Raw genomic sequence first — 115,343 nt, 5'->3', positions numbered from 1 at the left:
GTATACTGTGCCAAATGTAAAACGCAGCTTTTTAAGTACCGAAAAGGGGGCAAAGGCGCTGGTTAAATGCTTCAAAGAACGCATTGTTGAAGATTGCACCCAAGAGCCTTGCATTTGCCCGAGTTGTGGACAAGAGTTTGCACGAGATACGTTAGTGAGAGGAACCCCTGCCTATAAAATGATAGGTGGCAAGGTTACGATGAAATAGAGTCCGAAATGAGCGAACAACACGAATACTGCATGGTCTTGAGTACCGCGGGTACTCAGCAGAACCGAGATGAAATCATCAAAGGCTTACTAGACGAACAGCTTGCGGCTTGCATTCAAACGATGCCGATTGAAAGCCACTACGTGTGGAAAGAGCAGATCTGTAGCGATAACGAATGGCTATTGATTATTAAAACCCGAAAAGATTTGTATGCGTTAGTCGAAGACAAAATAAAAGACCTACACGAATATGAAGTCGCTCAAATCGTGCAGGTCCCATTTGTAGAAGGTTTTAACCCGTATCTAGAATGGCTTCGCCAGTCGACGCTGAGTTGTCAGTAGAAACAGCGACAATATCGCCCCTATGGTGTCACACAACATGTCTTTCTGGGCATCCCAAATATCGTCTTGCGCTCCCAGAAAGGCAATCCCTTCATCTCCGCCTACAAGCTCCGCATACCACCATTCAATAATCTCATAACCTGCTGCCAGCGACATGATCGCGAACAGTGCAAACCAACACGCTAGACTTGCACTCACTTTCTTCTTATTAATTAAGTATTCGGCAATAGGGTATGCATACAGACCAATAGAAAAGTGTGCGACACGGTCGAAGTTATTACGCTCAGAGCCAATCAGGTTGTTAAACCAATCAAACGGAACCTCGGCAAAGGTGTATTTTGCGCCAATGGTATGAAGGCAAAGCCAGATGAACATCAGCACGTAGGCGGTATGACTGAAATGATAACGGATAGATAACACCCAAATCGCGATTAGAATGCCAATGGCAGGAACAATCTCAGCAAACCAAACCGCGCGTGAACTTGGCTCTAGCGCAGAGTATAGAAACACGATAGCGTAGATGATCGTTAAACCTAATAAAGTCGAAGTACTTCCCATAGAAACATTGATCCTTCAATTGAATGCTGCGGTTATGATTACACTTAATTGTACAGTGTGAATTGTTTCTTTTATCGATGTGATGCTCACTTTTTATGTTGATACATTGGTAAACTGCGCAACAATAAAGCGCTTGCGTGTAAACATTTCATTAAAGTTTGATTTACAACATGGCCATCCATAGAATTTACGGCTCAGTCTAACAATAAAGAAGTAAAGTCATGAAACTGGAAACGGTCGATTATCTCGCTGACGATGCTGCTCAACAGTTCGTTACCTCATTGCGCGAAACGGGTTTTGGTGTTCTTAAGAACCACCCAATCCCACAAGAGCTGGTTGAGTCTATTTATAAAAACTGGTACGCGTTTTTTTGCTCAGAGCAAAAGAGCGATTTCTACTTCAATGTTGAAACACAAGATGGTTATTTTCCACCATCCGTTTCTGAAGTCGCGAAAGGTCACTCAGTAAAAGACATCAAAGAATACTTCCATGTGTACCCATGGGGACAAATGCCTGAACAGCTAAAAACGGAAATCATGGAATACTATGAGCGTGCCAATGCGTTTGCCCAAGAATTACTTGGTTGGGTAGAAGAATACGCACCAAAAGAGGTTCAAGAGAAGTTCTCAGTTGCGCTGTCTGAAATGGTCAATAACAGTGATAAAACGTTGCTACGTGTACTTCATTACCCACCAATGACGGGGAAAGAAGAACCAGGTGCAATTCGTGCAGCTGCGCATGAAGACATTAACTTACTGACGGTTCTTCCTGCTGCCAATGAGCCGGGCCTTCAAGTGATGAGCAAAGAAGGAGACTGGCTAGATGTACCTTGTGACTTTGGCAACTTGATCATCAATATCGGTGATATGTTACAAGAAGCATCCGGTGGCTATTTTCCATCGACCACTCACCGTGTGATCAACCCAACCGGTGAACGTCAGGAAAACTCACGTATCTCACTTCCGTTGTTTCTGCACCCGAAACCAGAGACGGTGCTTTCAGAACGCTATACAGCAGATAGCTATCTAATGGAACGCCTGAGAGAATTAGGCGTCATTTAACCTAACGTGTTCATACCGCCAAGGCCGATAGTTGATGACTATCGGCCTTTTTGTTTTTATGGTTAACTCGTTTTATACAAAACACATCGCACGAGGACACATGGACGAACGGAATGATGTTTGCCTGAGCCAACAGTATGAGTTGCAAAATCCACTACTGTGGCCGATTCTTGAAATTCTACGCAAACAACCATCTGGTTGGAAAGTGCATACCTTGGCGCATAAACTCAGTGAGCAAGGCTACATCACATCGCTGGACGAGTCGCCAGACATAGATCTTTTTAAACGAAATTTTCTGTTGATGAATGGGTTATACCAGCTTCAAGGCATTTTGCATCCTGATAGGTGGTTACAAGTCGAAGCGATGCATATTGTGTTGATGCGAGCCACTGAAGCCTCTCACCATGTTATTGATGAAAGGGATCCGCTACGCGATTACTATCTTGACTGGCGACACTATGAAGCAGAGCAAGGGGAAGTGCGTCGGTTGCTGAATGATTTTTGGCGTCGATACCAACGATTTATTGGTGGCGAGTCTGCTTCCGATATCGACCGTAGTAAAGCGCTGGGTTTGTTTGAACTTAACAAAGATGCGTCAACAGGTGATATTCGTAAACAATGGCGAAAGCTCGCACTGCGCTGGCATCCTGACCGACAAAATGGCGATGCAGAGCGTTTCAGAGTGTTGTGTGAAGCATGGAACGTGTTGAGAAATACTTAATGGATCGAGTGGAAAAAAGGCAGCCACTCTGGACTGCCTCTGTTCACTCTTCAATGCGACATCAATTAGTGTGATGGCTTAAATTGAGATTTACGCATACGGCTTAACGCAGCCATTACATCTAGTGTTCGTGGTTTCGCCAAGTCACCTTGTTTTGGCAAGCTTGCATGCCACTCACCAGCAAGCATTTCTTCGATCTCTTTCGCTGGGTTATTACACCAACCAGGAAGCTGTGCTAGCTGGAACCACAGCCAGCCAATCGCATTGACTTCATCTGCAGACTCTAACTGCTCAAGAGCACTCAAATCGGTAAACTCTTTACCGAATCGAAGAGAGTCTTTACCTTTTGCACTGACACGGAACTTACCATCAGTCAGGATGTTCATCAACGCTACACGATTCAGTGCTCGAGGGCGGAATGTTTGTAGGCTTTCCTCTGACTCGTTGTGACGTTGAGTAGGGTGCTGAGCAATCACCTGTTTCGCTTTTTCAGTCACGTCTACCGCTTGGTAGTCATGCATTTGAATCACAGTGTCTGCTACGTCAAGGTAATCACCTGAACCACCCATAACAATAATGGTAGAGATTTCTAGCTCATCACGTAGTTGACCAATACGATCAACCAGTGGTGTGATTGGTTCGTCGCCTTTGGCTACCAATGCCTGCATACGTTCGTCACGAATCATAAAGTTGGTTGCAGAGGTGTCTTCGTCAATCAGCAGCGAGCTTGCGCCAGCTTCGATTGATTCTTGTAACCATGCCGCTTGAGACGTGGAGCCTGAAGCATCCTGCGTAGAGAAATTGGCGGTATCTTTGCCCATTGGCAGGTGGTTAATGTAGTTTGAGAGATTTAAGTGGTGTACACAGCGACCATCTTCAGCACGGATCTTCATTGCATCACCGTCAGTGACGATGTACTCGCGACCATCTCCAGGGATGTGGTCGTAGATAGAACGCTCAATCGCATTTAATAGCGTGGATTTACCATGGAAACCGCCACCAACGATCAACGTAATGCCTTTTGGAATCCCCAAGCCAGTTACATAGCCTTTATTTGGCGCATGTAGCGTGACTTGCAAAGACTCTGGCGCTTTAAATTCTACCGCTTCTTTCATTGGTAGGTCACAGTTACCTGCAATGCGTGGAAGAATGCTGCCATTAGCAACGAATGCAACCAGGTTATTAACTTCAAGTTGCTCACGTAGCGCCGCTTGATCTTCTATTACTTGGCAGTGTTTGATCAGTGCTTCTTTATCTAGCTCACGTTCAATCGTTGCGCGGCGAATAAACTTAGGTAGGTGGAAGGTTAGAATGTTATTGGCTTTTTTCCCAAGAACAGAGCGGCCATCTGCTGGTAGGTTAACACGAAAACGAAGCTCTATGCCTTCTTCTGTAAAAAGCACAGATGTGTTATCTAAAACGGTTTGACCACTTAATGCGATAGACACCGAGTTTTCTTGCTTAGCGAATTGATTGAAGCTACGTGCAATGAAATCACGTGCTGCGCGTTGGAATGCAGGTGATTCGTCTTTCAGCCATTCAAGGCCAGTCAATGACCAAGCTCGTGTCGCACGCAGGCGAGAAGCAGAAGCGTATGGGTCACCTTGCACATAATCGATGTACAGGTTGAAATCATCAAAGTCGTATTGCCCCTTGATTTGCTGATAAGCGCGATAGTTCTGCTTTTCGATTTTTTTAAGCGTGGCAGTCAACTGATCCATTAAGATATTGGCCTTTTTATTGGAAGCGGGCGGCGATTATAGGAACCACCGCAAGCAGAGTAAAGAAAATGCTTAGGGAGAATAAGTATATTGACCACCTAATAGGTTTTGATTAAACAAACTTTGTTCGAATTCATTGCATGGCATAGGTTTCCCATAAAGATATCCTTGCCCAATGTCACACCCTTCCTTAATTAGAAATTGCTCTTGTTGCGTGGATTCTATTCCCTCAACTACAACTTGTAAGTCCAGCTTTTTAGCAATATGAATAATGGAACAGATAATGGCACGATCGTCATCGGAGTTGTCCATTTGGTGAACAAAACTCTTGTCGATTTTTATGGCATCAAAAGGGTATTTCTTCAAATAACTAAACGAGGCATAACCCGTACCAAAATCATCAAGCGACAGTGTCACTCCGATTTCATGCAGCTTATTCAATGTATTGCGAGCAATCATCTCATCCGCTATTAACGCACTTTCAGTCACCTCCAACTCTAGAAATTTTGCCGGAAGGTGAAATGTTTCTAACAGGTGTTCGATCTGCTCAGCGAAGTTTACATTTTGCAATTGTATCGGTGATATATTTACAGCCATTTTAAAGTTATCCACCAACTCGGACCATTGTTTTGCTTTATCGATAGCATTGCGTAATACAAATGATCCAACTTCGAATATTAACCCATTTTGTTCTGCCATATGGATCAATGCTTCGTTAGAAATGTCACCAAGAACAGGGTGACGCCAGCGGATCAATGCTTCTGCTCCAATCCATTTGTGAGTATGAGGAAGGACTTTAGGTTGAAAATACAGCATTAAATCGTCATTACGTACAGCTTGAAGAAGATAGCTTTCTAATTGGTTATGGTTATGTAACTCGTGGGTATGGTTTTCATTGAAATAACAGTAGGGCTCACCGGACTCTTTACACAGTAGCATTGCGTAGCAGGCGTTTTGTAGTAACTGTTTCGCACAACTCCATTCTTGTGTTTGTACAATGCCTATATACGAATGTAAGTGAACTTCAGTGTTATCTATATAGAAATTGCCGACACTGACATGGGTAATGTCGTCTAATAAATTTTGTACCTTGGATTCGATCTCCTCTCCCCAAATCAATATTACTAAATCATTAGAACTTGGACGTCCGGTAACAAAGTAGCTTGATTCGCTGTGACCGAGACGAAATCGGAACTCTTTAAGGACATCGTCAAATGCTTCAAAGCCATATTTAGTCTGAATAGTGCGCGCGTTACTAAAGCCAATGTTGATAATAACGAGGGATTGAGTGTTATTGCCAAAGGATTCGAGAGTTTCATCAAGTATGGCTTCCAACGCGGCTCGATTTAAAAAGCCAGTCCCTTGGTCGTGTGTCTTCTGGTAGTTGACCTGCCGTTCGGCGGCTTTTCTGCGGTCTATCTCTTTGGTTAACGAATAACTCATTTGAGCAAGGTCTGAGGTGCGATTTTCAACACGATTTTTTAACTCATTGTTTAGCCGCAATAATTTATGCTGCTGAAAAACTACGGCTAATTGAGCCTCTATCGAGTATTTAAACGTGTTGAGAAGTTGTCGGTAAGTGTCTGTATAGTGATTCTCTTTTGAGTCCAGCATGCAAATGGTTCCAAACGTTTCACCATTTGGCCAGTATAGAGGTAAGCCGCAGTAGGAAATCATACCGAGCTTAATGTCGGGGTTATTAAACCAGAACTTATCTGATACAGCATTTGTAACGATGAGTTCTTGTTTGTGTTCAATGACATATTCACAGTATAAACCGTGGCCTAGTTCCTCAGTATCTCCAACCGTATATGGATTATTTTTCGTTTCGCTACTTGTACTCACCTCGATGTGATTTTTATGAATTCGCATAATCAAACACGTAGGAACGTCCGCAATCGTGGCAATGAGATTGACGATATTTTGCCAACTTTTTTGCATCGATTCTGGGATTTTATAATCCAAAGTTTGAAATGTACCCATGTAGGTATCCTTTCCCGAAAATTCACTTCCAGTGAAAACAAAACACATTCTGAGTGATGAAAAAACTTAATATTTAACCGTTCATTTAGCTTAAGTATAGGGTGAGGTGGTTATGTGACAAAAAAAAGTCCTGAAAACCTTTCAGGACTCCTTAATGTTAGACATTTTCTCTTTGCTGAGACGGTGATTGTCTTCGACTATGGCTTAAGCGTTTTCAAGGATTTCAAAGATATTTCTTGCGAGTAATCAACGTTTTCAAAGTTGAACCCATTCAGTTTCATGAATTCGTCTTTAAATCCTTCGTAGTCACCGATTTGTTTAAAATTGCACTCGTTCATTTCATCAAGTAGGTGGCTTACTTCTAGTTGAACATCGCTAGCAAGTTCTAACTCATCGATTCGTATCAGACGTTCGCTGTCAACTGGGATTTTTTCTTGTCCATATAGTTTGGTGGTAAACAATCGCTGCATCTGTTCAATGCATCCTTCGTGGGTGCCTTTTTTCTTCATAACACGGTACAGAGCGAGTAGATAAGGGCTCAATGCAGGAATAAACACACTCGCTTTAGTTACCAATGCCTTACATACAGTGGCGTAGGCGCCACCATCAAAGTTAGCAAGCTTTAGATTCAACGCATGGCTTGTTTGGTGTAGGTCAACCTTTGCGCGGCCAAGTGTACCGTCTAGGTAGATAGGATGGGTCACTTCAGGCCCCATATAGGAGAAAGCAATCGTCTTACAACCTTGAGCAATGGATTCGGAGTTAATCAAGGTATCGATCCAGCTCTCCCAATCATCACCACCCATTACTTTAACAGTGGCCTCAGCTTCTTCTTCGGTTGCAGGTTCTAACGTTGACTCAACCCACTGGTCATTTTCTAAAATAATAGAAGCACCTGAAATCGACTCGCCAATTGGTTTGATAACGCTGCGCCAAAACGTGTCTGAATTTGGTTTTGGACGAACGCCGGTCGCCAAACTATAAATCACCAAATCGACTTCACCTTCAAAGTAGGTTTCAATCGCTTCAATGACTTGATTGCGAACTGAATCTGAGAATGCATCTCCGACGATATTTATTGCAGTGCGGCCGTGATGAATCGCTTCTTCTTTGAAGTAGATATTATTGTACCAACCAGCACTGCCAACCCCTTTGTCTGAGGGGCCACGTTCAAATGAAACACCGATAGTATCGGCTGCAGCACCCCCGAAGGTAAGGGCGATACGAGCGGCCAATCCGAAGCCTGAAGAAGCACCAATGATCAAAACACGCTTAGGGCCTTGTTTGATTTGTGGGGCTTGTTTTACGAAATTAATTTGCTCTTTAATAGCAGCGTGGCAACCATATGGATGCGCTGAACGAGCGACAACACCTTGAATTATTGGTTCTATTTGCATTTTTATTATCTGACCCTGGTGAGTGGAATAGGATGAGATTAACGTAAAATTAAGTAAAACTTATTGAGCTAGACCATTAAAATTAGAGATGTTTAATCAGTTCTTGCGCAACAAAATCAGCGATCCAGGGTTGTGCTTCCGATTTAGGGTGTAAACCATCTGGCATCATCCACTCTGGTTTTATGACAAGTTGCTCTAAGAAAAATGGCATTAATGTGATTTTCTGATGCTCAGCTAATGTAGGGTATATGTTATAAAACATCTCGCTGTAGCGCTTACCATAGTTAGGTGGGACACGAATTTGCATCATGATCACATTCGCACCGGAATCTTTGATCATCGTAATCATTTTCGACAGGTTTGACGTAATAAGTTTAGGAGGGAAGCCTCGAAGACCATCATTGGCTCCTAGCTCAATAAGGACGAGGTCTGGAGAGTGCTGTTCAAGGAGTTGAGGTAAACGCGCTAAGCCATTGCCGGTGGTATCTCCGGAGATACTGCCATTAACAACGGTTACATCTTGGCCATGTTCTAACAATGCATCTGGGAGTAAGCTAGGCCAACTCTCTTCAATCGACATTTGATAGCCAGCACTTAAGCTATCGCCTAATACAAGAAGTTTCTCGCTCGCTTGTGCTGTAGCGGAAAGAAAAAAAACGAGAACTAAGGAAAGTATACGAATCATGCAAACACCTGTACTCAAAGCGCCTATTGTTCAAGCGAATTTAGTTTCTAAACAAGTCTCTACTAATCAAGAACAATTAACAATCCTTAAAAATGTAAATGTTGGCATTAGAAAGGGAGAAAAGATTGCCATTGTAGGGACATCAGGAGCAGGTAAGTCAACGTTGATGACGTTGCTATCTGGCCTTGATACACCTTCGGAAGGTGAAATTACATTGCTCGGTCACCCACTGTCTAAACTGGATGACGAAGCGCGGGCAAAGATTCGTGCAGACTCTCTTGGCTTCGTGTTTCAGAGCTTTTTATTAATACCTAGTCTCAGCGCGCTGAGTAATGTCACTCTACCTTGTCTTTTACGTGGAGAGGCTGAAGATGACGCAAGAGCAAGACAATTGTTGAGTGCCGTTGGGTTAGAAAAGCGTCTTAACCATTTACCAAGTCAGCTTTCAGGTGGAGAACAACAACGTGTTGCACTCGCTCGGGCATTTATGACCCAGCCTGAACTTCTATTTGCCGACGAGCCGACTGGAAATTTAGATCATCAGACGGCAGAAAAAGTGATTGAATTGCTGTTTGAGCTTAATGAGCAGCATGGCACGACACTGATTCTCGTCACTCACGATAGCCATTTAGCAAGCCGTTGTGATCGTATTTATCGAATGGAAGCGGGTGAAATTAAGGAGGAAGTGGTATGTCCATAGTGTCATCGAGCGAATCCACATCCCCTAAGCGTGGGGGCCAAACAAAGTGCTCCCCCAATCAAAGCTTAATTCGTTGGAGTTGGGGCGAAATCCGTCAAGGAAATCTTTGGCCTATCATTATCGCATTGGTCTTGGTCATCGCTAGCATTTTTGCGCTTTCTGCACTGGCTGAACGTATGGAGCAAGTCATCGTTAAGCAGGGGAAGGATGCTCTCACGGCCGACGCCGTATTTGTGTCTGCCAATCCGATTCCAGCCCCCTTGTTAGAGTCTACTGCTGAACTAGAGCGTTCATTGATGATCCGCTTCGCGTCGATGGCATTTAGCGAAAGTGGTATGCAGCTAATTTCGGTTCGAGCAGTGGATGAAGCGTACCCACTGATGGGCGATTTGGTTCTAGGCAATGAAACTGCTGGGCACGTGAAACCACAGCAATTGTGGCTTGATGAACGAATTATGGCGCAATTGGAAGTAGACGTTGGTGACACTGTCACGATTGGCGATGCTGACTTTACAGTGTCAGGTGCGGTACTGATGGAACCAGGGCTCAGCTTTAATCCTTTCCAACAAATGCCTTCGGCTTATATTCACAAGAGTGATGTGGAAAAGACCGGAGCAATCCAAGTTGGTAGTCGAGTACAATATCGGCTGTTCTTAAAGGTTGACGACCCAACGTTGGCCCAATTGCAGGACAACATAGAACTGACTCCAAGTGATCGTTGGCGCACACAAGATACCGCCAGTCGCAGTAATGAAGTCTTTGAACGCACTATTCAGTACCTTTCATTGACCGTTGCGATTGTCATCATTATGGCGGCAACAACCTTGGTATTAACCTGTCAAAGTTACGTTAGCAGCCGTACTCAAACGATAGCGATGCTGAAAAGCCTCGGTGCAAGCCGGCGCTGGATAGAGAAATGGTTGTTCATTCAAGTCACGATATTATTGTTAAGTGGAAGTCTTACCGGCTTGTTGCTTGGCAGTGGCTTGGAGTTCTTGCTTAGAATTCCACTTAAAGATTTGCTGCCTAATCCGCTGCCAGGTTACGGTGTCACCCCGCTTTTGGTGGCGGTCGCCTCTGCGGTATTAATTACCGTGCCTGCACTTGGAATTCCTTTACTTGGATTGATAAAAACGCCTGCAATAGAAGTCCTTCAGCAGGGGGGGAGCCAACGTTCTTGGAAACGGATGCTTTTGATACTCGTCCCCTTAGTGCCGTTACTGTTGCTATATGCTAACAACACGTTAGTCTGGATAGTTCTTGGTGGAATTGCCGTGCTGTTTGTTGTTTTGGCTGCAGTGAGTGTCGCATTGACGAAATTATTTGCTGGAGTGTCTAATCACCCAGCACTAAACCTTGCGCTTAGTCGAATCAACCGTACTCCTGTGACGAGCGGTTTACAGTTTGGTGCGCTTGCGCTTTCGTTAATGTTATTGTCCATCATTTGGCTCGTTCGTAGCGATATTTTGGCCGACTGGTCGAGAACACTTCCTGCTGATGCGCCTAACGTGTTTGCACTGAACATTGGGGATTACGAGCTTGGTAGCTATTTGGAAACGTTAGACAAAAATAATGTAATACGTTCCCAAGCTTATCCAATCATTCGAGGCCGCTTGACTGAAATAAATGGCGATAACGTGAAAGAGATAGACTATGGAGGTCAAGGCTCTGACGCGATTCGTCGAGAGTTGAATCTAACTTGGGGTGATAAACTCCCAGAGTACAACGATGTGATTTCCGGTACGTGGACAAATCAAGCCAGTGTCTCTGTAGAAGCTGAGGTGGCCCAAGATTTAGGCATTGAACTCGGTGATCGCTTAACGTTTGTCATTAATAGCCAAACCTTTGAGGCGAAGGTTGATACGATCCGCCATGTAGAGTGGCGAGATATGAAGCCGAACTTCTATTTCATTTTCTCAAAGGACGTGATGGCGAGTTTACCTGGCTCATATCTCATCAGTTATCGTATTAATGAAGACAATCAAACCTTACTGACTTCTATGGCTCGATCTCATCCGACGGTGTCGATATTAGATATACGAACGATGGGGGAAAAAATTCAGGCCTTGATTCAACAAATTGTGTCTGCAATTACCATTTTAGCTTTATTAGGGGTGGCTGCAGGCCTCCTGCTCATCTTTACTTTATTGCATTTGAGCTTATCTCAGCGACAACAGGAGATTCGACTGTACCGAACATTGGGAGCAAGTAAGAAGCGTATCAATACAACGCTGTGGGTGGAATACGGTATCATGGCTTTAGTTGCAAGTGGCGTTGCTGTGATTGCAGCCGAAACCTGTGTGGCTGCAGTGATGCACTATGGCTTTGATCTTAATGCACAGATTCACCCTGAATTGTGGATAGCTTTGCCTTTGGCTACCTTCGTTGTATTGGCTCTGGTTGTTATGAGTTTAATAAAAAGATTGCTAACGCCGGTAAGCACTTAATTCATCGTCGGTTAGAAATTCAACAAGCACGTCACGACGTTTTTATTCCAGTTATCCACAAAAACAGTGGATAACTTTTGGGATAACTAAAATGGCTAAAATGGGGTGCGTTTCCGGAGGCTTTATTCCATGTGGCATGGCGCAAATTTGTTATTCACATTAGAGTAAAAATTCGTTTTCCCAATCGTCTCGTCAAGTATTTTTTTCGAATTATTTTGCTCTTGAATGCAATTTTATGCGTACATTTATTGCAAACGCAAACCCATGAAGTTTTTGGGATTTTAATCACTCCCAATCCCGAGTAGAATCCACGATTATGACTCGATCATTCCCGTAGAATTACGTCTCTTTGGATGAGCAGGGAATGACCCATCTCCTTAAATATTGTCAGTGAAGCCATGAAGTCTGAGTTTCCAAATTGTAAACATAATCACATAGCCGTTGTAGGGGGGGGGGTTGCAGGTGCAACCGCAGCCATTCACTTTGCAGAGCTAGGCTTTCAAGTATCCGTAATCGAAAAAGGCGTGTCGTTAGTTAATGGTCCTCCCATCTGCCATCTACATGCTGGTGGCAACTTGTATCGTGAAATCTCCGAGCAGCAGTGTTTAGATTTACTCAATCAATCTATTGATACGATTCGGTTATATCCGCATTCATTAAACATTCGACCAACGGTCATTGCGGTGCCGCATTCAGATGGTGGTGATCCTGAAGCACTGATTCCTCGTCTCAAAAGTATCAAGAGCGCTTACCAGGCCCTCGTATTAAAAGATAAAGCTCACCAAGTACTTGGTGAGCCAGAGCAATATTATAAGCTTTACTCGAAAGATGATTTGATGGAGTTGGCGAAGCGAACTCAACCAGAGAGCCCTAACAGCTTAGACGAATGGTGCATACCATTTGCACAGCACGCTAATCTGGACGCGTTGAAATACCCGGTTGTCGTTGTTCAGGAGTATGGTTGGAGTGTATTTCGTTTAGCTGCAATAGCCAATTTGACTTTAGCGCAACTACCAAATGTACAGGTATACACTGAAGCAGAGCTGAAACATACCGATTGGCAAGGCAAACACTGGGAATTAATGTTTGATAATAAAGGCGTTGAACAAACAATTTGTTGTGATTATTTAGTGAATGCCTGTGGCTTTGAAACGGGGACCGTTGATAACTCGATTGGTGCAAAACGAGATCGATTGGTCGAATTCAAAGCTGCATACGTCACCCAATGGCATGATTGTACCCAACAATGGCCAGAAGTAATTTTCCATGGCCCCCGAGGCACTGATAAAGGGATGGCGCAGCTAACGCCCTATGGAGACGGTTATTTTCAGTTACATGGTATGACCAAAGGCATTACTTTGTTTGAGGACGGTTTAGTCGGTAGTACGGGTGAGTCAGCGCAACCGGCGTTGCCAACTCGATTACTGACTAAGATCCGTCAAGGTTGGCGAGAAGAGATCTTGGAAGAAAGAACCGATAACGCTATCCAACATATGTCTCAATTTGTTCCGGGTTATCAAACGGCCGTAAAGGGAGGCAAAGCGTTGTTTGGCGCACAACAAATTCCTGGTACTGACCCCGTGTTAAGGGCGGCAGATGTGACCTTTGAAGACAATCATTACGCTCGTATTGAAGTGGTGAAAGCGTCCTCAACGCTACTTGCAGCGCAAAAAATTGCTCAGCGTTGGTTTGATATTGAACCTAGTGTACATATTGAAAGGCAGCACCCGATTGCGGTTCATTGGAGCGCAAAGGAAGTTGAGGAGTTCGCGATTACGTTAACTCAACAGCGAGGTTACCCGAAGGCGCTGGCTGAACGCTACGGAATGTAGTATTCAACCTACAGAGGCGGGGCTCAGTAGCCAAAAAACTGAGCCCATTGGCACCACACGTCTTGCAAGCCTTCTCTATCCCCTTTGATAAAGCTTACCATTTGGCCAGGCTTTGCCTGCGCTAGCCTTGGTAAATCGATCCTTGCGACGCACCCCAGCTTAGGGTAGCCGCCGATAGTCTGGTGATCATTGAGTAAGATGATGGGGTTTCCATCACTAGGTAGCTGTATTGAACCAAGTGCTATGCCTTCTGATAACATCCTCTCATAGGGAGGCACTACCGACGGACCTTTAAGCCGATATCCCATGCGATCCGAGTTTGAGGAAATGGTAAATGAGCCATCATAAAACGCCAGCTTAGCCTCTTGAGAAAAATCGTCACACTGGTAACTTTCAATGACCCGCAGTTTCATTGGTAAGTTGTAATCCGGCTTAAAACGAAATGTCATTTGCCTTGGTTTGGTTGTCGGCAGCGAGTGAGAGGCAAAAGGCAACACATCACCTGTTTTCAATGCACTGCCTTTTTGATCTAATCCTCCTAGCGATTCTCGTGCAACCGTTGCGGTACTTCCCAAATGCTTTGTAACGTGAAACCCGCCTCTTACGGCGAGGTAGGCGCGCAAGCCATTTTTAGCGAGACCAAAACGCAGCGTTTGGCCTTGTCTCAAACAAAAATCAGACCAGTTTGGAATAGGGGTGTCATCTATCGTGGCATTCAAATCACCGCCGCATATGGCGAGATGGCAATCTTCAAGAGCCTTAAAACTCGCGTTACCTAGAGTAATCTCAATGACCGAGCAGTTTACAGGGTTATTTAATAAGTGATTAGACCAACTGTATGCATAGTCATCGACTGGGCCGCCTTGCGTTATACCAATATGTGCAAGACCGAAGCGTCCAAAATCTTGGATTAAAGATAATGTACCCGGTTTTTCAACCAATAGTGCCGGCTGGCTCATAATTTTCCTCCCAAATGAATAAATTCTTGTCTCGATATTGGTCTAAATGTGACGTTGTCACCAACCTCAAAAGGGATGAATGGCGGGCAATCAGAAAATAGATTCATTGGGCTACGACCAATAATGTTCCATCCGCCAGGACTGTCTGACGGATAAACTGCGGTTTTAGAATCCGCGATGCCAACGCTACCGGCGGGTAAATGTGTTCTTGGCGTTTTTAACCTTGGCATATGCAGTTCGTTGATAACATCGGATAGATAAGCGAAGCCCGGTGAAAAACCAATTGCAGACACGGTATAAACGGGCTTTGTATGGGCTTCAATCAATGCTTCAAGTGATAGGCCTTTACTTATAAAACGATTTAGGTCCAGTGCGGTTTGTTCAGAATAATAGACCGGTATAGAAATCGTATTGGGCTGTTTATTATCCAAAGATTGGACATTGAACTCATTAAGCATGTGCTGGAGTTGATTTAAAAGATGGGATTCTTGAATTCTAAAAGGCAGATAGTCAATCAATATGGTCCGATACGAAGGGACCACATTCATAATAATGGCACTGAATTTTTCGACGATTTGGTGGGCTACTTCACCCACATGCTCGACGGATACACTGCTATCAAAACGAATCAATATATTACATTCCGATATTGGTGAGATAAAAAACAGCCCTTGTTTCATTAACTTCCTCCAGTATAGAGACTCTGGCGAATCTTTTGGATTAACGCGATGGATTCTTCGTTATCCCCATGAACACAAATCGTATCGGCCTCAAGCAATATATAACGGCCAGAGGTCGTTTTAACTCTTCCTGAACCAGCTAACATTTTCACTTGCTCAAGTATCGCATGCTCACTGTTAAGAACAGCATTTGGGTGCGTGCGTGGTGTTAGCATTCCATCATCTTGATACAAGCGGTCAGCAAATGCCTCGAACAGAAGAGGGACATCAAAATCGTCTGCAATCTCTAAGTATCTCTCATTTTCTTGTGAGGCAAGAATCATCAATGGCACTTTAAATTGTGCCGCAGCCTTAACGACCGCGAGGAGCACTTTATCATTTGCCATCATGTCGTTGTATAGCGCGCCATGAGGTTTGATGTAACTAATATCGGTGTATTGAGCACGGCACAAAGCTTGTAGAGCCCCAACTTGGTAAATGATCATATTAGTAATTTCATCATTATTCAGATTGAGACTGCGTCGCCCAAAACCTTGCAGATCTGGGTAGCCGGGATGTGCGCCGATATCGACGTCGAACTGATTCGCCAAAGCAATCGTGTTATGCATGACATTAGGATCAGAGGCATGAAAACCACAGGCAATATTGGCCATATCGACATGAGGCATGACGTTCTCATCAGCTCCCATAGTCCAGCTGCCAAAACTTTCGCCCATATCGCAATTTAGTGTGAGTTGCTGTTTATTCAATGTCATACGCTTAATTATTGGTTAAAAATGCAGGAAAAATGGTTTGTATTCCGTGACAAAGTTCGCTGTTTGTGAAGATGGGTTCTAATTTTCAGTCTGCACATTGATATCAACCTAATTATCCAATAATTCATACGGTAACACACTAATTTCTGGGAATTTTAGCTTCATTTCGTATCATGTCATGTTACTCTATTGGCTTATTAGTGCGATAGTTTGCATAACAATTCTTATGTGGGTTTAATTGTTTTTGCAACAGGAATATATATGTCATTACGAGCAAAGCTAATATGGCCAATTCTTATATCCATTGCGGCCATCTTTGTTACAACACACGCTTATACGTTAAACATCGCTTACCAGTCTGCAAAGAAGGAAATGTCTGAGCAGACGAAACTACTCATTAGTGATGTTTCACACTCAATTAAAGCTGCGCTAGCCGAAAAGAACAAGCAACAAGTCTATTCGCTATTGGTCGGTCTGTTGAATGATCCCAACGTATCGCTCGTTAAGTTATATGATCAACATGATCAGCCTTTTGCCATTTTCGATCTCAACGGGGCATTTCCACCAGCGCACAACATTCGTGACATCAGCCGCTTCGACACGCTTCTTAACGCATTATCAGCTCGTTACCTCAATATTTATGAACCTATCGTGTATCAAGGGCAGCGGATAGGGACCGTGCGTATCACTTTGTCTGATCACTCAATCTTAGATCTAAAAGATTCGATTGTTCAAAATGGCGAGCTGTTTTTGATCATATTGATCGTTGTCGTCGTTCTATCTTACATCACCATAGAAAGAAAAGTCCTACGCCCACTTGTGGCGCTTGACCGTGCAATGCAAGATTTTGCTGATGGACATCATATGCGTGGTCCAAAGGAACGGGGTTCGAAAGATGAAGTTGGGCGATTGATTGCGTCGTTCAATACCATGACAAATTGCCGCCAAATGAGAGAAACGCAACTTCAAAAACGATTAGATGCATTAGAACAACAGAAAACATTTTCTGACGCGGTGATTGATGCCGTTCAATATGCATTGATTGTGACCGACAATGAAGGGCGAATCGTCCACTGCAATGTCGCCACACATACCATATTTAAGATAAGCGCTCATAATCTAACCAAATACAATATCAGCGATTTAATCAAAATTAAAACGGCGATCAAATTGAACCAAATTTTGGCACACGGTTTAGAGTACGATGACGTTCCGATTCAAAGTGAGAAAAAAGAACAGCAATTGAGCTTAACGAGCCGTCGGTTAACCGATCACGGTTATTTGCTTTTTGCTATTCAAGACATCACGGAAATTGAAGAGGCAATAAATCGTGAGCGTGTAGCAGGACGAGTGTTTGAGAATAGCCAAGATGGTCTCGTCGTTCTTAACGGTCAAGGGATAATCACAATGGTGAATCCGGCCGTAACCCGGTTTGTCGGACTTGATGCGGAACAGTTAATTGGTCAGCCGTTTCTTAAGTCCATTCGTTGGCGTAAGCTTCACACCATGATGCCAAGCATTATTGAGTCAATTCATAACTATGGAACCTGGCAAGGGGAAGTGATTGAAAAAGATCATAATGGCCGCTTGATCCCGATGTTCGCTAAAGTGAATCGTATCGTAAAAGGAGAAGACCCTCATGTGTATGACATGGTCATTATCTTAACCGATCTCTCTAGCGTAAAAGAAATGGAACGATTAGAACATTTAGCCCATCACGACGAACTCACCGGGCTTGCGAACCGCTCAAAGTTTCATATTGAACTGGATAAGTTATTGCAACAATCGTCATATTTACGTGACGAGTTTACTGTACTTTATCTCGACTTAGATGGCTTTAAAGGCATTAATGATACCCATGGACATGACGCTGGCGATGAAGTACTTAGACAAGTCGCTGAACGTATGACTTCTGTCACTCGACACAATGACCTAATTGCCCGTCTGTCTGGTGATGAGTTTGCTATGATCGTTAATCCTACAGATCAAAAAGTAGTAACTCGTGTTACAAAGAAACTGATCGCCAAGGTGTGTGAACCCATCGAATATAAAAACGAGCAGCTGAAAGTCGGGGTGAGCATTGGCGTTAAGCTTGTTGGCGTTAAAGAGCGAGATGCACTGCAAATTCTGAAGAGTGCGGATACCGCGATGTACCAAGCGAAAAAAGCAGGAAAAGGTCAAGCCATTTTTATGAGACAAGAATTATAAATGAGAGTTTAAAAATATTAGTTAAAGCTTTAGACTATTTAGATTCGCGTCAGAAGGAATAATTAAATGAAAGTACTTGTTACGGGTGGTATGGGCTATATCGGCAGCCACACTTGTATTCAAATGATTGAAGCTGGCATGACGCCAGTGATTCTCGATAATTTGTACAACAGCAAAGCGAGTGTTCTAAAACGTATAGAAAAAGTCTGCGGCACAAAGCCTGAATTTATTCAAGCAGACATCCGTGATAAATCGGCACTTGTAGACGCACTAAAAAAGCATAATATTGAAGCGGTGATTCACTTTGCCGGTTTAAAAGCCGTTGGGGAGTCAGTGGCGAAACCACTAGAGTATTATGATAACAATGTAAACGGTACATTAGTTCTTGTCGATGCAATGCGCGAAGCGGGCGTTAAATCCATAGTATTTAGTTCTTCTGCAACGGTTTATGGCGATCCTGCATCAGTTCCAATCACAGAAAACTTCCCAACCAGCGCGACAAACCCATATGGCCGAAGCAAACTGATGGTTGAAGAGTGTCTTACCGATTTTCAAAAAGCGAACCCGGATTGGAGCATTACGCTATTACGTTACTTTAACCCAGTTGGTTCCCACCCAACTGGTGAGCTTGGTGAAGACCCACAAGGCATACCAAATAACTTGATGCCATTTATCTCGCAAGTGGCCGTTGGTCGCCGTGAGTTCCTGTCGGTATTTGGTAGTGATTACCCAACCGTAGATGGAACAGGGGTCCGTGACTACATCCACGTAATGGATTTGTCAGATGGGCACGTCGCGGCTCTAGACAAAGTGGGTAAAAAAGCAGGCCTTCATATTTACAATCTTGGTACTGGTAACGGTTACAGCGTACTGGAAATGGTAAAAGCCTTCGAAAAAGCGTGTGGTAAAGAGGTCCCTTATCAACTGGTAGCGCGTCGACCTGGTGATATCGCAGAATGTTGGGCGGACCCTTCAAAAGCGATGAATGAGTTGGAGTGGAAAGCCGAACGTTCGCTAGACGAAATGACGAGTGATACTTGGCGTTGGCAATCCAATAACCCGCAAGGTTATCCAGACGCTTAAAATAACCCGAACTACAAATTTGCAACAAAAAGGCGCTCCGATGCGCCTTTTTTGATCTAAATCGAATAAATTCGTGAATTTCTGGTTAAAAGGTAGCAAGTGCGAATATAAATGATAAAATAATTATCGTCTTAATTTTGTTCGTAAATTTGCTTTAATCTAACGGAGCCTTTCATGGAGCTTGGTCTAATCATCGCTTTTATCGTTGCTGCGGCAGTAATGGTGAAAAAAGAGATGGCAAAACAGTAAGTTTTCATTTTTCATTCTTTTCTTAACATTTTTGAAATGAAAACTTTTGTTAAAAGTCAGCATTAAGCTGGCTTTTTTGTTTTGTAGCGCAAAAGATACGTACCAATGCCTAAAAAACGGCCTAAATTGCACCGTTACATCATGAAACTAGAGTCTTTATACTGTGATGGATACTAAGTCACGGAGTGAACCAATATGCAAAGCCCCATCACTTTAGAAGCACTTCATATACTTGATGCAATTGACCGAAGAGGCAGTTTTGCTGCTGCGGCGAATGAGCTAGATCGAGCACCATCATCACTCAGTTATCAAATTCAAAAACTTGAGCAAGAACTTGACATCATGATATTTGATCGCTCTGGTCATAAGGCGCATTTTACACAAGTAGGCCAGTTGATTCTTGAGCGAGGTAGGGCAATCTTACAGGCCAGCGAAAAGTTGGTCGGTGATGCGACATTGCTTGCGAATGGATGGGAACTGGACATTACCATCGCTTTCGACGGTATCATTCCAATTGCAAACTTCTTTCCTATGGTGAATGCGCTAGCAGAGGTCAGTACCACACGAATAAGGTTACAAGAAGAGATCCTTGCAGGCAGTTGGGAGTCATTGAATACTGGTCGAGCGGACTTACTCATTTGTCCTACGCTCGACTCACTCCCTCACGATGTGAAAGCTGAGAAAATTGGCAAAATGACAATGGAGTGGGTAGCAGCAAGTGATCATTATGTACATAAGCGCAATGGTCCATTCAATGCAGACGCACGAGAAAAGTATCGGATTATCGCCATAGCAGATACTGCGAGAGAGCAACCTGCGCTTTCAATAAATATCACTCAAAAACAGCCACGACTCACAGTCACTAACTTCCCAGCTAAGGTAGAGGCACTGACTTCAGGATTAGGCATCGGTACTGTACCTTGTCAAGTTTCACAGCCCTTGATTGATTCAGGTGCATTAAAGCGCATAGAGGGCTCTGAAGATCATTCGATGGACATCATTTTGGCATGGCGGAGGAACACCATGGGGGAGGCGAAGTCATGGTGCGTACAATATTTGAAAAAGAATTGGAAATTAAAGTGACAATGTCACATGTTGAGTGGTAAAAGAAATAAAGGATGCCGAGCCGCATCCTTTGTAAAATCCGCTTAGTTGAGGGTAAGAACCATATCAGCGGTACCATCACCAAACTGAACATCAAGTTCAAAACCTAAGCTTTGTGCCAGTGATAACATTCCTCGGTTGGTTGGCATTGTCATTCCTGACATTTGCTTAGTCCCTTTGATCTTGCAATAGCTGATGATTTTTTGCATAAGCAGTTTGCCAAGGCCTTTTCCTTTTAAGTCAGATCGAACCAAGATTGCAAATTCAGCATCACTGTTATCTGGTGTAATCAGGGCTCGGGCAACGCCAATAATCAAAGGCCCGCTCTCATCAAATGCCACTGCAACAAATGCCATTTCTCGGTCGTAATCAATTTGAGTTAAATTTGCTAAAGCTTCGTGATTAAATTCCCCAACATCAGAGAAAAAGCGGTTGTATAGATCTTCTTTCGACACGCTGTTGATAAACTGCGCATGGGTTGGTTCGTCTTCGGGCAGAATAGGACGCAATAGGATAGGTTGACCATCACGCAAAGTCACCGTTTCAACGAATTCAGCAGGGAATGGACGAATGGCTAGCCTTTGTTGAGCATCCCCCTCATATTTTGATAGCGTAACATCGGCATCGATGATGGTAAGCTCACTACCAGAAACAAGTACTGGATGAATATCCAGCGATTGTATTTCAGGTAGTTCAACCGCCATTTGAGAAAACCGCACGAGAAACTTTGAAAGCGCGGTAATATCAAGCGTATCTTTGTGCTTCTGTAGACGAATTTTACCGGACTTTAAGGCAATAACGATTAAGTAACGCGCAAGCGCCATATTGAGTGGCGGTAATGCTGCAACCGCGTCCTGGGTAATATTCCAATCCGAACCGCCTTGCCCAAGTAAAATAACGGGGCCAAACACCTTATCGACTTTAATACTAACCCTCAGTTCTTCCGAGCTGCCAAGCTTTGCCATCCCTTGAACCAGTAAGCCTTGTACGTTAGCTAACGGATAGCTAAGTTTTGCAGTATCCAATATCGCTTGTGCTGCACTCGACACCTCTTGGCTATTACGTAAGTTCAATGCCACGCCATGCACATCTGACTTGTGCGGAATATCAGGTGAGCGTAATTTTACCGCGACCGGGTAGCCAATGTTCTCCGCCATGTGAACAGCTTCAGATACCTCAGAAGCAATCCACGTCGGCAATATGTTAAAGCCAAATTGCTCAAATAAAGGACTATTTTGATGAGTGTCTAACGACACTGTGTTTTTATCCAGTAATTGTTCTTCTACCCACTGTCTTGCTAAATCGACACTGCCGGAGTGCAACGGTTCTGCCGTCGTTGGCGTTTGCATCAGCTGCTTTTGGTTTCTTCGATATTCCACAAGGTGCATATAAGCGACCACTGCACTTTCAGGCGTTCGATATGTCGGAATGCCAGCATGAGTAAAGGCCAACCGCGCTTCTCGTGAGGTTTGTTCTCCTGACCAATTGGTCAATATATTGAAGTGCCGGTGTCTTGGATGAGCTTTAATCGCTTCAATTACTGCTTTTGCGGTCTCAGTTGCATCAGAAACGGCGGAAGGGCTATGCATGATCAAAATGGCGTCTGCACAGTCGTTGTTCATTAGTGCGGTAATCGTTTCTATGTAGCGGGCTTTGGTCGCATCTCCAGAGAGGTCGATAGGATTAACACCACGCCACTTCTCTGGAAGAGCCGATTTTATTTGATCTACTGTTGCGTCATCTAATGTTGCTAGTTTCCCTCCTCGCTCAAAGAGTGTATCGACGGCCATAACTGCAGGGCCGCCTCCATTTGTGATGATCGCTAGACGCTCACCACGAAGTGGAACCGAGTGTGTGAGCGTCTCTACAGCGGCAAACAGCTCGTGGGTATTGCTTACTCTCAGCATTCCCGTTCTTCTAATCGCTGAGTCATAGATGATATCCAAAGTATCGGCACCTTGGAGACCAAGGGCGTGAGCTTGTGGAGAATGTCCGGCCTTTAATACCAGAATGCGTCGGTTACGCGAGGCGGCTCGTGCTGCAGACATAAAACGACGAGCATCTCGAATGGTCTCAACATAGAGCAAAATGGCTTCCGTATTGGCATCCATACTTAAATAATCGAGTAACTCAGCAAACTCGATGTCTTGGCCTTCGCCGATAGAAATAAATGCTGAAAAGCCAATATTCTTATCATTTGCCCAGTCAAGAACGGTTGTACACACCGCAGAAGATTGAGAAATAAAAGCGATTTTTCCTAGTTTAGCAGCAACAGGCGAGAACGAACAATTAAACCGATGCCATGGCAAAATGATGCCCAAGCTGTTTGGGCCAAGAACTCGAATGCGCAAACCTGTCATATCGAGGTGTTCGATATCGTCAGAGATAACAATAGCGAACTCAGTACCGCGCTCGTCGAGCTCTTTCAAAAGCTGCTTATTGCGTAACACGTTAGTACAGAGGATTGCAATATCAGGGGTGTAGGGAAGGGAGGCTACATCTGGATAGGCGATAACACCAGAAACGGATTTATACTTTGGTGTGACTGGCATAATCGCACCAGCAAATCCACTTTGCAACAGATTACGCATGACAATTTGCCCAGCACGTAGCTCCTTTGGGGAAGCGCCAATCACTGCAACAGAATTCGGTTTAAAGAGTTTTTGTAATTTGTTCATGGCGATTCCTTCGCGGTGACTGAGGACATATCATCTTTTCATCATAAACGAATAAGTTACGCTTTAAATGTGGTTCGACCTTACATTTGCGCAAATCTAAACCAGGCTGGTAGAGATTGTGTTACTCATCACATCAAAATTGCAGATTATTGTGTTTGGTGCTTGATAAAGTAGACTGCTATCGGCATGATTCGACGTCATATTTATTCAGAGCGTTTGTTACTTCATGAAAAAAATCGCAATCATTGGTTTGGCAACACTACTTTCTGCTTGTGCATCTGAAACCTATATTACAGAAGTTACTTCAGAATCCTACCGAGAAGATTACGAATCTCAGACAATACCTAAACCAGTAATGTCATCTGAAAATGCTGTAGTAGAACAAGACGTTGAGCCAACTGTCGATAAAATAACAGCGAAACCTGAAGAGAAAAAGGTCGTAAAGCTCAGCCCTCAAGAGCAGGCAAAGCCGGTTAAGATCATTCCACCGAACGAACAACAAGCGGCAGTTCAACGCTTTGGATATACAATTCAAGTTGGTGCTGTAGGTAGGCAAGCGAAAGTGGACCAATTGGCAAGTAAACTGCCACAAGGTAAACAACCAATTTGGGAAAACTACAAAGTGGTAAATGGAACCAAGTGGTTCTCGGTACTTTATGGTGATTACGCCACCAGTGCTGAAGCAAAACAGGCAATTTCGACACTACCAGCCCAGTTTAAACAGCTAAAACCTTTTGTTAAGAGCATCGATTCCATTAAAAATTCGGCTTATCCAACACTAAACAAATTGAACTAATACACCCAAGCATCTCGCGGTTACTTGAGTATAACAAGGGAGCAAATCGCTCCCTTTTTACTTTGCTCAAATCCTGCTCGAACAGTATTCCTCACAGTAAAATAACTGTACGTAACTACTTAAAGGTTTATCATATTGGATAGTATCTTTTGTAGATCACGGAAAGATTGATTCATGACTAAAAATATTCTCTTACTATGCGGCGGCGGCTCATCTGAGCATGAGATTTCACTATTATCTGCGAACTTTGTTGAGCAGCAGTTAAATTTAATTGAAAACGTAAAAGTCACACGCGTAGAAATCAAAACGGAAGGTTGGGTTACCAACCAAGATGAATTGGTATATCTAGACCTCAATACCAAACAACTGTGCTCCAATGATACAAGCCTAAGTGTCGACTTCATTGTACCTTGCATCCATGGCTTCCCTGGTGAAACAGGCGATATTCAATCCATGTTTGAAATTGCAGGCATTCCTTACCTAGGGTGTGGGCCTGAAGCAAGCAGCAACAGTTTCAATAAAATCACGTCGAAGCTTTGGTATGACGCGATCGGCATTGCAAATACGCCTTACTTATTCCTTACTCGTAATGACGAAGCAGCGCACGAGCAAGCGCTGCAAGCATTTGATAAATGGGGTAAAGTATTTGTCAAAGCGGCACGACAAGGGTCATCCGTTGGTTGTTACAGTGTCACCCAAAGAGAGGCAGTGTCTCAAGCGGTGAATGATGCGTTTGGATATTCCGATCAAGTACTGGTTGAAAAGTCAGTTAAGCCGCGAGAATTAGAAATCGCAGCTTATGAAATGAATGGCCAATTGAATATTACCAAACCGGGAGAGGTTATTGCCCCTGATGGTGCATTCTACTCCTATGATGAGAAGTACAGCAGTACTAGCCATTCATTAACCGAAGTGGAAGCGAAAAACTTAACCGACGAACAGATCGAAAACATTCGCAAGGCATCGGAGACGGTATTTAAACAAATGAATTTACGTCATTTATCACGTATTGATTTTTTCTTAACCGAAGAAGGTGAAATTTTCCTTAATGAAGTCAACACCTTCCCAGGGATGACGCCGATCTCTATGTTCCCCAAAATGCTGCAAAATAATGGCCATAAGTTCCATGAATTCTTAGAAGATTGTATCAATAGTGCAATCTAGCTAACGTTACCGTCATACGTTTTGTGTTAAAAATAATAGCAACAGAACTTTATTCTACCGAACAAATATTCGTTATTATTTAGATATTGTTCAGTTGTTATTATGATTGGATAAACAAATAGAAAAGACAATTCAGTGTCATGGCAATTTCAAACTACAGAGGTTTTACTCTCCAATCTGGAGGCCCTGATGGCAGCATTTGGAAAGTCAAAATCAAAAACCACGTTTTACAAGGTAGTTTAACGGCGGTAAAAAAAAGCATTGATTGGTGGTGTGACACGGCATCAATTATTGACCCCAAAGAGTTTTCGACTCTTGGTCAGCGCCTGCAAAGTAATGGCAACACACAAACTGATGTATTTAACGGCTATACAATAAAGAATGATACAGGAGAACCCAATGCTTGGTACTGTATGTTCAATGGCAAGTTGATTAAAGGTGGTAAAACCGCGATTCAACGCCATATTGAGGCTTATTTGGTTGCAAAGCAAAAAGCAATGCAAGCTCAACAACTAAAGAAATAGAAGTATGACTCTCGTATATTCAACAGAAACTGGTCGAATCAAACCAGAAGAAGATAAAGTCGAGCGTCCTAAGGGCGACGGCATTGTTCGAATTCAACGCCAAACTAAAGGCCGTAAAGGCAAAGGCGTTTGCATTGTATCAGGCTTGGATCTGGATGATGCTCCTTTAAAGTTACTTGCAGCAGAACTTAAGAAAGTTTGTGGCTGCGGTGGCGCAGTGAAAGATGGCAACATCGAAATCCAAGGTGACGCTCGAGATAAGATCAAAGCTCATCTTGAAAAGAAAGGCATGACGGTTAAGTTAGCTGGCGGCTGAATTACATTCACCAACAGAATTGAAAAAAGCGCTCATAGTGAGCGTTTTTTTATGCCGGTCACTAAACCCAGAACAAGTCGATCAAACAATGATGACAACCACAACAACTGATAAAAGCTAATAGCAGAGCAAGCAATCGCAGATTGATAGATCCATATTAGCTATTTTATGGTAAATAGCGATTATGTTTAATGGTATACACAGAACCCCCTTAATTTTTAAATCTGAGAGGGATAGGAGCCTAACCAGGTAATAAATACGCATACGTGTATAACATATTTAACATAATATACATAATGCGTAGTGAGCTAAGGCTTCTTGAGGGCTCGAAATCGCTACCGCAAACCCGCCACAAACCATTGAAATTCCTGATAATCCAAGCCCGTTAAACTTTTTTGCGATGTTCTCCCACATGCCTTTAATGTGTGGATTATCGTTGCGATCAGCGTGACATCCCAACAATGCTAACTCAGGGTCAATTCCTGCGCCGTTAGCTAAGAAAACGGCTTCTTCATCAGTCACATAGCGAATTCCTTTGCGCATTTTACTGACTTTGTTTGGTTGTAGATTCAAATCATGTGCAATCTGCTTATCTTGTACGTAGTTTTGAGCCTTTTTGTAGGCATCTAATAGTTCATTGGCGTACATGGGCACCTCCTTATTTCTTCCATTTTAGCTACATAAGTTCGATTTTTCGCATCTTGTGAATTCGATTTTTCGGATTTATAGTTCCGATAAATCGAATTCGACCGCCTTGGTTGGGCCGTTTGGCCTTGACTCCTACGGTGTTGCTTTGGCGGTCACTCTCTCAACTGGTCAAGGTGGTTGTTATGTCAAATTTAATCGAAGTGAATCCGAATAATTCTGCAATTAAATTTTTCTCTGTCGGCAATGTTCGTTTTGTTGCTTACGATAACTTGAATGCTTACAAAATTGTTTTTCGTTCATGTGAATCGTGTGTTCATATTTCTCAATCAAATTTTGTGAAACCTGATGAACTTGAGCATTCTGTTTCAGTTTGGGGTTCCAACACAACTGACCTTTTCCCTGTGCTTTCCTCTGCGCAACTTGATTTGACTGTATCTTTTCATTCTTTTGATGCTTACCTCCAAGTCTGCGAACTGTTTAACATGATTCCTGATTTTGAGGTCGTTCGTTCTTGCGCTCGTTCTTCTCTAGACGATTTAGGTGCTGAATAACCATGGACTTCATTTATTTCGATAACGAGCCCCAAATCGGAATCAATGCATATTTTCCTTGGGGTCACAATTTCTTCAAAAGCCAACGTGAGTTTGAGCAATTCCTACATATCCACTATGGGAATGACCCTTATCAGTTGGTTGAAATCACGGATGAAAATTATAACGAATTGCTTTTGAAGGGGGTCTTTCATGCAATCTAAAGATGAAATTCGCCCTGTCAAAATCGACCACTTGGCATTCACGTTTAATTACGGTGACTTACGCCATTTAGATAAGTCGAATGACCAAGACTTTATCAACTTGCAAATGCCTGAGTACCGTCAACCTACTTCGGGTTCGGTGGAAGCTATCGAGAAAGCAATGGCTCAACACAAAGATAAAGTTCGTAAGGTTTTGGCTCATCGCTTCGATGAGTTCATGGATAAGATTTTTGGTTTTCGCTTATCGCCAATGCGTGGTCGTGGCCTGCATGGCTATCAAGATTCAATGGTCATTTTCGATAAAACTGGAACGGTTGAATGTGGCTTGGTCGGTATTGGTGGCAACAATGACACGGTGTTTGTGCAAATCAATGGTACGGGTTGTACCAAGTTATTTGATTCGACAACCCATCAGAAAATCCATTTCTGGTTAGCTACGGTTCTGGGTGTGACTCGCCTCGCCCGTCTTGATTTGGCGGTTGATGATTACACCGGAATTTTCAATTGCAGCTATGCAGAAATGTGTTTTTACAACGGCGCTTTTCGTAGTGCGCCTCGTGGTCGTGGGCCGTCAATGGTTCCTCATAAGCGCATCACGGAATCCGGTGAGTTAATGGAGGAAGCCACTATTGTTGGTTCTCGTTCTTCAACGGTTTACTGGCGTATCTACAACAAAAAGCTCGAACAAAAGATTACAGACCCTGAGGTGATTTGGTACCGCAACGAAGTGGAACTTAAAAAATGCGACATTGATATGTTGGCTACCCCTGCTTCTGCGTTTGCTGGTCTGTGTGACTTTGCGGCCAGTATCGAACCTGCGGAACCTGTGAAGTTTTCAAAGAATAAAAAAGCGCAAGGCTTGGAGTTCTTTTCTCGTATCGCTTGGGCTCGTCGCCAATGCGGTAAAGCATTGTCTGAAGTTATTGCGATGACTGAAGGCGATTTAGGTGAAGCGTTTGGAATGCTGATTCCTGAAAAATATCGACGTATTAATTTTAATGAGCTCGGCGTTCCTGACGCTTACGCTCATCTCAAAACATTAACTTTGGAGAGTCAAGGCAATGGCAGTTATTACAGCAGTAGTTATTAAATGTTTCCCCAAGTCGGGAATGGAGATTGCGGAATTATCAGTGCTTCGCAATGTGGAAACGGTGGACGTTGAAAAGTTCAAGCAATACGGCATCGGTTTAAACACGGATATTCCATTTAACAAACAGCCAATCCGCATGAATTTGGATTATGCAAAAAAGCTGATTGATACACGTGCGTTTGTGCCAAACAAAGAATACGACTTGCGTTTTGATGTGAATATTGATGATCCACTGGATGTTCAAGTGAAGGAACTGATTCCCCAGGACGATGCCATCAAAAAGCATTTTGCTGATTCAATGAAATAAATTTTTTTGTGTGTGATTGATTATGCCTACTTGTGTAATGCCCAACGCTCAAGGCTTTTTAGCGGTTGTTGCTGATATGTCTCAAACAGCTTGTGATGGTGGTTTTGTTGCTATTACCGCAGCCGAATATGACTACATGATGAGTTACACACAAATAACCAGTATCGAGGCAACATCGTACTTTAGTGGCGGCTTTGCTGCTGTCTTTGTTGCGGGTTTTGCTTCTACGTATGCGATAAAAATCGCGCTTAAATTAGTAAACATTCTATAAGGTACATTTTATGAAACTTCGTTCTAAGTTCCGCAACGCTTGCATCGTTGCATCTGCTCCACTTCTTGCTTCTCCTGCTTTTGCTACTGAAGGTGCCGGTGATATTTGGGCTTCTATCGACTTTGCTGGTATTGCTGCAAAGGTAACGGCTGCGGGTATCGCTATCATCGGCATCGCTATGGCATTCAAAGGCATCCAATTGGCGAAACGTGCGGTTCGATCTGCATAAGGTAATTTATGTTAATGGCTCTGCATGATTTGCAATTAATAGTGTTTGCCCTACTTGGCGGCCTTGCAGGTTTTGTGGCTGCTAAAAACTTAAGTGAATAATTGGGGGCTTCGGCCCCTTTTTTAATAGGTGTTTTTTATGAGCTTTAAACAAAGCATTGCCGCGCTAATCGTATTATTCAGTGTTTCGTTTAGCGCTTATTCTACTCAGTATGCTACTGCATATATTGGAAGTTCTAGCCAACATGCCAATCGTATTTCCAATTGTTGGAACGGTGGAGATAGATTCACGCCTTTGAATATTGGCGTTGCTACTGCTTGCGCTGAGGATCGTTGGTTAGGTGAGGATATTTACGGCGATAGTCTAACGTCTACAACTTGCTATATTGAGCCATATTCAACGTCACTTAGAACAATGTGCAATACCAATAAATCACCTGTTGTTATTTGGACGTGGCGCACTTTTAGTTGTCCTTCTGGATTGGTTTTTGATAATCAAACTGGAATGTGTAAATCATTGGTTCCATATTGTGAACAAGATTCAACGCTTGAAGAAATATTAAATGCTCGAAACGAATGTGAGGCTCAGGGTAATGAGTTTTCTTATTCGTGTAGTGATGAAACGGAATCGTGGCAATCTTTTTGTGAAAAGCCTCAGTGTGATTTTGGTGAAAATTCTGATGGTTCTTGTAAGACAGCTTGCCAATATTATGAAAGTATTGATGAGACTCGTACATTGACTTGGCATCCTTATGTTTATGGGAGTTCTCCAACAGGTGCTTGTTATGGTTCTTCTTCTGGCATGCGTTGTGAAATGGTTCGTTCTGGTGCTTCAGTTTGTGCGGGTTTGGATAATGGTTCTATTGGGCCTGATTCATCTTGTTCCGGTACGTTTGCTTTTAATGGCTCTGAATGTTCAGGAAATGATTTTTGGGGTGATCTGCCAACGGAACCGCCCCCAACTAATCCAGAAGATCCGAATCATAAGCCTGATGATCCAACGGGGGGCGATATTGAAGACCCTAGTGTTTTACCGGATAGTGATAGTACGCCTTTACCTAATCCCAATCCTGATGATGTTGAAAAACCGGATGTGGAAAATCCAGAAACAACACCGGAAACGGATACTGCTGTTTTGTCTGCCATTAAGGGAATGAATGCCGATATTAACGATTCGCTTCATGCGTTAAATGGTGATGTGAATCAAGCAAGCGTTGATATTAGAAACGAATTAAAGGTTCTCAATGCTTCTATTGTCAAAAACTCACAAACCACGCAGGAACAACAAAAAAACGACAATGTGATTTATGAGAAAACCAAGGCACTGATTCAGCAAGCTAACGCCGATATTACAACGGCTGTGAATAGGACAAACAATTCCATCAATGCACTTGGTGATGAAGTTGGTTTAATTGCGGGTTCGATGGATGGGATTGCGGAGGATGTTTCTGGTATTTCTGATTTCTTAGATGGGGTTGCCAATACGGATACGTCAGGTGCAGGTGTTGGCGGGACGTGTATCGAGTCGGGTTCGTGTACGGGCTTTTATGAGTCTGGCTATCCTGACGGTTTAGGCGGGATGACCTCTGAGCATTTGGCGGAAATGAAAGATACAGTTCTTGATGGCATTGTCGGCATGTTTAACCTGGACTTATCTAATGCTAGCCGCCCTAGTTTCTCCCTACCTTTACCCTATTACGATAATCAAGATTTTGATGACTATGTGAATTTTGATTGGATATTCGGCTTTATTAAAGTGTGTATTTTGGTGACTGCGGTTTTCTCTGGTCGTCGCATAATATTTGGTGGTTAATATGGATTGGTTAATTGAATTATTTAATAAGCTAATTGAGTTTTTATATCGTCTTTTGATTACGCTCATTGATATGGTGAAGGACGTTTTCTTTTGGGCATTTGAGCAAGTCTTTGATGCAATCAATGTGATGCTTTCATGGGTGATGGGTTTTTTAAGTCCGATAGACATTTCGCAGTATTTAACCGGATTACCGCCTGAGGTCGCTTGGGTCATGACGGCCATTGGTGTTCCCCAAGCGTTGACGATCATACTTACCTGTTTGTCGGTTCGCTTACTGCTTCAACTGATACCGTTTACAAGGTTAGGCTCATGATTTATGCCATTGTAGGCCGTCCACGTAGCGGTAAGTCTTATGAGTCTGTGGTTTATCACATCATTCCTGCGGTGAAATCAGGTCGCAAGGTTATCACTAACATTCCTTTGAATATTGATAAGTTTCGGGAGGTGTTTGGGGATGAGGCTGCGGCGTTGGTTACTGTGGTAGATGGAAAGCTCAATGATTACGGCAGCCTAGATAGACCTTTTGCTAAGTTTACTGACTATCAAGACGATTGGCGTGATGATAATAATCGCGGCCCTCTTTTTGTTGTAGATGAAGCGCATATGGTATTACCCAATCGTAACTTGGATGCTCATATACTAGAGTTCTATTCGTTACACGGTCACTATGGTATAGACATTATTTTGCTTACTCAGGACTTACGCAAAATACATCGTGATGTTAAGGCCATGATTGAAATCACGTATTACTGCGCTAAAAACACGGCTTTTGGTAGTGATAAGACCTACACCAAAAAAGTGAGGATTGGCTCTACTACTGAAGTGGTTAACGAGGAACAACGAAAATATAAATCTCATTACTTCCCTTTTTATCAGAGTCATACGCAATCATCGGGTTCTGTTAAGGAAGCAACGGCGGCAGATATCAAACCGATTTGGACTCGCTGGCCGTTTTGGTTAGGTGGTGCCTTTTGTGTTATTGCGGTAATTTTTAATGTTTATGTTTGGATGCCAGACGATGAGCCTTCAGTTCCTGAGCAACAACCAATTCTAGAAACTCAATCCACTTCATCCAGTACTACGGCTTCGGTTCCTGATGGTGTGCCATCATCAACGACGGCACCAAAAGAAAATAGTTCTACGTTTGGCCCGTTGGCTGCTTATCAGTTTGTTGTTACTGGGTATTCTAAACAGCATGTTTATGGTGCATCGTTTAACGGTGATAGCTTCTTGAATCAAGACCTTTCCTTTTTCCGCATATACATCGACGTTTACAAAGATGATAAAAAGCTCTTTGCAATGAACCAGATAGATTTTCAGTCTATGGGGTACGGTTTCAATGCGTTAGCAGAATGTGTCTATGAGTTGAGTTGGGGTTCAGAACTGCGAGTCTTGACGTGCCTTGATGGTGAAGATGTTCAAAGTAAGCCTGATAACGTTTTTGATTCCCTTCCTACTGTCAGCATATAGCGGACTGCCCCGCAGGGATAAGGGCGCAAATGAAGTGATTGGATGCGATCATTTAAACTGCGCCCGATAACCCAGCGCGTTTACTGCAATTGAAAAACTTACTTCTTTCCTGTTAGACCCGCTTTTACTATCAGGGCACTGCCAGTTCATGGTTCTTTCTTCATTCTTGTATAGTTCTCTAAATCAGTTGAGAGTCAAAACTGAATTTCGACGACCTTCCGAGCGCAGCTCGGGAGGGGCCCGTTTCGTCGGGAGGGCCCCGAGCGAAGCGAGGTTAACCCCCGTTCTGTATCACGGGGGTAAATTCCACCATTCCTCAAGGGATTCGCAATTACGCTATTTCTGGCCGTTTAACTAGACTGAACGCCTCGTAAGTTACTGATTTCAAACTTTACATAGAAACTATATATGGCATCATGTGCATTACTAGGTGGGTTTAAAGCCATCTAATAAGCGTTATATTTTAAATGGAGATATATGTGAAAGGAAACATAAGCTTAAAGGCATTTATAGAAGAAGTTAAAGAGGAATTACGAAACTCTATAAATGATGATGACTGTAGTGGTCAACAAACTCCGGACACAGATTTAAGCCGATTTTCGGCATTTACTGGTGACAGCCCATCATTTGCTTGATGAGGCCGTTGTCGGTTGTAGTAGTCCATCAAGTAGTAGCTGATATCTTTCTTCGCTTGAGCTTGAGTCAAATAACCCGTTGCTGGTACCCATTCAGTTTTCAGGCTTCTAAATAGCCTCTCCATTGGAGCATTATCCCAACAATTACCTCGACGACTCATGCTTTGAGTTATGCGATATCGCCAAAGTCTTTGACGAAATTTACGACTGCTGTACTGGCATCCTTGATCTGAATGGAACATCACGTTCTTAGGTCGCCCCCGTTGCTCCCAGGCCATATACAAGGCTTTAGAAGCTAGTTCAGCATCAGGCTTATCCGATAGAGACCAACCCACGACGCGTCGACTAAATAGATCAAGTACTACGGCTAGATAACTCCACTTCGAACCTGACCAAATGTAAGTGATATCACCGCACCAAACTCGATTCGGAGCAATTACAGAGAATTCACGCTTCAACAGATTCGGGATATCCAGTCGCTCTGATTTGGCATGCTTATATCGATGCGACCCTGGCTGCTTACTCATCAGACCGGATTCTTGCATTATTTTTCGTACCTTAAATCGCCCGATTTCGATGTTTTCTGAACGCAACATAGATACAAGAGCACGACTGCCAACTGAGCCTCGACTCATGTTGAAGAGTTCTTTAATTCGGCTAGCTAGCCGAATGCGATTTGCATCCGGCTTTCTATGCTTAAATTCGTAGTAACAGGACGAAGCTACATTGAACAGCTTACAAAGCATCTTGACCGGCTCACACTCCCTCAATTGGTCAATTAGCGAGAACGTTCGAGTTCGTCCGACATTAAGAGAGCTGTAGCCTTTTTTAGTATGGATTTCTCTCTTTCTAATCGACTAATTCTGGCTTCTAATTCTTGGATTTTTTGTTGTTCAGGCGTGAGGGCTTTGGCCGTCGGAGTCGTACCACCACGCTCGATCTTGAGTTGGTCAACCCATCGTCGTAAAGCTGTTTCACCAACATCCATAGAGCGTGCAGCTTCTGGTATTGAATATCCTTGGTCAAGAACCAAGCTTGCAGCATCCATTTTAAATTCAGCAGAAAATGTACGTCGTTGTCGTTTTGTCATTGAGCACCTCATTTATGGTGGAGACTTTACCACCTAATTTGGTGTCCGGGATCATTAAACCACTACAGACCCGTTTTTCATAATGGGAGATGTAGAGTTAGAAGTTAGTTTTGCACTCGATGCAGAAGCGAAAGCTGGGGCAAAACTATTTGTAGTGGATGTCGGTGGGAGTACAAAAGCTACTCAAACTCATAAAGTAAAACTTACTCTGTCTCCGTTTGTTGAAAATGTAGAGACTAATCATAAGTCGAATATTCCAAGTAAGATGATAACAGTCACAAAACCGGAGAATGTTCGAAGTCGTATTAAGCCTAACCCCACAGTTATTAATAGTCCTACAGTCTCTGGTAGTAGAACTCGAAAAAATAGAGATAGCACTACAAAGATTAAATCTCCAGTTTGTAAAAAAGAGCCGTCTAAGGGACATTTTCGGTCTGGAAGTGGCAAAAATAAAATATAACAATCTGTTTAAGAGTGATTCGCAACGTTTGGCGTTTTTGCTATGCGTTGCGTTTAGTGATTAAGGTGGTATACGGCGGCATCGGTATTGCGTTGCTCACACCTTAACAGGGCGATAAGCCATAGGAGTTCAAATGACGACAACATTTATAGAAGTTGTGGATACTGCGGTGAAAATAGGCTTGGGGGGGCTAATTACTTTACTTGGTACGTTGGCAGTGACGAAATTAAATCATTCCCATGATAATAGTAAAGAAACTCGAAAGCGATTTTTCGACACACTTGAAACTGTTAGTGCTGACATTGAAGAAATTACCCATGTATCTCTTAAATACTGGGCGTTCGTGACCGAATTAGTTCGAAATCAAGAACGAGGCTTAGAGTTGTCGGAAAACCGTAAACTAGAATTTGAGGAAACAAAAACAGAACTATTTTATCAGTTTAAAAGTGTAACTGTTTCTGAGTCGAAGTTGATGTTATTGGGGCTAAAAGAACAAGCAGTTTTGATACGTGAATATGGTGAATGCCTAAAGGATATGAGAAGAAACTATCATGAGTTTAGAAAATCTGTAACTGAGGCTGATATGGAAAAGGTTCGTATTGAACTACTTGCTAAAAGGGAATCCCTATTCACATCATTGTCTTGTGCATATAAAAATGGCTTATAACAAATGGTATTTCAAATTTATTCCTTTGTTGAGCATTTAGGTGTATATTCCGCGCAGAAAATTGGTTTAGATATGAATGTCTTTGAGTTTAATATCGTTTAGGTATTTAGCTTCATTCAGTCACTATTTTATAGCCATATTATTTAGTGGCTATAGGCACTTATTGAGGTTTTATGGAATTTATTATTTTACCGATAGCGATTATTGCTATCTATCTTTTTTTAACAAGCGTTTATGCTAAGCCTGTTGGAAAGTCAGTTAAAGAATCGGTAGAAAAAACCGCATCATCAGGTAAAGAGAAAGTTGGTGGCGGTATTTTTAATGGTATTTCCAAGGTAAGCGAAGCTATCGAGACAGGAAAGCTTAAAGCACGTAAAAAAAGTGATATAAAAGAGTAAGTAACTCTATCATCGTTAATGACATAACAAATGCATCAACACGATTTACTACACTCGGCACCTCAGGTTGTCGGGTGTTTCTCGTTTTAGGGTGACAATATTAAGTATAATTGCTTAGTAGTAAACGTGTTATGCAGGCGTTAGGCGACAAGCGAGTTAAATACACCATAGGAATAGTTATGAAATATAGATTAGGTTTGAGAGAGATTACTGAGTCCGATATCAGGGTCGATTGCCCGTTTATGCCAGAATCTGAAGATTATCCGATGTATGTGGAAGCTTTTGTGGCTGATTTTAATAACCTTGAAATTGTCGATAATGCGTTTGAGGAGAATAACAGTGTAGTCATTGAATTGGCTGAAGGCGTCACTGGTGAGCAACTGCGACAAGCGAGCATTTCAATACATCAAAATTATTGGGAAAAGCTAAGAACCACTGGATTCGATAAAATCGCCTAACAATAAATTTAAGAGTGATTCACAACGCTTGACATTCGAATAAGGCTCTTTTCAGAGCCTTCCCTTCACATGAGTTTTTTTAAAATTCTGGCGTACTTCAAAAGCTTACTCGTTACCCTTTGATCAGTTAATGCGCCAATCTCAATTAACGCAATCCCTGTAAGAATTTGTTGCGCTGTAACAAGTTGGCCTGTTGGCAATTCCAATCTATCTCGGTACATTTTGAAACCATGCCACTGCTCTGACGGACTGAGCTCCCTGCCCTTAGCCATTCTCATAAGTCTTTTGCACTCGGGCGGAATGGCTTTCCCCTTATCCCATTCTTTGACCGTTCTCACAGTTTTCAAACAAAGTTCAGCAGCTTGTTCGACGGATAAACCACATTCCAATTCACGAAAAATAAAGTTTTTAGTCATTTCGTGGTACTTCATTGAATTGTCCCTTAAAAGCGGGGCATATACCACAAGCTGCATGTGCAACCATATTAAACATAAGCAGACATAATGCGCACTTTGGGTGATGGCCCAAAGTTAGAATGTCTCTTATGTGCAAAACTAAAATGACCCGTTTTTACCTATCTTAATTCGTATCTATTTGGTTGATACGAGCTTTAAATGAGCTTTATGTTCGTAATACTGAGAATGATTTAAGGTACTGCGCAAATCGACACCGTTTTGCCAGAGAGTTCTAAGCACCAAAACGTTTCTCACGTAGGGCTGTGAATTGTTCTTTATCATTTCATAATGACGAGTATAATCCGCTCTTCTTGTTGCTTCATACAAATCACTTAAGAGTCATAAAATGTCAAAATTGTTTTTCAAAGGCAGAATCGAAACAAGGCAAAACCACGTACTTTCAGGGTATAACGTTAACCGCGAAGTTAAAGCTGGCACGGACGAAGCACCAATTTCAATCACGGTAATGTCGCAAGAACGAAAATTAGAACTTGAGATGATTGTTGAAAAGCATGCTATCGTTGCCAATATTGTCGTTGATCCAATGAAAGACGAAAATACAATCGAGCTAGATACGCTGCTAAACAAACCAACGACAACGGTATTTGATAAAAAACCAAATCGTAATGACCCATGCAGCTGCGGCAGTGGTAAAAAGTACAAAAAATGCTGTGCTTAATCTGATTTACCGCCGTCAAGCGGCGGTATTTTACGCTTGTTCGTTTTAAGTTGGGCTTTAAGACAACAGCCATTTAAGCGCTTCATCCTGCTCGTGAAAAGAGCGCACTTCGCCATTCATAAACCAATTCGATACCTTTGCCGCAACGTCTTGCCATTTGTGTGAGCCCAGAAGCGCAACCTTATCAAACACTGAGCCATGACTGATTCCAATTTTTAAATCATCCCACGCAGCTCGAAGTTCCCAGCCCTGGAAATCCGTCGCATCAAACAATACTCTTACTTTTGGATCTTCCACTTTTTCTAGCACTGAATCGAGCATTGGTACGAGTCGCTTGTAATCATCGTGCGTGAGTTTTCCTATTGCTTTGATAGAAACAAACACTTCATTGTCGGTTCGTTCAAGGCCAATCGTAATACCGTGTGTGATCATAACTCCCCCTTTTGTAAAAGTAACATAGCTTCTACAGTATAGCGTTGTAAAAAAACATAGCTGCATAGATAAGTAATCAGTTGAGAGGACGGGTATAAAAAGCCGAAACCATCGCTAAGTTTCGGCTTTTAAGGTTTGGGGTAACATGGATAAACAAACAAAATACTCATAAAGAATACGAAGTAATTTCGCCAAACCTGTCGGGGCCAATCGACAGATAAACAATATCCCTTACTCACGTTACGTGGTCACGAATTAGGTAAACCTAAACCTACGCACTAACGAGCGAGAAGTGAAAATTATTGATCATTGCTCGCCTATCTTGGGCAAATAATCTCATGCAATATATGCCGCCGTTACACTCATTAACCTAAAGCTGCTGATTAATTGTTTCCATATCTGTAGGCGTCTGCAAGCGCTCACTGTCTTTATCACGCCATACATCATTACCTGATTGAGGAAAATTAATTAGTGACAACGTCGAATTGTGAATTTTACAGGATAAAACGCTGGCTAATAAAAGCAGAAGACCACCACTGTAATAAAATTACAACTCTAGACTGGCAAAGCGATTACCTTAGACGAAAGCTCTTCGCTAAGTCTTTGTAATTTGAGAAATTACCTATAATGCGTGGCATTGTACCCCGCATTGATTATCGTTAATGTAGTGGTGGTTAACTTAAGTTAGTAAAATTTTACTAACAACCAGCAGCAAGTGACAGTGTTTTTTTATCAGAACTGAGGTGACGCGGTAACAGTAATTGAAGCGGAGTATGGTTGGTGTCGCCCCAGTAGAAGTGTGATAGGTATGAAAAAGCAGGGTCTGTGCCCTGCTCTTTTTAATTTGCTTCGTCTTGTTGTTTTGCTGCGTAATCAGCTCGAATTTGCTGAGCAACAATTTTAATGGCTTCTGCGGTACTGGTACCTTTTGTCATTAACTCTTGAATGCGTTCTACAGCTTGTTGTTGTTCTTGATGTGACAGAGGTGGTAAATCGTCAAACATAAAAAAAGCTCCTCATATTGAGGAGCTGACTATAACGATTCGCTTAGTAGGTCGCAAGGAAATTAATCGATGCACCCATTGCGTCTTTGTTGGTGTATTGCGCGGCGATATCAAGCTCGATGAGATTCAATGGAGATAAACCAATACCAGCGGTGATTGTCCCTTCATCGTTTGTTCGTGCTAAATTCTTCATGTAACCACCACGTAACGCAAGTTGACGAAGCACATCAATTTCAAAACCAGAACGGAGCATTTGCGTGTTGTCATCAAACGTTGAAAACTTTTTCTCTTCATTCAAGTCATAATCGATACTTGCAGAAAAATAGTCTGCAACAAAGCCTGCCCCTACCGTGTAGACCGGACGCATACTGTATTTTTCTGATGCAATTGGCGTTGTACCATTGTACGTAAACGCTTTAGTGTGAATGTCGCTGCCCATTAGGTTTTTTGCCGAGATGCCTAAGCGATACGGGCCAAAGAACCAAAGTGCACCAGCGTCTAAGTTGAATATGGTGTCGGCCGTTTCGTTCTCACGCAGATCTTTGCTGTCGAATGCCGCAAAGCTCGTTGCATAAGAATAGGTGTAAATGCGCTGTAGCTTAGGCGTAATACCGAACGACATGTGTTGATTCATGAAATTAGTGTACTTAGCAAGGGAAATGCCCGCTTCAGCAACCCCTATCGAGACGCCTTTTACATAACTGTTGTTTAATGCGTTCACTGGATCGTTGGTATCAACAACAGGCTGAACAAAGGATTCTGTGTATAGCTTACCGTAAGCCGTTGCAGACAAAAACTGGTTTGGTATACCAACAGCGACAACGCCACCAATATCAAAGTCCATCGTTTTGTTGTTCAAAGCGTCAAGTTCTGATATTAAATTTGGGTCAGTTGGTGCCATTTTTCCGATTCGATCAATCGAATCAATGATCCCGTTTTGATCGTTATAGTTGATACCAAAGCTTGGTACGATCATACCTGCATCATCATTGCGGCGGTAAATCGCGGTAAGCGCTGGGTTGAAAAATGGCGCGGTAAGGTAGGAGGCAGAAACGGTGCCAACGCCACCCATAGCGTCACTGCGTGCTTCTATTGCATAGGTCGCGGCTGAGGCCACGTTTGAAAATAGTGCTGCGGGAACCGTCGTGGCCAAAATTTTGAATTGTGTTTTCATACTACACTTGTGGTTTAGTTCTTCCTGATCTTATATCGGCACAAGTGTTATTTCTTTAATGATTATTCGAGGGAAACATCATAGGTTCTGCTGATAGTTTGCGCTTGTTCAACAATTATTTCGCCCTGCCAACGACGACTATCAATGCTTACCGCTAACACATATCGATCATTAGGAACGCCACTTAACTCTAACGCATTTGGGTAGTTTGATTCGTAAGTTTTGTTCCACACCTGATTATATTGCCCATCAACGTAATCATATAGGCCAACTTCCAGTTGTGGTAAGGGGCAATGCGGGTTTCTTAACGCGCTCTTTTCTACCTTCCAATTCTCTTTTGATGTCCAGCGTACATACTGTGAAGAACCGGAATCCCCCAAAATAACCCAGCTACGATAGGTGCGCTTATCTTTAGCATGTACTGTTAGATGATACAGTCCAGCGTCCATTTTACCGGTTAAGTTATAGCGCTTAAGGTAGTTTCGCTCGTTCGCAATTTCAATGCCTTGGCTCTGCGTTTCATAACTGAAAGAGCTGTCTCCGGAAATCGAGGTATCAACCCAGCGTCGAAATGATATATCTTCAATATCGGTGGTCGCTCTAAGCTTGACCACTAACCGATAGGTATCACGTCCAGGGCTCTGAATAGTCTGACGAATGACGTTAACACCACTAATCCATTCAGGGAGAGTGACACTTGTTAACGACTTACCACAATCTTTAGCTAAAGACTGCCCTAATAAATCGTTAAGGTGTGGAATAATTTGTTTATTAGGCTCACTTTGCCAAAGTTCGACAAGGGAGTTAAACAGTCCACCAAGATCATCTTCGAGTAGATGTTGGTGAGCCTGAGTTAACGGTGTGTTTGATTGAAACCAGTCCATAGCAAGAACTGGTTTCGTAATCATCAATGATAGAACTACAGGAAGTAGTGATTTCATTACTAACTTATGCTTTCATTTTGTAGCCAACGCCACGTAATGTTTCGATTTCTAACCCAGGTAATTTCTGACGCAATTGAAGTACGTGCGTGTCTACCGTACGCGTTGTTGGGAAGTGGTTGTAACCCCAAACATGATCAAGCAATTCATCTCGAGTAAACACTCGGCCAAGGTTTGACGCTAAAAAAAGCAGCAAATCAAATTCAGTACGAGTGAGTGTGATCATCTCCCCTCTAAAAACAACTTCACGGGTCGCACGATCAATTTCAAGATCTTTTGCCATCACTTTATCTTCGTTCGCTTGGTCTGTCGCATCTGGAGCACGTAGTTGAGCACGAATTCGCGCAAACAGTTCCGCTTCAGCAAAAGGTTTCGTTAAATAGTCGTTTGCACCAGAGTCCAGCCCTGCCACTTTATCTTTAACGGTCACTAGCGCTGTTAATAAAATAACTGGGATATCTTTGGTTTTCTTCCATTCAGGAAGATGCTGCACTGAGTCACCATCTGGAAGTTGGCGATCCAAAATGACGAGATCCGCCTTTTTCCATTGTGGTTCAACGTCTGAAATACGCTCCACATGTAAACACTCGTATCCTGCTTGTTCTAGGCTCACTAACAGGCCATCAGCTAAGTTTTTATCATCCTCAACGAGAAGCAGTGTCTGTTTCACAAGGTATCTCCAATATAAAGGTTGTAGGGGGGCCTATTAAGGACATTTTTCCGCCCATGCGGCCTACCATAGATTCAACAATTGTTAAGCCAAGTCCTAACCCGCTCTTACTCACAAACGGCTTTCTTAGGTTTGCCCAGTCTTTGGCAGTTAAATTGCCGGCATCTTGGACTTGAATTACGATTTTTTCTGCACTGGTAACGACATTCAGTTCAACTGGTGCAACACCATATTTGAGCGCATTGCGCAACAAGTTATCGATACAGGTTCCGAGCCAATATACGTTAAGTTTTGCTGCAACGTCTTCATTTAGATTGAACTGTACAGCGTTATCAAATTCTTCTTCTATCTTATATTCTAACCATTCAGCGACAGACGGCACCCAGTCTGTTGCAAGCATTTGATTATCTGATTGCAAATAATCTTTACTGGCCTCTGCTAGCTGACGTAATCGACGTGTATCTTCGCACAATCGACGGAATTCATCGTAAACGCTCTCGGGAAGATGTTCAAATTCTCGACGAAAGCCTTCCACAGTCAATGACAGCGATGCAATTGGGGTTCTCAACTCATGGGTCAAGATCTGAAGCACAAGCATTCGGCTACGGAGCTCTTCTCGCTTGCTATTCCATCGATATACTGTCCAACCAATCACCAGCAAAATATTGGCAATGACAAGAACGATCATACTGATCTGAAGCAATTGCGATTGATCTTCCACATCCCAACAGATGTTTCCGCGTTTTACAAAGCAACTGCGACTTTCAGACGCTAACCTATATGCGAGACCCGCTTTCTCGACGTTTTCCTGCCATATATCTTGGGAAAACACAAAATAATGATCACCACGACGTAACCATAGCTCTTTATCTTCGATAAACATACTTGCGCCGGCGATGAGTGCGTTGATGGCTTCATCGTTCATATGTTTTAGGCTTGCTAGTAACTCGTCCCCTTCTTTATTTTCTCGTTCTTTTATGTGCATGTACTGCGCAAGCTCGGAATGAAGCTCAGGATATTTGTTTACATAACGCGCCGCATAACTACCGCCTCCCGGGTGGATCAGTCCACTGCGGGAAAACCATCTAGGTGTAAGTTGTGTCCCTTTACATAAGGCACGTGTAAACACTAAAGGTTCAGTAATTAATGGGCTTAAAGGCAGCTTTCCACGGCATGTATTCGCTAAACGATATAATTCCTGAACGTCTTTTAGTGGGTAGTCAGCCGTCTGCGGTAGCATAGAATCTGGAGAAAGTAACTTTGTTGGATAATTAGACTGCAGTATGCGTATGTCATACGATTTAATGGCCGTTTGATAATCAAATAGCTCTGTAAATGTATCAATCCGTTCTGGTAATGAATCTGCAAAAGCGGGAGCCGAAATAAGTGGCAGCATTAACACAGAACGAAGCAAAAACTGTTTAATCAAACTGTTACCGTTACTTTTTAAATTAGTGGGAACTATACATTAATCTATATGTAAAAGACATGAGGTGGGCTAAGGATTTGCAATACTATAACAATGAGCTGAACAAAGAAGGGCCAGCGATTGCTGACCCTGGTTGGTCTATACGGTTGGTTTATAGTGCTTTAAAAATAGCTTCAACACTTTCTTTTGCATCACCAAACAACATTGAGGTGTTTTCTTTAAAGAACAATGGGTTCTGAACCCCTGCGTAACCCGTATTCATTGAACGCTTGAATACGATAACGTTTTGTGCGTTCCAAACTTCCAGTACTGGCATGCCTGCGATTGGGCTGTTTGGATCTTCCAGCGCTGCTGGGTTTACTGTGTCGTTTGCACCAATGACCAGTACAGTATCGGTTTGAGGAAAATCGTCATTGATCTCGTCCATTTCTAGCACGATATCGTACGGTACTTTCGCTTCTGCCAATAGCACGTTCATGTGGCCAGGTAGACGCCCCGCAACTGGGTGAATGCCAAAGCGTACATCAATGCCTTGTGAACGCAGTATCTCGGTAATTTTCTGTACTGGGTACTGAGCTTGCGCTACTGCCATACCGTATCCTGGAGTGATGATCACTGACTTTGAATTCTTCAGAATCTCAGCCACTTCTTCCGTACTTATCTCAGTGTAATCGCCGTGCTCCTCATCACTTGAAATCACAACTTCTTGCCCGAACCCGCCAGCAATAACGCTGATGAATGAACGGTTCATTGCTTTACACATGATGTAAGAAAGGATCGCACCTGAAGAACCAACGAGTGCACCTGTTACGATCAATAGATCGTTTGCAAGCATGAAGCCCGCCGCCGCTGCTGCCCAACCTGAGTATGAGTTCAGCATTGAAACTACAACTGGCATATCTGCACCACCGATGGACGCGACCAAGTGGTAACCGAATGCAAAAGCTATCAGCGTCATTAAGATAAGAGCGAACATGCTGCCGTCCGCTTTTACGAAGTAAATCATAAGAAGCGTAGAAACGACGATGGCCGCCAGGTTCATTTTGTGTTTATGAGGTAAGTTCAGTGGCGAAGAAGAAATGGTGCCGCGTAGTTTGCCAAACGCAACCACTGAACCAGTGAAGGTTACCGCACCAATGAACACACCAAGAAATACTTCCACAAGGTGGATCACATGCTCAGCGTGCATACCAGCAAGGTCAGTTGATACCGCGACTGGTGGCTCTAGGTAGCTGTTGTAACCTACCAATACCGCAGCCATACCTACAAAACTGTGTAAGATTGCAACCAGTTCTGGCATTTGTGTCATTTCTACTTTCTTCGCGTAGTGGATACCGATGCTACCACCAATAACCATCGCAATGATGACCCACACGAACCCTTCCGCATTTGGGCTAAAGATTGTCGCAATAAGCGCAATCGCCATACCCGCAATACCGTAGTAGTTACCGTTTCTTGCCGATTCTTGTTTTGAAAGTCCCGCGAGACTTAAGATGAAAAATAGCGCAGCAATTATATAAGCTGCTTGTACTAATCCTGCAGACATTGGTTACTCCTATTATTTATCTTTGCGGAACATTTCAAGCATACGTTTGGTCACGGTAAAGCCACCAAAGATGTTTATGCTTGCAATAAGAACAGCAATGACTGATAGGAAGGTAACAACACCATTGCCTTGACCAATTTGCAGCAGTGCGCCTACTACGATAATCCCAGAAATTGCATTGGTTACCGACATTAAAGGCGTGTGAAGTGCGTGTGTTACATTCCAAACCACGTAGTAACCCACCACACATGCCAATACAAATACGGTGAAGTGAGATAGAAACGCCGCCGGAGCAACAGAAGCAACCCATGCAAATGCACCAACACCAACGGCTAATGCACCTAATTTCTTCACTGGTGACGTTGGTTCTTCAACTTTTGGTTGTGGTTTAACTGGGTTTTGTGGTTTTGCTTGAGGCTGCGCTGAGACCTGAATAGGTGGTGCAGGCCATGTAATTTCGCCTTCTTTAACGACAGTTACACCGCGTAGTACAACATCTTCAAAATCAATATTGATGTTGCCATCTTTCTCTTTACACAGCAGTTTGAGAAGGTTTACAAGGTTGGTCGCATATAGCTGAGAAGATTGTGTTGGCAGGCGGCCGACCATATCGGTATAGCCAACGATTTTTACGCCATTTTCCGTTGTGATGACTTGGTCTTTTACTGTGTATTCACAGTTACCACCGTTTGCAGCAGCAAGGTCAACGATCACGCTGCCCGCTTTCATACTATCGACCATCTCTTTGGTGATTAACGTCGGTGCCGGACGACCAGGAATCAACGCCGTCGTAATGATGATATCAACATCTTTCGCTTGTTCAGCGTATAGCTCAGCCGCTTTCTTGTTAAATTCATCAGACATCTCTTTCGCGTAGCCGTCACCTGAACCTGAGTCTTCTTTAAAGTCTACGGTTAGGAACTCTGCGCCCATCGATTCCACTTGCTCTTTTACTTCTGGACGTACATCGAAAGAACGAACGATCGCACCAAGACTACCTGCCGCGCCGATTGCAGCAAGACCTGCTACACCTGCACCCGCAACCAGTACTTTCGCTGGCGGCACTTTACCTGCCGCGGTAATTTGACCTGTGAAGAATCGACCGAATTCATGAGCGGCTTCAACCACTGCGCGGTAACCGGCAATGTTTGCCATAGAAGAAAGTGCGTCTAATGCTTGCGCACGAGAGATACGAGGAACCGCATCCATTGCGAGAACATTGATGTTTTTACTTGACAGTTGTTCCATTAACTCTGAATTTTGAGCTGGCCAGATAAAGCTGACCAATGTCGCGCCATCTGGCAGTAAAGCGATTTCGTCGATGCCTTTTTCTTCATCTACGATTGGCGCATTTACCTTTAGGATCAAACCTGATTTCCATACTTCTTCACTAGATACAACTTTCGCCCCTGCAGCTTCATAAGCGGCATCATCGAAACTTGCTAGCACCCCTGCACGAGACTCGATTACGACATCGAACCCCAGCTTAATTAACTGCTCAACCGATTTAGGTGATGCAGCTACTCGCGATTCACCCGCGAGTATTTCTCTAGGTACACCGATTTGCAAAACGCATACTCCTTGTATACATATTTATAAATAAATCCTATAAACAGAGCCTTACTTATTCTTTTTAATTCTGTATTGTTACCACGCCAATAATATAGGTAAACAAATACATCTAAACACCAAGTTGAACAGCAATGACTTGGTTAATGGCCCTGTTGCCATTCTGTTGTATCTAACGTCCAATACGACTTCAAGCATTTTGTAACAAAAATTCAAAATTTCATTACATATAACGACTCGTAATCAATAATATTCCATTTGCTTTTGAAAAATAACCACAACCAAACGGACTAGTTAGAGGTCCAACCAGGTTGGAGTTAAATAAAGCTTAAAAAGAAAAAGAGCCATTAGCATATACACTAATGGCTCTCTTTTAGATGATTCGAATCAAGTTGAAGTGAGTTCTTAATCGAATATTTTTTCACCCATTTGGTCAATAAACATCTGGGCCTTTTTTAGCATTAATTCGTTTGCATCTTGCTCTGAACCCAGAACATCGGACCGAATAAAACGATGAGTTTTCACCTCACCTTCAATGTCCTTTTCAATGCGACCAGCGATGCGATATTGGCCGCCCTCTGCGATGCTTTGCTGGTAAATCAAAAAGCCTTTGTATTCGACTGGATCAACCTCGTTAACTACTGCCGCCTTCTCGTTGCGACCAAACAAGCGCGAAAAAAATCCCACGACTCCTCCTTGGGAATACTTATCCTTGACTTCACAAGGAACAAGCATTGATTATTTTATATTGACGTTGAGGATCGGTTTTTCGAACCAATCCAGTTCTTTGTCCTCATCATAACGGGTATGCGAGAAAATTACAGGCATATTATTGTTACGATTCATTCGTCTATCTTGTTGAATCATCACAACGGCATTCTCTACAGCGACATCGACGCTTGTCTTGAACTGCACAAGTTTAACCTCTGGCAATGCTGATAAAAAATCAATGTCGTGTCGGATATATACGGGTTTTAGTTGAATTAATGCGAGACAGGCAATATCAGCTAACTGTTCATTGTCATAATGTTCCGCATATTTATTCGAACTGAGCACTTGACCAACCAAGGTTTCCATATAATTGTGTACATCAGAACTGATTTGCATCGACGGTCCTCCATGGTTCAACAAACTAAGTATAGCACTGGGTCCTCGAGACAACTTGTTGATTGCTCTTAATTTAATCAACTTTATGTTTATTTACCCGTGGTAGGCCTCAAATTACTTGGAAAATGAACAAACACACGTATTGTTGTTAATTTTCATAGTGTCAGTTGATATAATGATGATTTGAAAATACAGACATACACGACTTCTAGGTAAAATATAGTAGATGGCATCATCTTTAATGACATCATCAGGCTTTAGATTTCTATTCCCGCTGTTATTGCTTGGAGTGGTCTGCCTTAGTATGGAAAGCATCATATTGATGACTCAATCTAACTGGGGCATTGCTGCAAATATGCCATATATTTTGCTAATTTGTGCATTAATCATGTGCTATTCATTTAAGCAAGGTCGTGAATCAATGCTATGCATCGCATTGTTGCTTGCATACTTCGTAATACAAAATCGGCTTCAAGTTCCGCTGAGAACCGGGACAACCCTTCTTGAGCTGACCATGTTAGCGACTCTCCTTCCTGTCTCATTTCTTGCCGTTTTTCTTTTTAATAAAGAAGGCTTTGATTCTAAATCGACTTTAACTTACATTTTATTACTGCTCATGTTTGTGTTTTGGTCATACGTGACCTTGACGTACTACATTGAGGGGGGATTTGAAGAGTGGACGAGTGGCATACTATTTATCGTGCTTAACGTCTCTCACTTACCATTAGTTTTGGTGTTGTATTGCGTTGGTATTGTTTGTTTTCTTGGTATTCTTGTATTGAGAAAGAACAAAATCATTCATGCGATGGCATATTCAGCAATGGTGTTAGCGTCTGCGACATTCATCTTTTTTGATATTCAGTATATCTCTAGCACCATGTTCACCATTGCTGGCCTCGTCATTATTCTCTACTCAACTTCTGCAAGCCATCAACTCGCCTTTACTGATAGCCTAACTTTAATTCCTAGCCGACGAGCTTTAGATTTAGATCTAAAACACATGGGTAGAAAATTCACGATTGCGATGCTTGATGTCGACCATTTTAAAATGTTTAACGACACTTACGGCCATGACACTGGCGATGACGTGCTAAAAATGGTGGCCTCTCGCTTATTGAAGACCCAAGGCGGTGCAAACGTTTACCGTTTTGGTGGTGAAGAATTCACCATTGTTTTTAAAGGTAAATATGCCGACGAGTGCAAACTGCATTTAGAAGAAATTCGCGAACAGGTTGCGCAATACGAAATGATTCTACGTGATCAAGACTCTCGCCCGGAAGATAACAAACAAGGCCGAAAAAAGCGCGGTAGCGCAAATGCACAAAGAAACACGGTGTCGGTGACCGCAAGCTTTGGTGTGGCTGACAGTCGAAGTGAGCGTAACCCTGCCGATGTGATTAAACTCGCTGACGAAGCATTGTATAAAGCGAAAAAAGCAGGTCGAAACTGTGTGAAGTACAACCATGCTTAACCGCGTTGTTGATGGTGAACTGTAAAAAGGGTTATCGTCACAAATACCTTGTTTACATTGGTGACACTGTAACATGTCCGCGCTTATTTTCGGCAGTATATGCATCAAATATCCAGATAAGTGCTATATTTTTTTGTTGAATGGTCACGTATTCAAATAGTTCTTATAGTAGCTATTTGATGCATTTGGTATTAATATTCCCGCCTTTTGTAACGAGAGACACAGCATGTCAGAAGCAACTAACAACGAAAGCAAAAAAATTGATCTAGCAACCATTTCGCCTGAACTACGTAAAGTTATCGAATTTGACGAAGTTCCAGAGCAAATGTTCGAAATGGTTACCTCTATCCATGAAGTTTCTGAAGAAGCTGTACGCGCATCTTGGGATGATATGCCTGCAAGCGCACAAAACATTTTGGACAACTTTGAGCAATTCCACGCTCTAGTATCAGTAGGCCAAGCTTTTGCTGGTCTAAACGTAATGGAAGAGTTCCCAACGCTAAATCTGCCTGAAAATATGACAGATGAAGACAAAGAAGAGTACCGTGCTCAGTTGCTTGATAATGTTCTTCACAATTGTGTGAAAGACATGGTTAAGCAAATGAAGAAAGCACGTCGTGACCCACTTCTTAAACGTGAATTCAAAGAAGTATTCGCGAAGTAATTTCGACACTCTCTGTAATACGCTAATAATAAAGGCCGCAAACGCGGCCTTTTGTGTAGCTACGATTGGTATCAGTGAGGAGAAAACGCGATATCTCGTTGTGTGACACTGACCCCTTTTACCTGCGCATATACCTCATCGCCAATTTTTAGGTTTAGATCATCTAATGCCCAAGGCGTAATGGTTGCCCATAATAAGCAGTCATCATCAAGACGCAATGAAACGGTGATACTCTGTTTGTCTTCACCGGGATTAAACGCCTCTATCGAAGCGACGGTTGCGGATAGCACATTACGAATTGAGGTGGCGACGGGTTTTTCTAGCGTAATAGACACATCATTTGAACGTACTTGTAAGCGAATGGGCGTTCCCGGATCACCATCGATCTTTTGTACCCACAAACAAGCCTTAGGAGCGAGTTTGACGCACGTAAGCGCGTATTTGCTATGGTGTCCTTCAATCTTACCTTCAAATAAGCTGCTGTGGTCTGAAAAAGACTGCCAAGGACGCATAGAGTGAGATGCCCACACTTCTTCTAACTTTCCGGACGTCATGATTCGCCCTTCATCTAGGATCGACAAATGTTGAGCAAGGCGTAAAATCTCTTGTAAGCTGTGCGTGACGTAGATGATAGGGATATTTACCTGCTCAGAGAGTTCTTCTAGAAAAGGCATCACTTCCCGTTTACGGGGCATATCCAAGGATGCAAGCGGTTCATCCATTAAAAGCAGGCTCGGTTTCGACAGCAATGCTCGTGCGATAGCAACACGTTGCTTCTCTCCGCCAGACAAAGAGACCGGAAAACGTTTTAACAGAGGCTTGATCGCCAATAACTCTGTCACTTTATCAAAGTAGATGTCATCTTTGTTTGTCACGCCATAAAGTAAATTTCCGTTAACTGAATAATGCGGAAACAACCGAGAGTCCTGAAATACATAACCAATCTTGCGCTTATGTGTGGGTAAGTTGATGCCTTTGTCGCTATCAAACAACACATGTTCGCCAACGACGACTTTACCATGTGTTGGTGTGACAAGACCGCTGATGACATTGATAAGTGTGGTTTTTCCTGCACCAGAGCGACCAAATAACGCACTTATTCCGTTACCCGGTAACAATAAGTCTATATCAAAGTTCGTTTCACCAAGTGATTGTTTAAATTGTATTTCTATGTTCATCGCTTGGTTCCTAAACGCTTAGCTGACTTACGATTCAACCAATCAGAAATCATCAAAGTAGACAGTGCCAACGCAATAGAAATGATACAGAGGCGTGCCGCTTCCATCTCGGCACCTGGCGTCTCTATGAAGTTGTACATTGCCAATGGGATGGTTTGTGTTTCCCCGGGAATATTAGACACAAAACTGATGGTTGCGCCAAATTCCCCAAGGCTACGCGCAAAAGAGAGCATCGTCCCTGTAATAATTCCCGGAATGGTTAACGGTAGCGTGATGGTAAGAAACACTCTTAAAGGAGAAGCCCCCAGAGTTGATGCCGCATGTTCTAATTTGGGGTCAACGTTGTCTAAGCTCAAACGGACAGATCGCACCATCAAAGGCAATGCTACGACGATACAAGCAACAACCGCCCCCTTCCAATTAAAGCTGAACACTAAGCCAAAGTGATCATATAACCAACGGCCAAGTAACCCCTGCCGTCCTATTGAGATCAACAGCAGGTAACCGATGACGACAGGCGGTAATACTAATGGAAGGTGAATTAAACTATCGAGAAGAGATTTTCCAAAGAACTCTTTTCGAGAAAGTAACCAAGCGAGAAAAATGCCGACAGGAATCAACCAAAGTACGGCATAACCGCCAACTTTAAGGCTTAACATTAGGGCTTGGTATTCAAGTTCTGTCACACTGTCCCCTTATTATTGAAAACCATACTGCGCAAACACGCGTTTGGCGTCATCAGACTTTAGGTATTGAAAAAAGCGCGCAGATTGAGTCGAATTTTTTACCAGTGCAGCAGGGTAAACAATGTCTGCGTGAGTATCATCGGCAATCTCACCTACGATTTTCACTTTGTCAGACAGTTGTGCATCCGTTTTATATACAATGCCAAGTGGTGTCTCATCTCTTTCTACGAATGTTAACGCTAAACGAACATTTTTTGCTGGTGCAACTTGTCGCTCCACACTTTTCCATACACCTAGATTACTGAGAGATTCTTTTGCATACATACCTGCTGGCACTGTGGCGGGATTGCCAATTGCTAAACGGTGACCATTCAGTATATTTTCCCAGGCGCTGACATCTGATAAATCGAAAGTCTCTACCTTTGAGGTGTTTGGCGTAATCACAACTAAACTATTACGCACCAAATCAGTGACATTGTCACCTTTAACAACTTCGGACTTCACTAAGTAATTCATCCACTTAGCATTCGCAAGAATTACAACATCAGCCGGAGCGCCACTTAGAACTTGCCGAGCAATCGATGAAGAACCGCCATAGACTGGTGTTACCGATATATCGTATTGGCTCTCAAAATCTTGTGCAATTGTGTCAATCACGTTCGTCAACGACGAGGCGGCATACACTTTAAGATCCATCGCGGCGTTCACTGTTGATGAAACGCTCAATATTGCTGCAAGGCAAGCATAACGCTTCCATGCTTTCATAAAATCACTCCGGTACGAGACGGGGAAAAATTAGGCAGTAGATCAGAATCTCTACTTACTTTTAAACCGTTAAAAACTGGTTTCATTTGAACATAAAGTCAAGATTTATATGTTGCTCTATCGCGTCCGCGATACGATTAAGGCCCTGCTCTTTGAGTGCAGCAAAGTCTTGTTGTTTGATTTGAGCACCATTCACCCATTGTGTGACTGCCGTGAGTACCTCGATTTCATCGAAAAGCCCATGTAGGTATGTACCCATTATATGTCCACAGTGACTTATCGCCCCTTCGAGTTCACCGGATGCTAACTTAAGCGGTTGAGTGCCTTTCACTTCGCTTTGCCCCACATGGATCTCGTAACCTTTCACTTTAACGCAATGATTATTTAGGTGTAACTCACCTTCGGTATGAGTTAATCGCTTACTGTCGGTAAGCACGGTTTCAATATCGAGTAACCCCAGGCCTTGACTTGTACCCGGAGCCCCTTCCACACCAAGAGGGTCTTTAATAAACTTGCCTAACATCTGATACCCGCCACAAATGCCGATAACTTTACCGCCAAGCCGAATGTGGCGTTGGATATCTTTGTCCCAACCTTGGCTTCTTAGGTAATCCAGATCATCTCTCACAGATTTAGAACCCGGTAGGACAATCAAATCAGATCTACCCAAAGCTTCACCTTTTCCAATGTAGCGCAGATTAATATCAGGATTGAGGCGAAGCGCATCAAAATCAGTATGGTTGCTTATACGCGGGAACACCGGCACAACTACATTAAGTTTTACGTCGTTAGCCAATATTTGCCGGTCGGTTATGGCATCTTCTGCTTCTAAATTAAGGCCATGCAAGTATGGTAATACGCCTAACACTGGCTTACCGGTTTTCTCTTCCAACCAATCCAATCCCGATTGCAGCAAGCTGATGTCACCTCGAAATCGGTTAATGACGAAACCTTTTACTCGGTCTTGTTCTGATTTAGAAAGCAGCGCCAATGTGCCGTACAAGTGAGCAAAAACACCACCTCGATCAATATCCGCCACGATGATCACCGGGACATCGGCCTCCTCGGCAAAGCCCATGTTGGCAATGTCATTATCTCTCAAGTTAATTTCAGCCGGACTACCCGCACCTTCTATCATGACCGACTCAAACTCTCGCGTTAAATGAGCGAAAGAATCTAACACTGTCGTCATCGCTATCTTTTTATAGTCGTGAAACCCCACCGCATCCATATTGGAGATCGCTTTGCCTTGTAAAATGATCTGCGCGCCAGTGTCACTGTTCGGTTTGATTAGTACAGGGTTCATATGAACGGTTGGCTCAATATTGCATGCTTGGGCTTGAACCGCTTGAGCGCGCCCAATTTCACCACCATCTTTGGTTACTGCGCTATTGAGTGCCATATTTTGTGGTTTAAATGGGGCAACCTTTATCCCTTTTCGCGCTAACACACGGCATAAACCTGCCACAAGAACACTTTTTCCGGCATCCGAAGTGGTGCCCTGTACCATTAACGATGGGATGACTACTTTCATGACTGTTTTTTAGAGAGAAAACAAAGAGTGCAATCATAACGTTATGTAGGTATCTCACTCAAGAAAATGAATCGAATATGAACGTTTACATCAGTATTGGTTCAAATAAGGTTTGTTTTAATAGCGTCATCAAAAACAAACACCTACATTGGAAACATACAGAATGAAAAACACCGTTATCGCGACTATTGCTGCACTTACTATTGCCCCTACCGTTACTTTTGCTAAGGCTCACAACCAAGGACAATCAACCGTTCAGTTTAACGGTCCTGTTACAGTAGAAAAAGTCGACGCCCTTATTGCTGATTCAACTATGTTCACTGAGAAAGACGTCATAGTAGAGGGTAACTTTCTTCGTCAAGTCCGCGCAGACCAATTCATCTTCAGTGACGGTTCAGCCGAAGTGTTGGTTGAACTCGAAGATGATCTCCACCTAACGACGCCTATTGACCAAACGACTAAAGTTCGTCTCTTTGGCGAGTTCGAAGGCGGTAGCAAGCCAGAAATTGAAGTTGAACATCTCGTTGTTTTGTAATCACAGTGTTTGGGGGAAATGTTACTTCCCAAAACAATGATCATGCGCACTTTGTCCTAGTGCTGTAGGTGACGGGAATCACCTAAAATGATACTTTGTGAATCTTGGTCTGCATTTTGCAGACCTTTTTTCGTTCGTATTATTTTTCTTACCCGGAGACACCCATGCTAGGTAAAGCTCTAAAGGTCGCGGCCTTTGGTTTGTGCGCTGTTTTGCCACTTTCTGCACACGCAAATAATTTCAACTACAACATGATGGAGTTCCGCATGGGTACCAGCCCTGGTACGTTTGGTGGTGAGGTCACTACATACTTTACTGAGAACTCCCACTTTATCGGTCGTGCTGATAGCGAATTTAGTGGCGACTGGGACATCGCCGGCGGCATCGGTTTCAACGGCCCAGCTGGACAACTTTCTGATATTTATGGTCAGATGCTGATTCACAATATTAAGAAGAATGGCAGTGACAAAGTCGGTGATGAGTGGAAAACTGAAGTCAATATTGGCACTAGAGTGTGGTTCATGCAGAACGTTGAGCTACACGGGCGTATTGGTCAGTTGATCGATAACGATGATTCGAAAACTGTCTATAACTTAGGCGCACGATTCCATTCAACACAACAATTGTCTTTGGGGGCAGACCTTAAGAACAATGGCGTTTACGGTCAACAATTTGTGATGTCAGCACGCTTCGCATTTTAAAGCGAGAATGCCTTTCGTAACATGAATAAAGCCTCTCGTTCGAGAGGCTTTTTGTTATTTCTATTTTGTATATCTACTTTCTATTTCTTTTTCGTTTTGCTTGGCTGATTCTGGATATACTTCTTAGAAGCATCCACCACCGCGATATCACGGAAGAAGCTACGGCCTAATAAGATTGGAAACTTCATATGATCACGTTCAGTCAGAGTAAATTCCGTCTGCTCTTTTAAATCACCTACTTGTATATAAGCCATCACCACTGGACGCTTATCTACTTCTTCAGATGATGACTGGCGCACTTTAGCCCAGCGCTCAACCGGCAGTTTGAACTCTTTGCTTGCTTTGCCATCGATATCGACGTTGAACTGAACCCAATCTTTACCATCACGTTCGAATGGAACGATGTTGGTCGCACTGATTGAAGATGTTGTCGCCCCAGTATCTATACGCGCTTTGTATGTCTGGTCGATGGCCGGTACATACACCCACTCTTCTGACCCCAAGATAAGCATGCCGTCAGGTGTCTTTTGTACCTTTACGGGTTTCGGCTTCGTTTCCTTCTCTGGTTTAGGTGTTGGCTTTTTCTCCGGCTCGATTTCAGGTTTGGTTTCAACCTCTGGCTTTACTTCTGGCTCGACTTTAATCGGCTCTTCCACCTTTGGCACTTCAGGCACTTCAGGCACTTCAGGCTCTACAGGTTCAGTCGTTGGCGTAGATGTACAAGCAATCAAACTACCACTCATAATAACTGGTAGAAGCAATTTCCAGTTTTTCATCCACTCTCCTGATTTAACGTTGAGAAACTTTTTGAATCGCATCAGCTACATAAGGAATGTGCGTTTCCGTTAGGCCTGCAATGTTGATTCGACCATCTCCCACACCATAAATTGCATAATCTTCACGTAGTTGAGTCATTTGGTTTTCACTAAAGCCTAGCACAGTAAACATGCCTTTGTGACTTTCAATGAAATCAAATTGATCCGTATTATGGTTGTTTCTCAATTCGTTACATAAAACCTGACGTAGAGAAACGAGGCGTTGTTGCATTTCATTTAGCTCGCGTTTCCACACACTGGTTAAATGCGCATCCTGAAGAATAGTTTTAACCAAAGCAGCACCATGATCCGGTGGCATAGTGTAAGTTGCACGAGCAAGAGTCAGGATTTTACCTTTCGCATTCGCCGCTTCTTGTGCATTTTTACCCACAACGATTGCTGCGCCCGTGCGTTCACGATATAAGCCAAAGTTCTTCGAACATGATGTGGTAATTAACATCTCATCAACGTTGTCAGCCATATAGCGAAGGCCTTTGGCGTCTTCTTCTAGACCATCACCAAAACCTTGGTAGGCGATATCAACAAATGGTGTGAAACCATTTTTCTGTGACAGTTCTGTAATCAACTGCCAGGCTGCGAAGTCGATATCCGCTCCTGTTGGATTGTGGCAGCAGCCATGCAGAAGAACAACATCTGAAGGACCTGCTGTTGATAAATCCTCAAGCATTCTTGCGATATCAACTTGCTTAGTCTCTGGTGAAAAGTAATGGTAGAACTTAACTTTCAGACCAGCGGCTTCCATTACCGGTTTATGGTTTACATAACTAGGGTTTGAGATCCAAACCGTGGTATCTGGTTGCGCCACTTTCATCAAGTCACCCAACATACGTAATGCGCCACTGGCACCTGGTGTTTGAACTGCCGTAACGCGGTCCATGACTGATGTGCCCGCTAGTACAAGTTCAATCATACTTTGGTTGAACTCTTCGCAGCCGGCGAGCCCTACGTAAGATTTGGTTTTTTGATTTTCAATCACGACATCTTGCGCCATTTTTATCGCTGTCATGATCGGCGTTTCGCCTTTGCTGTTTTTATAAACCCCAATACCAAGGTCAACCTTGTTCGGGCGAGGATCGTTACGGCATGCAACGGAAAGAGATAAAATAGGATCTAATACTGGTGTTGGTAGATTAGAAAACATGAAAGTCATAACCCTTTGAAATTCAAGTATCGAACCTCACGTTAACATTTTTGTTAACGATGGCGAAACGATTTTTCACACGATCGGCAAATATTAGTAGAAACCGCCAAGTTTTTGCCGCGCTTAAGTGATGGTGCGGTGAAAAACCGCTCAACTTCCGATTTAAAGTTCACCACTATCCCTCTCTCGAGACTGTTTTCTAAATTCACGAGGCGAGCACCCTGCCCACGCCTTAAACCGAGTACTAAAGTTCGCGCTCATAGGATAGCCTACGATTTCTCCCACATGTTGAATTGACCACTCTGTCGAGCGTAATAACCGACTCGCATATTCCATCCTTAAACGAGTGAGATGCGCAATCGGGCTGCGCCCAAAATATTCTTGGCTCAACCGATGCAAATGCGGTTCGGAACAAGGAAACAGCTTTGCTAACTGCTCAACAGTCCAATCCTTGTGGAGTTGACGTTGTACCACATCAAAGACACGCTTTAACTTTACTTGATTACGTGAGAGTAACTCTGATTCGGGCATGTTCAATAAATGTTCGAGCTGCATAACACTATGCTCTGCAATTACGGCACCATCATCAAGAGGTAGATTCCGACTCCTGAGCAAGGTTTGAATGCAGGAATACATGACTTCAGTGGCGGGAGAAAGTTGATAGCTAATTTCATCCGGGATCACATTCCATTTTTTTTGATGAGATAAAAACACCCACGCAATTTGCCATGTTTCATCCTGCATACCAAAGCCATTCTCAACACCCGCAGGCACAATGACGACAGAGCCTGGTTCTAATTCATAGCGACAAACACCACTTTCGAGCCAACCTTTTCCTCTGACGGTATAGAGCAACATATGTTGTTTCTGATTCTTTCTGTACACAGAAAAAAACTCACTGCACGTTGCAATGCCACATTGAACAATACCCCGCTCTTCTAACGGTAACACGTGCGTTTGATCGATAAACTCTTGGCGAGTCTGTTCTGATATCACATACCGTTCTTGTTTTTCTTCCATCTAATGGCTACCGCCTAACATTGATCGATTGTCTTTGAGAAATGTCGAGAGTTTGACAAAGGTTTTGGATTCCTTAGAAAAATACAGCGTCAAGCTACTTGGATAAACTAGCCTCGTTATTCACGAAGGAGAAATGCGATGCTGTTAACACGTCAATATGTTGATAAAGCATTCTGGCACAAGATGGTCACCATAGGACTGCCAGTATCATTGCAAGCAATGTTGTTTTCATTACTGGGTGTCGTTGATATTTTTATGGTCAGCCAGTTGGGGGAATCTGCAACGGCCGCGGTCGGGGTGGGTAACCGTATCTTTTTCTTTAACTTGGCGATTGTTTTTGGCCTGTGTGGGGCGGTTACGGTCTTAGCCTCGCAATATTACGGTGCGGAAAACACATCCGGTATTCGAAGAATCCTTGCCCAATCATGGTTTTTGTCTGTTGCGGTAACGCTTCCTTTCATTGTGCTGTATTCGGCGTTTGATCGTGAGATCGTCTCTTATATTTCAACTGGGCCACAGTATGTCGAATACGCTAGGGATTATTTGGTTGTCACTGGCATCAGTTTAATTTGTACTGCGTTGGTCGTACCCATTGAATCTGTCTTACGCGCAGTTGGCGAAACAAGGCTCGCAACACATGTCAGCATCGTGGCGATCATCGTTAACGTGTTTTTAAATGCTGTTTTTATCTTTGGTCTGTTTGGTTTCCCACAATGGGGAGTGTTCGGTGCTGCCATGGGCACCCTATTATCACGTATTGTTCAAACTTGGCTGCTTGGTCATTTCTTTGTGCGTCGCTATCGGCATATGTTACCAACCAAATCTGACTGGTTAGACGGTGCAAAATCAGCCTATCGCAAGCGGTATTTCAACGTCTCGTTCCCCATGTTGATTCATGATGCATTATGGACTGGTGGCTTACTGATCTATAACGTCATCTACGGTCAACTTGGTGTCACGGCGTTGGCAACAATCTCTTTTCTCTCTCCCATTGAAGGCGTCTTGATTTCAACCTTTATGGGCTTTGCGGTCGCCGCATCAGTGATGTTAGGTAATGATATTGGTAGGCAACACTATGACCGCGTCGAAAAAACCGCCTGGTGGTATATATTAACCAGCACCCTATTGGCGATTGGATTATTTGTTCTTGTTTGGATTTGCTCACCGCTGATTTTGAGCTTAATGGAGTTCACGCCTCTAAGTGATAAACAAATGGCACTCAATGTGTGTTTGGTCATGGCGCTAGGAATGATACTGCGCGTGTTCAATATGGTCGGAATTGGGGGTGTGTTGAAAAGCGGAGCGGATATTCGCTATAGCATCTTTATCGATACATTTGGTCAATGGGCGGTTGGGATCCCTTTAACTTATTACACTGGCATCGTATTAGGACTGCCACTGCATTGGGTCTTGATGTCCCTATTGGCCGAGGAGCTGGTTAAAGGAGTATTAACCACGCGACGAATTCAATCAAAAAAATGGATCAACAACATGGTAGAAGACGACTTCAGGGTGACGGCGTAAAAATAAAACTCTACGATGATTTAGGAGTTCACACCAAAAGGGCACAGCCGTATTATCGGATGTGCCTTTTTCATGTTTTATAACAACGCGTTCCGCTGAACGATTAAATATCCGTGAAGCGATGAATAATTTGGTTAGAGCTGCCACGCCATTCTAAATTAAGATCTTTCTTGTCTTGCTCGAATTTACCATCAATCAGTACATCGATGTATTCGATGACCTCACGCTGTGCATCATCCAACTCATCAAGGGTGTAACCAGTCCAAACCCAAATGTCCTTTCCTGGACACTCCGCTTTTACACGTTTCACTAGCTTCAGAATATCTGGCACATTCGCTGGATGAAGCGGATCACCGCCAGACAGAGACAAACCACGGCGCTTAATGCGGTTGTCGTTTAGATCGGCAATGATTTTGTCTTCCGCTTCTTGCGTGAACAACACACCAGAATCCAATCGTTGCGTAGACTGATTGTAACAACCGCGACACTGATGAACACAGCCAGCAACAAACAGTGTGCAGCGCGTACCTGGGCCGTTTACAACGTCGATTGGATAGTATTGGTGGTAATTCATAGTCGCATCTCTTTATTCTTCGCCAAAAATGAAAATCAACCCGTTACAGGTTGATTTTCAAGATATTGATTCGAGCAGGCTTTAACCTTATAGGTGCTTCACTCGACGTTTAACTTCTTCTTGCTTACCGAAGTTAAACGGACGTGCATCTGGACTGCCTAAGTAGCCACACACTCGACGTGTTACGGATACTTTTGTCGAGTCATGGTTGCCGCAACTTGGGCAAGTAAAGCCTTTACTTGTACAGTCAAATTCACCGTTGTAACCACACTCATAGCACTCATCGATTGGCGTATTCGTACCGTAGTAAGGAACGCGGGTGTAACTGTAATCCCACACGTTTTCTAGTGCTTCAATGTTGCGTTGCATATTCGGGAACTCACCGTAACAGATGAAACCACCACTTGAGATTTCTGGATATGGCATCTCAAAGTCGATTTTATCGTATGGGTTTACCGTTTTTTCCACGTCTAGGTGGAAACTGTTGGTATAGTAACCTTTGTCTGTAACGCCTTTAATCACACCAAATTCTTTCGCATCAATGCGGCAGAAACGGCTACACAGGTTTTCACTTGGTGTGCCGTATAGGCTGAAACCATAACCCGTTTCGTCCGTCCATTTGTTCACTGCATCTTTCATGTACTTGATGATGGCAATCGCTTTTTCACGTAGTACTGCGTCATCGTATACGTGCGCTTCTGTGCCGAATAGCGCGTTGATTGTCTCGTGTACACCGATGTAACCAAGCGAGATCGAAGCACGGCCGTTCTTAAAGATATCTGCAATTGAGTCGTCAGCTTTCAGACGGACGCCACACGCCCCTTCCATGTATAAAATTGGGGCTACGCGTGCTTTCACATTTTCTAGGCGTGAAATACGCGTTTCTAGTGCCTTACGAGCAAGACGTAGGCGGTCATCCAGCAGTTCATAGAACTTCGATTCACTGCCCTTCGCACGAATGGCAATACGAGGTAAGTTCAAACTTACTACGCCAAGGTTGTTACGACCTTCGTGAATCAGCTCGCCATTTTCTTCGTACGTACCAAGGAAGCTACGACAGCCCATCGGTGTTTTGAATGAGCCGGTAATTTCTACGACTTTATCGTAATTAAGAATATCTGGGTACATACGTTTAGAAGCACACTCTAATGCGAGCTTCTTAATGTCGTAGTTTGGGTCTTCCGTTTTATGGTTCAAACCATCTTTAATACCAAATACCAATTTAGGGAATACCGCTGTTTTACGGTTCTTACCTAGACCTGCAATACGGTTCTTCAGAATCGACTGTTGGATCAGACGAGATGCCCAACTTGTACCAAGGCCAAAACCGAAAGTAACGAATGGCGTTTGGCCGTTCGCAGTGTGCAGCGTGTTTACTTCGTATTCTAGCGATTGAAATGCGTCATAACACTCTTTCTCGGTGCGTGCTTTTGCAAACGCTTCAGGCTCTGCAATGTCCCACTCTTTCGCAATTTCTAAATGCTTCTCATAACTTGTGATTACATATGGCTCTAGTACTTCATCAATACGGTTGATGGTTGTGCCGCCGTAGATGTGACTCGCAACCTGAGCAATAATTTGTGCCGTTACTGCAGTCGCAGTTGAAATTGACTTTGGCGTGTCAATTTCCGCATTACCCATTTTAAAGCCGTGTGTCAGCATGCCTTTTAAATCGATCAGCATACAGTTAAACATCGGGAAGAATGGTGCGTAGTCTAGATCGTGGTAATGAATGTCACCCACTTCGTGTGCTTGAACCACATCACGTGGAAGGATGTGTGTTTTCGCATAGTGTTTAGCCACAATACCCGCTAACAAGTCACGTTGTGTCGGAATAACTTTACCGTCTTTGTTCGCGTTCTCGTTAATTAGATCTAGGTTGCTTTCTTCAATCAGGCCTTCGATTTCACGTGTTAATGCGCTCTGCTTTTCACGTGCAATATCACGGTCATGACGGTATTCAATGTAAGAACGTGCCAACGACTTGAAAGGACCTTGCATGAGTTCGTTCTCAACCAAGTCCTGAATTTCGTGGATGTGAACTTCATCGTGATCTTGTAGTTGCAACTCAACAGCAAGCGCGACATTTAATGCATAAATGGCGACATCTTTATCATTGTTTTCCGCTGCGGCTTCCACTGCTGCTTGGATTCGATCCCTATTAAACGGAGCCCTTGAGCCGTCACGTTTGATTACGATTGGTTTCACTTTTTCTCCTTACCCAAGAATACTCACAGAGTTATCCACAAATACACTATATAGGGCGATTTATTATTCTGCTGACACAATATATTGTGGCGTATTTAACGAGAAGCACCATTTGAAAACATTGATCTTGATCAACAAAACATAGCTAGAGGATAAGAACAAATCGATCTTATTGCTGCTGATCTCAGTTGAAAATAAAACTGTGAAAATTGCAAAAATGGAGCTTAATTCTCTTGCTTTTTAGAGAGGTCTTATAGGATAAAGGTTGCAAAGGAATTCACCTAAATAAAGGAGTGCAATGGACCGCTATGCGATCACTTTTTGTTACGGTAATATTACTATTTAGTTCTTTTTCGTTTGCTCAGGATTCCGTCAATTTAACTAGCTGGAATGTGGAATGGCTATCTATAGATGACGGAAAGGTATCACGAACCTCACAAGATTTTAAAAAGCTCGGCAAGTATGTGGATAAAGCGGATGCCGACATTCTCGCGTTTCAGGAAGTCGATAGCAAAGCGGCGATTCAAAAAGCGGTTGGAAATGACTACACCATTTATCTATCCGACCGCGCCCATCGCTCCAACCGTGATCTTCAATTCAACGATACGAACCAATACACTGGATTTGCGGTTCGCAAAGGTTTGAACATCTCCGATAAGCCAGACTTTTCCATAACACGTGGCAACAGTAAGCTGCGTTTTGCCAGTTACATCGTATTAAACCCAAGCCAAACGAATGAAACCCACCTACTCTCTGTGCATTTAAAAGCCGGGTGCAGTGGCGCCTATCGCAACAACCGCGATTGCAAGATCGTTAAACAACAAGGCCAAGCATTAGCGAAATGGATGAAGGAACGCGAAACTAAGAATCAACGCTATGTCGTGCTAGGTGACTTTAATCATAACCTCGCTTATCGAGGTGACTGGTTGTGGGAAGTAATATCGAAGAATAACGATGCAGAGCTTGTAACCAAAAACACCAAAGCGGAATGTAAAGTGCGTTCTAATCGCAATTCGAATAAAACACACCAATTCCGCTCGGTAATTGATCATATTATTGTAAGTGGCCAACTAGAGGCCACTGCTGGCGTTCAAACCGTCTTCAACACGCAAGACGTGTTGGATTTCAAATTAAGTGACCATTGTCCCGTAAGTACGACGGTATCCTACTAAGACTTAGGGACTTACAAGAGGCCTGGGTTCAATATCACCACCTCTCCCTGCATTAACCCAGTGCGAACTCGGCCGGATTCACCTAGCTGTATCAGCCGAGTTTCCACCTCCCCGTCTTGTTTCATCACTTTGACGTAATCCAATTGACCTACTTGATACACAGCATCCTGTGGAACACGCAGAACCACATCTTCAGTCAACGTTAAGAAAACTTTGGCGAATGAACCAGGAAACACCAACTTTTGTGGTGTGAACTGCAGTTTAACCAAGTAACTGCGCGAATTGGCATCGGCAGAAGGCGTAACTTGTTTGACGCTTGCTACCGTCGCAATATTGTAAGAGGGAAAGCTAACCTCGACTTGCTTGTCGTAACTGACGTAGGGCATGACGGATTCAGAGAAATTAACTTCAATTTCAAGTAACTCTGGATTATACATCGACAATAATAATGCCCCTGGCGTGGCAGTATCACCTTTGTTCATCGGCTTTTGTGTAATCAGCCCATCAAAAGGCGCGGTAATGATACTGTAACCAAACGTGGTTTCCGCTTCTGCTACCGCCGCCTGCGCTTGATTAAAATTCGCTTGAGCCGTTCGTAATGTGCTCTCTGCCTGATCAAACTGGGACTGAGGTATCAGCTTTTTATTCAATAGTGTTTTAACCCGTGCAAATTCTTTTCTTGCCGCATTGAGTTGTGCTTGAGCAGAAGACAGCGCCTGTTCACTTTGTCGGACTCGCGCATCAAGATCATCGCTTTCCAACCGTGCAAGTACATCGCCTTGCTTTACCTGATCGCCAACATTGACGAGGACTTCAACGACAGAGGCCGTTAAGCGCGCAGCAATATCTGCTCTTTGCTCTGCTACAACAACGCCAGGAAACTCTCGAATCACAGGCTCACTCGTAAGCATCAACTGGTGTGTTTCTACCATGTCTGCATTCCATTTTCTCTCAGTCGCCGCACGCTCTGTTGGTAGTTTCTCGCTAAAAAATCCCGCCATGTAGAGAAAAAGAAGGATCAGCAGCAGAAATAAAAGCGTGCCTATCCATTTGTTATCTAATTTCATTGTTCAACCTCCAACTCTGGCAGTCCATGCCCTTTGGTATTTTGGTATGCGAGGTTATACACCACCGGCACAACAAGCAGCGTGAATACTGTTGATGCCGATATACCAAAAATAATCGCCCAGGCCAGACCATTAAAAATAGGATCAAGAGTGATGACAATGTTCCCTAGTAATGTTGTTCCCGCCGTCAGAAGGATCGGTCGCATACGAACCACGCCAGATTCAATCAACGCATCTTGCAATCCCATGCCTGCTGCCAAAGATTGTTGAATGAACTCGATCAAAACCAAGGAATTACGTACCACAATACCTGCTAGCGCAATCATGCCAATCATCGCGGTCGCGGTAAAAAGAACCGGATTTGGGTAAGTGCTAATGTCGCTGCTTAACGTGTTCAATAGCCAGAAGCCAGGCATAATACCGATCACGGTAAGAGGAATAGCCAGCATGATAATACCTGATACCACCGGTAAACCGGTCTGAATTAGCATCACGACAAATACCCCTAAAAGTGCCGCTCCATAGGCGATGCCTAAATCCCGAAACACATCGACGGTAATTTTCCATTCACCTTCGCCGCTCCACACCACGTCTATATTGTCTGGAACATGCCAAGCCAAACCTGCGCCATTATTTAAGTATGTACGCTCCTCCCAAGGTTGTTGTGCTTCATTTGACTGGTGGCCATTTTTGTCTGCGATCACATCGGCAATAATCTCACCGGGAACGCGGCCCACGACTTCTGCATAGACATAAACGACAGGGTTGAGGTTTTTATGGAGAATCGGTTTGTCTGCGGGTCGTTTAACAAATTGGCCCAGCTCTGATAATTGAACCGTTGGCTGAGGCGCATCAACCACCGCGCCATTGTGCTCAGTTTTTGCAATGCCGGGTCTACCCCGTACGTAAAGCTGCTCTAATTTATTGAGATTGTCCCTATCCTCCCTGAGTAGCTGAACTTCAATAGGAAGCGGGTCGACTTCACGCGGAGCCGCAATGTAGCCAAGCACTTTTGCATTCGCCGCAGAGATCAGTGTCTTGTTGATGTCTGCAACTGAAATGCCAGACAGCGCCGCCTTTTCTTGGTCTACAATAAACTGCCAGGTTTCTAGGTTCCCTTGAATACTCGTGTCCACTTCGGTCACAAACGGTTCTTTGCTTAAGCGCTCTGCTACCTTTTCGGCTTGTCGCATCAATTGCTCGTAGGTCGTTGCATCATCACCATAAACCTCAGCGGTAATCGTCGCGATCACTGGGGGACCCGGCGGAACTTCGACCAATTGGATATCCGCCTGATAGCGTTCAGCCATTTCCTCTAAGCCTGTTCTTAATCGGGTCACGATTTCATGTGATTGCATCGAACGACGATTTTTATCCGCCAATACGATTCGTAGCTCGCCTTGATAAGGTTCACTGCGCATAAAGTAATGACGTACCATGCCATTAAAATCCATTGGTGACGCGATACCAGCAAACCCGGAAACACTGGTGACTTCTGGTACTGTCATCAAGTAATCGGTGAAGGTGGTCAATGCATTTGACGTATCAACAAAACTTGATGTTTCGGGCATGTTTAACACCAGTTGAAACTCATTCTTGTTGTCATAGGGTAAGAGTTTAAGGGGAACCAAACGCAACATTGGCAGCATCGCGGCGACGACAAACAAAAATGCGACTACAGCAAGAAATACCCACGCTTTTCTACGGCTTTGCAACAGCGGGGTCACTAGTGAACGATAAAGTCGATATATAGGTGAAGAGTAAAGCTGGTTACTTTCGCTTTCTTGCTGCCTCGACAAGATCTTTTTAGCCAACCAAGGCGTGATCATAAACGCGACGACCGTACTGAACACAACACTGATTGGCACGTTAAAGGCAAGCGGTGCCATGTATGGCCCCATCATCCCAGTAATGAAAAACATCGGTGTGAACACAATAACAATTGCGACGGTCGACATCAGTAACGCACTGCGAATCTCTGTCATCGCCTGAACAATTGCGTCATTTCGAGTGATATTTTTTCGCCGCAAGAATCGCTCAATATTGTCGATACTGGCGATCGGATCATCGACGATTAAGCCTAATGCCAAAATCAGTGCAAACAGCGTTACGCGGTTGATTGAATAACCAAACAGCAAATCCATCCCCAGCGCCGCACCGTAACTGATAGGAATTGCAATACCAACGACCAGCGCACTTCTCCAGTTCAAGAACAAACCAACAAAAACCACAACGGTTAAAATTGCGATGCCGAGGCTTGATACTAAATTGGTCACTTTTTCGTTTGCTGTTTCACCATAATCACGGATAATTTCAACTTGTACTTGAGGAGGAAATTGGTCCGCTTTAAGTTGCTTCAGGCTGTCTCGTACCGATTGAGCCACATTGACCGCATTAGACCCTTTCTGCTTGGCGACCGATAGGAATACGGCAGGATAAGCCTTGTTATCACTCTTGCTTCGATACCAAGTGTCCGAAGTGGCTTCACTCGCACCATCATAGATATTTGCCACATCCTTCAGATACACTGGTTTGCCATTCAACACAGCAATCACCAAATCACCGACCTCTTGAGCATTTTTTAAAAACTGCCCCGATTCTAGCGTGTAGTTACTTCCATCGATTTGAAGGTTTTTGCCTTGAACTTTGCTGTTACTCAACCGGATGGCTTGTTCAAGATCATCTATAGTGACATTGAAGTTCGCCATTGCGACGGAGTCTAGCTCGATTTGAACCTTTCTCGGTTCTCCGCCAATAACCTCGACTTTGTTGGTGGCATCAAGAGATTTAATCCCTAAGGTTGCTTGGTCCGCAATTCGTCTGAGTTGATGCCGATTGAGAATAGAAGGATCGGTTGAATAAATCGCGGCAACGACGATAGGTACATCATCAATTTCAACGGGTTTGACTACCCAACTTGCCACTGTTGGAGGAACTTTATCTTGGTTGGAATAGAGTTTGTTGTAGAGTTTTACGAGTGCGTCTTCTCGGTTCTCTCCAACATAAAAGCGCACGATAACCTGAGCAAATCCCTCCATTGAAGAAGAATAAACATATTCCACGCCGTCTATTTGGCTAACTAGCTTTTCTAAAGGTTCGGTAATTTGGTTCTCAATTTGAGAAGCACTAAGCCCAGGAGCCGAAATCAGAACATCGGCCATAGGGACGACAATCTGAGGGTCTTCTTCTTTTGGTGTTAACCACAATGAGGCAACACCAATGGAGAGCGCTAACAAAATCATAATCGGAGGGAAATAGCTGTTCATCACTGAGCGAACAAAACTTCGCTTTACTGTTTTGGGCATCCTTTTCCCTCCAATTTGTGCTCTCTTCGTTTATATTTGCACGTCTTTCAGCTTATTACTGTTTAACTTATCGAGAGCAAATGTTGCACACATTGAACCGATTAACATGGCGGCGACAAAAATCACAATACCGATATTGCCCATAGCGAGGCTCGCCACCGCTGGGCCCGGACATATGCCGACCAATCCCCAACCGATACCAAATATCGCGGCACCGGAAATCAACCTTGCATCAATACTAATATTGGTAGGCGTACAAAACGCTTCACCAGTAACCGCCTGTTTTCTCGGTTTGATGATCAAAAAATAGCTTGGCATAAACACAGCAAGTGCGCCGCCCATCACAAAAGCTAAACTCGGATCCCATGTGCCTGCAATATCTAGAAATCCAATGACTTTATTGGGATCGATCATGCCAGAAATCGCCATGCCAATACCAAATAGCACACCACTGAAGAGCGCGGATAAACGAAAAATAATCTTGTTCATGGGTTCTCTCTTAAACCAGGTGTAGTCGTACAAAGACGGTGAGTCCAGCCACCAACATAAAAACACATGTCGCAACAATTGAACGTTTAGATAAACGACCAATACCACAAATACCATGGCCACTGGTGCACCCATTACCCAACTTAGTGCCGAATCCCACTAACAGTCCAGCTGCGATAATGAGGCCTGTCGATATTGTGGTGGTACTTGGGACAACGACACCAAGAAGTAACACGCTCACCAAACCACCACCGATCATGCCCGCGACAAACAGTAATCGCCATGAGTAATCCCCTTTCTTCGGTGTCATAATGCCACTCATGATTCCACTAATGCCGGCAATTTTTCCGTTCATCAACAACAATATAGTGGCGGAGATACCCAATAAAATGCCACCAAAAAAAGATTCCCATGGAATAACGTCTAACATTATTAACCTCAATACTTCCTAGTTACAAAATACACTGTGTAGCGCTTTGATTAATGACTCAACTCTCGGTTCAGACAATGAGTAAAAGACCTGTTGTGATGATTTACGCGCACTGATTAAGTTGTGCTTTCTCAGTACGCTCAGATGCTGTGAAAAGGCTGACTGACTCAAGCAAGAACTTTTTTGTAGCTCGCCTACGCCGACTTCACCTTGAGTAAGCTGACACAGCACCATCAATCGCTCTGGGTGTGCCATCACTTTAAGAAGATCCGCTGCTTCTATCGCGCTGCCTTTCATTTTCGCTACGTCTGTTTCTGTATAGCTCATGATTCACCTCAACATTAAATGCTACATTAGATATTACTAAATCAACATTTTTAGTCAACCCTAATTTAGGGATGGTGAATTTAGACAAATAAACATTAGACACATCTAATATTAGTAGTTATAGTGGTGAACATACGAGAGTAAGGTGCTCACTCAAAGCGTACCAAGGAGAACAGTTATGACATTAGACAATGCAGTAAGAGTATTTGCAGGTATCATGATTTTGCTTTCGGTCTTATTAACCGTGTTCGTCCATAGCAACTTCATTTGGTTTACGGTCTTCATTGGCATCAATCTCATTCAAAGTGCGTACACTGGTATTTGCCCTGCCGCTTATTTTTTAAAGAAATTTGGTTTTAAATAAACAAGGAAATTGACCTATTCGGCTAGCTAACGGCCCCAATAGGGTCAACATCTCGAATGTGGAGAATAAAATGACTAAGATCTTAATCATTGGTGGTGTCGCTGGTGGTGCATCCGCTGCTGCACGTGCTCGCCGCTTAAGCGAAGACGCTGAAATCATTATGTTTGAGCGCGGTCCATTTGTTTCATTTGCTAACTGTGGTTTGCCTTACCATATTGGTGGCGATATTAAAGAGCGAAGCAAGCTACTTCTTCAAACACCAGAAAGCTTTTTAGCTCGTTTTAATGTCGATGTTCGAGTCATGAATGAAGTTGTATCCATTAACCGTCATGACAAAACTGTAACGGTTAAAAACCTACTCGATGGTTCTGAGTACGAAGAAGCTTACGATTTTCTTCTACTGAGTCCAGGTGCGGGCCCCATTGTTCCTCCGATTCCTGGCATTGATAACCCATTAACCCACTCTTTGCGCAATATTCCTGATATGGATCGCATCATCCAAACTGTTCAGATGAACAAAGTGGAGCGTGCGACTGTCGTTGGTGGTGGTTTTATCGGCCTAGAGATGATGGAAGCGTTCCACCAGCTTGGCATCAAAACCACACTTGTCGAAATGGCCGATCAGGTGATGACACCTGTCGACCGTGAAATGGCAGGTTTCGCGCATGCCGAAATTCGTCAAAAAGGCATTGACCTGCAACTTGGTGTCGCTCTCGAAGCGGTTGAATTTATCCCGAACAAACACGTGGCAAGCGTTGAAGCAGGTGAAAGTGAAGCCCACCAGCATATTGATGGGAAATTAAAACTCAAGCTTAATAATGGCAAAGAGCTAACAACGGATATCTTGATCATGGCGATTGGTGTCCGCCCTGAAACCAAATTAGCGCAAGCGGCAGGTCTTAAAATTGGTGCTCTCGGCGGGATTTTCACCAACGAATACATGCAAACCAGCGATCCATATATTTACGCTGTTGGTGATGCTGTTGAGGAAAAAGACTTTGTTACAGGCGAACAAACACTTGTTCCATTAGCAGGTCCTGCTAACCGTCAAGGTCGCATGGCGGCAGACAACATGCTAGGTCGTCAAGAAACTTACCAAGGTACGCAAGGTACAGCTATCTGTAAGATCTTTGATTTAGCCGTAGCATCGACAGGTAAAAATGAGAAACAATTAAAACGTGACAACATCATTTATGAAAAAGTCTATGTACACACTGCAAGCCACGCGAGTTACTACCCTGGTGCAGAAATTGTTTCATTCAAAATGCTGTTTGACCCAACAACGGGCAAAATCCTTGGTGCACAAGCCGTTGGTAAAGATGGTGTCGACAAACGTATTGACATAATGGCGGTGGCTCAACGTGCAGGAATGACAGTAGAACAACTTCAGCACCTTGAACTGACTTATGCGCCACCGTATGGCAGTGCTAAAGACGTAATTAACCAAGCAGCCTTTGTCGCAAACAACATCATCAAAGGCGACGCTACCGCGATTCATTTTGATGAAATTGATAACCTAACAAGCGATCAGGTGCTACTTGATGTGCGTAATCCGGGTGAGCTGGAATCGGTAGGCTTTATTGAAGGCGCGCTCAACATTCCTGTCGATCAACTCCGTCAACGTATGGATGAATTGCCTAAAGACAAAGAGATTGTCATTTACTGCCAGGTTGGGTTACGCGGTAACGTGGCATATCGCCAACTGGTTAACTCTGGCTTTAAAGCACGTAATTTGCTTGGAGGTTATCGAACTTACAAGTTTGCAAAAGCGTAATTGCTAAAGTTAAGAATAACAAAGGGGTATTCAATGCCCCTTTTCTTTTATTCCTCAGATTCAACCAAAGCAATAATCTTGTTTGCTTTTTCAAAGTAGTCGAGTTGATGAGTTTTAATCCACCAAGTCGCCGCGTCCATCAATAGCGCCGGGTTATCATTCTTGTTGGCGAAGAAAAAGTAAAATGATACGCCTATATTCTCGCCTTTCTGTTCAATCTTCTTCCTACACACCTTGATGATTTTGTTTTTCAACTCAATGTTCATTATCTTACTCGTTGTAAAATTAACCAAAAACACAAGCACTGTATTAATATACAGACATTATTGGTAAGGCAAATAAACATAACCATCTAGATGAATATTCGTGCGCGAAGCCCTAATACCCAAGTACTGCCTTTATTGGAGAATGCCGGGTCTTTAATGTACTGAATATCCGGAGTGATCTGAATATAGTCATTCAAATGCATGATGTAATAAAGTTCAGCTGTAAACTGTTCAGAGTCCCCAACGCCATAGGCTTGTTCTAGGTTGTCGTTTACATGACTCCAGTTCACCGCAAAACCTAGGCTATTGGTCGGTTTCCCCAATCCAAAGTAACCAACGCCAACCGTTAGAGAACGATCATAAAGTGCCACATCACCTTCTGAGAAACCACCACGAACGAATGGCATCAATTGCTCTGTCGCAAAATAACTTGCTGAGAAATTAATCCCTTGTCCGCTTTCTTGGTTGGTTAAGTTGTGTTGAGTTCCACCGTCAAGGTGCCATGCGGTAATATGCACATTGTCGGTATAAATCTGTTCCTGTGATGCCGCCCAACCAAGCTCAAAAGAAGTAAATAGATTATGATCATTAAACAAAGTATCAAAACCATCAAATGGCTTATCAGAGCGTCCCTTACCATCGGCGACACCCGCAATCATGTAGATGTTGTCCGTTAGCATATGGCCAACAGCCAATCCTAAAATACCATCATCCGGCAAACCAATGGCTCCACCACCCGTACTGAATACCAAATTTGTAAACCCCGTCCAAGGGCTTGCTAGTGCATAAGCATCAACATAATCTGATGTATCTAAAAAACCAGCAATAAACGTTGTCTCACCACCGTTGAGGCTCTGCTTCCAATACAAGTTAGTTAAACGCATGCCTTGATCACTGTACGCCGAACCAATCATACCGGCGTAACCTAAGCCATCACCAATAAAAGCAAACTCTTTTGGCGCTAACTCACTGTATGAATGACGATGTTCAACTTTCCATACTAATCCCCCTATATTACCCGACTGCAAACCAACCAAGTTCCAAGTACCGTAAAATCGAGCAACTCCAGAACTGGCCGAGTCGTCTCCTCCTGTCACAGGATCTGTGGCAGATAAACCTAATGCTTGATAATCTAAGCCAAAAGTAAGGTTATGATTTTGTTCCAATGCCTCTCGCCAGTTTTGTTTTTTATGTTTTGTCTCTGCCAAAGTATTACCAACCGTATTGGGACTACCAAAATTGGCTGCATACAAAGAAGACGATGCGACAACGGACAGCGCAAGTAAACTAAGCCTAGGGATTGATGCGTTCATTAAATGGCCTCATTAAGTTGATAGGTAACAATCTTAACGATTCACGAAGCTGATAATTGCCATTAAGCAACAATTGCACATTTCTATCATTTTAACTGTCATGAATTGATTAAGCGGATTACTGATAAGCTCGAATAGAATCGGCATCCATTTGGTATACCGTCTCAACATCCATAGCCCCGTCGACGTAGGTAACGTCGGCTTTCACTTTTTCAATTTCAAATTCGCCTTTCACCCAAACAGGCTCATATAGAGACGTGAGCTTCAAGCCTTTCGGGTAGCTGACTAACACTATTTGATTGGCAGGTGGCGGTGGCGTATGGACACAAGCCCCGGAGGTAGGGACAAGAAAGAATTTTGTGACAATGTCACCATTAAATTCTACGGGCGTAATAAAGCCAGGAATTTCATAACTTTCGGCAGTGAGATCGGTATTAGGTTGTGTCGCAATCTTGCGGCGATAATCGGTGATCTCTTGCCTTTTCGAAAACAGCCAATCAACATCAACCCCTTCTTCACGAAGTTTTGCTTCAATCTCTTTTTTCGTTTGAAGCTGCGATTCATTCAACGCTTTGGATTGACGATACTTGGCGAGTGTACCTAACTCAAATAATTGCTCATCACTTAACGCAAGAAACGGGTCTTCAATTGGTGGGATCGCTGGGCGTAATTGTTCCCAGCTGATTTGCTCTGCCACTGCAGTCGATGAGGCTGCGAATAACAGACCTGCTAATACATACTTCTTCATACTTTACCCAAATACTAAACAATGAAAATTTAAAAGTTGGGAGAGCTTTTTGGCCCCCCATTATTTATTACAGGGTATTTTTATGAATCTTGCCGTCTTTCATGATGACTTTGAACTTATCTTCGTAATCATTAAGAATAGTGATATCTTCCAGAGGATTGCCATCCACGAGCACTACATCGGCATAAGCCCCTGGTTCTACAACGCCGAGTTTACCGTATTTGTATGGATTCATATCGCCAGACCAACTTAATACCTCCGCCGCATTTGACGTACCCATTTTCATAATTTGATATGGGGTAAAGCCCACTTTTTCCATCCAAACCATGTTGTCTGCTTGGCGCGTATTGTACGCCGGACCAAACATATCTCCGCCCGTTACAATAAGTACATCATGCTTACGAGCCCATTCAAACATCTGTTTAGCGCCCGCATTAACCTTAGCTGCTTTGGATTTTTGATCAGGGCTAAAGAACGTAATTTTTTCTGGTTCAGCAAACGCTTCTAAAGACATTACCGCTTGAGCAGAAAGCGCAACGCCCTCTTCTTTCATTCGTTTGATCGTATCTTCAGAAACCAAGAAATTATGCTCAATCACTTTAACGCCTGCATCAATCGCTCGGTTTACGGAACGATCATGATAGGCATGGGCCATTACGTAAGTGCCATAATCTTCTGCAACACCCACGATGGCTTCCATCTCTTCTTTCGAGAACTGAGTCATGTGGATCGGATCAAATTCACTTGCGACACCACCACCAGCCATGATTTTAATTTGTGTAGCACCAGATCGAAGATTTTGGCGAGCCGCACGACGTGCCTCTGTAACGCCATCAACGATGTAACCAAATCCATGACGCTCTAGATCATCAACACGCCCTGGTACATCGTTAAAGCTACCGGTATCAGCATGACCACCAGTTTGACTTAAAAAACCACCAGCAGGGAATAATCGTGGCCCATCAATCAAACCATTGTTGATCGCTTTTGCCATCCCCAGGATGTTACACCCTGCATCTCGTGCAGTAGTAAAACCTTGATCGAGATACTGCATCATTGATACGTGCGCACGCGCACCCATTGCCATTTGATCATAGCTATCGCGGCCAACTAACATCCCCTCTTGAATACACATATGAGAGTGCATATCGATCAGGCCGGGAATCATTGTCATTCCCTCTCCATTGATCGTTATGGTTTGTTTGTCCGTTTTAATCGGTTTTGCTGATATTTCTTTGATAAGGTTGTCAACGACAAGCACATTCTGATTCTTATGAATCTTGTCATCCGTACCATTGAAAACATTAACATTTGTAAACAGTGTTGATGCTGCATTCACGTTTAACGCAACCGAACACGATAACGCAACTAAACAGATCTTAGTCATAGAGATTTTCATTATTACACCTACGTACTTATGATTTGTGAAGTCCATTTCCCATAACTTCCTTGAAAAGAAATGAGGTGTTATGAAGCCAACCCATTCAACACAAAACACCAAACGCATATGAAATAGCAGGCTTATAATCAAAGCGTAGAAGTAATAATAAAAAACTTCAAGCAGCCAAATTGCCTTTAGGCGACAACGTGTTGAATCAGCTTTTAATTTAGACAGTGAAAGCCTCTACGAAAACAGAGACTTTGAATTATGACAAGGATTGGCGATAAGCTTTCGGGGTGGTATTCATCATTCGTTTAAAAGCACGAGTAAAGTGTGCCGAGTCCGAATACCCCGTTTTAAGCGCGATATGTGTGATGCTCAGTTCTCTATCTGCGAGTAACTCCAGCGTTTGCTTTAACACTAAGCTTTCGATAACTTCTCTGTAAGTCGTGTTCTCATTTGCTAACCGCCTTTGAATCGTTCTTGCATTCATGTCTATAAGTTCTCCAGCAAACTGAATAGAAATTTTGCCCATCGATAAATAAGGCGTAAGTGCACGAGCAAGCGCGAGGCTAAACTTATCAGCTTGCTCTATGGAATCAGTGCTAACGCCCGTTTTGAAAGGGGTAAAAGCAATAGGCTGATCGATTATAGAAGCTGAAATGTGGATTGCGGTAACTGGTCTTTCCGTATAGAACTGAGCGCACTTCATACCCGGTAATTGATGAAACGGTGTTGCATCTTCATCTTGAATGCCGACATCTGTCAGCCGCCAATTCGACCCTGTCAATTTTTTCAAAAGCTCATTCATGAACATTACTGAGAACATTTCTGCATAACGAAACCATTCTCGATCAGCCTGCTCTTTTTCTCTCACTAACCACCACCGGCCTGCTCTTTCTTGGGTAGTCAGCTTTACACTGTCTGAAACCTGAGCCAATAATTCAGCAATCTCTTGTAATGCCGCTTTTAGCGAATGTACTTGAGTCACTCGATTTGCAAATCGAGGCACATAGATATCATGACACAACGTCCACATCAGCAAAGCGAACTTCTCGGGAGGCGCGTTTTCCCCTAATGTTTGAAAAACAGATTTCAATGCGCTTTCAGGAACAAATGCATTTAGTGCCTTATTGATAAGAATATCTTGCGGCATTCGCGCGGACTCAAGCAAAGCGTGAATGTCGCCATCAATTTCTTTAAGCATGATAGCAAACAGTTTTACTTCTTCCGAATGAACTAATGGGATATCAGTATTAGGCATGCGTGCGAACATCCTCATCACGTAGAAAATTTACAAGTGTAAGTGTCATTTATCGCGGCTGTAGTTAGAGCATTTATCGCTTTACTAGGAAATTAAGCGTTATACCAATTTGGGTAAGTACTATGTTTGCAAAAATTTCCACTGCCGAGTTTCTAACAACAGAGAGGCAAAGATCATATAGCAGCTGACCACCACAAGTTGAAAGATTCGGACAAATGTATTGCTGTCGATATCACCAGAGCTCATCAACGTGCTACCGATCAATACCAATAACGTGCTGAATGCGGTGGCAAAGATTGGTGCCTTTTCCGGGACCGTGTAAATTTTGGTTCCAATTAACACCGCCAATAAAGCAATAAAAGCGGTGTAAAAAAATAGGTTTGGAACGATGGCGAGTATCGTAAATGCCAGTATCGCCAATAGACCACCTATCCCATTGCTGATAACCAAGAATACACTTAATTTTACGGATTTTTCTGATGTAATCATCAGTGACAGCAGCGCAACAAACATCATTGTTAGCAACGCTTCTGATATTTGAAAGATAAAGAAAAAGCACACCAAAGGAAATGAAATCAGCATCGCTCGAAATGCCGCATACCAGCGTTGTTGTTTAGACATTGGTGGCTCTGCATAGCCCGCGAATTCACTGCTCGGCTCCGGTAAATAAATATGCACCAGAGCAAAAATAAGCACCGATACTGCACCTGATGTTGCCAAGCCCCCAGCAAGAAAAACTGAAACCGCAGGATTATTTATCGACATAAATGGCAACATTAATACCGCTATCATGAGTATGGTCGCAAACAAATTCCATTTGGGGTTTGTAAACAAGTAATATCCCCACAGCATCATCCATCCGACCGCCATTAGCAACACGATGGGGTAGTGTGTGATCCCCCCTGATAAGAGCAAACCTAATCCCATCGTGGCAATTAAAGCCAACAATAGCTCATACACGGTTTCTTTATGAAGATTTGGCTTATCTATCAGAAACTTTGCGGTAAACACCGGCGCGACAAACGCCAGAGCCCAGTTAAGCCAAGCTGCGAGAAACACCGCTAAACCAACACCAACGGTAAAACGTAAAATCCGGCGTTGTATCGCGGTATCTAAGCGCAAATTATCGGACATAAGAAAGCACACTTAGCAGTCGAATCCATAACTTGCCTATCGTATTGAATACGACATTATCTCCACTATAGATGATGACATCGGCTTGACCACCAACCCGAAGCATACCTTGTACTTCTTCTCTATCGAACTCTATCGCAATGGGTAACATTTGTGTTTGACGGAGCCAACCAGTTTGTTGGTTCGCTTGAGCGAGTTTGCCGGCTTGCTGGTTTTGCCCCCAATCAACCCCCCAATCGATGCTACTCACTTTTCCCTTGAAGACCTTACCCGGAGCGAAATCTAAGGCGATCTCAACCTCATCACCGATACTTACGTTGCCTAAGCTATTCTCACGAAAATAGGCTTCGATCCAAATATCCTCTGTAGAAACAAACGTCATTATCGGTTGACCTGCCGATGCGTAGAAGCCTTCGGTTAAACTAAAATTCGATACCCCGCCTTGTGTTGGTGCACGAATGACTGTACGTTCTAAATTCAGTTGTGCTTGTTCAAGGGCGAGCAATGCCGCTTTCACTTGACTATTCTCTTCTCCTTCCGCGCCCAATTGCTGTTTCGATTTTTCAAGATCCGCTTCTGCATTCACAACATTTGCACGTGCTGTTGCCAATGCTGCTCTCGCTTTGTCTGCATCAGCTTTTGAAACGACCCCTTTCTCGGCCATCGCCAAAATACGATTTGCCTGCGCTTCCGTATTTTGGCGCTCGACGATTGCAGAGGTGAGTCGCGCTTGAGCCGAAGCAATAGAAGCGGTTTGGGCTCCTACATTTTGACCTGCGATTTCTAAATTCTCTTCCGCTTGTTTGACCGCAATCTCGTAATCTGATTTATCAAGTATTGCAAGCTCATCCCCCTCTTCTACCAATTGATTTGGTCTCACTCTAATATCTAATACATTTCCAGAGACTTGAGGTTTGATAGGCACGATATACCCTTTCACACGCGCGTTATCGGTGATAGGGATAATACGGTCAGAAACAATGCTAAACATGAGCATCGCAACGATAAACAAGAGGAAACAATTAGTCACCATTTTCACTTTATCTTTCTTATTTTTATTCTGGTTCGCAGCGACTTCCATTGGCTGTTTTTCTTGTTCGTTCTCGGACATATCATCCCCTTGTCATAAAGTAGATAGAACAACTTAAGAATATACCGTCCTTATCAGGGTTCAACTCATAAATTTGTGGGCTGAATGAATGCAACGAAAGTAATTTGCACAACTTTTACATTATCTGAAGCTTGCTTTCATAACTGACCTTGTAAGAATTGAAACCAAATAGAAAATCGTGCGACTTTCACACCGGGTCAATAAGTTATGACCAGATTTCTGACCGATTATTGCTTTCCAATTTCAGCAACAATTGTAATATTTTAGTCAAGTTTAAGCACAACGCCTCAAGTCCCTAAAGCCCTGCGGTTGCATGACGAATACATAGTGTTGTATCACTATTATTCCAAGCCAAACAAAGAATGGAATACTGATATGCCGAAATTGAATTTAGACAGTAAAAGGAGTCATTCCACACTCTCTAATATTGAAACCTGCGAAAAAGTACAATCGGCATTAGAACCGAAATACCATAAAGTAGTAAGAAAACTGTGCTTGAGTGCTGGACTGTCTGACAAACTGGTTAACCGTCGCTGGAACGTTCTGGCGTCCATAACGGACAAAGATCTCCTGCTCGATCCTTTCACACAATCTCATTACGACGACTATGCAAATAATATTGAGCACTTTATCGGTACCGTGAACGTTCCTGTCGGAGTTGCAGGCCCTCTTCGTATTAACGGATTGTTTGCCAATGACGACTACTTGGTTCCGTTAGCGACAACAGAAGCGGCGTTGGTGGCATCTTACAACCGTGGTGCCAATCTCATTACCGCTGCTGGCGGCGCGAGTACACTGTTGATCAGCGAGGGAGTGACTCGAACTCCGGTCTTCGCCTTTGTGTCAATAGCGGAAGCGGCTCAATTTGTCAGTTGGGTCGTGACACAATATGACATATTGCGCAAAGAAGCGGAATCTACGACGACGCACGGCAAACTCAAAGACATTAATGTCAACATAGAAGGTAACCATGTTTACCTCGTGTTTGAATATGTAACAGGTGATGCCTCTGGCCAAAATATGGTGACCATCGCAACGCACAAAGTATTTCACTATATTTTGCAACACTGCCCTATCGCCCCCGTCGATGCATTCTTAGACGGTAACTTATCTGGTGATAAAAAAGCGAATGCGCATACGCTGCGCTCGGTTCGGGGGAAAAAAGTCTCTGCAGAAGTGACTATCCCTGCGGAATTAGTGAAAAAGTATCTCCACACCACGCCAGAAAACATGGTTAAGTTTGGAAAAATGAGCATGGTTGGAGGATTGCTTAGTGGTACCATCGGAATCAATGCGCACTATGCAAATGCCCTAACTGCCCTTTATATCGCTTGTGGCCAAGATGCCGCGTGCGTGGCTGAGTCTGCCATCGGAATTACTCGCATGGACATAGACCAACAAGGTGACCTGTATGCATCGGTAACATTGCCCAACATCATGGTCGGCACCGTAGGTGGCGGGACGGGACTACCTACACAAAAAGCATGTCTTGATATTTTGGGGTTACATGGAAACGGTAAAGCCAAAGCCTTAGCGGAAGTGGCTGCTGCGCTTTGTTTAGCGGGAGAACTCTCTATCGTTGGTGCATTCTGTGCGGATCACTTCTCACGAGCTCACCATAAACTAGCAAGAAAATAATCCGTGAATCAACGAACAAAAAAGGGAGCGTTATGCTCCCTTTTGATTACCTACAGTATTGATTATGCTTCATCGCCACGAGGACGCTCATTACATAACTTGATTGCACGCTCTAAAAGCTCCAGTGCAGATTTATCGCATTCTGGCAGAACGGCATCACTTTCCGCGACAGGCGTTACGCTGTCTCCCCACTTCAGTACCGTAGCACCCCATGTTAAACCAGCGCCGAACGCCGCGAGTAACATGTTGTCGCCCGGTTTCACCCGGCCTTGCTCTACAGCTTCACACAACGCAATTGGCACGGTCGCAGCAGAAGTGTTGCCATAGTTTTGAATATTCACAAACGCTTTGTCTTGCGGAATGCCAGATAAATCACACAATGTTTGAATAATACGAATATTCGCTTGATGAGGAATAACCACATCAATTTGATCAGTGGTTAGCTGCGATGCTTTCAATACAGTTTTCGCCGCTAAGCCCATACCTTTCACTGCGCGCTTAAATATCTCTTGTCCAACAAAGTTAAAATCCCAGTAACCATTATCTTCTGCGAAACGATCCATACAAGTACCAAACTTAGGTACAGAGAGAATGTCACGACCTTTTGCATCACAGCCAATTTGCGATTGCAGTAGACCTACTTCTTGCTCAGTGCGCGTTAGAACCACAGCGCCAGCACCATCCCCGAACAATACTGCGGTATCACGCATTGCCCAGTCGATATAGAAAGAAAGACGCTCTGCACCAATGATGATGGCATTACGGTAGTTACCTGATTGAATCAGACGCGTGCCCGTTTCAAGACCGTATACAAACCCAGTGCACGCTGCGTTTAAATCAAATGCGGCAGCTGAACGAATGCCTAGGTTTTGCTGCACTTTAGAAGCAATATTTGGAATAAGAGAATCGGGTGAGCATGTCGCAACAATGATCAAGTCAATATCGCTCGCCTCTACACCTGCACAGGCCATTGCATGCTGTGCTGCCACGGTGGCCATATCCGACGTATTTACATGGCTAATGCGACGATTTTCAATGCCAGTGCGGGTACGAATCCATTCATCTGATGTATCGAGAAAAGTACTGAGGTCATCGTTAGAGAGCGTGGCTGGTGGGAGACACTTTCCCCAACCAGTGATTTCAGCATAGTAATTTGTCATCACAGACCTATTTATTGTTGTATTTAAATGAAATTTCTTAGAACCTAATCAGGTCCCAATACAAACTTGCCGTTCCATTTTTCGGCAAACTATACCCAAGGGCGTCGAACTAAGTCGCTTTTCTGAGCACAATTTCTCAGTAATTCGGATATAACATAATAAGTATACAAATAATGAGGCTGGCTGATAAGTCATGTTTTCATCAAGTTGTCATAAAGGAAGAAGTCATGTCATCGTTTAAAACTCGTTGTCCGTCTTGTGGCGGTTTAAATCGTGTTCCCAATGAGCGAGTCGCAGAGTCAGCAAACTGCGGTAAGTGTAAGGCTGCGCTGTTCGATGGCGCGCCAATTGAGGGAACGCTCGAAAACTTTTCTGCGCTGTTACAAAGTCGCACACCAGTCGTGGTCGATTTTTGGGCCCCTTGGTGTAATCCATGCGTCGGCTTTGCCCCTGTTTTCTCTGATGTCGCTCAAGATCAAGCCGGAAACGTCCGTTTTGTCAAGATTGATACAGAATCAGAGCAACAACTCGCTGCACAATTTGGCATTCGTAGTATCCCAACAATTATGGTTTATAAAAATGGTCAACGCGTCGATATGATCAATGGCGCATTGCCAAAATCTCAATTTGAACAGTGGTTAAATCAAGCACTTAGTAAATAACCCCATTCGCCAGTCTGTTTACGGGCTGGCGTTTTTATACAGTAATTCTTTATAGAATATCGATAAATTTCTTTTGTCGACACGAAAGAAATTTATCGTTTTACTTGCCTATTAATTAGACTCATATTCGCGCCAATTAACCCCTAAATTTTACTTAACTTATAGGCGCAAAACATTGGAAAACACAGCCATTCCTGCTGCATCGCCACGAGTCACAGTTCCTGTCGTAGCACTGTCTCTTTATGCAGTGGCGTCAGGCTATTTGATGAGCTTGATCCCTCTTATGCTTGGTGAATACAACATCTCTGCTGATTATGCGAGTTGGTTGGCGAGTGTGTTTTATGGCGGTCTACTGATCGGTGCAATGTTCTTTGAACGCATCGTGCACAGTGTTGGTCACCGCAAAGCGTTTGTAGGTTGCTTAGCGGCATTCTCACTAACTATCGTTGTATTGCCTATTGTACCTAACGGTGTAGTTTGGCTTTTTGCACGTTTTGTTGCTGGTATTGCCGTCGCTGGTGTATTTGTTATTGTTGAATCTTGGTTGATGGCCGGTGATGAATCATCACGCGCAAAACGATTAAGCCTATACATGCTGTCACTGTACGGAGGCTCAGCACTAGGTCAGTTTGGCATTGGGATTCTTGGCGTTAGCGGCGGTGTGCCTTTTATTGCGATCATCACACTGATCCTAATGGCAATCTTGGTATTGATGTTCATCGATTGTGAACAACCAAATAGCCAAGAATCAACAGCGCTATCACTTAAGCAAATCTCTAAACTAAACCATGCGGCGATCATTGGTTGTGTGGTTTCCGGCCTAACACTTGGTGCTATTTATGGCCTAATGCCTGTAGAGCTTGCAAACCGTAAAATTAGCCACCAAGACATTGGCACTTTGATGGCGCTCGTGATCCTAGGCGGCATGTTAGTTCAACCTATGGTGACAGCGTTAAACAAATACATGAGCCGTACCGTGCTAATGGCGTTTTTCTGTATTCTTGGTATTTTCTCTATCGGCCTGACATTCATCTCATCGTCAGCGGTAGTGCTTGCGGCATCACTATTCTTATTGGGTATGGCAACATTTGCACTTTACCCGATTGCGATTAACTTAGGTTGTGAGGGTTTGGATGAGCGCTTTATCGTATCAGCCGCTCAGGTGATGTTATTTAGCTACAGCGTTGGTTCTGTCGCTGGCCCTGTGGTTGCAGATAAATTTATGGGGCAAATGCACGGCTTATTGGGTTACCTATTCGCTGCTCTGCTTGCGACCTGTATCTACATGTTATTGGCAGCGACGAAATCAAAACATCAAATGGCTGCAGGCCTATAATCTTAATTCAAACGAAAACGAGGGCTCAATGCTCTCGTTTTTTTTGTGCTGCTCTTCTGTGGCGATTCGATGCATTGGCAATAGGTTTTTCAGGAACGCTCCGCTTTTCATGCACCAAATGCCTAATCGCTAAAATGGGATGGTGTATTAGCATCCGCGGTCCGGAGTAACGCATCACCAAACGCATCAGCTCTTTCGGCTCCGGCTTGTAACAATGAATCGGACATTTATTGCACGCAGGCTTATCTTCACCATAAGGACAGCGATCTAAGCGAACCTCTGCATAATCCAACAATTTACGACACGCTGAGCACAACTCGCCTTTTGTGCCATGATGATCGTGGCAATACACCTCAATCATGGCTTTTACCGTTTTCAATTCTGTGGCAAGTTTGCCTAATAAAATCTCGCTCATTAACTAACCTAGATTCACAGTTTCATCGAGTAAAGTTGTAACGTCCGTCCATTATCGTACTGCTGTTCCACACGCTGATACTGAAAGCCGAGCTTTTTAAGCAAACTGATACTACGAATATTGTCATTTTTGGTGATAGCAACAAGGTTTTCTATATTCATTCCATCGCGGGCAAATTTAACGACAGCTTTCGCCGCTTCGATTGCATAACCTTTGCCATAAGCCGTTGGCAAATATCCGTAGCCAATATCAAGAGCAGTCAATGTATCACGCTTCACTAACCCGCATATACCTATTGGTTGGTTGTCATCTTTAGTTTCAACCACCAGCAAGCTCACGCCTTTAAGTTTTTGCATATGTAGCATGTTCAATTCGATGTAACGTTGTGCTTCATCTAAGGTACGAATTTGCTTGTCACCGACAAAGCGATAAAAATCTGGATGGTTATAGAGCTCTAAAATAAACGGCGCATCTTCTACACTAACAAGACGTAGTATTAGGCGCTCTGTATTAAGTGTTCTCATAGGGTATCCATTAGGCTTGTAACTTAGCGGAAAAATCACTATTCTGCCCCGCTAAATTAAAGGACCAACACCATGAACCGCAAGAAGAAAATCAACCAAATTTTAAAATCAAAGCTAAAAAAGCAGAATTCAAAACTGCACAAAAGCAACAAGCCCCGTTACATCTCTAAAGCTGAACGTGCAAAAATGGAAGCAGAAGAGCAAAACCAAGTGACTGAGCAAGGTACTGATAGTGCGGTAGAAAGTGAGGTTAGTGAGCAAAGTTAATGACTTTCGTGAATCCGTAGAGCTGACCGAGTGTCGACTTTCCTTAGTTCTACGACATCACAGAGGTGAATTGCTTGTGCGAACAATTCACCTCTGTTCTTAAAATGCATCACCGCAAATAAGCTATTACAGAAAAAGCAATTACAGCAAAAAATCATTTTCTATTGCAATAAAGCTGTCCGCCGCATCTATGAGAGTCTGAGAAGTGAGCTTAGGTACGCCATAAACGGTGACTTTCTTATTAAAACGTTGCTGGATACGTTCAACTAACATCGTAAAATCACCATCACCAGAAACCAGTATCACTTCGTCTACCTCTGGAGCAATCTCTATCGCATCGAGCGTGATGCCAACATCCCAATCCCCTTTAGCGCTACCATCTCTACGCTGAATAAACGGTTTTAACATCACTTCAAAACCCACACCACGTAAAATATGGTGGAATTGACGCTGTTTAGGATCATTACTAGCAATAGCATAAGCGCGAGCACTGACCACATGTTTGTCTTGTGTCGCCACATACCAGAACTGGTTGTAGTCAAAATTTGCTCGATACGCTTCTCGGCAGGTGTAATACACATTCTGCACATCAGCAAGAATCGCGACTGTTTGTTTATTTTCCGAACTCATCTATTTCGTACACCTTATCTTTTGCTGCATACCCTAAGCGACTTTGCCCAAAAGCACAATGAGCGATTTCCACTAAACTTACGTATGTATACAAGTAATCTCAAGGTGCTCTGCTCATAGATTCAGTTCAGCTAGAGTAACTTGGTTTACAGACGTGACCAGACCTGTTGTTCACGTTTATAGGAGTAATGCCATGATACACAAAGTACTCGCTCTATTGGTTACGTGCCTAGTGTCCACTGCTGCTTTTGGCTATCCGTCACATGATCAACACTGGCCGCATCGAAGTGTGCTGTATTTTGCGCCGAGCAATGATGACCACGTGAAGCAGTTTTTACTCGAAGCCTTAATGAACGAATGCGAACTCGAAGACCGTGACATTGTCACACTGGTTATTGCTGAAGATGGGTTTACTCAACCGGCATGGTTAAAAGAAGAATTCGATTTGAAGATGCTTGCCAAACTCTACCAAGTAAAACAAGGACAGCACACCGCAATTCTATTAGGAAAAGACGGTGAAGAAAAACACCGCTGGGGCGCAAAAACCGATTGGCAATTCATCAATAACCTCATTGATGAGATGCCAATGCGAAAAAGAGAAATGCAGCAGAAACGCAGCCCCTGTGCCATTTAATACTTAACAATGTCGAAGCTAAGTTATTATTAGACTTGGCTGCTATTAAGATTAGTTATTATAAATTTCAGTATTGTGAAGATTAGTGATTACGAGGCTTGGTATTATGAAACTTAATGTTTGCAGAACCAATCCAATTTATTGTGTAACTGAGTAACACTACCAACCACTATCAACGCTGGGCTTACGGCTTTCTCAGCCATATTTGCTAATTCACTCAACTTCCCTTGGAACACGCGTTGCTCTGGTCGCGTACCATTTTCGATGATAGCGCACGACATTTCTGGATCTAAACCATGCGTGATCAGCTTATCCATGATTTGACCACTTTGTTTTAGTCCCATGTAGAACACAAGTGTGTTATTTGACTGTGCCAATGAGTGCCATTCAATCTCACGACCATCTTTTTGCACGTGTCCTGTAATAAATTGAACACTCTGTGCGTGATCGCGATGCGTCAAAGGAATACCCGCATAAGCTGTCGCACCTGCAGCTGCCGTAATACCCGGGATCACTTCGTATTTGATGCCAAACTCGGCTAACTCTTCTAGCTCTTCACCACCACGGCCAAAAATAAACGAATCGCCACCTTTTAGGCGCACCACCCGCTTACCCTCTTGCGCTTTTTGTACCAAGATTTGGTTGATTTGATCTTGTGGTACGCAATGAAAGTCTAGTTTTTTACCTACATAGATCATCTCTGCTGATGCGTGCGCTAGCTCAAGAATGTCTTTCGACACTAATCGGTCATACACAACAACTTCAGCCGCTTGAATCGCTTTTAAGCCTTTGACTGTGAGTAAATCAGGATCGCCAGGCCCTGCGCCCACTAGTGAAACAAAGCCGTGGTTTAAAGATGAATGAACTGTAGTCATATCAATGCCTATCGGTAAATTTAGATATAAAAAGTAACACTCACATGATCCAATTAGGATTCAAACTACTCTAAAGAGTGATTACTTTTTATCGCCAAAACAATTAAATAACAGATGAAAGTTAAGATTAAAGCATGGCCCCATCTATCTAAAGATGGGGCTAGCACAAGCGAATTATTTCGCCATTGAAGGTTCTGCTTTTACTTCGTCTTGCGCATTGATAGATGGCGCAGTTTTAGCATGAGTTAGGTACAGTGGAATACATGTCATAACTAAACCACCAACAATGTTACCTAGGATTGTTGGAATTAGGTTGAAGTTCAACCATGTCGCAATGCCAAAATCCGCACCTAGAATCATACCCAGTGGGAATAGGAACATGTTTACTACTGTGTGTTCAAATACTAGTGCGAAGAAGATGAAGATCGGGAACCACATCATCGCTACGCGACCAGAAACTGAACGCGCTGTCATGTTGCCGATAACACCTAGACACACCATCAGGTTACAGAAGATACCGCGCACGAAACACGTGATCCATCCGTCCATACCCATATTCTCGAAACCAAGGCTACGTGCAGTAGAAACAGCGACAAATTTCTTCGCTACTGCATTCAGTTCTAGAGAAAAGTTGCCTGTCAAAGAGATAGCCACTAGGTAAGCAACGATCAGAGAACCGATTAGGTTACCCAAACCAACAAGCCCCCAACAACGGAAGATGCGACTCCACGTTATGCCAGGACGATTTTCGAACTTCGCTAATGGTGCAAGGCCGAAAACACCTGTCACTAGATCGTAACCCATGACGCTGAGAATCACAAAACCGACAGGGAAGACCAACGCTCCCACAAGGCCTATACCCGTTTGTACCATCGCTGTAATTGCGACCACAACCGCCAGAGAAAGAATAATACCAGCCATTGTACCGCGAAGAAGAAGATCGCGAGTACTAGTGTTGGTTTTCGCTTCACCCACGTTGATCATGGTTTGCACGAATTCTGCAGGCTTAAAGTCAGTAGACATGAATGTGTCCTTATTCAAAAATGTGAAAGTTAAAAATTAAAGATTGAATAGAGAAAGACTTACCGATGAGTAACACCTAGCTTCCCTGTACCCGTAGATGAACCACGGAAAGCCTTTGCCTATTAAATCTAGATTTCGGTTAGTTCCCTCCCCCAAAGAGGAGGGAACTCAAATCGAGCTTATGCAGAAATTTCCACTTCGCCGTTAGTCACGCGCGCTTTGTACGCTTTCACGTTGAAATGCTCGTCTTCCATGCAAACACCGGTTGCTAAATTAAATCGTTGCTTTTTAAGTGGGCTTGCAACCCAAAGCTCACCTTGGTGCTCACAGATCAAACCACGAGAAAGCACGTTTGATTGAAAAAACGGGTCTGTGTTGCTGATAGCCAGAACTTCTTCGGCTTCAGTCGGACGAAATACGGCAACTTGCTTTCCACCAAGCAGTGCACAAATGCCAGTGCCCGGTACGATATCGCTGATTTGGCAAATCTTTTCAAATGACATATCAACTCTTCCTTATGCTTCAGTGATCGCTACGTGTAGGATGTCGCCTTTCACTTCAGGGTATTTCTCCGTGAAAGTTGCAGGGCGGTGCTGTTCACGCTCTTGTACAAACACAACGTTGTCATCGCGTTTGTCAGAGTTGATGAAGTGTGCAAAACGTTTCAATTGTGATTCATCATTGATGGTCGCAGTCCACTCACACTCGTACTCGTCTACAAGCTTCGCTACGTCTTCTTCTAGTTGAGCGTTGATGCCAAGTTTGTCTTCAACAATCACTTCGCGTAGGTAGTCAACGCCACCTTCCATGTTTTCCATCCAAACCGATGTGCGTTGTAGTGGCGCGGCAGTGCGGATGTAGAACATCATGAAGCGGTCGATGTACTTAATTAACGTTTCTTTATCTAGGTCACTTGCTAGTAGGTCTGCGTGACGAGGTTTCATGCCGCCGTTACCACATACGTACATGTTCCAACCTGCGTCAGTCGCGATGATGCCAAGGTCTTTACCTTGTGCTTCCGCACACTCACGAGTACAGCCAGAAACACCGAACTTCATCTTATGAGGGGTACGAATGCCTTTGTAGCGGTTCTCGATGTACGAGCCTAGACCGACAGAGTCTTGAACGCCGTAACGACACCACGTCGAGCCAACGCATGTCTTCGCCATACGAAGCGCTTTTGCGTAAGCTTGACCGGTTTCGAAACCAGCATCGATAAGCTTGCGCCAGATCTGTGGAAGATCGTCTTTTTGAGCACCAAACAGACCGATACGCTGTGCGCCTGTCACTTTAGTGTATAGGTTGTATTCCTCAGCAACCGCCGCTAGAACACCCAGCGCTTGAGGCGTTACTTCACCACCTGCCATACGAGGGATAACAGAGTAAGTACCGTCTTTTTGGATGTTACCCAGGAAGTTATCATTGGTGTCGTGCAGCTTAACCAATTGAGGCTTAAGAATGTGCTCACCCCAACAAGAAGCCAAGATTGAACCAGCCAGTGGTTTACACACTTCACAGCCGTAACCTTTACCGTACTTCTCTAGAAGCTCTTCAAACGTTTTGATCTCTTCGATGCGGATCAAGTGGAATAGCTCTTGACGAGAGTAAGCAAAGTGCTCACATACGTCGCTCTTCACTTCGATACCCGATTTCGCAAGCTCTGCGTTCAGTACTGAAGTCACGAGAGGAATACACCCACCACAACCTGTACCTGCACCTGTTATCGCTTTGATGTCACCCAATGTGTGATGACCATCAGCCACCGCTTGCGCGATCTTACCTTTGGTCACATCGAAACATGAACAGATAACTGCGCTCTCTGGTAGTGCGTCTGCGCCCAGAGACGGTTTTTCTGCGCCTGCGTGTGCTGGTAAGATCAACGCGTCAGGGTGCTCAGGTAGGTCGATTTCATTCAGCATAAGCTGTAGAAGATCACCGTAGTCAGACGTATCGCCAACCATCACTGCACCAAGCAATTTCTTATTGTCTTCTGATACGATAAGTCGTTTGTAAACTTCTTGCTCTTCGTTTTGGTAAACGTAGCTCTTACAACCTTCTGTGCGACCGTTCGCATCACCAATAGAGCCAACTTTCACGCCAAGCAATTTAAGTTTCGCAGACATGTCTGCGCCTTGGAATTTGCTTTCTGTATTACCCAGTAGGTGATCAACCGCAACTGTCGCCATTTTGTAACCAGGCGCCACAAGACCGTAGAACATTTCGTTCCAAGACGCACACTCACCGATAGCGTAAATGTTATCATCCGATGTTTGACAGTGGTCATTGATCGCTACACCACCACGAGGAGCAACATCTAATCCCATTTGACGAGCAAGTTTGTCTTGAGGACGAATACCCGCAGAGAATACGATGAAGTCTGTCTCTAGCTCAGTACCGTCTGCAAAGCGCATAACGTTACGAGCGCTTGTACCTTCTGCAGCAATCTCAAGCGTGTTCTTGCTGGTGTGAACGTTCACGCCCATACGCTCGATCTTTTGGCGAAGTTGGTTACCACCAGCAAGGTCAAGTTGCTCTGCCATCAGCTTTGGTGCGAACTCAACAACGTGTGTTTCTACACCCAACGCTTTCAGTGCGCCTGCCGCTTCAAGGCCTAGCAGGCCACCGCCGATAACTACGCCTGATTTGCTCTTCTTCGCACACGCTTCGATCGCTTTAAGATCTTCGATAGTACGGTAAACAAAACAGTCTTTGCTTTCGTGACCTTTGATAGGTGGAACAAATGGGAATGAGCCAGTAGCAAGAATCAGCTTGTCGTATTGAACTTCACGGCCAGTGCTTGAGTAAACGATGCGGTTTTCACGGTTGATGTTAATCGCGCGTTCGCCGATCAACATGTTAATACCGTGCTTCTCGTAGAAACCTTCTTTTACTAAGGAAAGCTCGTCTGCAGTATGGTGAGAAAAGTAAGAGGAAAGGTGTACACGGTCATATGCGACACGAGGTTCTTCACAGAAAACCGTAATGTCCATATTAGAAACATCGGTTTTGTCGACTAAGTCTTCGATGTAACGGTGGCCTACCATGCCGTTACCGATGACAACTAGCTTCAACTTGCTCATTCTAATTCCTAAGGGTTAGGTTCTTATCACTGAGCGCATTGTTAATTATGAAAGAAAATTAATACATGATGTAAATCAATTACAGAATCAAACTACCCTAAAGGGGTAGGAGCAATATTTAACCATAAGACAAGCCTTAACTTTCGTAACTTTGGCAAGAATCGTGTAATTTAAACAAACAAACAAAAGCAACGTATTTTTCATATTGTTTCACAACAATAAAAATAGAACCCGTTTTGATAACTCTCTATTCGGCCCAGACAATAATTGATAAAGAGTGGATTATTGTGCAGTCAGACTTCTACATCCGGTAACCTCTAAAGATTTGGGTGCGTCAGTTGGCTATTTTGAATATCTGAAAAAGCGAATTAGTTTAAATTCTCCCCCGCAGAGTCACTTCCGTGTTTTTCATACTCAATAGGTTACTGTTAAACGACTTGTGCTGAGACAGGCAGGATCTGCTAAAAGCCCTATTCTGGCAAACACGGAAGTTATGGAGGGAAAGAAAAACCGGGCAAAGAACAAAAAGCCTGGAAACATCCAGGCTTTTTAACGCCATCATTTAGTTACTTGGTACAGGACAGATATTACAATCAGCAGAGGCTGTATCTGTGCCCTTAGTGCCATCAATCTTCAAGAAGCCAACCGCTGTGACCGTGTCTCGGAATGATTGCGTTTGTGAATTGCTAAACGCTTTAGGAATATAGCTACCACTGTATGAGCTACACTCGTTACCACTATTTGGAGGCCCGAGCACGACATTGCTCAGTACTACAACGTCATCTGAGGTATCACTCGGCGTGCCTGAGTCATCCACAACAGAAACGTTAACCAACGTCAAATCTGGCGTTGTATTGCAAACCATGCCAGAGAAGCTTACTTCGGCAACAATGCCACTCGAGGTTTGTTTGAATCCGCTGGTACATGATTTATTCACACTGATCATTGCTGATAACGGTATTTTCTCACAAGGATCGCTGGCAGTATCCGTAATCGTTGCTTGTCCACCAGGTGTTGCGGCAGCGGTGACTTTTACAGTGTTGGTTAGACCATTACTTGTACTCTCAAAGCTTCCTGAGTAGCTTGCACTCTGACCTGAGGCAATACTACCAAGACTGTGAGTGGTACCCGCTTCCAGATCTTCAACGACTACGTCATATAGTGTGCCTACACCATCATTAATAACGTTACCGCTATAGTTATAGATATAGCCGTCTTCAGTCGCGTTCACAATCGCTTGATTACACGTTTTGGTAATATCTACACTACATAACTCAAAGTCTCCAACGACAAAGTCTTTCAACTGCGCTGTAACACTACTTGATGCACGCGTCTCTGCGGCAAAAGCACTAAAACAGGTGTCCGCTTGAAGAAGCTGTGTAATATTTACGCCCCCTTCGAAGAAGGTTTCCGGAGGGAAAACATCGTCTACACCATCTTTAGGAGTATACGGCCATGGCGAAGTTGCATCAGACGTATTTGTAGAAGCACAAACCAATTGATTTCCCGGAGCACATAGTGCATTGGTTCTAATTTTTAAACGAAGGTTTGCAGCTGCACACTGTCCATCTTGTGGATTATTACTCGCAGCTTTGTTACAAGTTGTATCCCATTCTAGAACCAAAATCTCAGGTCCAGCATTCGCCGATTGTAAGTAATTTACTTGGATAAGTAAGTCACCCGCGACGTGTTCACCGGAAAACGTACCGTCAGGATTCGTTCCAACAGAATCTTGATAAAACCAAAATCCTAAAAAGGCGTCGCCGCTATTGCCGAAGCGGTTTGCACCAAAGGTTAAGATAAGTTCATTGTTGATAATATAAGCCGCTGCATACGCATGATGAATGTCCCCTTTATCGAGGACAGTCCCGGTCTTCCAACCTAACTGAGGGATGTCTTGTATGTCTTTTTTACCCCCGGTAAATATCGTGTCTGGGGTGGCGGTATCATCTTCAAAGCTAAAGACTTGTGCAGAGCCAGCGAGTGGCGGAGTTCCCCAATCGTCGGGGGCACCAACTCCTGAATCATCAACAGCGTTTGCGTTTGGCTCTAGCTCAAACACCCCATCAGTTGGTGTCGCAAATGCAGAACTACCAATCAAAACACTCGTAAAAGCTGCAAATATAAAGCTCGTCATCGTATGCCAGAGATCTGGCTTATCAGGTTTCATAATCTACTCCTTAGAACACTTCTAAAACTTGACGAAGGTCCATATGTCATTCATTGCCTTTAAAAGAGTGAAAGCGTGATACGACTTTCGTTTCACCATCACTAAGGCATAGAGCGTGCCATCGGTTAAGTTATTGATTTATTAAAACTTGAATATGTAATAGAAGAGCTAAGTGGACACATTGTTCAGTCACAATCGCAACGAAAATCGATTAGGGTAGAAAATCAGTAATAAATAGAGAGACTAACGAGTGAAGAGTATGATGTTACAATTTGATACAGTCTAGTTCACATATGTTACAGATTAGTGCTTTAACTGCGATATTAGGTAGATTGAAATCAGGATGAATAGAAATGGAGGCGCCTCCCGGAGTCGAACCGAGGTCCACGGATTTGCAATCCGCTGCATAGCCACTCTGCCAAGGCGCCATTTTGTCGTTTCTAAACAGAAACATTTGAAAGGTATCTTCGAGGCTACCGCCTTCCTGATGCCGCGTACTTTAACGATTTATGTGGGATAGTCAAAGAAAATAACGCCCTTTTAATCCGTTTGGTATAAAAAACAACAAATTGCTGCTTTATCGAACCAAATGGGACAAAATTATCTAGCTAAGCGTATTTCTCGCAAATTATACCTAATAAGCCATGGCCTAGTAGCACTTCAGTGTGATATTCCAACTTGCTTAGCAATTTGCTTGTTACCTTTAAACAACGCCCAGTCAGCAGCTGTCTTCCCTTGCCGATCTTTTATCGTTTTATCAGCCCCAAGTTTCATCAATAAGTCTACAGCTTCAATGTGATTTTTTACCGTCGCATTCATCAGTGGTGTTCGTTGGTCATGATCAAGAGTATTAACCTCTGCCCCCGCCTGAATCAGCTCGGCAAGTACGTTAACGTTACCTCCTTGAGCAGCCCAATGTAATGCGGTACGTCCTAGCGTATCCTTCGTTGCTATTTTACTTCCTTTTTGTATAAGTAAGCGCACCAACTCAGAAGATCCTGTCAGCGAAGCGGCCATTAATGGAGTGAGTCCCTGTCGATCCGAAAGCTCAATTTTGGCGCCGCTGTCCAACAGCAAATCTACCGTATCGTTTTGATGATTTCCTGACGCTAAGAGAAGCGCGGTTGCACCATTTTGGTCTTGCCAATCCAGGTTAACTCCAGCAGAGATCAATTGAGCAGCGGTACGCGAATGCCGTCCTGCGATAGCATAGAACAACGCATTCCATCCTGGAGTATTCACCTTGTTCAAATCGACTTTGTTCTCAAGCAGTAATTCAGTGACCCCACTGAATCCCCCACCAGCCGCCATCATCAAGGCAGTGACTCCACCTACATTCTGTGCGTTTACTAGGGTATTTTCTAGACCCAATAGATAACTGACGACAGCGACATGACCATTTTGAGCGGCCAACATCAGTGGCGTAAAATTATGACGTTGCATACTGTTAACCTCTGCCCCCTCTTCGACTAATAATCGTGTAGCCGCAAGGTTTCCATTCATCGCCGCTAAGTGCAAAGGATTGTAGTTGTAATTGTCACGAGGCTGAATATTAACACCTTCTCTCAACAACATGACGACCAGCTTGCCATCACCTTCTTCGGCGGCATAATGAAGCGCCGTCCGTCCTTGAGCGTCAGGTCCGTCAATTTCGGCTCCGGCCTCAATCAACAAACTGGTGATTTCGGGACTTTGTCTAGCAATAGAGGCCGCTAACACAGTTTGTCCTTTATCATTCTGGCTGTTAGGCTGCGCGCCCGCCATTAATAAATCTGCAACCAAAGCTTTATCGCCATGCTTGACCGCAATAAACAATGGTGACTGCCCTTGGTCTGCTGCTAGGTGCACGTTAGCACGCATATGAATAAGAACCTTGGCCACTTTATTATGTTTTAATTGGATTGCGGTATAAAGTGCCGTTCTAGAGCGTTGGTCGCGTTTATTTAACGCTGCACCTAGATCAATCAACTGCTTAGCAAGAATCTCATTCCCCACCTCGGCTGCAAGCATCAACGGCGTCTGCCCTCGGCGATTTACAGCGTTGATGTCTGCCTCATATTTTATCAAGCTCCGAACAGCGGATTCGTGAGCTTGTAAAATTGCACTCCCCAGTAGAGTTTGTCCTGTTACAGGGTCAATCTGGTTAATCCATTCTGGCTGATTGGAAACTGACTTTTCTAAGGCCGCGAAGTCTTCGCTATATAAAGCATGCTTTGTCTTTTCGTATTCACCACTAACCGGTTTTCCCGCTTGTTGCTTATAAGTGTGGTCACTGCCACCTTTTGGCTGAACTGTGGTGGTAGCTCCCGCGAAACCGATAGAGAACAAGAGCAAAACAGTCGTTACGACTAGTCTTATCACTAAGTTGTTCCCTATCGCCCGCCAGGAGCCCATACTGCATGATTCATTTACATAGCTGCTCATAGTATGACCTTTTATTATTGTAAGTCATCCCAGTTGATAACCAATTCAGCGTTAAAGATCTTCACCGCTTTCTTGTCCCCTTTCACGTAAACAGCAAGATCAAAGTCTGGAGTTAATGGCAATCCGTTTATTGAGACCCCATTCGTCGCGTCTGGTGAACCATCGGCTCCAAGATTAATACTATTTTGACTCGCATCGACCCATCCTCGACTCGTTGATAGTGGTGACACACCTTTAAAATCCAGAAGATCAATCGTGGTTGTTGTGTAATCTCCCGTTGAGTATTTTTGATCCTCCTTATCAAATGGTGGCGTAGTACATTCGCTGCTGGTATTTGCAATCTCGAGACTTGGCACATCCTGCCCATATTTATTGGCTTTTAGACGCCATCGCGGTCCAACTACAGACTCAACCGCTTCAAATGGGTCACGGTCGATACTGGTATACCAAGCATTGGTCATACCGGAAATTAAATCGCTAGAAAACGCATCCGACTGTCCAAAAGATGCATTTTTGTACAGCGTACCCGCAGGAATAAAGTCACCATCACCTTCATAACAATCACGTACCGACTGCCAGTTTGAACCGATGGCTAGGTAGCTAGGTAGCCGTCCAGTTGCTGCTTCATTCTCCATATCTTCTGGACGAATCTGGTCGTTCGGATTATTTGTGATTGAATGGGTAATCGTCAACGTTGCACTGCTTACTGGGTAAGCGGTTTCAGGGTTATCCTTCCATAATTGTGGTAATGCCATTCTGGCATAAAGGCGAACGTCGTTAGGCCGCTTTATTAAGTTCCCCCAGCGATATAACGGTTTTCCATCATCTTTTAGCGTAATGGAATAATCCTTACCTACGGCAATATCGTGCTGAACCGTTGACTCATTAGCGTCCATTTGCTCCCCTGGCACCATCGATGTTAATACTTCTTCCGTCACCTCAAAATTACGTACGATCTTCAGCACATCACTCAATTTATTATTCACGCAATTATCGACAATCTGACCGGTAGCAGGATCAAGTAGATCTCGCTGGATTTCTGTTGTGGAGTAAGGCACCGATACATTACAGCTAAGCACATGTTCCATCACCACATAATGTTCAGATGAACACTTCACACTTGACCCACCAACCCCAGAACACCAAGTTCCGTAACCATCTCGAGTCTTAAATAAGTTCGTTTCGACATTAGCAATAGCAACGCCATCACCATAGGTGTCATCGTTAATATTCCCTGCAAAGCCTTCGGCGTAGTCTTCATCAAATGTACGTGGTGCTGCACCAACAAAATCTGAAACAACGTATCCAAAATTACTCTCAATAGGATAAAGTGTAATCCCCTCGTTATCCGTTACCTGTTGTGCGGCACCATCTGGGCATACGCTGTACGTACTGTCAGTCATACCACATATAACGGATTGATCCTCTGCGTAAGTGGCATTGTCCTTACCCCCCTGCACATCCATGACACTGAATGTGTGTCGTTGAACAAACGTATTTTGCGCCGCCAGTAGCCCAGGTGTGACGGTAAGGCACAAAAGGCAGGTAATGGTATTAATGCTAAATTTATAAGCCCTCATCGCTGTCACCTCCCAAATTTACTGGGGAATAATCTATATTTAGTGTCGCATTGTAGATTCGAGTCCCTTTCGCATCCCCTTTGATATAAACTGCAAGATCAAAGTCCTCTGTCAAAGGCAATCCATTGATTGACGTACCATTTCCTTCATCGGTTCTATTTGAGGCGCCGATATTAACCGAGTTTTTGCTCGCATCCACCCAGCCTTCACTGGTACTTAACGGCGATTCTTCACCATCACGGTAGTCCAATAAGTTAATGGTTGTCCTAGTTTCAGTTCCCACAACGTATTTATAGCTATCGTGGTTATAGGGTGGCGGTGTGCAGGATGCAAATGGGATCTCTAACGAAGGCACATCTTGACCAAACTTGTTCGATTTTAGTCGCCAGCGAGGCCCAACATTAGTTCCGCTATCAAATGGATCTCTATCGATCGTGGTATACCATGCATTGGTTAGACCTTTAGTAAGATCGGCAGAAAAACCGTTTGAATTGGCAAACGCGCTATTTTTAAAGAGCGTTCCTGCTGGAATAAAATCACCGTCGCCCTCGTAGCAATCGCGAGTAGAAACCCAGTTTTCGCCAACCACCGAATAAGATGGAAGTCTGCCTGTCGCCGCTTCGTTTTCCATATCTTCTGGTCGCAACTGATCGTTTGGGTTATTGGTAATTTCGTGGATGACGACTAACTCTGCTTTAATTACCTCATAATTCGCCCCTGGGACTTTCCATGCATTCGGCAACGCCATACGAGCATAAAGTCGGATATCGTTTGGACGTTTGACTGCATTCCCCCATCGATATAACACTTTCCCGTCGTCCTTTAAGCTGACACTGTAGTCTTTACCAAGCGCTAAGTCTTGACGAACGCTCGATTCATTCGCCGCCATTTGCCCTTCAGTAGGGTCATTGCTGGTGAGCTGCTCTGTGGTCACAACACCATCGCGAACAATAAATAATTCATCATCCAAACGCTCGTCACTACAACTGCCAATAATTTTATTTGGGCCAACCAATTCAGGATTCGGATCAACAAGGCTACGCTGCTCTCCACTAAGTGGATCTAGGAGTCTCAAATTTAAAAAATCAGTAGTGGCATATGGAATCGATTCATAGCAGGTCAGAATATGCTCCATCGTCGTGTAGTGTTCTGTGGAGCATTTCACTAAGCTTCCCCCTAATCCTGAACACCAAGTCCCGAGTAACTTAGGTGCCTTAAATACACCTGTTGGGGCATTCGCCACCATCAACCCCGCTCCGTTAGGCAATAGATTGATGTTGTTAGCCCAACCCTCTGCATAATCACCATCTAGCACTTTAGATGCTGCCCCCACAAAATCTTCGATAACGTATCCAAATTCGCTATCGATCGGGTACAGAATTTGGCCTGATTTTTTTTCAATCAGTGGCTGCGTATTGTTGCAATCAGGACTTTCAGTCGTGATCCCACAAAGAATTGCAGGATTTTGGGCATACGTACTGCCGTCAAATTGACCGATAATGTCATCAACACTGAATGTATGAGTAACCGAATAGTTTATGGCTTGAGTGTCTTCGTCTTGGCAACCCATTAGAATTGTAGGTAGGCTTACGACGGAAATTAAAAAAAGCACAAGCGCTGTCAATTTGCTCGTAGCAACATGCCGTCGGCCATAATACGAGGAAAATTTCATGCTGCCCTCCTTGTAACTCGAATAAATACACTTCTTATCGATAGGTATAGGACAGAATGAATGCTCACATCGTTGCTTATAAGTTTATTTTACTTGCACTTGATGCATATCAATGTCGGAACTAAAAATGCACCTCAGCGTACACTCAGAACAGGGTTTATTTAATGAAAATTGCAGATGGTTTGGGTTCACATTTGTCCAAATGCGTCCCATTTTTTAAAGCATACTTGAGGAGGTTGTTTGGATAAAACGACAAAAGCCAGTCATTAGACTGGCTTTCTAAAAGAATGGAGGCGCCTCCCGGAGTCGAACCGAGGTCCACGGATTTGCAATCCGCTGCATAGCCACTCTGCCAAGGCGCCTTACCGAATTGTTGTTCTCGTATAATTTAGATGGTGCCCCGGGCCGGACTTGAACCGGCACGACGCGAACGTCGAGGGATTTTAAATCCCTTGTGTCTACCAATTTCACCACCAGGGCAACGCAATCATGCGATGGACGACACCATCTTCTCTTCGGCTGTTGCCGTGAGAACGAGACGTACTTTAACGGATTGAGATTATAGGTCAACAGTTATTTTATTCTTTTTATTCAAGTGATTAAAAAGCCAACTTACATGTACATTCTCTACTCACATTGCTCAATCAACCTTCAATTAAACACTTGATCTGTGGTTTTGCATTATACCAATCTACAGCAGTCTCCATTTATCGGGCCAAGCTAAGATCATAAAAAACACCGAATTCTTTACCTCTTACGATTTAACTTAGTGTGTTCGTCTTTAACTGTACGAGGAAGCATTGCAAAACGTTCCCGAACTCGTTAATGAACTAGATCATTTTTCTATAGAGCGACTTGCTAGCTGCAATTGATACTTTGTTCTAAACAATTTTTCATCGAAATCTGCTCGCCACCTATTTCTTCAGGTAGGTAAACCATTAACTAAGGCATTTTTTGAGGAAAATGTTGAATACAAAAAAACCAGCACTAAGCTGGTTTATTCGAAATAATGGAGGCGCCTCCCGGAGTCGAACCGAGGTCCACGGATTTGCAATCCGCTGCATAGCCACTCTGCCAAGGCGCCTTACTGAATTGTTGTTCTCGAATCAAACACTGAGATGGTGCCCCGGGCCGGACTTGAACCGGCACAACGCGAACGTCGAGGGATTTTAAATCCCTTGTGTCTACCAATTCCACCACCAGGGCAACGCAATCATGCGATGGATGACACCATCTTCTCTAACGACTAGCGCCATGAGAACGAGGTGAACTTTAACGGATTGAGATTATAGATCAACAGTTATTTTATTCTTTTTATTCAAATGATTAAAAAGCAATCTCAAAAGAGCGTTTCATACTCAAATCGCCTAATGAACCGCCAGCTCTGCGGTGGCAGAAAAAACACCACTCGCCTTCTAAACTTAATATATGCTGTGCAATTAAGGAGCATCATGACACTACCAGCCAGACACAAACTAACACTAAGTTTGGACCCAGATGCAGATCTACATTTTTGCGTCCCGGCCTTCCTTCTTCATGAATTCAACTATGCACGTTCTTTAGAAGAAGGACTGGCATTGAGTCTCGACCCCGAATTTAACCATCAATATCGCGTCGCTCTGAGGCGAACCAGATCGCTCTGCCTTTTACTAAAAGAGACCCTGCCTCCTTTTGAATTAAGCATTCTAAAGCCGAGTCTTAAACTATTAATGAAGCAAACCAATAAATTAAGGGATCTCGATGTGTTCATCTTGGGTAAAGCCGCTTATTACGCGATGTTGCCAGAGCGCAAAGAATCACTACATAAAGTCTTTGCTCATATAGAAGCACGCCAACGTATAGAACAATCAAGAGTTAGTTTATGGCTACAGAGTGATGGTTACCAGAAAACATGTGTCTTACTGAGTAATAGCTTCCATCGTGCAATAAGTAATGACGATGATACGCTCCAAAACTCCACACTGGCGTTTTCAAATAGCAAAGTACTTAGTCACTTTACAAAGGTCATCAAAGCCAGTAAAAAGCTCTCCCCCACCAGCCCTGACGATGCCATTCATCGCCTAAGAATTGAGTGTAAAAAACTACGCTATCTTCTTGAGTATTTTTCAGTTTTCTATCCCGATGAGCGGCACAAGTCCAACGTAAAACATCTCAAGTCTCTCCAAGACAGCTTGGGGGATTTCAATGACACATCATCCCAACTGGCTTTCTTTAGGCAGCAACGTGAATCGAACGTATTTGGAAAAGAGGAACTGAAAACTGTTAAAACGTTGCTAAAAAAACTTAAAATGCACCACTTTGATGCTAGGTTATCCGTTTTAAATCACCTTAAAGATTTTCAGCGCGCAATCCATCAAAACGCGTCACTCAGTATTTATTGATGCTAATGAGTAAGTACATTCGAAAAAAGATTTTTTGATGAAAGGTAACAGATAAGAGCATATCTCCTAAACAAAAAAACGGATTTTGGATTGAACTATAGGGAAGCAATTTCTTTATCAAGTTGGTATTTGCTGTCAGTAACGATGCGCTCTAGTACTTCTACGCGCTGCTTTAAGTCTTCAACCTGCTTTTTGAGGCTATCTCGCTCTTCTTTGGCCATCTGATTGCGGTCTGATATTTCTAATGCCTTCACTTCCTTACGATGGTTCAGGATCAGTTTAACGATACCACCACCAAATATTGCCCCAAATACAATAAATACTATCAGTACGTCTTCCATAACGTCTTATTCCTTTTATGTTATCTGCATCCAAGTCATTATAAGTTAAGCATTTAAAAGGCAAATATCAAATCTAAATTCCATCACGCAGGGGGAGGATTTGAATATCGTCGCACATGAGTAAACATCGTAAGCTTATGCACAACAATTGCAATTGCGCTTGTAGCGGTCCATCATCCCTATTCCTGGGTTGAACATATTGGTTGGATCCAATTCATAGTAAAACGCCTGCAAACTGTTTTCTGCTTCATACAGATGACCAACATTATGTTCCGCGGGATATTTCGCTCCACGTGTATTTAGGTGCTCTAACATCAGCTTCTTCATACGTTTGGTATCTGTTCCTTTTTTAAAAATATAATCTTGATGGAACACATAACACATGAAATGCCCATAATAGAGAGACTTAACGAGGTTCTTACTTACTTCCTCAGGTAATGTTTCTAACCATTCATCATCGTTACGTCGTAACGCAATATCGAGAGCAACAATGTCTTCCACTTCCTTGCGGTGAATGGTTTCGTATCGAATCGCAGCACCTGCCGCTGCAAAACGGTGTAGATACGCTTTCTTACCCTCTTCTGGCGTACATTCGAAGAAGTCACTGTCGTGCTCAGCCGCCCAAACTTCTTTGAGGTATTTCTGCGCTTCTGCAATACCGCCATCGCTCATTTTAAGTACAAGATGGTGTTCGTACTTATCACGGTATTCCAACATGCGCTTAGGAAGATGCTGCGGAAATAACTTGCTCGCGTAGTAGAGAAGAGTATCTGGCAGGTATTTACTGACTAAAGGTACACGCTCTAAGAAGTTTTCAACCTTGGCTTTTAGCGAGAACATCTTAGGCAGATTGTCCGTGCCTAACAAATCGATAGAAAGGAACACGTCTTTACCGTATTTCTCCGCCATGTTGAAGATGTCACGGTGAAGGTACTCACCCATTTCTGGCAAGTTGTCAAACTGTGTAAGGAAGTCTTTTCTCAGCTTGGTAAGTTTATCTGGATCGTTAGTACCTAAATAGAACACCTGCTCTTTCTCTGGGATTGGATAGCTGTCGACTCGAACCGCAAACACACCCAGTTTACCCGCACAGCCGCTCGCCTCGTACAGACGACGCTCGTCGGCATTAAAGCGCGATGGAATATCAGAAGTCACATCGCGGACACGTTCGTCGTACTCTTTGTCTGATGCCATGCGCTCATCATGAATCACTTTATCTGGATCAAAGTTACCATCTTGGATGTTTTGTAGGATCTCTTCTGGTGTTGAGCCTAAGCCTTCAATACCGAGGTGGTTAACAAGGTTAAGCTTACCGTCTTTGTCGACTTGAGCGAATATCGCCAACTCTGTATACGCAGGACCACGCTTTATTAAAGCACCACCTGAATTGTTTGCGATTCCCCCCACTACCGTCGCTCCTAACGAAGACGAGCCAATCACAGAGTGTGGTGCGCGATTCACTGCTTTTAATTGCGTTTCTAATGAATGCAGACTCGCTCCCGGCAAACAAACGGCTTGTTTACCTCCATCCAACAAGTAAATTTGTTTGATTCTCGTAATATTAATTATCACAACATCGCGATCATAATCGTTCCCACTTGGCGCAGATCCTTCGGTAAGACCCGTCTTAGCCGCCTGCATGATGACGATGCAGTTAGTTTCAACGCACCGTTTAATGACCTCCCACTGCTCAAGGAGAGTTCTTGGAAATACAACAGCAAGCGCTGTACCACTGCCTGAACGAAAACCCGAGCGATAGTACTTAGTTTTAGTTTGATCGCTAAGTACATGGTCGTCCCCTACGATCGTTTTAAAATCTTCAATCAACTGCTTCTGTTTCATATCCTTATTACTCGCTTAGCCTTGTTGGGATCGCTCAACATGCAACAATATCAAATCACAAGGTTAACAAATGTGCACCAAATCGAGTTTTCTTACAAAGTAAGCGTTCAGAGATCGCTCAGGAAAAAGAGTTAGAGCATAAATTGAAGCGAGAATGGCTTAGATTACAGAGGTTGACCATACATAACGATAATTATGCGTTCTTAGCCAAGCTGAGATTAATCAAGAAAAGAAGAATGGAAGCAAATTGAAGTCGTCATTGCTGAACTTAAGACACAAAAAAACCAGCTTGAGCTGGTTTGATGTTGATGCGTTTGCATCAAGATATCGCTGTTGCCATATCTACGAATTGATGGAGGCGCCTCCCGGAGTCGAACCGAGGTCCACGGATTTGCAATCCGCTGCATGGCCACTCTGCCAAGGCGCCTTTATTGTCAACGCTTTGAAGACTGTGCCCCGCTGCGTTGGTTGCTACTTTACGGATTAAAGAAAGATAGTCAAACAAAAATCTGTCACTTTACGTGCGTTTGCTTTGTTTTGAATCAAATGGCTGAAGATTTGATCTATTTTGAGTAAAAAACAGGGGGACGTTAATGACTCACTACACGATTAAACAAACGCCCAACCACGTTTGGATGATAAGACCAAGTATGATCAAACATCGCCATCAACGCCGGGTTACCATATTTAGATAAACTAATCGCATGGAAACGGTTCTTCTTCGCTTTCAATGCATCCACTTTAGCAAGTAGCTCATCTTGCTGTTTTGGTGCAATGAAATCCGATATCACCACCATATCCGCGTTTTTGTATTTGTCGCTGTTCATCAAATCGATGGATTTAATCAACGTCGGTTCCAAATCCGTACCACCATGGAAGCTGTAGGTTAAAAAGTCGGCTGCTTCGCGCAAACCATCCTGACGAGTTAGCTCGTAAGTAATGTGCTCAGTAGAAAAAATGATCACGTAGCAATCACGCTGCTCCGCCAGAGCGATTTGCATTAATGCGTACGCCATAGCTTTAGCACATTGTTCAGGGAAGCCACTCATTGAACCTGACGCATCGACACAAACGATAAACGGCCCTTTTTCGACGTTCACCGCTTTGTGATCTGGTTTGTGCGCTTTGACTTTGCGTAGCGTGCGAGATTTGCCTTGCGTGCGGTAGTTCATCAAGCGTTTATCAACCAAATGCTTGTAGAACACCACTTCCAGTTCTGGGTACGCCAAAAACATGGTTTCGTTCGGTAGTAACTTATTTAGATCGTCACTTTCATGGATACCGACGATGTCGTCCGTCGCTTCGTCACTTTTTTCCTCGACCATTTGCAGCTCTTCTGCGGGTGCACGGTTGAGGTCTGGATCATTCACCTGCCCTGCCATACGGCCAAGCTGCTCAGCGATTTCTTGTAAACCTTTGTGTTTTTTGAGGAACTCTGCATGACGCTTCATCACCGTTAAGTCGGTTTTGCTTAACTTCGCTGACGCCATATCCCACAATCGCCCTACGCTTTCTTCATCGCCCGACTCGGTCACTTTATCCATGCTGCGCATGGTCTCCATTCTCTGATAAAGATCGTTCAGAACCTTCTCTTTGTTCTCTTCGAGTTCAGACACTTGTGCTTGTTTGATCGCTTCTGCAAGACTTTGATACCACTGGTCACAGAAGTAATGGGGGAACATTGGGTTATTCACGCCCTTGTTCTTCTCCATCATGCGGCGAGCCTGCATGTAAAAGGCAGAATGCCATTCTAATTTTTTGATGACATCATCAATGCGCTCGAAAAACTCGTTCTCACTCCAGTAAATCACTTCTTGGTAGAGCGCAATCTCTTGCTGGAAACGCTCCGTTTCACAGACTTTCGTCATGCGCTTTTTCACATTACCGCGCCATTTAAGAAGATGGTTTTTAACCGATGATTTCATACTTCGATTTTCGGCCAACATCATCACTTGAGATCGGGCCATTAAATCGTTAACCGCGCTATCAATAATGCCGGAATCAGCCACCATAAGCGCTAAATTGAGTCCGTCTGCACCTAACATGTCGTCTCCTTAAGAGAAAAACTGATGTAAGTTTTTGAAGCGTTGAATGATCTTCTCGCTTTCACCTTGAATAGACTCGAGCCTCTGGCTAACCTGCTGCAGACTCGATTCCATTAAACGTGGTAGTTCTGGATCCACAAAACTATGAGGTAGTGCACCATGGAAGTTGGCTTTTACCTTGCGCATGTGATGTTCAGCATCACTTAACTGGCTAACGGCTTTTTCACTTTGCGCTAACCATTTTTGGTATAGCTCAATATCTAGACCTTGTTGTGTCACCAAGCTCACCAACACACCGCGGTTTGCGATATCTCGGATCACGAGATTGTTTGCCGCATCCACGTCGAAACGCAGACGGCACATATTGGTATTTTGGTTTACGTAGCCGTACACATCGCCATGACCTTCTTTGATCACTCTATCTAGCTCGTCTTTTGGCACGTATACCCAACGGCTGTCGCCCTTCTCTGATTCGGAAACCGACATGTTGCTTTGCAGAATAACCAACTTAACCAGATTCACCGCCGCGCCAACTTTGTAACTCTTGGCTTTAGACGTATCAAAGCTCATGCTCTCTTTACGAAGAAGGCCCGTCGCCGCTTCAGTGTTTAACGTCATTCGGTAAGTGTCTTCCAATTCATGCTGAACATCGACAAGAGATTCACGACAGTATTCGATTTCTTGCTCGGCTTCTTGTTGGTCAAAAGCGTATTTCAGAGCAAACTCTTGGATCACGCTGCAAACAACATCGCGCGATTCGGGGCTGTTCCACAAACAGTCTTGCAGCAAAAGTAGATCTAATGGATTAATTTCGTCACGGCCATTAAAGAACGCACTCGCCTTCAACAATTTAACCGCTTTCTTCCAACGACGGTCAGAAACATACATATCTGTTAGAGCAGGATCGCCGAATTCAGATTCGACTCTGCTCTCTAGCATTGATTTCAGTTGGTATAGTTTTTCAAATGCGTTATCTGGCAGCGTCAGCTTGTCCAGTTGCAGCTGCCAGCGGTGGTACTCTTCATCTGTGATTGCAAGACCTTCTGGCACTTGCGCTTCTTGAGCCGTACCGACGGTCAGCATCGATTTGAAATTCTGTTTATCTTGAATACGATTGACAAACACACGCACGAGCATACGGTCGTATAGTGCGTCTAAGCCACTGTCTTCATCCGGTAACTCGTTAGAAGCAGAAACCAATAATCGCATTGGTACACGCTCAATATCACTGCCGTTTTTGAAGGTTTTCTCATTCACGACAGTCAGCAACGTGTTTAAAATTGCAGGCCCTGCTTTCCAGATCTCATCTAAGAAAACCACTTGCGCCGTTGGCAGATACCCTTTTGTTAGACGAACGTAACGTCCATTGTCTTTCAATTCTTGGATACTTAATGGACCAAACACTTCTTCAGGTGTTGAGAAACGAGTCATGAGGTATTCGAAATAACTGCTATTGTCAAAAGCTTGGATAAGACGTTTAGCGATTAAGCTTTTTGCAATGCCTGGAGGACCTAAAAGGAAGACACTCTCACCTGCCAATGCTGCAAGGAGGCAGAGTTTAATAGTGTGTTCACGTTCATAAACACCATCAGTCAATGCTTTAGCCAGCTTATTGATGCGCTCTGAAAGTAATGCTTTTTCGGCATTTGATGCAAAAGAAGGTTGTATCATATGAACTCCGGCTGCTGCATTGAGAGTGTATGTTTAATTTTATACATTTGTTATCACTTTGTTACAAGTGTATTTTTTTGTGAACCTCTCTTATACCAGATGCTTTTTGCAGGCGCGCGCGAGCAACCAAAGTTTTCATTTATGAGATATAAATCACTGAATGTATAGCCACATCAATAGTATGCAACCATATTCTTCTTTAGTTTCTCCGGATTTGTGGTTAATGTGCAAAAGACATCAATACGTGGTTACCGCTAGGATTCACAACTGCATGAGTAATACAATTCATAAATGGAAGCAGATTTCTTTAATTGAAGAACAAGTTGAACTTCCTACTGGTCGGATGATCACACATACCACTATCCAACACCCCGGTGCTGCCGTTATCTTACCTATTACATCAGATGGCTACATCGTTCTTGTTAATCAATTCCGCCCCTCTCTTAACAAATGGCTGCTTGAATTGCCTGCTGGTACGCGTGAAGGTGATGAAGATCCGTTGCATTGTGCCCAAAGGGAATTAGAGGAAGAAACAGGATACAGCGCTGACAAGTTCACATCGCTTGGTCAAGTGACTCCGCTTGCTGGTTTCTGTGATGAAATCCAGTACTTGTTTGTTGCCGAACAGCTGAACAAGACCAATCGATACGAGTGTGATGATGACGAAGTGATTGAAGTAGTGACATTGTCACGAGAAGAGCTCGAACAACAAATTATTCAAGGCATTGTTACTGATGCCAAAACTATCGCTTGCCTAAGCAAAGCTCGTCTTTGCGGTTATATTTAGGTCTTTTCGACCGAGGAGAGAATTATGGACTTTCGTTCTGATACCGTTACGCAACCAACCCAAGCCATGCGGGAAGCCATGTTTACCGCGCCTGTCGGCGATGACGTATACGGCGATGACCCTACCGTAAATGAATTAGAACAATTTGCAGCCGAGCTTGCGGGTTTTGAAGCGGCGATGTTCACCACTTCTGGTACACAAGCTAACTTACTTGGCTTAATGGCGCACTGTGAACGCGGTGACGAATACCTATGTGGTCAGCAAGCACACAACTACAAGTACGAAGCTGGTGGCGCTGCGGTACTCGGCTCTATTCAACCTCAACCGATTGAAAACAACCCAGACGGCACTCTGCCATTCGATAAACTAGAAGCAGCGATTAAACCAGATGATGCACACTTTGCGCGTACTCGCCTACTAAGCTTAGAGAACACCATCAACGGTAAAGTGATTCCTCTTTCTTACCTTGCACAAGCTCGCGAATTTGTAAACAAACATAACTTACAGATGCACCTTGATGGCGCTCGTGTGTTTAACGCAGCCGTTGCACTTGATGTTCCTGTAAAAGAGATCGGTCAGTATTTTGATTCGATGACGATCTGTCTGTCGAAAGGTCTTGCTGCCCCTGTAGGTTCATTATTGCTTGGCAGCAAAGAGTACATCGCTAAAGCACGTCGCCTAAGAAAGATGGTCGGCGGTGGCATGCGCCAAGCAGGGATTCTTGCTGCAGCGGGCAAACTGGCGCTTACTGAACAGGTTGAACAGTTAAAACAAGACCACATCAACGCAAAAATGCTGGCTGAAGGCTTAGCTGAATTGCCTGGTTTTTCGGTAAACCCTGAATTTGTTCAAACCAACATCGTATTTGCAAAGCTTGAACCTGAAGTAGACATCGTTGGCATTGCTGAAAAAATGAAAGAGCAAGGCATTACAATCACACCAGCAAATCCAATTCGCTTCGTGACACACAAAGATATTTCGGCACAAGACATCGATATCTTCCTATCTAGCCTTAAATCTCTACTTTAACTTGATTTTGATCATTGAGCTTCCCCTTAGGGGAAGCTTTATTATATCTCGATCCCCGTAATTTAATTCGAGAACACTCCATGCTTAGATACGTATTTTTGACGTCTCTTCTTCTTTCTTCCTCTATTATGGCTAAACCTTTCGGGGATGCCGATAAAGGCAAAGTAAAATCACCAAACTGCGTGTATTGCCATGGTGCTAACGGCATGACCAATAACGACACTTACCCTAATCTTGCCGGACAAAATGCCAAATACCTCTATGATTCAATGAAAGCTTATCAAAATGGACTGCGCACAGGTCCATTAGCAGAAATGATGGCAGCACAGTTAAAAGTGCTGAATGACGACGATCTACGCGACGTCGCGGCATTCTATGCAAGCCAACCCGTTCAATTTGCCAAATAGCACGCATAAACTGAATAAATAACCTGAGCTCGCATATTTATGCGAGCTTTTTCCTGCCCAAAAACACAACAAATCTTCAATACATTTAACCAATAAAACACTGATTTATAATTTAAGGCTCTCCAGATCAAATTATTGATGAATTTATAGTTCACAAACTCAGTTATTATTGACTTTTTATTCTAATTTATCGATATTTCATGCTTTCCACATTCAACGTGAAATAGGTTATGTCTCACACACACGCTCAGCCATCGGAATCGGCGGCAACACCAAAATCATGGCAGATGCCTGATACTCTCATTTTAATCTTCATTGTTGGTATCTTTGCTGCGATTCTTACCTACTTAATCCCTGCTGGTCAATTCGATAGCCAACAAGTAACTTACATGGTCGATGGTACAGAAAAAACACGCACCGTTATCGACCCTGCATCTTTCGCGTATGCTACCAACGAGAACGGTGAACTGGTGTACAACACCGTTGGCCTTTTCGCCTCTGGCGGTGGCATTGGTCTAATGAACTTCCCATTTGAAGGCTTAGTTTCGGGCTCTAAATGGGGCAGCGCAATCGGCGTAATTATGTTCATGCTGGTTATCGGTGGCGCATTTGGCGTTGTAATGCGCACTGGCACAATCGATAACGGTATCTTACGCCTTATCGACAAAACGAAAGGCAACGAAGCGTTATTCATTCCTGTTCTGTTCTTGCTGTTCTCTTTAGGCGGCGCAGTATTTGGTATGGGTGAAGAGGCCGTCGCGTTTGCCATTATCATTGCACCACTGATGGTTCGCCTCGGTTACGATGGTATCACAACCGTCATGGTGACCTATGTTGCGACTCAGATTGGTTTCGCAACATCTTGGATGAACCCATTCTCAGTGGCAATTGCACAAGGCATCGCGGGGATTCCTGTCCTTTCTGGCATGACGGTACGCATGGGTCTATGGGCTGGCTTTACATTAATTGGTATTGCTTTCACCATACTTTATGCATCTCGCATTAAAGCGAACCCAGAGCTTTCTTACAGTCGTCGTACCGATAAATACTTCCGTCAACAAGAGCTAAGCAACCACGACTCACGTTGGAACCTAGGTGATACGCTAGTGATCCTTACGGTTGTCGCAACAACAGTATGGGTGGTTTGGGGCGTAGTGGCTAATGCATGGTACATTCCAGAAATCGCTTCTCAATTCTTCACTATGGGCTTTGTGGTTGCGATTATCGGTACTCTTTTCCGTCTGAACGGCATGACACTAAACTGCGCGGCTGACGCATTCAAAGAAGGTGCGGCAATCATGCTAGCTCCTGCTCTTTTGGTTGGTTGTGCAAAAGGGGTTTTGCTTATCCTAGGTGGTGGCACCACAGATGAAGCAAGTGTACTTAACTCCATCCTAAACAGTGCAGGTAATGCAATCAGTGGTCTTCCAGACGTTGCGGCTGCGTGGTTAATGTATGTTTTCCAGTCAGTATTCAACTTCTTCGTGACTTCAGGTTCTGGTCAAGCAGCGCTAACAATGCCTTTACTGTCTCCTCTTGCAGACATTGCAGGTATCACTCGTCAAGTTGCGGTACTTGCTTTCCAACTTGGTGATGGTTTAACAAACATCATCGTACCGACTTCAGCATCTCTAATGGCAACGCTAGGTGTGTGTCGTATTGACTGGGGTGACTGGGCGAAATTCTGCTGGCGCTTTATGCTATTACTCTTTACCCTATCGAGCATCGTCGTTATCGTAGCTCACATGATGGGTTTTGCGTAAACTAAATACTTTTTAGTGAAAAGGCGAGACGGGTTCTCGCCTTTTATATTTCAAGCCAATTGGTATATACCGAAGTAGCCACAAAATGTGCCGTTCTGCAAGAATGCACCGTATTTTGTCGTTTGACGTTACTTGGGTATAGACATCAACATCGATGTTTTTTTGGAGTATCCGCTTTAATGGCAACACAATTTTTGGATGACGTCATTCAAGGTCATCACGTCATTCAATCTCTCGACGTAACAGACCTTCCGGCGGGCGAACACAAATTCTGGTTCCGCATCGCAACCAATGCCCTTTCTCAATGGCAACATTTGCCTGTATTGGTATTTAAAGGTGAGAAACCGGGTAAGAAAATCATGATCACCGCCGGTGTTCATGGTGACGAATACAACGGCGTTTTAGCGGCGCAAAAGACCGCACGTGAACTGATTGGTAAAGAATTCGCAGGTACGGTGACTATCGTCCCGACTATCAACCTGACTGGTATGTTAAACCACAGCCGTGATTTCTACTCAGCGGATCCTGATTGCTCTCCAGCTAACCTAAACCGCTTTTTCCCAGGTGACGTTAACGGCAACGAAGCAAGTCGCTACTTATTTGCATTGTGGAATAACCTGCTGAAATATAATGCAGAACTGGCGATTGATTTACACACACAAACCAGCGGCACCGTTTACCCGCTTTATGTATTTGCTGATTTTCGTATTGAACAATCGCTTGAAATGGCTCGCCTAATAAATCCAGACGCCATCCTTAACGATCCAGGCGATGCCGGTGTGTTAGAAACGGTGTGGAACAACAACGGCATCCCTAGCATCACGATTGAAGTCGGTATGGGGCGTTACACTGAGCAAGAACTGATCGACCGCACAGTAACAGGCATCTTAAACATTCTAAAATGCAACGGTGTGATTTCTGGTGAGCCAGAAACACTAACGCCTTGTATCGAGGGCAATGACGTTGTTAGCATCCGAGCGGAACTGGGTGGCTTTGTTCTTCCTCAAGTTAAAATGATGGATACCGTTGAACAAGGTCAATTAGTCGCGATTCAATACGACAGCTTTGGCGATGAGATCCAACGCTACACCGCACCAACAAGTGGTACTGTATTAAGTCACAACATCGAATCGATTCGTGCGCCAGGCTCTTTAGTGGTTCGACTAATTAAATAGCTATTTTGCGTTGAATATTTTTTAGCCCTACCAATTTTGTAGGGCTTTTTATCTCTGGTTTATTTCACTTTGTGTGACATTGTCACTAAACACACTAGCAATGCCATCACAACAAACAACATTGGAACTAAGAACCAGATAGCAATCAATGTTGATACACCGTAAACCAATAACCCTAACAGTATGGTTGGCCTTCTGCCCAATTTGTCCGCCAATATTCCCCACTCCACGACACCAATGGCGAACGCCGAAAAATAGATCGACAAAAGCAGCAACCGGCATGTCCTATCAGGATTGGCCGTTTATTCAAAGCGATAGAACTGTTGTGTGAAGAACGACAAGTCAGTGATGTGGCCCATTGCTTGATGTTTTCATCCGACAGCGCATTCATTGCGTTCTTCAAAAAACAAACCGGACAGACACCACTAAGTTTTATGAAACATCGAACCTTACTATAAATTTGGCCTGAACGTGAGTGACTAAGGTTTCAATGCAAAGCATTTACTGCCCAGCTGGATGGTTCATCTGCATCTCTATCATACAGCAATCAAGCATTTCAGGCTGCCTAACTCGTTTCAGCCCCATTCTAAGCTAGAGTTGTGCCGTGTCTCCTTTTAATGTGCGGTGATTTGGCCTATTTTTTCTTATGGTACAAAGTGTTTATCGACTTGGTGACGACTCAGATAGATAGTTTATGAGCTATTTGAGCGTTATAAGCATAGCCTGAATAATGTTAGTGTTAGGCTTCATTGAGTAATTGGGATGGAATCAAAAATGAAACACATAAAGAAGAAGTTTTTGATATTCGCTTTTTTTGCGGTTGTTCCTATCGCTTTAGCTTACGGCATTTATCCCGATTGGTTTGCATTTACACTTTTAGGTATAGAAACACTCGATAACAATATCGCCCATATTCTAAGGGCAGTTATGTGTCTTTACCTAGGCTTAGGCTTATTTTGGCTATATTCAGCCTTTAATGAGAGCTATAGAAATCCAGCATTAGTTACCATCATAGTGTTTACAGGTAGCCTTGTTATTGGACGGCTAATAAGCTTGTATGCAGATGGGCAACCCGCTCCAATTCTCATCTTATACATCGGTCTAGAGCTTGTTCTTGTACCCGTGGCATTTTGGGTTTTGCGTATGCCCGAATGATAAGTTTACAGACAAGATTAAATCACTAATGTAGTGGCTGATGAACTTGGCCTCGACATTAGTGATTTTGTTAAACAGCGACTAATCCGCTGACTGCTAATTTAGAGAAAGCAATAACTCATTTTTGTCCAACAGTAAGCTTGAAAGCAAGCAACGACAATAACTCCGAAAGTGCTTGTTTACATTTGGAGCGTAATCAAACGTAACGGAGTGTCAGCGCCGATGTAGAAATCTCGCCGTCATGATTCTCGAAGCTAAGCTCTTATTGCTTAAAATGGATTTGGGCTATGACCATGGATAGGCTCGCCAGTGGTTGGGTGAGTAAAGTAAATATCGCTGGCATGGAGCATTAAGCGCCGTGAGGTGTCACTTCGCTCTGGGTGGTTATAAAGATCACAACCTAAAATGGGGTGACCAAATTCAAGGCTATGGATCCGCAGTTGGTGAGTGCGACCTGTAATGGGAGTGTATTGCATTAAAGTTCTAGGCGGATTATCCAAGCGGCTTATTACCTGATAGTCACTTATGGCACTTTTTCCCGTACAGTGACAAATCTTTACTCTTGGAAACAGAGCCTTATCTTTAGCAATCGGGGCAGATATTTGGCCACGGTCAGCTTCAACCCACCCCGCTAGCATAGCGAGATAACGTTTTTGTACTGACCTTGCCTGAAACTGTTTGTTCAGACTCTTAGAGGCGGCACTGTTAAGCCCTACCACCATGACACCAGAAGTTCCGAAATCTAGCCGATGTGGCAATTTAGCATCGACAAAAGTAGGCGTCGCTTTGTTTGCCTGGTTAGCACCTTGCCCGTTCACTAAACGATAATGCACTGAATCCCAATTAAGCAGATTCTTCCCCGATAGACTTAACAAACCACTCGGTTTATCAATCAATAAAATATCCTCATCTTGATAAAGGATCTCTACCCTAGCCTGACACTCCGGTGCCACAAAATTATCAATGATTTCACTAGTAGAAGAAGCGTCAGATTTAGACATTTAAGGGTCCTAGTGTAACAAAGAGAGAAAGTTCAAGTTATAATGGATGAGTGAAGCTGGCCATTACTTTGTCGGTAAACCGAGTGCTTTGCAATTGCAGAAGTTATCTAAAATTTGCCCACTTACTTTTACCCGTTTACAAGCCAAGTATCAAAGACAAAAATCTGCGCGCATATTTCTTCTAGAAAGTACCGCCGGTGTGAAGAATGATGCCTACCACCATGGCGACATACATCAGAAACCCTAAACAGTTTCCTACCCAAATGGTCGGATTCTTGTGATAAATGCCATAGATAGTCCACAGAAGTGCGATAAACGAATAAAGCAACCAAGTGGTGAGTGATAAGCCTAAAGCATGCTCACTGTGAGAGAAGTACAGTTTATACAACTGAGGCATTGTGGCAATTGGGCTGATTAACCCCATGACAAGCATAAGGGGTTCGAGTGCTTTTCCAATTCGTTCTAAAAATGACATTGGTTTCCTTATCCTTACTTGTTAGATTAAAAATAGTGATACGTTAAATTTGGTCACTTCGTTTTATGAGACATAACGTCATGAACAATCATGCAGACACAAACATAATCTTTACTAGTATATACGTTGTTGCATATTTCAGTTTGAAAGTAGAACTCTCCCCAAGTTAATGGACCGCAACAGGTTTGGATCCTCGTTTTGATGGCACCATGTCTCGCGTCTTTAAACGATTTTTATCGATTATTTTTTCTTCTGTGTACCTTATTGACCAAGTGTTGATTGAATTTGATCAACAAGAATTAGCTCGTCTAGTTTAAAGCCTTTTGCTTTCGCAACTTGTTTGAAGCGTTCGATGGTGGCGGCATCTACTGTTGGCGTGCGTGAAAGTAGCCACAAGTAGTCATGATTAAAGCCAGAGATAAAGGCATAGTCGTACTTCTCCCCTAGCTCAAACACGATGTAAGACGAATAGAATGGACCAAAGAATGACACTTTTAAGTGACCTGTATTTTTATCTTCAACGAAATACGCTTTGCCGTCAGCTTGCGTCCACGCTTGTTCTTCTTCTGAATAACCGCGGTTGATGACCGTTACGCCTCCGTCCTCACGAAGCTCATATTCAGCCGTCACCTTGGATAAACCACGTTCAAAGGAATGATCAAGACGCGCAATTTCATACCACTTACCTAGATATGGTCGAAGTTCGAAGTTATTAACAGGCTCAACGCCAT

At 43.6% G+C, this 115,343-nt stretch carries 109 protein-coding genes, 6 tRNA genes and 3 pseudogenes (2 of these 118 only partly in view); 49 read left to right on the top strand and 69 right to left on the bottom strand.

What is annotated here, in order from left to right; translation table 11 throughout:
* Both AK966_RS20125 and cutA read left to right on the top strand, forming a co-directional pair.
* Positions 1 to 208: pseudogene (locus tag AK966_RS20125) on the top strand (hypothetical protein) (it extends 42 nt beyond the left edge of the window).
* Between the two features lie 8 nt (positions 209 to 216).
* Positions 217 to 549, top strand: a complete 333-nt coding sequence (gene cutA, locus AK966_RS07880; RefSeq protein ID WP_099077734.1) for a divalent-cation tolerance protein CutA — start codon at positions 217 to 219, stop codon at positions 547 to 549.
* Here the strand turns inward: cutA and AK966_RS07875 are convergent.
* Positions 511 to 1,107: a DUF2238 domain-containing protein gene (locus tag AK966_RS07875; protein ID WP_099077735.1), complete on the bottom strand. Its 597-nt coding sequence runs from the start codon at positions 1,105 to 1,107 to the stop codon at positions 511 to 513. The two genes, cutA and AK966_RS07875, sit on opposite strands and share 39 nt — an antisense overlap.
* A 221-nt stretch (positions 1,108 to 1,328) precedes the next feature.
* On the opposite strand from AK966_RS07875, the gene AK966_RS07870 reads away from it, so the two are divergent.
* Positions 1,329 to 2,168, top strand: coding sequence for an isopenicillin N synthase family oxygenase (locus AK966_RS07870; protein ID WP_119463898.1), 840 nt, complete (start codon positions 1,329 to 1,331; stop codon positions 2,166 to 2,168).
* Positions 2,169 to 2,268: 100 nt separating this feature from the next.
* On the top strand, positions 2,269 to 2,889 hold the full coding sequence (locus AK966_RS07865; RefSeq protein ID WP_119463982.1) for a DNA-J related domain-containing protein: 621 nt from the start codon (positions 2,269 to 2,271) through the stop codon (positions 2,887 to 2,889).
* A gap of 65 nt (positions 2,890 to 2,954) precedes the next feature.
* Here the strand turns inward: AK966_RS07865 and AK966_RS07860 are convergent, their stop codons facing one another.
* The 4 genes from AK966_RS07860 to AK966_RS07845 form a co-directional block, all read right to left on the bottom strand.
* Complete coding sequence (locus AK966_RS07860) at positions 2,955 to 4,610, bottom strand: ABC-ATPase domain-containing protein (protein ID WP_119463897.1); 1,656 nt, start codon at positions 4,608 to 4,610, stop codon at positions 2,955 to 2,957.
* Between the two features lie 72 nt (positions 4,611 to 4,682).
* Positions 4,683 to 6,593: an EAL domain-containing protein gene (locus AK966_RS07855; protein WP_119463896.1), complete on the bottom strand. Its 1,911-nt coding sequence runs from the start codon at positions 6,591 to 6,593 to the stop codon at positions 4,683 to 4,685.
* A gap of 197 nt (positions 6,594 to 6,790) precedes the next feature.
* On the bottom strand, positions 6,791 to 7,990 hold the full coding sequence (gene fabV, locus AK966_RS07850) for an enoyl-ACP reductase FabV (protein WP_119463895.1): 1,200 nt from the start codon (positions 7,988 to 7,990) through the stop codon (positions 6,791 to 6,793).
* An 82-nt stretch (positions 7,991 to 8,072) separates the two neighbouring features.
* Entirely contained in the window at positions 8,073 to 8,675 is a 603-nt protein-coding gene (locus tag AK966_RS07845) for an arylesterase (RefSeq protein ID WP_099077740.1), read from the bottom strand.
* Between AK966_RS07845 and AK966_RS07840 the strand changes: the two genes are divergently transcribed.
* The 3 genes from AK966_RS07840 (at position 8,674) to AK966_RS07830 (ending at position 13,654) form a co-directional block, all read left to right on the top strand.
* On the top strand, positions 8,674 to 9,375 hold the full coding sequence (locus AK966_RS07840; protein ID WP_119463894.1) for an ABC transporter ATP-binding protein: 702 nt from the start codon (positions 8,674 to 8,676) through the stop codon (positions 9,373 to 9,375). The genes AK966_RS07845 and AK966_RS07840 overlap by 2 nt on opposite strands.
* A complete protein-coding gene (locus tag AK966_RS07835) occupies positions 9,366 to 11,822 on the top strand; it encodes an ABC transporter permease (protein WP_099077742.1) in 2,457 nt (818 codons plus the stop codon). Before AK966_RS07840 ends, AK966_RS07835 begins: the two co-directional genes overlap by 10 nt.
* Positions 11,823 to 12,220: 398 nt before the next feature.
* Positions 12,221 to 13,654: an FAD-dependent oxidoreductase gene (locus AK966_RS07830; RefSeq protein WP_119463893.1), complete on the top strand. Its 1,434-nt coding sequence runs from the start codon at positions 12,221 to 12,223 to the stop codon at positions 13,652 to 13,654.
* 23 nt (positions 13,655 to 13,677) lie between these two features.
* On the opposite strand, the gene AK966_RS07825 is transcribed toward AK966_RS07830, so the two are convergent.
* Genes AK966_RS07825 through AK966_RS07815 form a run of 3 tightly spaced genes read right to left on the bottom strand, consistent with a single transcriptional unit; the run spans position 13,678 to position 16,048 of the window.
* Entirely contained in the window at positions 13,678 to 14,613 is a 936-nt protein-coding gene (locus tag AK966_RS07825) for a biotin-dependent carboxyltransferase family protein (protein ID WP_119463892.1), read from the bottom strand.
* Positions 14,610 to 15,293: an allophanate hydrolase subunit 1 gene (locus AK966_RS07820; RefSeq protein ID WP_099077745.1), complete on the bottom strand. Its 684-nt coding sequence runs from the start codon at positions 15,291 to 15,293 to the stop codon at positions 14,610 to 14,612. Before AK966_RS07820 ends, AK966_RS07825 begins: the two co-directional genes overlap by 4 nt.
* Positions 15,293 to 16,048 (bottom strand): 5-oxoprolinase subunit PxpA, encoded by a 756-nt coding sequence (locus tag AK966_RS07815; RefSeq protein WP_099077746.1) that lies wholly within the window; start codon positions 16,046 to 16,048, stop codon positions 15,293 to 15,295. Before AK966_RS07815 ends, AK966_RS07820 begins: the two co-directional genes overlap by 1 nt.
* A 261-nt stretch (positions 16,049 to 16,309) precedes the next feature.
* Here AK966_RS07815 and AK966_RS07810 point away from each other — a divergent pair, with 261 nt between their 5' ends.
* The 3 genes from AK966_RS07810 to AK966_RS07800 all read left to right on the top strand — a co-directional run bounded on the left by AK966_RS07810 (position 16,310) and on the right by AK966_RS07800 (position 20,671).
* Entirely contained in the window at positions 16,310 to 18,256 is a 1,947-nt protein-coding gene (locus AK966_RS07810; protein ID WP_119463891.1) for a diguanylate cyclase domain-containing protein, read from the top strand.
* 66 nt (positions 18,257 to 18,322) lie between these two features.
* Positions 18,323 to 19,339, top strand: a complete 1,017-nt coding sequence (galE, locus tag AK966_RS07805) for a UDP-glucose 4-epimerase GalE (RefSeq protein WP_099077748.1) — start codon at positions 18,323 to 18,325, stop codon at positions 19,337 to 19,339.
* Positions 19,340 to 19,783: 444 nt separating this feature from the next.
* Positions 19,784 to 20,671, top strand: coding sequence for a LysR family transcriptional regulator (locus AK966_RS07800; protein ID WP_119463890.1), 888 nt, complete (start codon positions 19,784 to 19,786; stop codon positions 20,669 to 20,671).
* Positions 20,672 to 20,736: 65 nt separating this feature from the next.
* On the opposite strand, the gene AK966_RS07795 is transcribed toward AK966_RS07800, so the two are convergent.
* On the bottom strand, positions 20,737 to 23,370 hold the full coding sequence (locus tag AK966_RS07795) for an acetate--CoA ligase family protein (protein ID WP_119463889.1): 2,634 nt from the start codon (positions 23,368 to 23,370) through the stop codon (positions 20,737 to 20,739).
* A 226-nt stretch (positions 23,371 to 23,596) separates the two neighbouring features.
* Between AK966_RS07795 and AK966_RS07790 the strand changes: the two genes are divergently transcribed.
* The 4 genes from AK966_RS07790 to yciH all read left to right on the top strand — a co-directional run bounded on the left by AK966_RS07790 (position 23,597) and on the right by yciH (position 26,170).
* Entirely contained in the window at positions 23,597 to 24,166 is a 570-nt protein-coding gene (locus AK966_RS07790; RefSeq protein WP_119463888.1) for an SPOR domain-containing protein, read from the top strand.
* Between the two features lie 174 nt (positions 24,167 to 24,340).
* A complete protein-coding gene (locus AK966_RS07785; RefSeq protein WP_099077753.1) occupies positions 24,341 to 25,330 on the top strand; it encodes a D-alanine--D-alanine ligase in 990 nt (329 codons plus the stop codon).
* Positions 25,331 to 25,470: 140 nt separating this feature from the next.
* A complete protein-coding gene (locus tag AK966_RS07780) occupies positions 25,471 to 25,854 on the top strand; it encodes a DUF3319 domain-containing protein (protein WP_099077754.1) in 384 nt (127 codons plus the stop codon).
* Between the two features lie 4 nt (positions 25,855 to 25,858).
* Positions 25,859 to 26,170, top strand: a complete 312-nt coding sequence (gene yciH, locus AK966_RS07775; RefSeq protein WP_099077755.1) for a stress response translation initiation inhibitor YciH — start codon at positions 25,859 to 25,861, stop codon at positions 26,168 to 26,170.
* A gap of 279 nt (positions 26,171 to 26,449) precedes the next feature.
* On the opposite strand, the gene AK966_RS07770 is transcribed toward yciH, so the two are convergent.
* The gene (locus tag AK966_RS07770; RefSeq protein WP_119463887.1) at positions 26,450 to 26,818 is read right to left on the bottom strand and encodes a DUF3693 domain-containing protein; all 369 of its coding nucleotides are present in this window, start codon (positions 26,816 to 26,818) and stop codon (positions 26,450 to 26,452) included.
* A gap of 182 nt (positions 26,819 to 27,000) precedes the next feature.
* Between AK966_RS07770 and AK966_RS07765 the strand changes: the two genes are divergently transcribed.
* The 9 genes from AK966_RS07765 to AK966_RS07725 all read left to right on the top strand — a co-directional run bounded on the left by AK966_RS07765 (position 27,001) and on the right by AK966_RS07725 (position 32,754).
* On the top strand, positions 27,001 to 27,369 hold the full coding sequence (locus tag AK966_RS07765) for a hypothetical protein (RefSeq protein WP_119463886.1): 369 nt from the start codon (positions 27,001 to 27,003) through the stop codon (positions 27,367 to 27,369).
* 2 nt (positions 27,370 to 27,371) lie between these two features.
* The gene (locus tag AK966_RS20120) at positions 27,372 to 27,572 is read left to right on the top strand and encodes a hypothetical protein (protein WP_119463885.1); all 201 of its coding nucleotides are present in this window, start codon (positions 27,372 to 27,374) and stop codon (positions 27,570 to 27,572) included.
* Positions 27,562 to 28,662, top strand: coding sequence for a replication initiation factor domain-containing protein (locus AK966_RS07755; RefSeq protein WP_119463884.1), 1,101 nt, complete (start codon positions 27,562 to 27,564; stop codon positions 28,660 to 28,662). Before AK966_RS20120 ends, AK966_RS07755 begins: the two co-directional genes overlap by 11 nt.
* Positions 28,634 to 28,969, top strand: coding sequence for a DUF1293 domain-containing protein (locus tag AK966_RS07750; RefSeq protein ID WP_119463883.1), 336 nt, complete (start codon positions 28,634 to 28,636; stop codon positions 28,967 to 28,969). Before AK966_RS07755 ends, AK966_RS07750 begins: the two co-directional genes overlap by 29 nt.
* 22 nt (positions 28,970 to 28,991) lie before the next feature.
* Positions 28,992 to 29,240, top strand: a complete 249-nt coding sequence (locus AK966_RS07745) for a single-stranded DNA-binding protein (protein ID WP_119463882.1) — start codon at positions 28,992 to 28,994, stop codon at positions 29,238 to 29,240.
* Positions 29,241 to 29,250: 10 nt separating this feature from the next.
* The gene (locus AK966_RS07740) at positions 29,251 to 29,469 is read left to right on the top strand and encodes a phage coat protein (RefSeq protein ID WP_119463881.1); all 219 of its coding nucleotides are present in this window, start codon (positions 29,251 to 29,253) and stop codon (positions 29,467 to 29,469) included.
* Between the two features lie 138 nt (positions 29,470 to 29,607).
* The gene (locus AK966_RS07735; protein WP_119463880.1) at positions 29,608 to 31,281 is read left to right on the top strand and encodes a methyl-accepting chemotaxis protein; all 1,674 of its coding nucleotides are present in this window, start codon (positions 29,608 to 29,610) and stop codon (positions 31,279 to 31,281) included.
* 1 nt (position 31,282) lies between these two features.
* Complete coding sequence (locus AK966_RS07730) at positions 31,283 to 31,597, top strand: DUF2523 family protein (protein WP_119463879.1); 315 nt, start codon at positions 31,283 to 31,285, stop codon at positions 31,595 to 31,597.
* Positions 31,594 to 32,754 (top strand): zonular occludens toxin domain-containing protein, encoded by a 1,161-nt coding sequence (locus tag AK966_RS07725; RefSeq protein WP_119463878.1) that lies wholly within the window; start codon positions 31,594 to 31,596, stop codon positions 32,752 to 32,754. The genes AK966_RS07730 and AK966_RS07725 overlap by 4 nt, the downstream gene beginning before the upstream one ends.
* A 565-nt stretch (positions 32,755 to 33,319) precedes the next feature.
* Here AK966_RS07725 and AK966_RS07720 read toward each other — a convergent pair.
* Positions 33,320 to 34,479, bottom strand: a protein-coding gene (locus AK966_RS07720) for an IS3 family transposase (protein WP_119463877.1) whose coding sequence is annotated in 2 segments (ribosomal slippage) — positions 33,320 to 34,221 and positions 34,221 to 34,479 — 1,161 coding nt in all. Because the reading frame shifts where the segments join, the coding sequence is not laid out codon by codon here.
* Positions 34,480 to 34,561: 82 nt separating this feature from the next.
* On the opposite strand from AK966_RS07720, the gene AK966_RS07715 reads away from it, so the two are divergent.
* The 4 genes from AK966_RS07715 (at position 34,562) to AK966_RS07695 (ending at position 36,462) form a co-directional block, all read left to right on the top strand.
* Complete coding sequence (locus AK966_RS07715) at positions 34,562 to 34,939, top strand: trypco2 family protein (protein ID WP_119463876.1); 378 nt, start codon at positions 34,562 to 34,564, stop codon at positions 34,937 to 34,939.
* A gap of 133 nt (positions 34,940 to 35,072) precedes the next feature.
* The gene (locus tag AK966_RS07705) at positions 35,073 to 35,606 is read left to right on the top strand and encodes a hypothetical protein (RefSeq protein ID WP_119463874.1); all 534 of its coding nucleotides are present in this window, start codon (positions 35,073 to 35,075) and stop codon (positions 35,604 to 35,606) included.
* A 173-nt stretch (positions 35,607 to 35,779) separates the two neighbouring features.
* Complete coding sequence (locus AK966_RS07700; protein WP_119463873.1) at positions 35,780 to 36,004, top strand: hypothetical protein; 225 nt, start codon at positions 35,780 to 35,782, stop codon at positions 36,002 to 36,004.
* A 179-nt stretch (positions 36,005 to 36,183) separates the two neighbouring features.
* Positions 36,184 to 36,462, top strand: a complete 279-nt coding sequence (locus AK966_RS07695) for a hypothetical protein (protein ID WP_119463872.1) — start codon at positions 36,184 to 36,186, stop codon at positions 36,460 to 36,462.
* A gap of 65 nt (positions 36,463 to 36,527) precedes the next feature.
* On the opposite strand, the gene AK966_RS07690 is transcribed toward AK966_RS07695, so the two are convergent.
* On the bottom strand, positions 36,528 to 36,893 hold the full coding sequence (locus AK966_RS07690) for a phage protein (RefSeq protein ID WP_119463871.1): 366 nt from the start codon (positions 36,891 to 36,893) through the stop codon (positions 36,528 to 36,530).
* A gap of 370 nt (positions 36,894 to 37,263) precedes the next feature.
* On the opposite strand from AK966_RS07690, the gene AK966_RS07685 reads away from it, so the two are divergent.
* The gene (locus tag AK966_RS07685) at positions 37,264 to 37,596 is read left to right on the top strand and encodes a PBPRA1643 family SWIM/SEC-C metal-binding motif protein (RefSeq protein WP_099077756.1); all 333 of its coding nucleotides are present in this window, start codon (positions 37,264 to 37,266) and stop codon (positions 37,594 to 37,596) included.
* Positions 37,597 to 37,653: 57 nt separating this feature from the next.
* Here the strand turns inward: AK966_RS07685 and AK966_RS07680 are convergent, their stop codons facing one another.
* The 10 genes from AK966_RS07680 to AK966_RS07635 all read right to left on the bottom strand — a co-directional run bounded on the left by AK966_RS07680 (position 37,654) and on the right by AK966_RS07635 (position 47,468).
* Positions 37,654 to 38,028: an STAS/SEC14 domain-containing protein gene (locus AK966_RS07680; protein ID WP_099077757.1), complete on the bottom strand. Its 375-nt coding sequence runs from the start codon at positions 38,026 to 38,028 to the stop codon at positions 37,654 to 37,656.
* Positions 38,029 to 38,867: 839 nt separating this feature from the next.
* Positions 38,868 to 39,032, bottom strand: a complete 165-nt coding sequence (locus AK966_RS07675) for a YoaH family protein (RefSeq protein ID WP_099077758.1) — start codon at positions 39,030 to 39,032, stop codon at positions 38,868 to 38,870.
* Between the two features lie 43 nt (positions 39,033 to 39,075).
* Positions 39,076 to 40,206 (bottom strand): conjugal transfer protein TraF, encoded by a 1,131-nt coding sequence (locus AK966_RS07670; protein ID WP_119463870.1) that lies wholly within the window; start codon positions 40,204 to 40,206, stop codon positions 39,076 to 39,078.
* A 62-nt stretch (positions 40,207 to 40,268) separates the two neighbouring features.
* The gene (locus tag AK966_RS07665; protein ID WP_099077760.1) at positions 40,269 to 41,147 is read right to left on the bottom strand and encodes a DUF2861 family protein; all 879 of its coding nucleotides are present in this window, start codon (positions 41,145 to 41,147) and stop codon (positions 40,269 to 40,271) included.
* A 7-nt stretch (positions 41,148 to 41,154) separates the two neighbouring features.
* The gene (gene vxrB, locus AK966_RS07660; protein WP_099077761.1) at positions 41,155 to 41,817 is read right to left on the bottom strand and encodes a response regulator transcription factor VxrB; all 663 of its coding nucleotides are present in this window, start codon (positions 41,815 to 41,817) and stop codon (positions 41,155 to 41,157) included.
* The gene (gene vxrA, locus AK966_RS07655) at positions 41,792 to 43,213 is read right to left on the bottom strand and encodes a sensor histidine kinase VxrA (protein WP_301182215.1); all 1,422 of its coding nucleotides are present in this window, start codon (positions 43,211 to 43,213) and stop codon (positions 41,792 to 41,794) included. The genes vxrB and vxrA overlap by 26 nt, the downstream gene beginning before the upstream one ends.
* Before the next feature lie 184 nt (positions 43,214 to 43,397).
* Positions 43,398 to 44,792, bottom strand: coding sequence for a Re/Si-specific NAD(P)(+) transhydrogenase subunit beta (pntB, locus tag AK966_RS07650; RefSeq protein ID WP_099077763.1), 1,395 nt, complete (start codon positions 44,790 to 44,792; stop codon positions 43,398 to 43,400).
* Between the two features lie 12 nt (positions 44,793 to 44,804).
* Positions 44,805 to 46,361, bottom strand: a complete 1,557-nt coding sequence (locus tag AK966_RS07645; RefSeq protein ID WP_119463869.1) for a Re/Si-specific NAD(P)(+) transhydrogenase subunit alpha — start codon at positions 46,359 to 46,361, stop codon at positions 44,805 to 44,807.
* 405 nt (positions 46,362 to 46,766) lie between these two features.
* Positions 46,767 to 47,048 carry an HlyU family transcriptional regulator gene (locus AK966_RS07640; RefSeq protein WP_119463868.1) on the bottom strand — a complete coding sequence of 94 codons (282 nt, stop codon included), beginning with the start codon at positions 47,046 to 47,048 and terminating at the stop codon, positions 46,767 to 46,769.
* 51 nt (positions 47,049 to 47,099) lie between these two features.
* Positions 47,100 to 47,468, bottom strand: a complete 369-nt coding sequence (locus tag AK966_RS07635) for a late competence development ComFB family protein (protein ID WP_099077766.1) — start codon at positions 47,466 to 47,468, stop codon at positions 47,100 to 47,102.
* Between the two features lie 226 nt (positions 47,469 to 47,694).
* On the opposite strand from AK966_RS07635, the gene AK966_RS07630 reads away from it, so the two are divergent.
* The gene (locus AK966_RS07630; protein WP_119463867.1) at positions 47,695 to 48,939 is read left to right on the top strand and encodes a GGDEF domain-containing protein; all 1,245 of its coding nucleotides are present in this window, start codon (positions 47,695 to 47,697) and stop codon (positions 48,937 to 48,939) included.
* A gap of 226 nt (positions 48,940 to 49,165) precedes the next feature.
* Positions 49,166 to 49,603: a DUF3069 domain-containing protein gene (locus tag AK966_RS07625; protein WP_099077768.1), complete on the top strand. Its 438-nt coding sequence runs from the start codon at positions 49,166 to 49,168 to the stop codon at positions 49,601 to 49,603.
* 71 nt (positions 49,604 to 49,674) lie between these two features.
* On the opposite strand, the gene modC is transcribed toward AK966_RS07625, so the two are convergent.
* The 4 genes from modC to AK966_RS07605 form a co-directional block, all read right to left on the bottom strand.
* Positions 49,675 to 50,781, bottom strand: coding sequence for a molybdenum ABC transporter ATP-binding protein ModC (modC, locus tag AK966_RS07620; protein ID WP_099077769.1), 1,107 nt, complete (start codon positions 50,779 to 50,781; stop codon positions 49,675 to 49,677).
* A complete protein-coding gene (gene modB / locus AK966_RS07615; protein WP_099077770.1) occupies positions 50,778 to 51,467 on the bottom strand; it encodes a molybdate ABC transporter permease subunit in 690 nt (229 codons plus the stop codon). The genes modC and modB overlap by 4 nt, the downstream gene beginning before the upstream one ends.
* A gap of 12 nt (positions 51,468 to 51,479) precedes the next feature.
* Positions 51,480 to 52,232: a molybdate ABC transporter substrate-binding protein gene (gene modA, locus AK966_RS07610; protein WP_099077771.1), complete on the bottom strand. Its 753-nt coding sequence runs from the start codon at positions 52,230 to 52,232 to the stop codon at positions 51,480 to 51,482.
* A gap of 82 nt (positions 52,233 to 52,314) precedes the next feature.
* Positions 52,315 to 53,766, bottom strand: a complete 1,452-nt coding sequence (locus AK966_RS07605; protein ID WP_119463866.1) for a cobyric acid synthase — start codon at positions 53,764 to 53,766, stop codon at positions 52,315 to 52,317.
* A 163-nt stretch (positions 53,767 to 53,929) separates the two neighbouring features.
* On the opposite strand from AK966_RS07605, the gene AK966_RS07600 reads away from it, so the two are divergent.
* Positions 53,930 to 54,301, top strand: a complete 372-nt coding sequence (locus AK966_RS07600) for a YgiW/YdeI family stress tolerance OB fold protein (RefSeq protein WP_119463865.1) — start codon at positions 53,930 to 53,932, stop codon at positions 54,299 to 54,301.
* Positions 54,302 to 54,465: 164 nt separating this feature from the next.
* On the top strand, positions 54,466 to 55,002 hold the full coding sequence (locus tag AK966_RS07595; protein ID WP_099077774.1) for a hypothetical protein: 537 nt from the start codon (positions 54,466 to 54,468) through the stop codon (positions 55,000 to 55,002).
* 80 nt (positions 55,003 to 55,082) lie between these two features.
* Here AK966_RS07595 and AK966_RS07590 read toward each other — a convergent pair whose 3' ends face one another.
* The 3 genes from AK966_RS07590 to AK966_RS07580 all read right to left on the bottom strand — a co-directional run bounded on the left by AK966_RS07590 (position 55,083) and on the right by AK966_RS07580 (position 57,999).
* Entirely contained in the window at positions 55,083 to 55,778 is a 696-nt protein-coding gene (locus AK966_RS07590) for a RimK/LysX family protein (protein ID WP_119463864.1), read from the bottom strand.
* 13 nt (positions 55,779 to 55,791) lie between these two features.
* Positions 55,792 to 56,979 (bottom strand): amino acid aminotransferase, encoded by a 1,188-nt coding sequence (locus tag AK966_RS07585; RefSeq protein ID WP_172438026.1) that lies wholly within the window; start codon positions 56,977 to 56,979, stop codon positions 55,792 to 55,794.
* Between the two features lie 162 nt (positions 56,980 to 57,141).
* Positions 57,142 to 57,999, bottom strand: coding sequence for an AraC family transcriptional regulator (locus tag AK966_RS07580; protein WP_099077777.1), 858 nt, complete (start codon positions 57,997 to 57,999; stop codon positions 57,142 to 57,144).
* Positions 58,000 to 58,137: 138 nt separating this feature from the next.
* Here AK966_RS07580 and AK966_RS07575 point away from each other — a divergent pair, with 138 nt between their 5' ends.
* Entirely contained in the window at positions 58,138 to 59,523 is a 1,386-nt protein-coding gene (locus AK966_RS07575; protein WP_119463863.1) for an MATE family efflux transporter, read from the top strand.
* Positions 59,524 to 59,626: 103 nt separating this feature from the next.
* On the opposite strand, the gene nrdG is transcribed toward AK966_RS07575, so the two are convergent.
* Positions 59,627 to 60,097, bottom strand: coding sequence for an anaerobic ribonucleoside-triphosphate reductase-activating protein (nrdG, locus tag AK966_RS07570; RefSeq protein ID WP_099077779.1), 471 nt, complete (start codon positions 60,095 to 60,097; stop codon positions 59,627 to 59,629).
* 87 nt (positions 60,098 to 60,184) lie between these two features.
* Complete coding sequence (nrdD, locus tag AK966_RS07565; RefSeq protein WP_099077780.1) at positions 60,185 to 62,305, bottom strand: anaerobic ribonucleoside-triphosphate reductase; 2,121 nt, start codon at positions 62,303 to 62,305, stop codon at positions 60,185 to 60,187.
* 308 nt (positions 62,306 to 62,613) lie between these two features.
* On the opposite strand from nrdD, the gene AK966_RS07560 reads away from it, so the two are divergent.
* Positions 62,614 to 63,477: an endonuclease/exonuclease/phosphatase family protein gene (locus tag AK966_RS07560; RefSeq protein ID WP_119463862.1), complete on the top strand. Its 864-nt coding sequence runs from the start codon at positions 62,614 to 62,616 to the stop codon at positions 63,475 to 63,477.
* 11 nt (positions 63,478 to 63,488) lie between these two features.
* Here the strand turns inward: AK966_RS07560 and AK966_RS07555 are convergent, their stop codons facing one another.
* The 5 genes from AK966_RS07555 to AK966_RS07535 are packed head-to-tail and all read right to left on the bottom strand — an operon-like array spanning position 63,489 to position 69,095.
* On the bottom strand, positions 63,489 to 64,544 hold the full coding sequence (locus tag AK966_RS07555; RefSeq protein WP_119463861.1) for an efflux RND transporter periplasmic adaptor subunit: 1,056 nt from the start codon (positions 64,542 to 64,544) through the stop codon (positions 63,489 to 63,491).
* The gene (locus AK966_RS07550) at positions 64,541 to 67,849 is read right to left on the bottom strand and encodes an efflux RND transporter permease subunit (protein WP_119463860.1); all 3,309 of its coding nucleotides are present in this window, start codon (positions 67,847 to 67,849) and stop codon (positions 64,541 to 64,543) included. Before AK966_RS07550 ends, AK966_RS07555 begins: the two co-directional genes overlap by 4 nt.
* A 30-nt stretch (positions 67,850 to 67,879) precedes the next feature.
* Positions 67,880 to 68,338 (bottom strand): YeeE/YedE family protein, encoded by a 459-nt coding sequence (locus tag AK966_RS07545; protein WP_099077784.1) that lies wholly within the window; start codon positions 68,336 to 68,338, stop codon positions 67,880 to 67,882.
* Positions 68,339 to 68,348: 10 nt separating this feature from the next.
* Positions 68,349 to 68,768 carry a YeeE/YedE family protein gene (locus AK966_RS07540; protein WP_099077785.1) on the bottom strand — a complete coding sequence of 140 codons (420 nt, stop codon included), beginning with the start codon at positions 68,766 to 68,768 and terminating at the stop codon, positions 68,349 to 68,351.
* Between the two features lie 18 nt (positions 68,769 to 68,786).
* Positions 68,787 to 69,095 carry a metalloregulator ArsR/SmtB family transcription factor gene (locus AK966_RS07535; protein ID WP_099077786.1) on the bottom strand — a complete coding sequence of 103 codons (309 nt, stop codon included), beginning with the start codon at positions 69,093 to 69,095 and terminating at the stop codon, positions 68,787 to 68,789.
* A gap of 178 nt (positions 69,096 to 69,273) precedes the next feature.
* Between AK966_RS07535 and AK966_RS07530 the strand changes: the two genes are divergently transcribed.
* Together AK966_RS07530 and AK966_RS07525 are read left to right on the top strand one after the other, a co-directional pair.
* Positions 69,274 to 69,459: a DUF2892 domain-containing protein gene (locus AK966_RS07530; RefSeq protein ID WP_099077787.1), complete on the top strand. Its 186-nt coding sequence runs from the start codon at positions 69,274 to 69,276 to the stop codon at positions 69,457 to 69,459.
* A gap of 70 nt (positions 69,460 to 69,529) precedes the next feature.
* Complete coding sequence (locus AK966_RS07525; RefSeq protein ID WP_119463859.1) at positions 69,530 to 71,233, top strand: FAD-dependent oxidoreductase; 1,704 nt, start codon at positions 69,530 to 69,532, stop codon at positions 71,231 to 71,233.
* Positions 71,234 to 71,280: 47 nt separating this feature from the next.
* On the opposite strand, the gene AK966_RS07520 is transcribed toward AK966_RS07525, so the two are convergent.
* The 7 genes from AK966_RS07520 to AK966_RS07490 form a co-directional block, all read right to left on the bottom strand.
* On the bottom strand, positions 71,281 to 71,499 hold the full coding sequence (locus tag AK966_RS07520) for a DUF6500 family protein (protein WP_119463858.1): 219 nt from the start codon (positions 71,497 to 71,499) through the stop codon (positions 71,281 to 71,283).
* 86 nt (positions 71,500 to 71,585) lie between these two features.
* A complete protein-coding gene (locus tag AK966_RS07515; RefSeq protein ID WP_119463857.1) occupies positions 71,586 to 72,812 on the bottom strand; it encodes a carbohydrate porin in 1,227 nt (408 codons plus the stop codon).
* 118 nt (positions 72,813 to 72,930) lie between these two features.
* On the bottom strand, positions 72,931 to 73,560 hold the full coding sequence (locus AK966_RS07510) for a DUF3299 domain-containing protein (RefSeq protein ID WP_099077791.1): 630 nt from the start codon (positions 73,558 to 73,560) through the stop codon (positions 72,931 to 72,933).
* A gap of 67 nt (positions 73,561 to 73,627) precedes the next feature.
* The gene (locus AK966_RS07505; RefSeq protein WP_119463981.1) at positions 73,628 to 74,959 is read right to left on the bottom strand and encodes an amidohydrolase family protein; all 1,332 of its coding nucleotides are present in this window, start codon (positions 74,957 to 74,959) and stop codon (positions 73,628 to 73,630) included.
* A gap of 247 nt (positions 74,960 to 75,206) precedes the next feature.
* Positions 75,207 to 76,205, bottom strand: coding sequence for a helix-turn-helix domain-containing protein (locus tag AK966_RS07500; RefSeq protein WP_119463980.1), 999 nt, complete (start codon positions 76,203 to 76,205; stop codon positions 75,207 to 75,209).
* 120 nt (positions 76,206 to 76,325) lie between these two features.
* Positions 76,326 to 77,339 (bottom strand): DUF2955 domain-containing protein, encoded by a 1,014-nt coding sequence (locus AK966_RS07495; RefSeq protein WP_119463856.1) that lies wholly within the window; start codon positions 77,337 to 77,339, stop codon positions 76,326 to 76,328.
* The gene (locus AK966_RS07490; protein ID WP_119463855.1) at positions 77,329 to 78,450 is read right to left on the bottom strand and encodes an HlyD family secretion protein; all 1,122 of its coding nucleotides are present in this window, start codon (positions 78,448 to 78,450) and stop codon (positions 77,329 to 77,331) included. The genes AK966_RS07495 and AK966_RS07490 overlap by 11 nt, the downstream gene beginning before the upstream one ends.
* 375 nt (positions 78,451 to 78,825) lie before the next feature.
* Between AK966_RS07490 and AK966_RS07485 the strand changes: the two genes are divergently transcribed.
* On the top strand, positions 78,826 to 80,088 hold the full coding sequence (locus tag AK966_RS07485; protein WP_099077795.1) for a hydroxymethylglutaryl-CoA reductase: 1,263 nt from the start codon (positions 78,826 to 78,828) through the stop codon (positions 80,086 to 80,088).
* Positions 80,089 to 80,150: 62 nt separating this feature from the next.
* On the opposite strand, the gene AK966_RS07480 is transcribed toward AK966_RS07485, so the two are convergent.
* Entirely contained in the window at positions 80,151 to 81,248 is a 1,098-nt protein-coding gene (locus AK966_RS07480) for a ketoacyl-ACP synthase III (protein ID WP_119463854.1), read from the bottom strand.
* A gap of 227 nt (positions 81,249 to 81,475) precedes the next feature.
* On the opposite strand from AK966_RS07480, the gene trxC reads away from it, so the two are divergent.
* Positions 81,476 to 81,910, top strand: a complete 435-nt coding sequence (gene trxC, locus AK966_RS07475) for a thioredoxin TrxC (RefSeq protein ID WP_119463853.1) — start codon at positions 81,476 to 81,478, stop codon at positions 81,908 to 81,910.
* Between the two features lie 175 nt (positions 81,911 to 82,085).
* On the top strand, positions 82,086 to 83,246 hold the full coding sequence (locus tag AK966_RS07470) for an MFS transporter (RefSeq protein ID WP_099077797.1): 1,161 nt from the start codon (positions 82,086 to 82,088) through the stop codon (positions 83,244 to 83,246).
* 25 nt (positions 83,247 to 83,271) lie between these two features.
* On the opposite strand, the gene AK966_RS07465 is transcribed toward AK966_RS07470, so the two are convergent.
* Positions 83,272 to 83,661, bottom strand: coding sequence for a nitrous oxide-stimulated promoter family protein (locus tag AK966_RS07465; protein ID WP_099077798.1), 390 nt, complete (start codon positions 83,659 to 83,661; stop codon positions 83,272 to 83,274).
* Between the two features lie 14 nt (positions 83,662 to 83,675).
* Complete coding sequence (locus AK966_RS07460; protein WP_099077799.1) at positions 83,676 to 84,185, bottom strand: GNAT family N-acetyltransferase; 510 nt, start codon at positions 84,183 to 84,185, stop codon at positions 83,676 to 83,678.
* A 72-nt stretch (positions 84,186 to 84,257) separates the two neighbouring features.
* Between AK966_RS07460 and AK966_RS07455 the strand changes: the two genes are divergently transcribed.
* Positions 84,258 to 84,452 (top strand): DUF2986 domain-containing protein, encoded by a 195-nt coding sequence (locus AK966_RS07455; RefSeq protein ID WP_119463852.1) that lies wholly within the window; start codon positions 84,258 to 84,260, stop codon positions 84,450 to 84,452.
* 141 nt (positions 84,453 to 84,593) lie between these two features.
* Here the strand turns inward: AK966_RS07455 and AK966_RS07450 are convergent, their stop codons facing one another.
* Entirely contained in the window at positions 84,594 to 85,082 is a 489-nt protein-coding gene (locus tag AK966_RS07450) for an NYN domain-containing protein (RefSeq protein WP_099077801.1), read from the bottom strand.
* 193 nt (positions 85,083 to 85,275) lie between these two features.
* On the opposite strand from AK966_RS07450, the gene AK966_RS07445 reads away from it, so the two are divergent.
* Positions 85,276 to 85,716: a DUF4174 domain-containing protein gene (locus tag AK966_RS07445; RefSeq protein WP_099077802.1), complete on the top strand. Its 441-nt coding sequence runs from the start codon at positions 85,276 to 85,278 to the stop codon at positions 85,714 to 85,716.
* Between the two features lie 113 nt (positions 85,717 to 85,829).
* Here AK966_RS07445 and cobA read toward each other — a convergent pair whose 3' ends face one another.
* From cobA to AK966_RS07380, 13 genes are all read right to left on the bottom strand, one after another.
* Positions 85,830 to 86,591: a uroporphyrinogen-III C-methyltransferase gene (gene cobA, locus AK966_RS07440; RefSeq protein WP_099077803.1), complete on the bottom strand. Its 762-nt coding sequence runs from the start codon at positions 86,589 to 86,591 to the stop codon at positions 85,830 to 85,832.
* Between the two features lie 174 nt (positions 86,592 to 86,765).
* Positions 86,766 to 87,614, bottom strand: a complete 849-nt coding sequence (locus AK966_RS07435) for a formate/nitrite transporter family protein (RefSeq protein ID WP_099077804.1) — start codon at positions 87,612 to 87,614, stop codon at positions 86,766 to 86,768.
* Between the two features lie 179 nt (positions 87,615 to 87,793).
* Positions 87,794 to 88,117 (bottom strand): nitrite reductase small subunit NirD, encoded by a 324-nt coding sequence (gene nirD, locus AK966_RS07430; RefSeq protein ID WP_119463851.1) that lies wholly within the window; start codon positions 88,115 to 88,117, stop codon positions 87,794 to 87,796.
* Positions 88,118 to 88,129: 12 nt separating this feature from the next.
* Positions 88,130 to 90,694, bottom strand: coding sequence for a nitrite reductase large subunit NirB (gene nirB / locus AK966_RS07425; RefSeq protein ID WP_099077806.1), 2,565 nt, complete (start codon positions 90,692 to 90,694; stop codon positions 88,130 to 88,132).
* 562 nt (positions 90,695 to 91,256) lie between these two features.
* Positions 91,257 to 92,864, bottom strand: coding sequence for a DUF11 domain-containing protein (locus AK966_RS07420; protein WP_119463850.1), 1,608 nt, complete (start codon positions 92,862 to 92,864; stop codon positions 91,257 to 91,259).
* A gap of 354 nt (positions 92,865 to 93,218) precedes the next feature.
* Positions 93,219 to 93,292, bottom strand: a tRNA-Cys gene (locus AK966_RS07415).
* Positions 93,293 to 93,524: 232 nt separating this feature from the next.
* Entirely contained in the window at positions 93,525 to 95,225 is a 1,701-nt protein-coding gene (locus AK966_RS07410) for an ankyrin repeat domain-containing protein (RefSeq protein ID WP_182852618.1), read from the bottom strand.
* A 77-nt stretch (positions 95,226 to 95,302) separates the two neighbouring features.
* Positions 95,303 to 96,868 (bottom strand): hypothetical protein, encoded by a 1,566-nt coding sequence (locus tag AK966_RS07405; protein ID WP_147422374.1) that lies wholly within the window; start codon positions 96,866 to 96,868, stop codon positions 95,303 to 95,305.
* Positions 96,855 to 98,540, bottom strand: a complete 1,686-nt coding sequence (locus AK966_RS07400; protein ID WP_099077810.1) for a hypothetical protein — start codon at positions 98,538 to 98,540, stop codon at positions 96,855 to 96,857. The genes AK966_RS07405 and AK966_RS07400 overlap by 14 nt, the downstream gene beginning before the upstream one ends.
* A 288-nt stretch (positions 98,541 to 98,828) precedes the next feature.
* Positions 98,829 to 98,902: transfer RNA gene (locus tag AK966_RS07395), tRNA-Cys, on the bottom strand.
* A 31-nt stretch (positions 98,903 to 98,933) separates the two neighbouring features.
* Positions 98,934 to 99,020: transfer RNA gene (locus tag AK966_RS07390), tRNA-Leu, on the bottom strand.
* A 530-nt stretch (positions 99,021 to 99,550) separates the two neighbouring features.
* Positions 99,551 to 99,624 (bottom strand) — tRNA-Cys (locus tag AK966_RS07385).
* Positions 99,625 to 99,659: 35 nt separating this feature from the next.
* Positions 99,660 to 99,746: transfer RNA gene (locus tag AK966_RS07380), tRNA-Leu, on the bottom strand.
* A gap of 245 nt (positions 99,747 to 99,991) precedes the next feature.
* On the opposite strand from AK966_RS07380, the gene AK966_RS07375 reads away from it, so the two are divergent.
* Positions 99,992 to 100,921, top strand: a complete 930-nt coding sequence (locus AK966_RS07375) for a CHAD domain-containing protein (protein WP_099077811.1) — start codon at positions 99,992 to 99,994, stop codon at positions 100,919 to 100,921.
* Positions 100,922 to 101,016: 95 nt separating this feature from the next.
* On the opposite strand, the gene AK966_RS07370 is transcribed toward AK966_RS07375, so the two are convergent.
* The 5 genes from AK966_RS07370 to AK966_RS07350 all read right to left on the bottom strand — a co-directional run bounded on the left by AK966_RS07370 (position 101,017) and on the right by AK966_RS07350 (position 106,820).
* A complete protein-coding gene (locus tag AK966_RS07370; RefSeq protein ID WP_099077812.1) occupies positions 101,017 to 101,262 on the bottom strand; it encodes a nitrite reductase in 246 nt (81 codons plus the stop codon).
* Between the two features lie 135 nt (positions 101,263 to 101,397).
* The gene (gene dld, locus AK966_RS07365) at positions 101,398 to 103,104 is read right to left on the bottom strand and encodes a D-lactate dehydrogenase (RefSeq protein WP_119463847.1); all 1,707 of its coding nucleotides are present in this window, start codon (positions 103,102 to 103,104) and stop codon (positions 101,398 to 101,400) included.
* A gap of 353 nt (positions 103,105 to 103,457) precedes the next feature.
* Positions 103,458 to 103,531 (bottom strand) — tRNA-Cys (locus AK966_RS07360).
* A gap of 163 nt (positions 103,532 to 103,694) precedes the next feature.
* The gene (viaA, locus tag AK966_RS07355) at positions 103,695 to 105,149 is read right to left on the bottom strand and encodes an ATPase RavA stimulator ViaA (RefSeq protein WP_119463846.1); all 1,455 of its coding nucleotides are present in this window, start codon (positions 105,147 to 105,149) and stop codon (positions 103,695 to 103,697) included.
* 9 nt (positions 105,150 to 105,158) lie between these two features.
* Positions 105,159 to 106,820, bottom strand: a complete 1,662-nt coding sequence (locus AK966_RS07350; RefSeq protein WP_119463845.1) for an ATPase RavA domain-containing protein — start codon at positions 106,818 to 106,820, stop codon at positions 105,159 to 105,161.
* A gap of 271 nt (positions 106,821 to 107,091) precedes the next feature.
* Between AK966_RS07350 and AK966_RS07345 the strand changes: the two genes are divergently transcribed.
* From AK966_RS07345 to AK966_RS07325, 5 genes are all read left to right on the top strand, one after another.
* Complete coding sequence (locus tag AK966_RS07345; RefSeq protein ID WP_172438028.1) at positions 107,092 to 107,607, top strand: NUDIX hydrolase; 516 nt, start codon at positions 107,092 to 107,094, stop codon at positions 107,605 to 107,607.
* A gap of 24 nt (positions 107,608 to 107,631) precedes the next feature.
* A complete protein-coding gene (gene ltaE / locus AK966_RS07340) occupies positions 107,632 to 108,636 on the top strand; it encodes a low-specificity L-threonine aldolase (RefSeq protein WP_099077815.1) in 1,005 nt (334 codons plus the stop codon).
* A gap of 80 nt (positions 108,637 to 108,716) precedes the next feature.
* Complete coding sequence (locus AK966_RS07335) at positions 108,717 to 109,043, top strand: cytochrome c (RefSeq protein WP_119463843.1); 327 nt, start codon at positions 108,717 to 108,719, stop codon at positions 109,041 to 109,043.
* A 230-nt stretch (positions 109,044 to 109,273) separates the two neighbouring features.
* Positions 109,274 to 110,806, top strand: coding sequence for a putative basic amino acid antiporter YfcC (gene yfcC, locus AK966_RS07330; protein ID WP_119463842.1), 1,533 nt, complete (start codon positions 109,274 to 109,276; stop codon positions 110,804 to 110,806).
* 179 nt (positions 110,807 to 110,985) lie between these two features.
* Positions 110,986 to 111,981, top strand: a complete 996-nt coding sequence (locus AK966_RS07325; protein ID WP_119463841.1) for a succinylglutamate desuccinylase/aspartoacylase family protein — start codon at positions 110,986 to 110,988, stop codon at positions 111,979 to 111,981.
* Positions 111,982 to 112,118: 137 nt separating this feature from the next.
* Here the strand turns inward: AK966_RS07325 and AK966_RS07320 are convergent.
* Positions 112,119 to 112,247, bottom strand: a pseudogene (locus AK966_RS07320) (MFS transporter); the annotation flags it as partial.
* On the opposite strand from AK966_RS07320, the pseudogene AK966_RS07315 reads away from it, so the two are divergent.
* Together AK966_RS07315 and AK966_RS07310 are read left to right on the top strand one after the other, a co-directional pair.
* Positions 112,238 to 112,439: pseudogene (locus AK966_RS07315) on the top strand (helix-turn-helix domain-containing protein); the annotation flags it as partial. The pseudogenes AK966_RS07320 and AK966_RS07315 sit on opposite strands and share 10 nt — an antisense overlap.
* Positions 112,440 to 112,755: 316 nt before the next feature.
* Positions 112,756 to 113,136 carry a DUF4345 domain-containing protein gene (locus AK966_RS07310; protein WP_253252637.1) on the top strand — a complete coding sequence of 127 codons (381 nt, stop codon included), beginning with the start codon at positions 112,756 to 112,758 and terminating at the stop codon, positions 113,134 to 113,136.
* 269 nt (positions 113,137 to 113,405) lie between these two features.
* On the opposite strand, the gene AK966_RS07305 is transcribed toward AK966_RS07310, so the two are convergent.
* From AK966_RS07305 to AK966_RS07295, 3 genes are all read right to left on the bottom strand, one after another.
* Positions 113,406 to 114,137, bottom strand: coding sequence for an RluA family pseudouridine synthase (locus tag AK966_RS07305; RefSeq protein WP_119463840.1), 732 nt, complete (start codon positions 114,135 to 114,137; stop codon positions 113,406 to 113,408).
* Between the two features lie 181 nt (positions 114,138 to 114,318).
* A complete protein-coding gene (locus AK966_RS07300) occupies positions 114,319 to 114,612 on the bottom strand; it encodes a SemiSWEET transporter (protein WP_119463839.1) in 294 nt (97 codons plus the stop codon).
* A 261-nt stretch (positions 114,613 to 114,873) separates the two neighbouring features.
* On the bottom strand, positions 114,874 to 115,343 hold the 3' portion of the coding sequence (locus AK966_RS07295) for a lipocalin family protein (protein ID WP_119463838.1). The gene runs 67 nt beyond the window's last position; 470 of the gene's 537 nt are visible here — the last part of the coding sequence; the start codon falls outside the window, past its right edge; the stop codon is at positions 114,874 to 114,876.

Origin of the sequence: Vibrio sp. PID23_8, assembly GCF_003584965.1 — a bacterium.
GTDB lineage: Bacteria > Pseudomonadota > Gammaproteobacteria > Enterobacterales > Vibrionaceae > Vibrio.
This window is presented reverse-complemented; position numbering and strand designations above follow the sequence as displayed.

Bases quoted from the DNA above. Each gene is read 5' to 3' on its own strand.
- cutA (WP_099077734.1), top strand. From the start codon at position 217: ATGAGCGAACAACACGAATACTGCATGGTCTTGAGTACCGCGGGTACT.
- AK966_RS07875 (WP_099077735.1), bottom strand. From the start codon at position 1,107: ATGGGAAGTACTTCGACTTTATTAGGTTTAACGATCATCTACGCTATC.
- AK966_RS07870 (WP_119463898.1), top strand. From the start codon at position 1,329: ATGAAACTGGAAACGGTCGATTATCTCGCTGACGATGCTGCTCAACAG.
- AK966_RS07865 (WP_119463982.1), top strand. From the start codon at position 2,269: ATGGACGAACGGAATGATGTTTGCCTGAGCCAACAGTATGAGTTGCAA.
- AK966_RS07860 (WP_119463897.1), bottom strand. From the start codon at position 4,610: ATGGATCAGTTGACTGCCACGCTTAAAAAAATCGAAAAGCAGAACTAT.
- AK966_RS07855 (WP_119463896.1), bottom strand. From the start codon at position 6,593: ATGGGTACATTTCAAACTTTGGATTATAAAATCCCAGAATCGATGCAA.
- fabV (WP_119463895.1), bottom strand. From the start codon at position 7,990: ATGCAAATAGAACCAATAATTCAAGGTGTTGTCGCTCGTTCAGCGCAT.
- AK966_RS07840 (WP_119463894.1), top strand. From the start codon at position 8,674: ATGCAAACACCTGTACTCAAAGCGCCTATTGTTCAAGCGAATTTAGTT.
- AK966_RS07845 (WP_099077740.1), bottom strand. From the start codon at position 8,675: ATGATTCGTATACTTTCCTTAGTTCTCGTTTTTTTTCTTTCCGCTACA.
- AK966_RS07835 (WP_099077742.1), top strand. From the start codon at position 9,366: ATGTCCATAGTGTCATCGAGCGAATCCACATCCCCTAAGCGTGGGGGC.
- AK966_RS07830 (WP_119463893.1), top strand. From the start codon at position 12,221: ATGAAGTCTGAGTTTCCAAATTGTAAACATAATCACATAGCCGTTGTA.
- AK966_RS07825 (WP_119463892.1), bottom strand. From the start codon at position 14,613: ATGAGCCAGCCGGCACTATTGGTTGAAAAACCGGGTACATTATCTTTA.
- AK966_RS07820 (WP_099077745.1), bottom strand. From the start codon at position 15,293: ATGAAACAAGGGCTGTTTTTTATCTCACCAATATCGGAATGTAATATA.
- AK966_RS07815 (WP_099077746.1), bottom strand. From the start codon at position 16,048: ATGACATTGAATAAACAGCAACTCACACTAAATTGCGATATGGGCGAA.
- AK966_RS07810 (WP_119463891.1), top strand. From the start codon at position 16,310: ATGTCATTACGAGCAAAGCTAATATGGCCAATTCTTATATCCATTGCG.
- galE (WP_099077748.1), top strand. From the start codon at position 18,323: ATGAAAGTACTTGTTACGGGTGGTATGGGCTATATCGGCAGCCACACT.
- AK966_RS07800 (WP_119463890.1), top strand. From the start codon at position 19,784: ATGCAAAGCCCCATCACTTTAGAAGCACTTCATATACTTGATGCAATT.
- AK966_RS07795 (WP_119463889.1), bottom strand. From the start codon at position 23,370: ATGAACAAATTACAAAAACTCTTTAAACCGAATTCTGTTGCAGTGATT.
- AK966_RS07790 (WP_119463888.1), top strand. From the start codon at position 23,597: ATGAAAAAAATCGCAATCATTGGTTTGGCAACACTACTTTCTGCTTGT.
- AK966_RS07785 (WP_099077753.1), top strand. From the start codon at position 24,341: ATGACTAAAAATATTCTCTTACTATGCGGCGGCGGCTCATCTGAGCAT.
- AK966_RS07780 (WP_099077754.1), top strand. From the start codon at position 25,471: ATGGCAATTTCAAACTACAGAGGTTTTACTCTCCAATCTGGAGGCCCT.
- yciH (WP_099077755.1), top strand. From the start codon at position 25,859: ATGACTCTCGTATATTCAACAGAAACTGGTCGAATCAAACCAGAAGAA.
- AK966_RS07770 (WP_119463887.1), bottom strand. From the start codon at position 26,818: ATGTACGCCAATGAACTATTAGATGCCTACAAAAAGGCTCAAAACTAC.
- AK966_RS07765 (WP_119463886.1), top strand. From the start codon at position 27,001: ATGTCAAATTTAATCGAAGTGAATCCGAATAATTCTGCAATTAAATTT.
- AK966_RS20120 (WP_119463885.1), top strand. From the start codon at position 27,372: ATGGACTTCATTTATTTCGATAACGAGCCCCAAATCGGAATCAATGCA.
- AK966_RS07755 (WP_119463884.1), top strand. From the start codon at position 27,562: ATGCAATCTAAAGATGAAATTCGCCCTGTCAAAATCGACCACTTGGCA.
- AK966_RS07750 (WP_119463883.1), top strand. From the start codon at position 28,634: ATGGCAGTTATTACAGCAGTAGTTATTAAATGTTTCCCCAAGTCGGGA.
- AK966_RS07745 (WP_119463882.1), top strand. From the start codon at position 28,992: ATGCCTACTTGTGTAATGCCCAACGCTCAAGGCTTTTTAGCGGTTGTT.
- AK966_RS07740 (WP_119463881.1), top strand. From the start codon at position 29,251: ATGAAACTTCGTTCTAAGTTCCGCAACGCTTGCATCGTTGCATCTGCT.
- AK966_RS07735 (WP_119463880.1), top strand. From the start codon at position 29,608: ATGAGCTTTAAACAAAGCATTGCCGCGCTAATCGTATTATTCAGTGTT.
- AK966_RS07730 (WP_119463879.1), top strand. From the start codon at position 31,283: ATGGATTGGTTAATTGAATTATTTAATAAGCTAATTGAGTTTTTATAT.
- AK966_RS07725 (WP_119463878.1), top strand. From the start codon at position 31,594: ATGATTTATGCCATTGTAGGCCGTCCACGTAGCGGTAAGTCTTATGAG.
- AK966_RS07715 (WP_119463876.1), top strand. From the start codon at position 34,562: ATGGGAGATGTAGAGTTAGAAGTTAGTTTTGCACTCGATGCAGAAGCG.
- AK966_RS07705 (WP_119463874.1), top strand. From the start codon at position 35,073: ATGACGACAACATTTATAGAAGTTGTGGATACTGCGGTGAAAATAGGC.
- AK966_RS07700 (WP_119463873.1), top strand. From the start codon at position 35,780: ATGGAATTTATTATTTTACCGATAGCGATTATTGCTATCTATCTTTTT.
- AK966_RS07695 (WP_119463872.1), top strand. From the start codon at position 36,184: ATGAAATATAGATTAGGTTTGAGAGAGATTACTGAGTCCGATATCAGG.
- AK966_RS07690 (WP_119463871.1), bottom strand. From the start codon at position 36,893: ATGAAGTACCACGAAATGACTAAAAACTTTATTTTTCGTGAATTGGAA.
- AK966_RS07685 (WP_099077756.1), top strand. From the start codon at position 37,264: ATGTCAAAATTGTTTTTCAAAGGCAGAATCGAAACAAGGCAAAACCAC.
- AK966_RS07680 (WP_099077757.1), bottom strand. From the start codon at position 38,028: ATGATCACACACGGTATTACGATTGGCCTTGAACGAACCGACAATGAA.
- AK966_RS07675 (WP_099077758.1), bottom strand. From the start codon at position 39,032: ATGTTTGACGATTTACCACCTCTGTCACATCAAGAACAACAACAAGCT.
- AK966_RS07670 (WP_119463870.1), bottom strand. From the start codon at position 40,206: ATGAAAACACAATTCAAAATTTTGGCCACGACGGTTCCCGCAGCACTA.
- AK966_RS07665 (WP_099077760.1), bottom strand. From the start codon at position 41,147: ATGAAATCACTACTTCCTGTAGTTCTATCATTGATGATTACGAAACCA.
- vxrA (WP_301182215.1), bottom strand. From the start codon at position 43,213: ATGCTGCCACTTATTTCGGCTCCCGCTTTTGCAGATTCATTACCAGAA.
- pntB (WP_099077763.1), bottom strand. From the start codon at position 44,792: ATGTCTGCAGGATTAGTACAAGCAGCTTATATAATTGCTGCGCTATTT.
- AK966_RS07635 (WP_099077766.1), bottom strand. From the start codon at position 47,468: ATGCAAATCAGTTCTGATGTACACAATTATATGGAAACCTTGGTTGGT.
- AK966_RS07630 (WP_119463867.1), top strand. From the start codon at position 47,695: ATGGCATCATCTTTAATGACATCATCAGGCTTTAGATTTCTATTCCCG.
- AK966_RS07625 (WP_099077768.1), top strand. From the start codon at position 49,166: ATGTCAGAAGCAACTAACAACGAAAGCAAAAAAATTGATCTAGCAACC.
- modC (WP_099077769.1), bottom strand. From the start codon at position 50,781: ATGAACATAGAAATACAATTTAAACAATCACTTGGTGAAACGAACTTT.
- modA (WP_099077771.1), bottom strand. From the start codon at position 52,232: ATGAAAGCATGGAAGCGTTATGCTTGCCTTGCAGCAATATTGAGCGTT.
- AK966_RS07605 (WP_119463866.1), bottom strand. From the start codon at position 53,766: ATGAAAGTAGTCATCCCATCGTTAATGGTACAGGGCACCACTTCGGAT.
- AK966_RS07600 (WP_119463865.1), top strand. From the start codon at position 53,930: ATGAAAAACACCGTTATCGCGACTATTGCTGCACTTACTATTGCCCCT.
- AK966_RS07595 (WP_099077774.1), top strand. From the start codon at position 54,466: ATGCTAGGTAAAGCTCTAAAGGTCGCGGCCTTTGGTTTGTGCGCTGTT.
- AK966_RS07590 (WP_119463864.1), bottom strand. From the start codon at position 55,778: ATGAAAAACTGGAAATTGCTTCTACCAGTTATTATGAGTGGTAGTTTG.
- AK966_RS07585 (WP_172438026.1), bottom strand. From the start codon at position 56,979: ATGTTTTCTAATCTACCAACACCAGTATTAGATCCTATTTTATCTCTT.
- AK966_RS07580 (WP_099077777.1), bottom strand. From the start codon at position 57,999: ATGGAAGAAAAACAAGAACGGTATGTGATATCAGAACAGACTCGCCAA.
- AK966_RS07575 (WP_119463863.1), top strand. From the start codon at position 58,138: ATGCTGTTAACACGTCAATATGTTGATAAAGCATTCTGGCACAAGATG.
- nrdG (WP_099077779.1), bottom strand. From the start codon at position 60,097: ATGAATTACCACCAATACTATCCAATCGACGTTGTAAACGGCCCAGGT.
- AK966_RS07560 (WP_119463862.1), top strand. From the start codon at position 62,614: ATGCGATCACTTTTTGTTACGGTAATATTACTATTTAGTTCTTTTTCG.
- AK966_RS07555 (WP_119463861.1), bottom strand. From the start codon at position 64,544: ATGAAATTAGATAACAAATGGATAGGCACGCTTTTATTTCTGCTGCTG.
- AK966_RS07550 (WP_119463860.1), bottom strand. From the start codon at position 67,849: ATGCCCAAAACAGTAAAGCGAAGTTTTGTTCGCTCAGTGATGAACAGC.
- AK966_RS07545 (WP_099077784.1), bottom strand. From the start codon at position 68,338: ATGAACAAGATTATTTTTCGTTTATCCGCGCTCTTCAGTGGTGTGCTA.
- AK966_RS07540 (WP_099077785.1), bottom strand. From the start codon at position 68,768: ATGTTAGACGTTATTCCATGGGAATCTTTTTTTGGTGGCATTTTATTG.
- AK966_RS07535 (WP_099077786.1), bottom strand. From the start codon at position 69,095: ATGAGCTATACAGAAACAGACGTAGCGAAAATGAAAGGCAGCGCGATA.
- AK966_RS07530 (WP_099077787.1), top strand. From the start codon at position 69,274: ATGACATTAGACAATGCAGTAAGAGTATTTGCAGGTATCATGATTTTG.
- AK966_RS07525 (WP_119463859.1), top strand. From the start codon at position 69,530: ATGACTAAGATCTTAATCATTGGTGGTGTCGCTGGTGGTGCATCCGCT.
- AK966_RS07520 (WP_119463858.1), bottom strand. From the start codon at position 71,499: ATGAACATTGAGTTGAAAAACAAAATCATCAAGGTGTGTAGGAAGAAG.
- AK966_RS07515 (WP_119463857.1), bottom strand. From the start codon at position 72,812: ATGAACGCATCAATCCCTAGGCTTAGTTTACTTGCGCTGTCCGTTGTC.
- AK966_RS07510 (WP_099077791.1), bottom strand. From the start codon at position 73,560: ATGAAGAAGTATGTATTAGCAGGTCTGTTATTCGCAGCCTCATCGACT.
- AK966_RS07505 (WP_119463981.1), bottom strand. From the start codon at position 74,959: ATGAAAATCTCTATGACTAAGATCTGTTTAGTTGCGTTATCGTGTTCG.
- AK966_RS07500 (WP_119463980.1), bottom strand. From the start codon at position 76,205: ATGCCTAATACTGATATCCCATTAGTTCATTCGGAAGAAGTAAAACTG.
- AK966_RS07495 (WP_119463856.1), bottom strand. From the start codon at position 77,339: ATGTCCGATAATTTGCGCTTAGATACCGCGATACAACGCCGGATTTTA.
- AK966_RS07490 (WP_119463855.1), bottom strand. From the start codon at position 78,450: ATGTCCGAGAACGAACAAGAAAAACAGCCAATGGAAGTCGCTGCGAAC.
- AK966_RS07485 (WP_099077795.1), top strand. From the start codon at position 78,826: ATGCCGAAATTGAATTTAGACAGTAAAAGGAGTCATTCCACACTCTCT.
- AK966_RS07480 (WP_119463854.1), bottom strand. From the start codon at position 81,248: ATGACAAATTACTATGCTGAAATCACTGGTTGGGGAAAGTGTCTCCCA.
- trxC (WP_119463853.1), top strand. From the start codon at position 81,476: ATGTCATCGTTTAAAACTCGTTGTCCGTCTTGTGGCGGTTTAAATCGT.
- AK966_RS07465 (WP_099077798.1), bottom strand. From the start codon at position 83,661: ATGAGCGAGATTTTATTAGGCAAACTTGCCACAGAATTGAAAACGGTA.
- AK966_RS07460 (WP_099077799.1), bottom strand. From the start codon at position 84,185: ATGAGAACACTTAATACAGAGCGCCTAATACTACGTCTTGTTAGTGTA.
- AK966_RS07455 (WP_119463852.1), top strand. From the start codon at position 84,258: ATGAACCGCAAGAAGAAAATCAACCAAATTTTAAAATCAAAGCTAAAA.
- AK966_RS07450 (WP_099077801.1), bottom strand. From the start codon at position 85,082: ATGAGTTCGGAAAATAAACAAACAGTCGCGATTCTTGCTGATGTGCAG.
- AK966_RS07445 (WP_099077802.1), top strand. From the start codon at position 85,276: ATGATACACAAAGTACTCGCTCTATTGGTTACGTGCCTAGTGTCCACT.
- cobA (WP_099077803.1), bottom strand. From the start codon at position 86,591: ATGACTACAGTTCATTCATCTTTAAACCACGGCTTTGTTTCACTAGTG.
- AK966_RS07435 (WP_099077804.1), bottom strand. From the start codon at position 87,614: ATGTCTACTGACTTTAAGCCTGCAGAATTCGTGCAAACCATGATCAAC.
- nirD (WP_119463851.1), bottom strand. From the start codon at position 88,117: ATGTCATTTGAAAAGATTTGCCAAATCAGCGATATCGTACCGGGCACT.
- nirB (WP_099077806.1), bottom strand. From the start codon at position 90,694: ATGAGCAAGTTGAAGCTAGTTGTCATCGGTAACGGCATGGTAGGCCAC.
- AK966_RS07420 (WP_119463850.1), bottom strand. From the start codon at position 92,864: ATGAAACCTGATAAGCCAGATCTCTGGCATACGATGACGAGCTTTATA.
- AK966_RS07405 (WP_147422374.1), bottom strand. From the start codon at position 96,868: ATGAGGGCTTATAAATTTAGCATTAATACCATTACCTGCCTTTTGTGC.
- AK966_RS07400 (WP_099077810.1), bottom strand. From the start codon at position 98,540: ATGAAATTTTCCTCGTATTATGGCCGACGGCATGTTGCTACGAGCAAA.
- AK966_RS07375 (WP_099077811.1), top strand. From the start codon at position 99,992: ATGACACTACCAGCCAGACACAAACTAACACTAAGTTTGGACCCAGAT.
- AK966_RS07370 (WP_099077812.1), bottom strand. From the start codon at position 101,262: ATGGAAGACGTACTGATAGTATTTATTGTATTTGGGGCAATATTTGGT.
- dld (WP_119463847.1), bottom strand. From the start codon at position 103,104: ATGAAACAGAAGCAGTTGATTGAAGATTTTAAAACGATCGTAGGGGAC.
- viaA (WP_119463846.1), bottom strand. From the start codon at position 105,149: ATGTTAGGTGCAGACGGACTCAATTTAGCGCTTATGGTGGCTGATTCC.
- AK966_RS07350 (WP_119463845.1), bottom strand. From the start codon at position 106,820: ATGATACAACCTTCTTTTGCATCAAATGCCGAAAAAGCATTACTTTCA.
- AK966_RS07345 (WP_172438028.1), top strand. From the start codon at position 107,092: ATGAGTAATACAATTCATAAATGGAAGCAGATTTCTTTAATTGAAGAA.
- ltaE (WP_099077815.1), top strand. From the start codon at position 107,632: ATGGACTTTCGTTCTGATACCGTTACGCAACCAACCCAAGCCATGCGG.
- AK966_RS07335 (WP_119463843.1), top strand. From the start codon at position 108,717: ATGCTTAGATACGTATTTTTGACGTCTCTTCTTCTTTCTTCCTCTATT.
- yfcC (WP_119463842.1), top strand. From the start codon at position 109,274: ATGTCTCACACACACGCTCAGCCATCGGAATCGGCGGCAACACCAAAA.
- AK966_RS07325 (WP_119463841.1), top strand. From the start codon at position 110,986: ATGGCAACACAATTTTTGGATGACGTCATTCAAGGTCATCACGTCATT.
- AK966_RS07310 (WP_253252637.1), top strand. From the start codon at position 112,756: ATGAAACACATAAAGAAGAAGTTTTTGATATTCGCTTTTTTTGCGGTT.
- AK966_RS07305 (WP_119463840.1), bottom strand. From the start codon at position 114,137: ATGTCTAAATCTGACGCTTCTTCTACTAGTGAAATCATTGATAATTTT.
- AK966_RS07300 (WP_119463839.1), bottom strand. From the start codon at position 114,612: ATGTCATTTTTAGAACGAATTGGAAAAGCACTCGAACCCCTTATGCTT.